The 115,343-nt window shown below is 42.0% G+C and carries 115 protein-coding genes (2 of these 115 only partly in view); 39 read left to right on the forward strand and 76 right to left on the reverse strand.

Going from position 1 to position 115,343, the window contains the following annotated elements:
- The 4 genes from GGQ60_RS02745 to GGQ60_RS02760 all read right to left on the reverse strand — a co-directional run.
- Positions 1–94 carry the beginning of a transposase gene (locus GGQ60_RS02745; RefSeq protein WP_183759854.1) on the reverse strand. It extends 944 nt beyond the left edge of the window, so only the first 94 of its 1,038 coding nucleotides appear in the window; its start codon is at positions 92–94; its stop codon lies off the left edge, out of view.
- Positions 95–673: 579 nt separating this feature from the next.
- On the reverse strand, positions 674–3,913 hold the full coding sequence (locus GGQ60_RS02750; RefSeq protein WP_183759855.1) for an error-prone DNA polymerase: 3,240 nt from the start codon (positions 3,911–3,913) through the stop codon (positions 674–676).
- A gap of 9 nt (positions 3,914–3,922) precedes the next feature.
- The gene (locus GGQ60_RS02755) at positions 3,923–5,431 is read right to left on the reverse strand and encodes a Y-family DNA polymerase (protein ID WP_183759856.1); all 1,509 of its coding nucleotides are present in this window, start codon (positions 5,429–5,431) and stop codon (positions 3,923–3,925) included.
- A gap of 5 nt (positions 5,432–5,436) precedes the next feature.
- Positions 5,437–6,174, reverse strand: a complete 738-nt coding sequence (locus tag GGQ60_RS02760; RefSeq protein ID WP_183759857.1) for an ImuA family protein — start codon at positions 6,172–6,174, stop codon at positions 5,437–5,439.
- A gap of 1,021 nt (positions 6,175–7,195) precedes the next feature.
- On the opposite strand from GGQ60_RS02760, the gene GGQ60_RS02765 reads away from it, so the two are divergent.
- From GGQ60_RS02765 to GGQ60_RS02775, 3 genes are all read left to right on the forward strand, one after another.
- Positions 7,196–7,603, forward strand: coding sequence for a hypothetical protein (locus GGQ60_RS02765; protein WP_183759858.1), 408 nt, complete (start codon positions 7,196–7,198; stop codon positions 7,601–7,603).
- Positions 7,604–7,624: 21 nt separating this feature from the next.
- Complete coding sequence (locus GGQ60_RS02770) at positions 7,625–8,062, forward strand: very short patch repair endonuclease (protein WP_183759859.1); 438 nt, start codon at positions 7,625–7,627, stop codon at positions 8,060–8,062.
- A gap of 70 nt (positions 8,063–8,132) precedes the next feature.
- On the forward strand, positions 8,133–9,380 hold the full coding sequence (locus tag GGQ60_RS02775) for a DNA cytosine methyltransferase (RefSeq protein WP_221235861.1): 1,248 nt from the start codon (positions 8,133–8,135) through the stop codon (positions 9,378–9,380).
- Here GGQ60_RS02775 and GGQ60_RS02780 read toward each other — a convergent pair.
- The 16 genes from GGQ60_RS02780 to GGQ60_RS02850 form a co-directional block, all read right to left on the reverse strand.
- Complete coding sequence (locus GGQ60_RS02780; protein WP_183759860.1) at positions 9,377–11,752, reverse strand: AIPR family protein; 2,376 nt, start codon at positions 11,750–11,752, stop codon at positions 9,377–9,379. The genes GGQ60_RS02775 and GGQ60_RS02780 overlap by 4 nt on opposite strands.
- Positions 11,752–12,723 carry a PD-(D/E)XK motif protein gene (locus tag GGQ60_RS02785; protein WP_183759861.1) on the reverse strand — a complete coding sequence of 324 codons (972 nt, stop codon included), beginning with the start codon at positions 12,721–12,723 and terminating at the stop codon, positions 11,752–11,754. The genes GGQ60_RS02780 and GGQ60_RS02785 overlap by 1 nt, the downstream gene beginning before the upstream one ends.
- 3 nt (positions 12,724–12,726) lie before the next feature.
- Positions 12,727–13,125: a hypothetical protein gene (locus GGQ60_RS02790; RefSeq protein WP_183759862.1), complete on the reverse strand. Its 399-nt coding sequence runs from the start codon at positions 13,123–13,125 to the stop codon at positions 12,727–12,729.
- A 354-nt stretch (positions 13,126–13,479) separates the two neighbouring features.
- Positions 13,480–15,660: a phage tail family protein gene (locus tag GGQ60_RS02795; protein WP_183759863.1), complete on the reverse strand. Its 2,181-nt coding sequence runs from the start codon at positions 15,658–15,660 to the stop codon at positions 13,480–13,482.
- Between the two features lie 28 nt (positions 15,661–15,688).
- Positions 15,689–17,677 (reverse strand): hypothetical protein, encoded by a 1,989-nt coding sequence (locus GGQ60_RS02800; RefSeq protein ID WP_183759864.1) that lies wholly within the window; start codon positions 17,675–17,677, stop codon positions 15,689–15,691.
- Entirely contained in the window at positions 17,678–18,667 is a 990-nt protein-coding gene (locus GGQ60_RS02805) for a hypothetical protein (protein ID WP_183759865.1), read from the reverse strand.
- A complete protein-coding gene (locus GGQ60_RS02810) occupies positions 18,668–22,126 on the reverse strand; it encodes a hypothetical protein (protein ID WP_183759866.1) in 3,459 nt (1,152 codons plus the stop codon).
- Positions 22,119–22,253, reverse strand: a complete 135-nt coding sequence (locus tag GGQ60_RS22940) for a hypothetical protein (protein ID WP_260300566.1) — start codon at positions 22,251–22,253, stop codon at positions 22,119–22,121. The genes GGQ60_RS02810 and GGQ60_RS22940 overlap by 8 nt, the downstream gene beginning before the upstream one ends.
- A 77-nt stretch (positions 22,254–22,330) precedes the next feature.
- A complete protein-coding gene (locus GGQ60_RS02815; RefSeq protein WP_183759867.1) occupies positions 22,331–22,816 on the reverse strand; it encodes a hypothetical protein in 486 nt (161 codons plus the stop codon).
- Entirely contained in the window at positions 22,801–23,301 is a 501-nt protein-coding gene (locus tag GGQ60_RS02820; protein ID WP_183759868.1) for a hypothetical protein, read from the reverse strand. The genes GGQ60_RS02815 and GGQ60_RS02820 overlap by 16 nt, the downstream gene beginning before the upstream one ends.
- A gap of 59 nt (positions 23,302–23,360) precedes the next feature.
- Complete coding sequence (locus GGQ60_RS02825; RefSeq protein WP_183759869.1) at positions 23,361–23,933, reverse strand: hypothetical protein; 573 nt, start codon at positions 23,931–23,933, stop codon at positions 23,361–23,363.
- Complete coding sequence (locus tag GGQ60_RS02830; RefSeq protein ID WP_183759870.1) at positions 23,924–24,439, reverse strand: hypothetical protein; 516 nt, start codon at positions 24,437–24,439, stop codon at positions 23,924–23,926. The genes GGQ60_RS02825 and GGQ60_RS02830 overlap by 10 nt, the downstream gene beginning before the upstream one ends.
- 5 nt (positions 24,440–24,444) lie before the next feature.
- On the reverse strand, positions 24,445–24,963 hold the full coding sequence (locus tag GGQ60_RS02835) for a CHAP domain-containing protein (RefSeq protein WP_183759871.1): 519 nt from the start codon (positions 24,961–24,963) through the stop codon (positions 24,445–24,447).
- Entirely contained in the window at positions 24,960–25,472 is a 513-nt protein-coding gene (locus GGQ60_RS02840) for a phage holin family protein (RefSeq protein WP_183759872.1), read from the reverse strand. Before GGQ60_RS02840 ends, GGQ60_RS02835 begins: the two co-directional genes overlap by 4 nt.
- Positions 25,473–25,538: 66 nt before the next feature.
- Positions 25,539–26,618 carry a hypothetical protein gene (locus GGQ60_RS02845; protein ID WP_183759873.1) on the reverse strand — a complete coding sequence of 360 codons (1,080 nt, stop codon included), beginning with the start codon at positions 26,616–26,618 and terminating at the stop codon, positions 25,539–25,541.
- Between the two features lie 54 nt (positions 26,619–26,672).
- Positions 26,673–27,755, reverse strand: coding sequence for a hypothetical protein (locus tag GGQ60_RS02850; RefSeq protein ID WP_183759874.1), 1,083 nt, complete (start codon positions 27,753–27,755; stop codon positions 26,673–26,675).
- A 164-nt stretch (positions 27,756–27,919) separates the two neighbouring features.
- Here GGQ60_RS02850 and GGQ60_RS02855 point away from each other — a divergent pair, with 164 nt between their 5' ends.
- The 6 genes from GGQ60_RS02855 to GGQ60_RS02880 are packed head-to-tail and all read left to right on the forward strand — an operon-like array spanning position 27,920 to position 33,971.
- Positions 27,920–28,378, forward strand: coding sequence for a DDE transposase family protein (locus GGQ60_RS02855; protein ID WP_183759875.1), 459 nt, complete (start codon positions 27,920–27,922; stop codon positions 28,376–28,378).
- Positions 28,378–29,889: a phage terminase large subunit family protein gene (locus GGQ60_RS02860; protein ID WP_183759876.1), complete on the forward strand. Its 1,512-nt coding sequence runs from the start codon at positions 28,378–28,380 to the stop codon at positions 29,887–29,889. The genes GGQ60_RS02855 and GGQ60_RS02860 overlap by 1 nt, the downstream gene beginning before the upstream one ends.
- Before the next feature lies 1 nt (position 29,890).
- Complete coding sequence (locus GGQ60_RS02865; RefSeq protein ID WP_183759877.1) at positions 29,891–30,319, forward strand: hypothetical protein; 429 nt, start codon at positions 29,891–29,893, stop codon at positions 30,317–30,319.
- A 2-nt stretch (positions 30,320–30,321) separates the two neighbouring features.
- The gene (locus tag GGQ60_RS02870) at positions 30,322–32,961 is read left to right on the forward strand and encodes a phage portal protein family protein (protein ID WP_183759878.1); all 2,640 of its coding nucleotides are present in this window, start codon (positions 30,322–30,324) and stop codon (positions 32,959–32,961) included.
- A 5-nt stretch (positions 32,962–32,966) separates the two neighbouring features.
- Positions 32,967–33,473, forward strand: a complete 507-nt coding sequence (locus GGQ60_RS02875) for a phage virion morphogenesis family protein (protein ID WP_183759879.1) — start codon at positions 32,967–32,969, stop codon at positions 33,471–33,473.
- A gap of 15 nt (positions 33,474–33,488) precedes the next feature.
- Positions 33,489–33,971 carry a hypothetical protein gene (locus GGQ60_RS02880; RefSeq protein ID WP_183759880.1) on the forward strand — a complete coding sequence of 161 codons (483 nt, stop codon included), beginning with the start codon at positions 33,489–33,491 and terminating at the stop codon, positions 33,969–33,971.
- A gap of 33 nt (positions 33,972–34,004) precedes the next feature.
- Here GGQ60_RS02880 and GGQ60_RS02885 read toward each other — a convergent pair whose 3' ends face one another.
- The 25 genes from GGQ60_RS02885 to GGQ60_RS03005 all read right to left on the reverse strand — a co-directional run bounded on the left by GGQ60_RS02885 (position 34,005) and on the right by GGQ60_RS03005 (position 46,596).
- Positions 34,005–34,211, reverse strand: a complete 207-nt coding sequence (locus GGQ60_RS02885) for a hypothetical protein (RefSeq protein WP_183759881.1) — start codon at positions 34,209–34,211, stop codon at positions 34,005–34,007.
- A 77-nt stretch (positions 34,212–34,288) separates the two neighbouring features.
- Positions 34,289–34,627, reverse strand: coding sequence for a hypothetical protein (locus GGQ60_RS02890; protein ID WP_183759882.1), 339 nt, complete (start codon positions 34,625–34,627; stop codon positions 34,289–34,291).
- A 16-nt stretch (positions 34,628–34,643) separates the two neighbouring features.
- Positions 34,644–34,886, reverse strand: coding sequence for a hypothetical protein (locus GGQ60_RS02895; RefSeq protein WP_183759883.1), 243 nt, complete (start codon positions 34,884–34,886; stop codon positions 34,644–34,646).
- 47 nt (positions 34,887–34,933) lie between these two features.
- Positions 34,934–35,248 (reverse strand): hypothetical protein, encoded by a 315-nt coding sequence (locus tag GGQ60_RS02900; protein WP_183759884.1) that lies wholly within the window; start codon positions 35,246–35,248, stop codon positions 34,934–34,936.
- Between the two features lie 79 nt (positions 35,249–35,327).
- Positions 35,328–35,702, reverse strand: coding sequence for a hypothetical protein (locus GGQ60_RS02905; protein WP_183759885.1), 375 nt, complete (start codon positions 35,700–35,702; stop codon positions 35,328–35,330).
- Positions 35,703–35,704: 2 nt separating this feature from the next.
- On the reverse strand, positions 35,705–36,262 hold the full coding sequence (locus GGQ60_RS02910) for a hypothetical protein (protein ID WP_183759886.1): 558 nt from the start codon (positions 36,260–36,262) through the stop codon (positions 35,705–35,707).
- Position 36,263: 1 nt separating this feature from the next.
- Positions 36,264–36,488, reverse strand: coding sequence for a hypothetical protein (locus tag GGQ60_RS02915; protein WP_183759887.1), 225 nt, complete (start codon positions 36,486–36,488; stop codon positions 36,264–36,266).
- A gap of 12 nt (positions 36,489–36,500) precedes the next feature.
- Positions 36,501–36,914: a hypothetical protein gene (locus tag GGQ60_RS02920; RefSeq protein ID WP_183759888.1), complete on the reverse strand. Its 414-nt coding sequence runs from the start codon at positions 36,912–36,914 to the stop codon at positions 36,501–36,503.
- 54 nt (positions 36,915–36,968) lie between these two features.
- The gene (locus GGQ60_RS02925) at positions 36,969–37,406 is read right to left on the reverse strand and encodes an LvrA C-terminal domain-related protein (protein WP_183759889.1); all 438 of its coding nucleotides are present in this window, start codon (positions 37,404–37,406) and stop codon (positions 36,969–36,971) included.
- Positions 37,403–38,056 carry a hypothetical protein gene (locus GGQ60_RS02930; protein ID WP_183759890.1) on the reverse strand — a complete coding sequence of 218 codons (654 nt, stop codon included), beginning with the start codon at positions 38,054–38,056 and terminating at the stop codon, positions 37,403–37,405. Before GGQ60_RS02930 ends, GGQ60_RS02925 begins: the two co-directional genes overlap by 4 nt.
- A gap of 165 nt (positions 38,057–38,221) precedes the next feature.
- A complete protein-coding gene (locus GGQ60_RS02935; RefSeq protein ID WP_183759891.1) occupies positions 38,222–38,425 on the reverse strand; it encodes a hypothetical protein in 204 nt (67 codons plus the stop codon).
- A gap of 149 nt (positions 38,426–38,574) precedes the next feature.
- The gene (locus GGQ60_RS02940; protein WP_183759892.1) at positions 38,575–38,892 is read right to left on the reverse strand and encodes a hypothetical protein; all 318 of its coding nucleotides are present in this window, start codon (positions 38,890–38,892) and stop codon (positions 38,575–38,577) included.
- Entirely contained in the window at positions 38,892–39,101 is a 210-nt protein-coding gene (locus GGQ60_RS02945; RefSeq protein WP_183759893.1) for a hypothetical protein, read from the reverse strand. The genes GGQ60_RS02940 and GGQ60_RS02945 overlap by 1 nt, the downstream gene beginning before the upstream one ends.
- A gap of 2 nt (positions 39,102–39,103) precedes the next feature.
- The gene (locus GGQ60_RS02950) at positions 39,104–39,367 is read right to left on the reverse strand and encodes a hypothetical protein (RefSeq protein ID WP_183759894.1); all 264 of its coding nucleotides are present in this window, start codon (positions 39,365–39,367) and stop codon (positions 39,104–39,106) included.
- A gap of 97 nt (positions 39,368–39,464) precedes the next feature.
- Entirely contained in the window at positions 39,465–40,166 is a 702-nt protein-coding gene (locus GGQ60_RS02955) for a hypothetical protein (protein ID WP_183759895.1), read from the reverse strand.
- Positions 40,166–40,570 carry a hypothetical protein gene (locus tag GGQ60_RS02960; protein ID WP_183759896.1) on the reverse strand — a complete coding sequence of 135 codons (405 nt, stop codon included), beginning with the start codon at positions 40,568–40,570 and terminating at the stop codon, positions 40,166–40,168. Before GGQ60_RS02960 ends, GGQ60_RS02955 begins: the two co-directional genes overlap by 1 nt.
- A gap of 2 nt (positions 40,571–40,572) precedes the next feature.
- Positions 40,573–41,244, reverse strand: coding sequence for a DUF3164 family protein (locus GGQ60_RS02965; protein WP_183759897.1), 672 nt, complete (start codon positions 41,242–41,244; stop codon positions 40,573–40,575).
- Positions 41,245–41,391: 147 nt separating this feature from the next.
- The gene (locus GGQ60_RS02970) at positions 41,392–41,721 is read right to left on the reverse strand and encodes a hypothetical protein (protein ID WP_183759898.1); all 330 of its coding nucleotides are present in this window, start codon (positions 41,719–41,721) and stop codon (positions 41,392–41,394) included.
- The gene (locus tag GGQ60_RS02975) at positions 41,711–42,013 is read right to left on the reverse strand and encodes a hypothetical protein (protein ID WP_183759899.1); all 303 of its coding nucleotides are present in this window, start codon (positions 42,011–42,013) and stop codon (positions 41,711–41,713) included. Before GGQ60_RS02975 ends, GGQ60_RS02970 begins: the two co-directional genes overlap by 11 nt.
- Positions 42,004–42,393, reverse strand: a complete 390-nt coding sequence (locus GGQ60_RS02980; protein ID WP_183759900.1) for a hypothetical protein — start codon at positions 42,391–42,393, stop codon at positions 42,004–42,006. The genes GGQ60_RS02975 and GGQ60_RS02980 overlap by 10 nt, the downstream gene beginning before the upstream one ends.
- A 19-nt stretch (positions 42,394–42,412) precedes the next feature.
- On the reverse strand, positions 42,413–42,784 hold the full coding sequence (locus tag GGQ60_RS02985) for a hypothetical protein (protein WP_183759901.1): 372 nt from the start codon (positions 42,782–42,784) through the stop codon (positions 42,413–42,415).
- 277 nt (positions 42,785–43,061) lie between these two features.
- The gene (locus tag GGQ60_RS02990; protein WP_183759902.1) at positions 43,062–43,541 is read right to left on the reverse strand and encodes a hypothetical protein; all 480 of its coding nucleotides are present in this window, start codon (positions 43,539–43,541) and stop codon (positions 43,062–43,064) included.
- Complete coding sequence (locus GGQ60_RS02995) at positions 43,541–44,383, reverse strand: AAA family ATPase (protein WP_183759903.1); 843 nt, start codon at positions 44,381–44,383, stop codon at positions 43,541–43,543. Before GGQ60_RS02995 ends, GGQ60_RS02990 begins: the two co-directional genes overlap by 1 nt.
- Positions 44,384–44,441: 58 nt before the next feature.
- Complete coding sequence (locus tag GGQ60_RS03000; RefSeq protein ID WP_183759904.1) at positions 44,442–46,391, reverse strand: hypothetical protein; 1,950 nt, start codon at positions 46,389–46,391, stop codon at positions 44,442–44,444.
- Positions 46,392–46,395: 4 nt separating this feature from the next.
- Positions 46,396–46,596, reverse strand: a complete 201-nt coding sequence (locus tag GGQ60_RS03005) for a hypothetical protein (RefSeq protein ID WP_183759905.1) — start codon at positions 46,594–46,596, stop codon at positions 46,396–46,398.
- A 124-nt stretch (positions 46,597–46,720) separates the two neighbouring features.
- On the opposite strand from GGQ60_RS03005, the gene GGQ60_RS03010 reads away from it, so the two are divergent.
- On the forward strand, positions 46,721–47,698 hold the full coding sequence (locus GGQ60_RS03010) for a S24 family peptidase (RefSeq protein WP_183759906.1): 978 nt from the start codon (positions 46,721–46,723) through the stop codon (positions 47,696–47,698).
- A 164-nt stretch (positions 47,699–47,862) separates the two neighbouring features.
- On the opposite strand, the gene GGQ60_RS03015 is transcribed toward GGQ60_RS03010, so the two are convergent.
- From GGQ60_RS03015 to GGQ60_RS03035, 5 genes are all read right to left on the reverse strand, one after another.
- Positions 47,863–50,316, reverse strand: coding sequence for a Z1 domain-containing protein (locus tag GGQ60_RS03015; RefSeq protein ID WP_183759907.1), 2,454 nt, complete (start codon positions 50,314–50,316; stop codon positions 47,863–47,865).
- Positions 50,313–51,770: an ATP-binding protein gene (locus GGQ60_RS03020; RefSeq protein WP_183759908.1), complete on the reverse strand. Its 1,458-nt coding sequence runs from the start codon at positions 51,768–51,770 to the stop codon at positions 50,313–50,315. The genes GGQ60_RS03015 and GGQ60_RS03020 overlap by 4 nt, the downstream gene beginning before the upstream one ends.
- A gap of 26 nt (positions 51,771–51,796) precedes the next feature.
- Positions 51,797–55,462: an ORC-CDC6 family AAA ATPase gene (locus GGQ60_RS03025; protein ID WP_183759909.1), complete on the reverse strand. Its 3,666-nt coding sequence runs from the start codon at positions 55,460–55,462 to the stop codon at positions 51,797–51,799.
- Entirely contained in the window at positions 55,459–56,706 is a 1,248-nt protein-coding gene (locus GGQ60_RS03030; RefSeq protein ID WP_183759910.1) for a putative phage abortive infection protein, read from the reverse strand. The genes GGQ60_RS03025 and GGQ60_RS03030 overlap by 4 nt, the downstream gene beginning before the upstream one ends.
- A 432-nt stretch (positions 56,707–57,138) precedes the next feature.
- Positions 57,139–57,372 (reverse strand): helix-turn-helix domain-containing protein, encoded by a 234-nt coding sequence (locus GGQ60_RS03035; protein WP_183759911.1) that lies wholly within the window; start codon positions 57,370–57,372, stop codon positions 57,139–57,141.
- Between the two features lie 773 nt (positions 57,373–58,145).
- Here GGQ60_RS03035 and GGQ60_RS03040 point away from each other — a divergent pair.
- From GGQ60_RS03040 to GGQ60_RS03055, 4 genes are all read left to right on the forward strand, one after another.
- Positions 58,146–58,427 (forward strand): hypothetical protein, encoded by a 282-nt coding sequence (locus GGQ60_RS03040; RefSeq protein ID WP_183759912.1) that lies wholly within the window; start codon positions 58,146–58,148, stop codon positions 58,425–58,427.
- A gap of 180 nt (positions 58,428–58,607) precedes the next feature.
- Positions 58,608–59,969, forward strand: a complete 1,362-nt coding sequence (locus tag GGQ60_RS03045) for a TlpA family protein disulfide reductase (RefSeq protein ID WP_183759913.1) — start codon at positions 58,608–58,610, stop codon at positions 59,967–59,969.
- A complete protein-coding gene (locus GGQ60_RS03050) occupies positions 59,966–63,163 on the forward strand; it encodes a SusC/RagA family TonB-linked outer membrane protein (protein WP_183759914.1) in 3,198 nt (1,065 codons plus the stop codon). Before GGQ60_RS03045 ends, GGQ60_RS03050 begins: the two co-directional genes overlap by 4 nt.
- A 9-nt stretch (positions 63,164–63,172) precedes the next feature.
- Positions 63,173–64,531 carry a RagB/SusD family nutrient uptake outer membrane protein gene (locus GGQ60_RS03055; RefSeq protein ID WP_183759915.1) on the forward strand — a complete coding sequence of 453 codons (1,359 nt, stop codon included), beginning with the start codon at positions 63,173–63,175 and terminating at the stop codon, positions 64,529–64,531.
- Positions 64,532–64,569: 38 nt separating this feature from the next.
- Here the strand turns inward: GGQ60_RS03055 and GGQ60_RS03060 are convergent, their stop codons facing one another.
- The 3 genes from GGQ60_RS03060 to GGQ60_RS03070 all read right to left on the reverse strand — a co-directional run bounded on the left by GGQ60_RS03060 (position 64,570) and on the right by GGQ60_RS03070 (position 66,154).
- Positions 64,570–64,893 carry a hypothetical protein gene (locus tag GGQ60_RS03060; protein ID WP_183759916.1) on the reverse strand — a complete coding sequence of 108 codons (324 nt, stop codon included), beginning with the start codon at positions 64,891–64,893 and terminating at the stop codon, positions 64,570–64,572.
- Between the two features lie 123 nt (positions 64,894–65,016).
- Positions 65,017–65,454 carry a MauE/DoxX family redox-associated membrane protein gene (locus GGQ60_RS03065; protein ID WP_183759917.1) on the reverse strand — a complete coding sequence of 146 codons (438 nt, stop codon included), beginning with the start codon at positions 65,452–65,454 and terminating at the stop codon, positions 65,017–65,019.
- Between the two features lie 121 nt (positions 65,455–65,575).
- Entirely contained in the window at positions 65,576–66,154 is a 579-nt protein-coding gene (locus tag GGQ60_RS03070) for a Crp/Fnr family transcriptional regulator (RefSeq protein ID WP_183759918.1), read from the reverse strand.
- A 139-nt stretch (positions 66,155–66,293) separates the two neighbouring features.
- Between GGQ60_RS03070 and GGQ60_RS03075 the strand changes: the two genes are divergently transcribed.
- From GGQ60_RS03075 to GGQ60_RS03100, 6 genes are all read left to right on the forward strand, one after another.
- Complete coding sequence (locus GGQ60_RS03075) at positions 66,294–66,452, forward strand: hypothetical protein (protein WP_183759919.1); 159 nt, start codon at positions 66,294–66,296, stop codon at positions 66,450–66,452.
- A 183-nt stretch (positions 66,453–66,635) separates the two neighbouring features.
- Positions 66,636–66,998 carry a helix-turn-helix domain-containing protein gene (locus GGQ60_RS03080; protein ID WP_229685070.1) on the forward strand — a complete coding sequence of 121 codons (363 nt, stop codon included), beginning with the start codon at positions 66,636–66,638 and terminating at the stop codon, positions 66,996–66,998.
- A gap of 390 nt (positions 66,999–67,388) precedes the next feature.
- Complete coding sequence (locus GGQ60_RS03085; RefSeq protein ID WP_183759920.1) at positions 67,389–68,027, forward strand: DUF6266 family protein; 639 nt, start codon at positions 67,389–67,391, stop codon at positions 68,025–68,027.
- Between the two features lie 67 nt (positions 68,028–68,094).
- Entirely contained in the window at positions 68,095–68,469 is a 375-nt protein-coding gene (locus tag GGQ60_RS03090; RefSeq protein ID WP_183759921.1) for a hypothetical protein, read from the forward strand.
- Positions 68,388–68,951 (forward strand): C40 family peptidase, encoded by a 564-nt coding sequence (locus tag GGQ60_RS03095; RefSeq protein ID WP_229685072.1) that lies wholly within the window; start codon positions 68,388–68,390, stop codon positions 68,949–68,951. The genes GGQ60_RS03090 and GGQ60_RS03095 overlap by 82 nt, the downstream gene beginning before the upstream one ends.
- Positions 68,938–69,423, forward strand: a complete 486-nt coding sequence (locus tag GGQ60_RS03100; protein WP_183759922.1) for a hypothetical protein — start codon at positions 68,938–68,940, stop codon at positions 69,421–69,423. Before GGQ60_RS03095 ends, GGQ60_RS03100 begins: the two co-directional genes overlap by 14 nt.
- A gap of 553 nt (positions 69,424–69,976) precedes the next feature.
- On the opposite strand, the gene GGQ60_RS03105 is transcribed toward GGQ60_RS03100, so the two are convergent.
- Positions 69,977–70,327: a nuclear transport factor 2 family protein gene (locus tag GGQ60_RS03105; protein ID WP_183759923.1), complete on the reverse strand. Its 351-nt coding sequence runs from the start codon at positions 70,325–70,327 to the stop codon at positions 69,977–69,979.
- A 645-nt stretch (positions 70,328–70,972) separates the two neighbouring features.
- Here GGQ60_RS03105 and GGQ60_RS03110 point away from each other — a divergent pair.
- From GGQ60_RS03110 to GGQ60_RS03120, 3 genes are read left to right on the forward strand one after another with little or no spacing between them, the layout of a single operon-like run.
- On the forward strand, positions 70,973–71,617 hold the full coding sequence (locus GGQ60_RS03110; protein ID WP_229685073.1) for a Crp/Fnr family transcriptional regulator: 645 nt from the start codon (positions 70,973–70,975) through the stop codon (positions 71,615–71,617).
- 12 nt (positions 71,618–71,629) lie between these two features.
- The gene (locus GGQ60_RS03115; RefSeq protein ID WP_183759925.1) at positions 71,630–71,779 is read left to right on the forward strand and encodes an NTP transferase domain-containing protein; all 150 of its coding nucleotides are present in this window, start codon (positions 71,630–71,632) and stop codon (positions 71,777–71,779) included.
- Between the two features lie 42 nt (positions 71,780–71,821).
- Positions 71,822–72,043 carry a glycosyltransferase family protein gene (locus tag GGQ60_RS03120; RefSeq protein WP_183759926.1) on the forward strand — a complete coding sequence of 74 codons (222 nt, stop codon included), beginning with the start codon at positions 71,822–71,824 and terminating at the stop codon, positions 72,041–72,043.
- Here the strand turns inward: GGQ60_RS03120 and GGQ60_RS03125 are convergent.
- From GGQ60_RS03125 to nirB, 7 genes are all read right to left on the reverse strand, one after another.
- Positions 72,038–73,519 carry a rubredoxin gene (locus GGQ60_RS03125; RefSeq protein ID WP_183759927.1) on the reverse strand — a complete coding sequence of 494 codons (1,482 nt, stop codon included), beginning with the start codon at positions 73,517–73,519 and terminating at the stop codon, positions 72,038–72,040. The genes GGQ60_RS03120 and GGQ60_RS03125 overlap by 6 nt on opposite strands.
- Positions 73,520–73,522: 3 nt before the next feature.
- Positions 73,523–74,026 carry a nitrate reductase associated protein gene (locus GGQ60_RS03130; protein WP_183759928.1) on the reverse strand — a complete coding sequence of 168 codons (504 nt, stop codon included), beginning with the start codon at positions 74,024–74,026 and terminating at the stop codon, positions 73,523–73,525.
- 134 nt (positions 74,027–74,160) lie between these two features.
- On the reverse strand, positions 74,161–77,691 hold the full coding sequence (locus tag GGQ60_RS03135) for a nitrate reductase (RefSeq protein ID WP_221235862.1): 3,531 nt from the start codon (positions 77,689–77,691) through the stop codon (positions 74,161–74,163).
- 36 nt (positions 77,692–77,727) lie between these two features.
- Positions 77,728–79,095, reverse strand: coding sequence for an MFS transporter (locus GGQ60_RS03140; protein WP_183759929.1), 1,368 nt, complete (start codon positions 79,093–79,095; stop codon positions 77,728–77,730).
- Between the two features lie 38 nt (positions 79,096–79,133).
- The gene (locus GGQ60_RS03145) at positions 79,134–79,529 is read right to left on the reverse strand and encodes a hypothetical protein (RefSeq protein WP_229685074.1); all 396 of its coding nucleotides are present in this window, start codon (positions 79,527–79,529) and stop codon (positions 79,134–79,136) included.
- Between the two features lie 57 nt (positions 79,530–79,586).
- On the reverse strand, positions 79,587–79,988 hold the full coding sequence (gene nirD / locus GGQ60_RS03150; protein ID WP_229685075.1) for a nitrite reductase small subunit NirD: 402 nt from the start codon (positions 79,986–79,988) through the stop codon (positions 79,587–79,589).
- Complete coding sequence (nirB, locus tag GGQ60_RS03155) at positions 79,973–82,486, reverse strand: nitrite reductase large subunit NirB (protein ID WP_183759930.1); 2,514 nt, start codon at positions 82,484–82,486, stop codon at positions 79,973–79,975. Before nirB ends, nirD begins: the two co-directional genes overlap by 16 nt.
- Positions 82,487–82,736: 250 nt before the next feature.
- On the opposite strand from nirB, the gene cobA reads away from it, so the two are divergent.
- Positions 82,737–83,501 carry a uroporphyrinogen-III C-methyltransferase gene (gene cobA, locus GGQ60_RS03160; protein WP_183759931.1) on the forward strand — a complete coding sequence of 255 codons (765 nt, stop codon included), beginning with the start codon at positions 82,737–82,739 and terminating at the stop codon, positions 83,499–83,501.
- A 642-nt stretch (positions 83,502–84,143) separates the two neighbouring features.
- On the forward strand, positions 84,144–84,869 hold the full coding sequence (locus tag GGQ60_RS03165) for a putative glycolipid-binding domain-containing protein (RefSeq protein WP_183759932.1): 726 nt from the start codon (positions 84,144–84,146) through the stop codon (positions 84,867–84,869).
- A gap of 334 nt (positions 84,870–85,203) precedes the next feature.
- Here the strand turns inward: GGQ60_RS03165 and GGQ60_RS03170 are convergent, their stop codons facing one another.
- From GGQ60_RS03170 to GGQ60_RS03195, 6 genes are all read right to left on the reverse strand, one after another.
- Positions 85,204–86,232 (reverse strand): Atu2307/SP_0267 family LLM class monooxygenase, encoded by a 1,029-nt coding sequence (locus GGQ60_RS03170; protein ID WP_183759933.1) that lies wholly within the window; start codon positions 86,230–86,232, stop codon positions 85,204–85,206.
- 70 nt (positions 86,233–86,302) lie between these two features.
- Positions 86,303–86,830, reverse strand: a complete 528-nt coding sequence (locus GGQ60_RS03175) for a YceI family protein (RefSeq protein ID WP_183759934.1) — start codon at positions 86,828–86,830, stop codon at positions 86,303–86,305.
- Positions 86,831–87,019: 189 nt separating this feature from the next.
- Positions 87,020–87,388: a VOC family protein gene (locus GGQ60_RS03180; RefSeq protein ID WP_183759935.1), complete on the reverse strand. Its 369-nt coding sequence runs from the start codon at positions 87,386–87,388 to the stop codon at positions 87,020–87,022.
- 86 nt (positions 87,389–87,474) lie between these two features.
- Entirely contained in the window at positions 87,475–88,122 is a 648-nt protein-coding gene (locus GGQ60_RS03185) for a malonic semialdehyde reductase (RefSeq protein WP_183759936.1), read from the reverse strand.
- Positions 88,123–88,409: 287 nt separating this feature from the next.
- Complete coding sequence (locus GGQ60_RS03190; RefSeq protein ID WP_183759937.1) at positions 88,410–88,865, reverse strand: DoxX family protein; 456 nt, start codon at positions 88,863–88,865, stop codon at positions 88,410–88,412.
- A gap of 162 nt (positions 88,866–89,027) precedes the next feature.
- Positions 89,028–89,612: a Crp/Fnr family transcriptional regulator gene (locus GGQ60_RS03195; RefSeq protein ID WP_183759938.1), complete on the reverse strand. Its 585-nt coding sequence runs from the start codon at positions 89,610–89,612 to the stop codon at positions 89,028–89,030.
- Between the two features lie 415 nt (positions 89,613–90,027).
- Here GGQ60_RS03195 and GGQ60_RS03200 point away from each other — a divergent pair, with 415 nt between their 5' ends.
- From GGQ60_RS03200 to GGQ60_RS03210, 3 genes are all read left to right on the forward strand, one after another.
- A complete protein-coding gene (locus GGQ60_RS03200) occupies positions 90,028–91,143 on the forward strand; it encodes a DUF4932 domain-containing protein (RefSeq protein ID WP_183759939.1) in 1,116 nt (371 codons plus the stop codon).
- 287 nt (positions 91,144–91,430) lie between these two features.
- The gene (locus tag GGQ60_RS03205; protein ID WP_183759940.1) at positions 91,431–92,513 is read left to right on the forward strand and encodes a hypothetical protein; all 1,083 of its coding nucleotides are present in this window, start codon (positions 91,431–91,433) and stop codon (positions 92,511–92,513) included.
- 68 nt (positions 92,514–92,581) lie between these two features.
- Complete coding sequence (locus tag GGQ60_RS03210; protein ID WP_183759941.1) at positions 92,582–93,289, forward strand: hypothetical protein; 708 nt, start codon at positions 92,582–92,584, stop codon at positions 93,287–93,289.
- A gap of 140 nt (positions 93,290–93,429) precedes the next feature.
- Here GGQ60_RS03210 and GGQ60_RS03215 read toward each other — a convergent pair whose 3' ends face one another.
- The 6 genes from GGQ60_RS03215 to GGQ60_RS03240 form a co-directional block, all read right to left on the reverse strand.
- Positions 93,430–94,419 (reverse strand): hypothetical protein, encoded by a 990-nt coding sequence (locus GGQ60_RS03215; RefSeq protein WP_183759942.1) that lies wholly within the window; start codon positions 94,417–94,419, stop codon positions 93,430–93,432.
- A gap of 32 nt (positions 94,420–94,451) precedes the next feature.
- Positions 94,452–94,988: a hypothetical protein gene (locus GGQ60_RS03220; RefSeq protein WP_183759943.1), complete on the reverse strand. Its 537-nt coding sequence runs from the start codon at positions 94,986–94,988 to the stop codon at positions 94,452–94,454.
- 389 nt (positions 94,989–95,377) lie between these two features.
- The gene (locus GGQ60_RS03225; RefSeq protein ID WP_183759944.1) at positions 95,378–96,103 is read right to left on the reverse strand and encodes a LytR/AlgR family response regulator transcription factor; all 726 of its coding nucleotides are present in this window, start codon (positions 96,101–96,103) and stop codon (positions 95,378–95,380) included.
- Positions 96,100–97,215 (reverse strand): sensor histidine kinase, encoded by a 1,116-nt coding sequence (locus tag GGQ60_RS03230; protein WP_183759945.1) that lies wholly within the window; start codon positions 97,213–97,215, stop codon positions 96,100–96,102. Before GGQ60_RS03230 ends, GGQ60_RS03225 begins: the two co-directional genes overlap by 4 nt.
- Positions 97,212–98,657, reverse strand: coding sequence for a S41 family peptidase (locus tag GGQ60_RS03235; protein WP_183759946.1), 1,446 nt, complete (start codon positions 98,655–98,657; stop codon positions 97,212–97,214). The genes GGQ60_RS03230 and GGQ60_RS03235 overlap by 4 nt, the downstream gene beginning before the upstream one ends.
- 45 nt (positions 98,658–98,702) lie before the next feature.
- A complete protein-coding gene (locus GGQ60_RS03240) occupies positions 98,703–98,885 on the reverse strand; it encodes a hypothetical protein (protein ID WP_183759947.1) in 183 nt (60 codons plus the stop codon).
- A gap of 543 nt (positions 98,886–99,428) precedes the next feature.
- Here GGQ60_RS03240 and GGQ60_RS03245 point away from each other — a divergent pair.
- From GGQ60_RS03245 to GGQ60_RS03270, 6 genes are all read left to right on the forward strand, one after another.
- A complete protein-coding gene (locus GGQ60_RS03245; RefSeq protein WP_183759948.1) occupies positions 99,429–101,006 on the forward strand; it encodes a thioredoxin domain-containing protein in 1,578 nt (525 codons plus the stop codon).
- A 176-nt stretch (positions 101,007–101,182) separates the two neighbouring features.
- Positions 101,183–101,386, forward strand: a complete 204-nt coding sequence (locus GGQ60_RS03250; protein ID WP_183759949.1) for a hypothetical protein — start codon at positions 101,183–101,185, stop codon at positions 101,384–101,386.
- 40 nt (positions 101,387–101,426) lie between these two features.
- On the forward strand, positions 101,427–102,614 hold the full coding sequence (locus tag GGQ60_RS03255) for a TlpA family protein disulfide reductase (RefSeq protein ID WP_183759950.1): 1,188 nt from the start codon (positions 101,427–101,429) through the stop codon (positions 102,612–102,614).
- 76 nt (positions 102,615–102,690) lie between these two features.
- Positions 102,691–104,874, forward strand: coding sequence for a peptidase domain-containing ABC transporter (locus GGQ60_RS03260; protein WP_183759951.1), 2,184 nt, complete (start codon positions 102,691–102,693; stop codon positions 104,872–104,874).
- Positions 104,875–104,884: 10 nt separating this feature from the next.
- The gene (locus tag GGQ60_RS03265; protein WP_183759952.1) at positions 104,885–106,168 is read left to right on the forward strand and encodes an HlyD family secretion protein; all 1,284 of its coding nucleotides are present in this window, start codon (positions 104,885–104,887) and stop codon (positions 106,166–106,168) included.
- A 674-nt stretch (positions 106,169–106,842) separates the two neighbouring features.
- Complete coding sequence (locus tag GGQ60_RS03270) at positions 106,843–107,514, forward strand: hypothetical protein (protein WP_183759953.1); 672 nt, start codon at positions 106,843–106,845, stop codon at positions 107,512–107,514.
- 134 nt (positions 107,515–107,648) lie between these two features.
- Here the strand turns inward: GGQ60_RS03270 and GGQ60_RS22945 are convergent, their stop codons facing one another.
- Both GGQ60_RS22945 and GGQ60_RS03275 read right to left on the reverse strand, forming a co-directional pair.
- A complete protein-coding gene (locus GGQ60_RS22945; RefSeq protein ID WP_229685077.1) occupies positions 107,649–108,029 on the reverse strand; it encodes a sensor histidine kinase in 381 nt (126 codons plus the stop codon).
- Positions 108,016–108,738, reverse strand: a complete 723-nt coding sequence (locus tag GGQ60_RS03275) for a PAS domain-containing protein (RefSeq protein WP_229685078.1) — start codon at positions 108,736–108,738, stop codon at positions 108,016–108,018. Before GGQ60_RS03275 ends, GGQ60_RS22945 begins: the two co-directional genes overlap by 14 nt.
- A 99-nt stretch (positions 108,739–108,837) precedes the next feature.
- On the opposite strand from GGQ60_RS03275, the gene GGQ60_RS03280 reads away from it, so the two are divergent.
- From GGQ60_RS03280 to GGQ60_RS03300, 5 genes are all read left to right on the forward strand, one after another.
- Positions 108,838–109,899 (forward strand): helix-turn-helix domain-containing protein, encoded by a 1,062-nt coding sequence (locus GGQ60_RS03280; RefSeq protein WP_183759954.1) that lies wholly within the window; start codon positions 108,838–108,840, stop codon positions 109,897–109,899.
- Between the two features lie 72 nt (positions 109,900–109,971).
- Positions 109,972–110,523, forward strand: a complete 552-nt coding sequence (locus tag GGQ60_RS03285; protein ID WP_183759955.1) for an antibiotic biosynthesis monooxygenase — start codon at positions 109,972–109,974, stop codon at positions 110,521–110,523.
- A gap of 349 nt (positions 110,524–110,872) precedes the next feature.
- Positions 110,873–111,595 carry an SDR family oxidoreductase gene (locus tag GGQ60_RS03290; RefSeq protein ID WP_183759956.1) on the forward strand — a complete coding sequence of 241 codons (723 nt, stop codon included), beginning with the start codon at positions 110,873–110,875 and terminating at the stop codon, positions 111,593–111,595.
- 94 nt (positions 111,596–111,689) lie between these two features.
- Complete coding sequence (locus tag GGQ60_RS03295) at positions 111,690–113,117, forward strand: aldehyde dehydrogenase family protein (RefSeq protein ID WP_183759957.1); 1,428 nt, start codon at positions 111,690–111,692, stop codon at positions 113,115–113,117.
- Between the two features lie 157 nt (positions 113,118–113,274).
- Positions 113,275–114,114, forward strand: coding sequence for a helix-turn-helix domain-containing protein (locus tag GGQ60_RS03300; protein WP_183759958.1), 840 nt, complete (start codon positions 113,275–113,277; stop codon positions 114,112–114,114).
- A gap of 347 nt (positions 114,115–114,461) precedes the next feature.
- Here the strand turns inward: GGQ60_RS03300 and GGQ60_RS03305 are convergent, their stop codons facing one another.
- Positions 114,462–115,343, reverse strand: the 3' portion of a protein-coding gene (locus GGQ60_RS03305; RefSeq protein WP_183759959.1) for an NADP-dependent oxidoreductase. It continues 66 nt past the right edge of the window; the window shows 882 of its 948 coding nt (coding positions 67–948); its start codon lies beyond the right edge, outside the window; the stop codon is at positions 114,462–114,464.

Below are 115,343 nucleotides of genomic sequence, written 5' to 3' on the forward strand. Positions count from 1 at the left end.
ATCCCTGAACCATGACGGCGATATCCAGAGTTTCTTTTGATATGTCGATCCCGATGAAATAGACATATCTTTTTGTCTTATTCAATGCATCCATAGGTGACGGTATTATTTTCCATCTTGAACGGTCAGGCGTTTTCTATAATAATATAGGTCTTACCTTAGCGACAGCTTTGACTCACCTGACCGTTCTTTTAATTTGTGCTGACCATTAACTTATCGGGCCTTTTGCTCACGCTTTGGTCTTACCTCGATTAGCATTTAAGTCTTCTCCTGATAATCATGATAGTTCAATTAAATTTTGATGGAACATTATTTCAAATCCAGTTTATTCGATATAGACAGTTTTTCCGGTCGATTTTAAACAAATTTAGTCATCAAAGGTGATTTAATCAATTTAGTTTTCTAATATCACCTGTTCAGGCGCTGGACGGGGCACAGGAAGGTGGTGCTGTGCTTAAGTCCTTTTTCAACGAGCCCAAGCCTGAACCGGATTTTTCTAGTTCAGGGGGTAAACTAATTTTTTAGCCTATCTATGGTAGAGATAAATGTGATTATTTATACACATAACGATACCTTGCTATAGACTGCAAGCGCATTATTTGATCTGAGTTGTTTAGTAATTGGATAAAGCCATTATCCGCTAAATCTATTCCTTAAGTATTCTTTTAAGCTACTACCTAAAATTCCTGCCGCCATGAAAAGCGGCTTTAGTTTCCTGGTTTACCTCTTCCCGAACCTGGGTTCGTTTATTTTGCGCGGGGTAAGGCGCTGTTTTTTCGTCACTGCGCGATGAAGAGAATACCGGCAAATCATCCACCTCGCGCTGTAATAGTTTACCCAGCATCTTGGTAAAATCAAAACACTTGCTTACAATTACATGCACCACCTGGCCTTCGCGTTGCAAACGCCCTTCCACCATTAACAACCTCGCATGCAGGATCTCTTTTCTATAGGTTTCAAAAAGCTTTTCAAATACCACCAGGTTGGTATAATCGGTTTCATCTTCTATTGTAATGAAACACACGCCACCGGCAGTGCCCGGCCGCTGCCTTACCAGCACCAAACCGGCAACTTTTACCAGCTGCCCATCAGTAGCGTTATGGTTAATGGTATGGCAACTGCGGATATGAAGCAGATCCAGTTGGTCCCTTACAAAGCTTACCGGGTGGGCCTTTAACGATAACCCGGTGGTGGCGTAATCCTGCACCACATGTTCTCCTTTTCCCATAAATGGTAATGCTACCTGTGTTTCAAGCGCGGTTTCTGATGGCTGGCCTTTAAACAAGGCTACGGGCACATCCTGCAGGGCTGAAACTTCCCATAACGCTTTTCTGCGGTCAAAGCCCATTGAGCGGAATGCATCGGCATCGGCCAGTTTTTCAAGCGTAGCAAGCGAAATCCCTGCGTCCCGAAGGCTGGTAATGCTGCGGTAACCACCAGCCCTGCACGATACCAAAAGCTCCATTTCCTCTTCACGTATGCCTTTAACCTGCCTAAAACCTAATCTTATGGCAAAATACCGGCCTGCTTTTTCTTCCAAAAGGTTATTCCACGATGAATAATTTACATCCACTTCCCTTACTTCAACACCGTGTTTCCGGGCATCGATTACAATTTGTGCAGGCTGGTAAAATCCCATGGGCATACTGTTTAACAAAGCAGCCGCAAAGGCATCCGGGTAATAATGTTTTAACCAGCACGATACATATACCAGCAGGGCAAAACTTGCGGCATGGCTTTCCGGAAAACCATAGCTGCCAAATCCTTCCAGCTGCTTAAAAATCCTTTGGGCAAACTCCAAAGAATAACCTTTGGCCAGCATGCCATCAATAAGTTTCTTTTCGTACTGGTTTACCAGGCCTTTAAACTTAAAGGTGGCCATGCTTCGCCTTAACCCATCTGCTTCGGCAGGGCTAAAGCCAGCAGCAACGATGGCAATTTTCATGGCCTGTTCCTGAAACAGCGGCACACCGAGTGTACGGCCTAATATGGTTTCGAGTTCGGGCGAAGGGTACACCACGGGCTCTTCGCCGTTTCGCCTGCGCAAGTAGGGGTGTACCATATCGCCCTGTATGGGCCCGGGCCTCACTATAGCCACCTCTATTACCAGGTCGTAAAAACATTTTGGCCGTAAGCGGGGCAACATCGACATCTGGGCACGGCTTTCAATCTGGAATACCCCCAAAGTATCGGCAGCACTAATCATGTTATAAACATCAGGGTCATCCTGCGGTACATTGGCCAAAGTAAGCTCCCGGCCATACTGTGCACGGCAAAAATCAAAAGCTTTACGGATACAGGTTAGCATGCCCAGGGCCAGCACATCTACCTTTAAAAAGCCCAGGTCTTCAATATCATCTTTATTCCATTCAATGTTGGTGCGGTCTTGCATCCGGGCATTTAAAATAGGGCAGAGGTCGGTTAATTTGCCCTGGGTTACCAGAAAACCGCCGGTATGCTGCCCCAGCTGCCGCGGAAATCCCATCATCTGCGCGGTTAATTCCAGGGTCTTTTTCAGGTGCGGGTCTCCCGGGTTCAGCCCCTGCTCCATTAATAGTTTACCCTCAAACCATTCATCTGTATACTGCCATAACGAACCAGAAAGCCTGTTAATGGTATCAACTGATAAGCCCATTGCTTTACCCACATCACGTACAGCGCCCTTTTGGTGCTGTTGGGTAACGGTGGCTACAATTGCCGCGCGGTCGCGTCCATATTTATTATAAATGTACTGCATAATCTCCTCCCTGCGTTCGTGTTCAAAGTCAACATCAATATCGGGCGGCTCGTTACGGGCAGGCGAGATAAAGCGCTCAAACAGCAAATCAAACTTGGTGGGGTTTACCGAGGTAATGCCCAGGCAAAAGCAGATCACCGAATTGGCGGCAGAACCGCGCCCCTGGCATAAAATACCCCGGCTACGCGCTTCCCTTACAATATCTTCCACAAAAAGAAAATAATTGGCGTAATCCATCTTTTTAACAAATTCAAGTTCATAGCGCACCATATTCACCACCTTTTCGGGTATCTCCTTACCATACAATGCCCGGGCACCTTTCCAGGTCAGGTATTCCAGTTCTTCGAGGGGTGGCCTGCCGCTTTGGTTAATTTCTTCAGGATACACATATTTTAGCTCATCCAAAGAAAAGGTGCAGGCTTCTGCAATCACCAGCGTATTTTTGATGGCTTCCGGGTACCGCCTAAAAAGCCGCTTTATTTCCTCTACCGGCTTCATGTACCGTTCGGCATTCTGGTGCAAGCGAAAACCTGCCGTATCAATGGTGCACTTTTCGCGCACGCAGGTTAACACATCCTGCAGTTCCCTGCGTGCGGGCTCATGGTAATGCACATCGCCTGTTGCCACTACCGGTATCCCGTACTTCGAAGAAAGCTGCAATATCCTGAATATCAGTTTATCGTCGTTGCCTAAATAACTCCTGGTTGCACCTAAGTACAGCGCATTGCCCAGAGCCTCGCGGTATTCTGCTATTGCGCTAATCAAACCATCATCAAAAGAAAACTGCCGGTTAAGTACCCCTGGCATTACGGCCGTAAAAATTAATCCCTTTGCGTGTGCGTAAACATCGGCCCGCGTTAAGTGGCACGAACCTTTTTCTGTGCGCATGTTGCCCAAAGTAAGCAAGGCAGATAAGCGCCCGTACGCTTCTTTATCGGTTGGGTAAGCGAGTAAACTTGGCCCGTCCAGTAAATCGAGCCTGCAGGCCGGGATAATCGAAATGTTCTTCTGGCGCGCGGCAGCATGGGCACGTACAATACCTGCCAGCGTATTCCTATCGGTAATGGCAATTTTTTCGTAGCCAAAAGCTGCCGCTTGCTCTACCAGTTCATGCGGGTGCGATGCCCCGCGTAAAAAACTGTAATTAGAAGTTACCTGTAATTCGCTGTATCCCATTATCGTGTTTTATGCAAAAAAACCATGTATAAACCATTTAAACTGCTTTTCGCTGGTATAATGCCCTGAGCGGAACAACCAATACCTGCGGCCCTGGTCGTCCTCTACCTGGTAATAATCGCGGTGTTCTCCCTGTTCCAGCCACCATTCGCGTGCTATGCGCTCGGGGCCATCAGCCTTTACCACCTGGTGCCGAACACCTTTGTATATAAAAAACCTGGGCGGATGATCGGGTATAAGTGCCATTACTTCAATGGCAACCGGTGCAGGCAGCAACTCAGTTGGCCGGGGCATATCTAAACGCCACGCTGCTGCTGGCTTTTCGGTTACCGAAAAGGTAGGCTGCACCGAGCGCTCCGGCCAGTAATGTGAGGCAGGCAGGTAACGGCGAATTACATTAGGGCCAACCTTTACGGCTACCCGGTCTAATAACCTCATTATGCCCTGGTCGTCCAGGCCGGGTTTTACCGCCCACATGGTTTCCTGCGCTGCTGCTACATCGTCTACTTTAGGTACGTCTAAAATAAACAGCTCAATGCCAAGGCCGGGGCGTATGTGATCAATCTTTAACTTAAAAAGTTTTAATAAATGGCTTACACTATGGCTGGCCGCATTTGTACCAATGGCTATCTGTACCAGTTGCCCATCCAGCCGGTAACCTGTTAAAATGCCGTGGCGCAGGCCTTTGCCAGCAGCCTTAAGCCTGGTGCAAAGGTTTTCCAATAGCCTGGTAATGGCCATTTCGATGGCCACAGGTGTTCTGATCGGCTCTAAACAGGGCAACCTTTCCTGGAAATCTACCGGTACCTGCACTGGTACTAAAGTTTCCTGTTCGGTGCCCAGTGCCTGGGCCAGGCGCAATAAAAAACCTTCGCCAAAACGCCTGCGCAAAACAGACCGCGGCATGCCCATAAAACTTTTTACCTGGTAAAACCCAAGCTTGCGCAGCTTAGCCAGTATGGGCGCTTCTAGCCGTAAGGCTTCTGGTACTAAAGGGAGTAATGCGGTTGCCTGTTCACCGCTTGCCACCAGCGGGCTCACTTTGCCAAAGCGGGCTACTGCCCAGGCAGCGCCCGGGGTATCGGCAATGGCCAGCCTTACGGTATAGCCCTTGCTTTTTAACCTCAATACCATTTCTTTTATATAGGCGCGCTCGCCGCCCCAAAGGTGCGGGCAGCCGCTTACCTCTAACAGTAAGCCATCTTTAGCAAATTCATCTATGGCAACTATGGGGGCATAGCGGATACACCATTCGGCAAGTGCCCTTAATAATTTTTCACATCTGCCGGGCTTATCGTTCAGTACTTCCAGACCTGCACAAATGGCTTTTGCATCTGCTGCACGCATGCCTTTTTCAATCCCGGCTGCTGCGGCCAATGCACTTACGGCGGTAATCATCATCCGGCCATGTACAGGGGCTGCAAATACAAAAGGAACAGCGGCCAGCTCAGGCCGGCGGATCAGCTGCCAATCTGCCAATAGCTGGCAGAACCATATCGAAACAAAACGCCTTTGCATATTTTTTATCCAATCTGCCGCTGTTCACCGCTTTTCCAGTCATCCTGCTGCAATGCCTGTTTAATTTCTAAAAAGCCAGTACCCGCCCATTCCATCATCCAGCTCCCGGGTATCCCGTTTCTCACTTTCAGCAAGGCTACCTGCCAGCGCGGAAAACCCAGGCCTGGCATGCCCGCCTCCAAAACACTGGGCAAGGGGCTAATCTGCCATCGGGCAGTAGCAATGGTACTGGCCATTCTGCGTGTATCTTTACGCATAATAAAACCGGTAACCCCGCTTTCTTCTACGGCAAGCTGTAACCTTCTCGATTCGATCAGGCCCAGGGCATCAACCTCTGCCACTACAACTGCTAATCCTTTGCACCGCAAGGCCTCTTCCATAACCCAAAGGGCATCTTTTTCGGTATCAACATCGATAAAAATAATCCGTTCTGTGGCTACATTAAAAGCGCTGAGCGCTGCGGGGAATAAATGCCTTGCGGTGCTAATCCATAGGCTTGCGGCGCCATCGTTCATTAAAGCAGCAAGAAGCCCCGCAATAAAGCCATCGCTGGCGGCGGCATCTTCGGGGCATACGGCAATAAATTCATGTATGGCCCCTTTCGGAAACACACCACCAGGAAAGGCATCTTCAATGGCACCAAGGCCAATTCGGTCAGCCCTACCTTCAGCGGCTGGCTTAAAGCCCTGCCACATTAAAATATCCTGTTGCAGTTTATGCACCAATTCGCTTTTAGTGTTCATGTTTTGCTAAAATGATTAGCTATTATTGTTAGTTTCCGTAATTTTACAACAAACATAATACTAAAAAAGTTAGTAAAAAATAAATATTTAAAACCCTGGTGTTTCAGTAAGTAAAAGTTTCAAGCATGTGTGGTGTAATTATTTAGATAGGGTCTTGATGGAAAAATAAGCATCAGTAAATTTGCAGCGAAAGGAAATGGCTTGGCAGGCTAAATGTCTGGTTTTGGTGCTGTGCAAAAAAAGGGATAACCAAATACATGATTACCCCCATCTAAATTAACGCTCTCGGGCTTTTGCCAGATGCAGGACTCTCACCCCCTGCATTACATTATACGTAAAAATTTATGAAGCAGTTTTCATAAAGTGCAGATAAAATATTTACCTTGCCTACCATTTTAAAAGATGAATCTGCTTCATTAAAGATAAAAGGGTAATGCCAAAACCATATTCACTTACAGCTGTTGAGCATCAAAATAAAACCTCAATATGAAGCTTCATTTACGTTCAACTTTAATGCTTTTAATCAAGCTGCCATTGCGTTCCCGGTATAATAACCTGATTAGAATACGTAAATCATCTTTAATCTTTACAGATTTATTGATTGTTTCCAAAGATCCTTTTATATTAGTTACAAGTTGATATTCGTTTTTATCCGCCAGCAATCTAATTAAATATTATGGATCAATTAAATAATTATGCTGATAGCCGGCTGATTCGTGGGTGCATCTATTGCGGTGGACCTGCTGAGACAAGAGATCACGTCCCATCTAAATGTCTTTTGGAAGCCCCATATCCCACAAACCTTCCCGTTGTTGGATGCTGCAGTACCTGTAACCAAGGCTTTTCAATAGATGAAGAATATTTCGCATGTCTGATCGAAAGTGCCCGCTGCGGTTCCACAGATCCCACAAAAATAATCCGGCCTTCGGTAGCACGAAAAATGGAAAAATCAAGCGCACTACGCAAGAGAATCGAAGATTCTCGAACGATAGCAGATGGCATAAGTGGCTTCGTCCCGGAGATGGAACGTGTACAGAATGTGATGTTTAAACTTGCCCGCGGTCATGCCGCTTTTGAACTCAGCCTGATATGTGGTGACACCCCTGATCATTTCTGGTGCGGCACCCTTTCATCGTTACCTCCGGAAAATCACGATATTTTCAACTCGGTCCACTTTCAGGAAGTATTGGGAGAAGTAGGCTCCCGCAATCAACAACGCTTAATGGTCATTCAAATGCCCATACACTCCCAGAACGGTGAGATGCATAACGTAGGAATGCTCATTAATGATTGGGTAGATGTACAGGATAATAACTACAGGTACATCGCTATTGATGATATGGGTGTAGTTATCATCAGGATCGTGATTGCTGAATTCTTTGCCTGCGAAGTTGTCTGGGGCATATTAGAAGATGAAACACAAAGTTGAGAAAAGATTGTTGATAATTAAATGGCAGATGTACACAGCAAAGAAACCCGCTCATACAACATGAGTCGCATTAAGAGCAAAAATACTAAGCCGGAAATTTTTGTGCGCAAGTTTCTACATACAAATGGTTTCAGATATCGCCTCCACGTTAAAGATTTACCGGGTAAGCCCGATATTGTGTTACCAAAATATAAAACCGTTATATTTGTAAATGGTTGTTTCTGGCATGGCCATGACCAATGCAGGTATTACGTAATTCCGAAAACTAAAACTGAATGGTGGCTAAGTAAGATAAACGGAAATAAGGCTAAAGATATAATCAATGTCAATTCATTAAAAAAAGCAGGTTGGAGAGTTATCGTGGTATGGGAATGCGAATTGAAACCTAAGACAATAAAGGCCACCCTTCAGACAATAGTAGAAACAATGTATGATCTAAGCAAGATTCCAAAACTCTGAACGTTTTTCTTTCAAAAACATGGAACGCTGCGAAAACTTTTTTTAACTTCGACCTTTAATTATATTTAACGTGAACTATATCGATCTCTTCGCTGGTGCCGGAGGCCTTTCAGAAGGCTTTAAAAGAGCAGGTTATTCTCCTGTTGCACATGTCGAGATTGACGTTGCGGCTTCTTACTCGCTTAGGACTAGAGCTGCTTATTATTATCTTAAAGAAAGTGATCGCTTAAATCACTATCATTCTTATTTAAAAGGGGATATAACTCGAAAAGATCTTTACAGTTTAATGCCGCAGGAAATTTTAGACTCAGTCATTAACCTCGGGATTGGCGATGAAAACAATCAGAAAATTTTCAGTCTTATAGATAAAAACCTTCAGGGTAACAATGAAATAGATCTTATCGTTGGCGGGCCACCGTGTCAGGCATATTCCCTGGTAGGCCGTGCAAGGTCTGAGCATGGTATGAAGAAAGATTCCCGTAATTTTCTTTACGTTCAATACGCAAACTACCTGGAGAAATATAAACCTAAGATGTTTGTATTCGAAAACGTGTTAGGTTTAAAGTCTGCAGGTGGCGGAGTTTATTTACAGAACATGGAAAAACTCTTTTACAAAAAAGGGTACAGCATTCATATTTTTTCGGTTAAAGCAGAAAACTTTGGTGTATTACAAAAACGCAGGCGTTTGATTATCATTGGCTGGAGAAAAGATTTTATTCCAAATCTGCCGGATTTGGATAACTATAAAAGTGGCCTGACTGCTAATGTATCAAGCTTATTTGCTGATTTGCCAGCCATACAGGCAGGGGAGGGAAAAGATAAGTTTTTAAATTATACTGCTAATAAAAACGAATATCTTGAAGCTGCTCATATACGAAATGAGATCACCACACTAACACAGCACATAGCCAGGCCACACGCTTTGCAGGATAAAGAAATTTATCGCATCGCTGTTGACAAATGGAATAATGATAAAGAACGTCTCAATTATAATGATTTACCAGATCGCTTAAAAACCCATGAAAACAGATCTTCCTTCTTTGATAGATTTAAGGTAGTGGCCGCAGATCTGGAGGCATCACAAACAGTAGTTGCTCACATTGCAAAGGATGGACATTATTATATCCATCCCGATGAATTACAAAACAGGTCTATATCTGTTAGAGAAGCAGCTCGCTTACAATCCTTCCCAGACGATTTTTATTTTGAAGGTGTAAAAGAAGGAGCAAACCGTACTGCTGCATTCAAGCAGATCGGTAATGCGGTTCCTTGCTTACTTGGCCAACAAATAGCTGTTGAAATAAAAGATCTCCTTTAAATCATAATCTTAAACTTTTCTAGTTTTTTAATTGAATTGAAGGCTTTAATTAGCGCTAATTCTTTTACTTTTTCTTTTTTCTGAAATGAATTGTAAACAGATTTTACATTGCTAAGTTCCAAATGGTCGAATATTTTAGTTTGACTTGCAACATCTATAATTCTTTTCCACTCTTCTTTTGAAAGGAGTAAAAGTTTATCATAAATAAATTTAACTTCAATAGATTCTTCGTCTTTTAATTTGGATAAAGACTTAATGGTTTCCATTAATGAAGGTTTTTCCTTCATATAGCTCAGGACCTTACTTCCAAATGAAATCTCACGTGATGATAAATTTTTATTGTCTTTTATTTTTTTGAGTAAATCAAAAGCTAAATAATAATCAAATCCTTCCGGTTTATTTTGATCTACATATGTTCTGAAACCATCCCAAAATTTAATCCCTGTTTTTCTTATTTCACTTATTGTAAAAAGATCATTTTCGAGATCATTTGTGTCTATTTCTTTTTCAGTTTCTCTAGCGTCTCTTTCTTGTTCGCTTACGAGATAATTCTTTAATGTGTTTTCTAAATTCTCAGGATAATTTGCATTTTTTAAGTTTGTCCAAGAGGCCTCCTTTTTCACATATTCTGAGAATAGTGTATTATTAGATGCCTTTAATAAGTGTTGGTAGACAAAAATCAACAATCTTTTTAATGTACTGTTTAATTCGTCATCAATTTTCTGATCATCATAAATTTTCCACAGATCAATTCTATTCTTAGTCAAATAATGGAAATAGGAAACGGTATAAGCTACGGTAAATGACTTTAAGTTCGTATCGCCAATTGCATCCACATTTTTTCTGCCAAAAAGCTTGTCTACAGATTTAAAAACGATTGCGTTAGCGATTAATTTTCTATAAAAGTTTTCTCCTGGTAGTTTATTCTTTTTGACTAACTCCTCAATCTTTTTCGTGTAATGGATAAAGCTCTTTTGAGAACCAAGAGATACATGATGAGGTTGTAAATCCCAAATGTTGATGTATTTAGCGACATCTGATTTGACAAACTTAAAGCTATTTGGATTTTGTTCTTTAAACTTTTTTTGCTGACTTAAAGTTTGTTTGTTAAGCGTTTCTCTGTATTGACCACTTGCTCGCTCAAAAAACCATAATACCGATTGATTTCTATTTTCAGGATTAACAACATATTTTCTTCTCGATAGATTTTCTATCTGAACAAAATAAGGATTGTTAGAAGATAGGTCTAATTCAGTAACCTTGTTTTGGCTATTTGCAAATCTCGCAATATTAGGAACTTCTTCATTTTTTTTCTCCTTATCCTTAATAACTGTGAGTTTCATTTGAACGAAAATTTTGTTCAAATCAGCATCTTTATACTTTTTTTGAGTATGATAAAGTGACGCCGTTGTTTGTCCACCGTTAACAATCTGAAAATCGTTTAAATGAGTGATAACCAATTGATCGCCGACAACGGCTGTCGTAACATTTTCAGCCGTCGCAGTTATGCCATTGTTATAAGGTAAAAACATATGAGGTTTATCTTGAATAGTATCACGTATTCCTTTATTGAATTTTCCAGCTTGACCTAGAAAAGCTCTAACATTGCTTTCCAATAACTCGTTAGAAAATTCTGCATAAAGTTTTGCTAGAACTATTCCGGGAACAATAGTTAAATAACAGTCATATGTTTCGTCTATCGTCGGAACCTTTAAACAAGGAAGGCCTTCTCCTTTTGTGGTAAATTTTTCAAATTCTATTTCTATAGGTTCGTGAATACTGTTGGCCTCATTAATTTTAAATAACCTGTTGACATCCCAAGTATGTACAAATACACTGATGTCATTTATTTCCAGTTGCTCTTTATCGTGGTTTGAAAATCCATTAATTAGAAAAAAAATATTTATCCTGTCAAAGTCGTTACCTTGTTTTGAAATGATTTTAATGAGTTCTATTAGCTCTGTATGCGAATGATCCAAATAATCTATGTGTCTTTTTAAAGCTCCATTAATAAATTTCTTTATTTGGTTGAGTGATTTGGTATAATCGGCTTGAGTAATACTGTATTCGTAACTATCATTTCTATAATAAGTAATAAATAAATCTAAAGTCTCGAAATAGGTTTTATTGTTCTCATCTTTAAACTGATCTTTTAAACAATAGCCATTTATCTTCCATTCCACCCCGCCTTGACTGTTAGGATGTATGTACGACAATACTCTCGCACCTTCAGATTTGCCTATTTTTTCAAGTACTTCGATACAATATTCTGTAAATTTATCTTCAAAACTGGCGCCTTCACCATCAGAATAAACTAATGATGCTACATCTGATGTTAATTCTTCAATATAGTTAGTAAGAGCTCTTTCCATTAATTTAATGAATTTGTTATTATATGGGGTTCAATTTTAAATTCATCAACTGCGGAAAGTTCAATGGAATAAGATGTATTGTAAATCCCCGACGGCAGTTGTGATTTTATGATCCTTGGAAAATCTTGGTTGATATTGTAGTAGTATATCTGTTTGATAGAATACATCGTATTATAATGCTGTTCGTCACTAGCTAAATAGCCTAAAAGTAATAGTCTTTCATTAAAGAATTTCAGCTTATCTAAATCCAAATGTAATTTATCACTTATTTGAAAAACTAACGAGTTTAAAGAAAAACCATTTTCTTTTACATTTTCAACTAAATAAAGAATAAGATAAAGTTTGTCTACATTTTGAGTATCTAGTTGTCCCTCATTTGTGATTTTTAGGCTAGGATGCTTCGATGAAGTAAGTTTTATTTCAACGCCAATATCGCCAAATCTAAAATCTTTATCATCTTGCTCAGGGCCTGTCCAAGCACTTAATATTTTGTCAGTTGGCAAATTGTTGTCAATCAGATAATTGATAAAGATAAGTTCTCCTAATAAGCCCTTTTGATATTCAAGAGACATTCCACTAAAGCTAATTTTATCAAATAGCTTTTTCCATTTAAAAATTACATTTAAGGTCTTAGTTAGCGCTTCATTTTCGGAAGTTGTTGTTGTAATATCTTCTATGATGTTTTGAATAAACAACGCGAAGATATCTTTCAACTCATTATCTATAAGATGAATATTTAATTCAAGGGAGCTATCAGTTTCAAAAGAAAATATTTCGACACCTTTGAAACGATAATTTTTGAGTTCAGGAATTACCACGTTTTTTGCAACAGACATGATATACAAATACTGTCCTGTTATATTGTTAGTGCAAGCATAGCAATTTAAATGTGCGATATTTTCAAGCCTTGTTTTTATAATGAAATCACCTGTTGGTTTCTGGGCCTCCCAGATTGATTTGATGTTTACCATAAGCTATTCGTTATCATTATTTGGCGAATCGTCGTCGTCTTGTAATTCTTCATCAAAACCGTCGAAAATTGTGGTGGTATATGAAATTTTTACTTCATTTTCAATTTTCGGAAAATGAAGACTGTAACCAATTATCGGAATTCCATTATTTACATTTGGTGTTCCCCTTTCGTCTAATGCATAAATTAAAAGCAAACCTTTTTTTTCAATGGCTCTTTGTTCTTTTATTTCTTTATTACTCTTCAATCCATTAGTTGCTAAATCAACTTGTCTGTCTTTTAGATCATCAATTTGATTTTTTGAGATGAAATAATAGTCACTTGCCCTAGTTATTTTGGGCTGATTACGCACACTGCATCCCAAAGTGATTTTTTCTCCATTAAAATGCAAGTCATAGGTCATAACATTTTCTTTTTCTTGCCTCTCTTAGATCGCGAATTCCATTTATACCATTTTTTTAATTCCATTTATACCATTTTTTTCAATGTTAAAGACCTACTGTTTTTATAAAAAATACCTACAGAAGTCAATACATGCGATACAAGCCACGATCTTTTTTTTGCCCTTGTTTGGTAACTATTCCCGCCCGAAACAATTATTGATACCCGTCGACCGAGGTTATTTAACCCCGAACAGAAACACGGGTCGCATACCCATTAAACCAAAAAAACGGCATTTAAACGCCGTTTTATCAGTTATAAAGACCTGTTTAATTTTGGCACTGCTAAAGCATCAGTATTCGCCCAAAATCGTTATTTAAAGCGGTGTAGCCTCCACTAAAACACCTTTTATCCACTTCATATGCACGAAACTGGTACCACCAACACGGACATCGGCCTCGTAATCGATACCGGCATGGTAATTATCTGCGCCGTCCTGCACCTCAACAGATGCGGCTTTCTCGACATTGATTTTATCCTGAATAACCACTGGCGCCTCAGCCAACCAGGCAACCATCGACCTGAGCCGCTCGTTTAAACCTTCAACGATAAAAACCGTATCGCCGTCCTCATTAACAACCTCAAAAAAACCGTTTGTCCTGGCACCTTTGCGTCCAACGGTGACAAACCCATTTGCGCCGGTTTCCAGACCAAACCTGATACCTGGGCCATATACTTTGCTTACGATAGGCGGCCCAGGTGGATTTGGAAAAATCGAATAACCTTCAAAAGCCGTATCGTCGTCCAGGTCAATAAGCAGGTTGTTTAAACTGTCATAAAAGCGCATACGGTTGTTTACACTGTCTATTTCAATCCGTTGACCAGTCGCAGATGATTGCAAGGTAGCATTGCGAAAAACAGCATCGCCGTTTTGCTTAACCAGAAAGGGAGCGGCTCCTCTATTCTCGAAAGAAGCACCAGCCCAGATGCGTACTGCCTCCAAATTATCGTCGGTACCACTAATCCCCGCTACCTCACCGCTTTCAGGATTGCCGGCAACAAAGGCACCGGTAAGAATTGCGCGTTCACCAACATAAGTTTGTTTAAACTGCTGCAGTATTGCTGCGTTTTTTACTTCATCTGCCACTTGCCTGGCATACAACGCAGTTTTTTGGCCTTTGCTGGTTTCCTTTTTGTTCTGTTTAATATCCTTAATCATCAGATCACGATCGGTATACTGGATAACATCAGAGACCACACCCTCAATTTTTGCCGGGTTGACCAGGGGATACGATACAGATTGCAGCCTTATCCTGGTATCAACTCCTAAGGAAGCGCTGACCACGTGTATCGTATCGCCAGGAATTAGTTTATAAACATATCCCATATCGCGGATAAACTTCTCGTCAATGTTCAACGGAAAAGCAACTGGCGGAAAAGAATTTTTATTCGCATGAGCCTGACCCAGTGCCATAACCTCAGCCTCAGCAGCATCGACATAGCTTTGAGGCATAACCAGGCCGATCAACGTGTATTTATCGCCTACAGCGGCCTTAAAAGTATCGTTGGGCTGTTGGTATCCGGTTTCGTCTTTATTGGTTCCGAACCTGATTGTTTTCGTTGTATGGTTATAACCCGTAATAACGAATTGCTGGCCACTCAGTTCACCCGATTTAAAGACAATTTTGGCACCTCCATCGGTAATGTTTTGCGCATTGATATCGAAATCCAAAGTTGTATCGACAACTTCATTCAATCCATTAACGGCGGTAATGGTACTGGTTCGGCGCGGATAAACATCCTCAAAAATTACACTACCCTCCTTGTACCCATAGAGTGCGGTATTTTTGAGGATCGGATCAGAAAGCGCTATCCGATCCATTCCATCCCGATAACCATCAGGCAGGTTTTGGGTACCACCGTAGCAATACCATACCGTGGCATAATCCTGATCAACTGCCTTTCTGGAGGCGTTGTACAAACCTAAGCTACGACCTGCCTGCATAGTGATATTTTGATCAACGCCCACTTTAGGTAGCAGATAAAATTTATCCTGGTCATCCAGGTAATACTCTAGCTTAAACTTTTCAGCAACCATAGAAAGCGCAGTCCTACAGCTTTGCATTTCAAAATCGAAGGTTTGAGGCTCAGAAATATCGGAGCAGTCGCCGATCGAGTAACCTGGTTCGCGCTCGTTGAGGCAATCCACAATCAACGATAAAAGTTCTAACGGCGTACCGGTGTAGGTAAACTTAGTTCTTTTTAGGTGTTTGATCTGGGTATTATAAAGGTCATATAAACGGCCGTAAAAAGTCAGGTCGTAACGATGCGTAACCGCGTCGATATCATCCTGAGGAACGGCTGTCTTTAGCTTATAAGTTCGGCCATTGTGCTCAATATAATCATCAACACGCAAGTCAAGCGGCGAGGATACAATAAAGTTAGATGTAACCTTATCCATTCCTAAAAATTCGCCTGAATAGATGGTGTTTTCATCAATTTCAAGCCTGTAAATAACCTGTCCTAACCTTTTTATCTCCAGCTGGAAAGTTCCCATTTTATCGAATTTTAATTAATCGGTTTTTTTATTCCAGTTCCTTTAAAACAGATAACACCTGTGGTGCTATACCATCGCCAATGCTCTGATACCCTGCAACAGTTGGATGTATTGCATCCGTGCAATAATCCTTTACATCTTGTTCAAATCTTAGGTTTGGCGCGCTAAAATAAGAGCCATAACCATAATACCTGCTTATGTATGCCGTAGCAAAACCTACCCTAACACGAGGATCGAAAACGCCACTATCGAAATTCTTTAATAAAGCTGCCTTGAACCTTTGACAGTTGAATAAAAAATTTTGCTTGCGCCAAACTGGAGTTTCAGCGTTAGACTTACTGGAACCACTCGGCTCAAGGTGTAATATGATCCGCTGGGTACCGGCATTTAAAAACGCTGTACAAAGGGCTTTTAAATCAGCCATTGCGGCTGGATAATCATAATCATCAGCAACCTGCTCACTTGGATTTGGGCCGACTGTGTTGGTCATTTCCATGAAGTCCAGCAAATCCAGTGTATCTACACCAATTGTCGCCAGATATGCAGGAATATCCAAAACTCCTTCTGAATTGGTGAACGGACTATCAGGACTGTGAACAAACCAATTAATATCCTTACCGCTCCAACCGTCATTATTAACTAATTCAAACCTACTTCCATATAAAACGACTTTTCCAACACCAGCTAAAGTATTAATCTGGTCGCGCACAGTCCAGGCTCTAACACCTCCGGCCGTTAAACTGTTGCCTGCGAAAACCACCTTTTTGTCAGTGTTCAGACCTTCGTTTCCTACAACAGTTATAGCAGACGATTTTGTACCAATTAGTTTTTTGTGTTGGTTGTAAAAAAAGAGTGATAAATATTGACCCGTGCTATCTCCTGCACCAGGCGTAAACGTAAAACAGTCACTATAGCTCACGCCTCTATTATTCCAATCCCCGACGACTTTTATTGCTGGTTTATCTTCCTGTTCTAAACCCAGCATAAAAGAGTTATAGTACAATATAGATGGTAGGCCACGCATCGCATAGATTTTCGCTGGCAATATGGTGTCAAGTTGTTTTATTTGACTGATCTCTTCGTCGAGATTTCCGAAACGGCTTTTTAAATCTGCATTGATAAATGTTAACCTCATGGCTGTTTGCCGAAAAGAAGCCCCATTACCAAAACCCCAGCCGCCATCATTAAAAGAGTTAGCATTGTTATTAACTGTGTACAGGAAATTATCCCGGTACGGTGCTATCGATGAATCCACATTGAAAAACCGCCATGACATCTTTTCGGATACAGCCATTATGTAGAGCCAATCGCCCGTTTTCACCTGATAGGCGCTTTGTAAATTAACAACAGCCATAAGGTCAATCAATCTATTAAATTCACCAGGGGCAAAAAAAACTTCTTCCAATAAGGTCATCAAGTTTAATTCAGCTGTCCTTACCGTTGATCTATAAACCCTGACCTTCACTGATTGGGTGATATCAGTTTGGGAGGCCGAAAACTCTACCCTGTTAAAAATAGTATCTTCTGCCATTTGTAAATATGATCCGACGCCATTTTTGTCATTCTCAGGCCACCAGGTTTCGTTTCCATAGGTTTCAGCTTCCCCTCGTGAATGCTGGTAGGTTATTCCCTCAACCTGAAAATCACCGAGATTTTTCGAAACATCGTTTTGTTTAGCATAATCAACCAAATCGACGTCAAAATTGCTAACGACAAATTCATCGCCCGCTTGGCCAATAATCCCCGCTGCTCCCGTAACCTCCACACCTCCAAAATTTGGATAAACGCCTTTTTCGGCGATATAAAACGCATTTCCTTCGGATATCACCGGCTCATCAGCTGGCTTGACGTTGCCCTTAAATGATGCACCACCAATTACGCTTAACAAGCCTAAAAGTTGATTTACATCGCCATATTTTGTACTTCCATCGGAATTTTTACCGATCATAATTTTATCCAGCACCTCAACAGTTGCCGCCTTTGTCATTCCTTGCCAAAATCTTTGTGGTTGTTCCATTTATGTTATAATTATATTTCCTAATTCTGTTACTATTTCATTGTTATTAGCATCTGTTAAAATGCTCCAGTTGGTATACGCATTGACCTCGGTTAGCTGGACGGTTAAAATTCCGGTAACCTCACCGTTGTGAAGCCTTATGTTATTTACGGTAAAGCCATCCTTGACGAAAAAATCCCGTAAAAAATCATTTTCTTTGGTGATATACCTAAGACCTGGTTTTGAAAAAAGCGCGTTAAAACTCCGTATTGTTTGGTTAAAGGCAGCATAATCCGGGGCTTCAATAAAGAGTTTTAGGTTCATTTGTTTTAGCCCCGACCTGGTAACCCTGTATTTTTCAAAACGGTAGCTGGTTGCTTCCCCTGACATCGGAGCAGGCCGGTTAAAGTTCCCGGCCAACTCCATAACAAAACAGTTCATATCCCTGAACATGACGCCATCGATACCGAAGCCGTCGTAATTGATCACGCCAATTTCAATCGGGGCAAATGCACCGGTATGGATAGGAGCACCATCTGCATTTAAAAGTTGCTGAAATACCGGGTTTGGTTTTGGCAGCGTACCGGTTAAATCCACGATCGGCTCGCGGAATGGTATCCTGAGCTTACAAAAACCATCATTAAAGTATTCTACCGCGATTTCCGACCTGACAAAAACATTCCAGGTACCTAAGTCTGTTTCAAAAGGAACCAGGGCAGTAAAACCGTTAACCAACTGGTAAAAGTCATTACAAACGCTCAGGGCGGCCAATTCGTCGGCCACCTGCAGCATCACCAGGTAATCGATATCCCGGCCGCCGTAAAACAGTTCATCAGGCGATACGTAGGGCTCGATATTGTTAGCAACATTGCCCCAATCGTGGTAAGTTTTGCCAATCCGCGCTGGCATATCCCAGGCGCCGGTAATGGCGATATTACTCCCATCAGCCTGGGCAGGAATGAATTTGAAAACCGATCGTAAGTCTACGCCGGCAAGTTTATCGTTTGCCATTTATATCCCCCTGTCGTATCCGGTTGATCCGGGTTTAGTATTTTTATTGATATCCTTTAATTCTTTGACGGCATTTTTAAGCTCTACCCAACTACCCGCTGTGTTAGCCGCGATTTCCATTTGCAACAGTGTTTGCTGCCTGATCTCGCTGAGGCTGTCGCTGCCGATTTTTAAATAGCGTTTAAGCACATCATAAATGCTCCGATTAAGGCCAACAAGTTCGCTGCCGGTCTGCTCGGTGATTTCGCGCTTAATTGTGCCGGTTATACTGGTATTATCTGCCGTATCAGATAGCTTGATGCCAAAAACTTTTTCCAGCTGCTTCCACTGCTCAGCACCCTGGGCGCCAATTGCTGTATATTGGGCTTTTAACGCTTCGATTTGTTCCTGGGTTGGCGTTCCACCTTTCATCAATTCAGCAAGCTGGGTAAAGAATGGCGCAAGCTGATCTTGCAGAAATTTAACTTTGAAACTGTTTACAACCGCATTACGCATAATGCTCTCAAAGCTTTGGCCGAAGTCGGCAGCCATCATCTTACCGTTTTGGAATAACGCGGTTAATCCGTCCGCCAGGCCGCCGACCGTCGTACCGGTTAAAAGCTCGGCAAGCTGCTGTTGCAACTCTTCAACACTTACGCCAACTGCTTCCAGCTCTTCTTTTAGCGCCCTCAATGCCTCAAAATCAGCTTTCGCCTGGTCTTTGAGTTTGCCCTGGGTGTAAAGCTGCTCCAGCTTCGCGTAATCACTACCGGCCAAACTGGCCATAACATCCCAGGTCTTTGCTTTACGCAACCATGTCCCGTGTTTATAGCCGATCCCCTCGACAAACTGCTCGCCCTGGATTGAGGCGAATATCCGGTTATAAGCGGCTTCGATTTCCGGGGTGTTTTTCTTAAGCAGTTCGAGCTGATCAATAATTGCCTTGTACGAATTCTTATTTCGTTTGGCGTCGGTCAGTTCGCGCTGCCTCAGTAAAGCCTGGTAATCCTGTTCGCCCTTAATCGCCGCAGTCTGAAAATCGTTCATGGCTTTCTGTGCAGCTTCCTTCGCAGCTTTTAAGCCCTTGAAATAACCCACAACAGCATTACCGACGCTAAATGCCGCGCCAACGATGCCCAAACCAGCGCCAACTTTCTCAGCGGTACTTTTATCCGGATCGTTAATATCAGCCAGGTTTTTACGAACTTCAACGTAGGCTTGAACCGCGGTCAGCAGCGTACTGCTGATGTCGCCGATATCGCTGTTGATTTTGCCAAATTCGCCAGACACCTTTCCCAATGCGGCAGCTACCTGCTCGATATCTCGGGCGCTACCGTTTTTTACCGAAGCCTTAAGCCGATTCAGCTTTTGCTCCAGCTCCATCCTTGCCTCATTCGTGATTTTAGCGGCTTTCAGCTCCTTTTCGAACTGGGCGATCGTGTCAAGTGTTTGACGGCGGGTTAACACACCTACACCATCAAACAAGCGCTTATAACTGCCCCATTTTGCCACATTGGTTTTATCGAGATCCGAAACCTCTTCATTGCCTTTGGCAATTGCTTCGTTCGCTTCTTTGGTATTTCCCTGATCCCTGAATTCTTTAGCCTTATCCAAATACTTTACCTGTATGGCAAGACGTTTATCCGCATAAGATTGAAATTCATTGAGTGCTTTGTCCAGCCTGGCGTTTTCAGCCTCTTCTGCTTCTTTCTGCAGGGCGGTGTACATCTGCAGGCGTTCAATCTCGGCACCGGACATCTTGGTCGGGTCTTTTTCCAAAAGCTTTGCCATTTCACCTTCTACCTGCTGCATGTAGCTTTTTTCTACATCGATACGGTCTTTAAACTTTTTCTTTGCTTTATCTGCGCCATAAGTTGCCTTATACTCTTCGAACTCCTTATAAATTTTCTTTTCCTCTTCGGTAGCTTTTTTGAGCCCTTCGGTTTGTTGACGGTAAACCAGATCAGACATTGCCCCGGTTTCGATGCCGTCGATTGACTTAGCATCGATTAACGCGATTTTGATCGGGTGTTTTTTGTTGTATTCGGAAATCCGTCTGTTTTCCTGCTCGATCAGCTTCCTAAAGTCATTGAATTTGTTTTTAAGTTCGGCCTGTTCCTCTTCATTACTGGTCATCTGTTTGGCCGCATATTCTGCATCGAGCGCCGCCATCTTATCCAGCATATCCTTTCTGCCGGCAAGGGTATCCATGTAGGCGTCCTGGTCTTTAACCCCCTGTTTCGCTAGCTTTAGGTCGTTATTTGCATCAAAGGCCAAAAGTTCTTTTTTAGCATCGTTGATCGTTTTGATATACGCCTTTGACCTGGTAACGAAATCAGGCGCTAATTTATCCAGGGCATCGAGGCCAGCCTGTGCCGTGTCGATGATATCCTGGAAATATTGGCGGTTATGCTTCTGGTTACCTTCTGGTTTGACAGATGCCTCGTATTGCTTTTTAGCATAATCGTCTAAATCAGCAATCTGCTTAATAAGGTCTTTATCCTTTTGAAATTCTTTTTCCCGGGCAACCTTCGCACGACGGTAGGCCGCCTCTGTTGCCGTTTCTTCATCGCTTGCCTTGTTCTTGAATTTCTGGTTGTCCACCGCGTATTTCAGCTCATCAACTTTTTTGGTGGCGGCTTCATAATCCTTTTTATTGTCGTAGCGCTGTTTGATCAGATCCTCGCGCTTTGACGAAATAGCTTTTTCGATCGACTGGCGTTTTAAAGCATCTATATAGAGGTTAATGGCTGCAGTTGCTTCGCCGGTTTTCAAGGTTTCCAGTGTAATTCCGCCCAGGCGTTCTTTATCCAGCTTGATAATATTGCGTACTGCTTCCTGCCTTTGATCCAGGTTTAATTTTTCGTTTTTGGCAACAGCGATATAAGCCTCCAGCTGGGCGGTACCAATGGCCAGGGATTGGGCGGCCTTGATCCTTACCTCGGTGAGGTTCTCCTGGGATTTCTTCACCGCCTCCAGGGCATCCCTGGAGCTGAACAAAGATTTTATCCAGTTGCCGATCTCTTTACCGTAAACGGTTAATAAGGTAATGCCGACACTCATAACAGTGCCCCAGCTAAACAGCCCGCTAACCACTTGTTTCCACACCGGGACGGCTTTTTGCCCGGATGCAACCAAAGCCTGATTTTCTGCCCTCAATCTCGCGATCTGGTCAACCAGGATCGGCAAGTTGTTACTGATGGCCATAAATCCAGTTTGCGCGCTATAGGTGAAGGCGGGCAGCTCCCTGCTAATTTGGTTGATTGAGTTCTGCAGGCCGTTAAATTGTGTGCGGGCGTGGGCTGCTGCCGCACCGGTTTGCGAAACGGTATTGACAATGTTCCGGTTTACCTGGTTGCGCACCCGCTCACTGGTCTGGCCAATGCCTTCGATATTATTCTGCACCGCCCTGGTGTTTGACCGCACCTGCTCGTTATTGATTAAAAAATCGCAATTTATTTCAAACCTGTTATTATCCATTGTTTTTCGCTGCAAACCGGGCGGCCATTTCGGCTCCCGTCGTAACTACCGGTTGTTTCTTCTTTTTGACCATCCTGGACTGATCGGCCATCATCATGGTTATATTTGTCCAGCTTCTTTTCCACATAATTTCGTTGTGGCTGAGGTGGAACTCCTTTCTTATTCCACCTATAATTCCCCAAAGGCTATTTAACCCGATGGCTACTAACTCCGTTTGGGATTCTGACCCAGGGTCGGCGCCGATATCCTCGCATTCCTGATACACCTGGTAGTATTCATAAAAGCCCCTGTGCCGCTATACAAGATTAAAAGGTCTGCATAACCCTGGAGCTGCTGAGGCGTCCGGTTCCACATCAACCAGCGGGCTAATATCCCCGAGAACAGCAACGGCCACAGGTAGCCTTTTAAGCAGCCGATAGCTACGATCTTAGCAATCGTAAAAGCATGTTTAACCAGCACGTCGTCGGCTTCCTGCAGTGTTGCCTGATCGAGTATTCGATCGGGGATATTCATTTTAAGGTATAGCCTGGCAATCCTTATTTTATTGCCCAGGCTGGGCTGGTAAAGATTTAAGCGGAAGCCTAGCCACCGCAAAAAAAAGGGGGCTTTTACACCTAACGGCAGCCCCCTTTCTAGCAACGTTTCAACAGCCAGCCCTTCGATGCCGTTGTCGATTAAATCTGACCCCATGTTACATCAGGAATTGCTGGGAAACCAGTGTCTAAGGCACGGAATTTTACATCCAATAAGCCGATGCCGGTATTGGCAAACGTCAACATTTTTTTGCCGGTTACACTGGCTTTGTTTTGAACGTATTGATAGTCGTCAACAGTGGTAACGCGCACCGCTCTGATACGTTCCGATCCAAAGCCTTTTGGTTTGTTCCAGGTTTTTTTATTGTTTACGGTAGTTACTGTACCACCCAAAGCGATTTCGCAGTTATCCGGATCAGAGTCCATAATCTGGAAACCTAAGGTTTCAACTCCTGGGATAGAGATTGTAAGTCTCGGCGACGATTGCCCAGCTGCGTAATGTTCAGTCACCGTCGGATCGGGTTCGTCCAGGGTAACAGTATCGTTATAGGCTTTTACTTCCTCCCAATCAGATACAGTTCCATCGACAGCACTTACAGTGCCGATTTCGATCTTTTTGACCATTAATTGAATTACTGACATAATTAAAAAGTGTTTAAATGATGTTTAAATAGCCTGCACACCAGGTGTGCAGACCGTGATTATTGAGCGCCGCCGGTTGCTTTTGCTTCGGCAATCTTTTGCTTTAGGGTTTCAGCCGTCCAGGCTGGTGATGGGCTTTTACCCAGTACGGCTTTATATTCGGCACGCAGGGCGCTTAGCTCTGCCTTTGATTTTTCAGCCTCGGCTTTCTCCTGGTCTTCGTTTGAATTAGGGTTCTGATCTTTACCAGCCTCGCCCTGTTTACCGTCGCCGCCCTGATCGCCGGCACCTTCGCCTCCATCGGCGTCCGTTACCACTTCGGCCGATTCGAGGGAAACGACCTTGCTGGTTACTTTATCGCCAGGCGCTTCCAATTCTGTTTTAAAACCGCCTTTTTTACCTGATACGGTGTTAACCAGGTCAACCAACCCATTGGAGATAACGGTCAGTTTATCCAGGTCAGTCCTGGTATAAGTGATTACCTTTTTATCGCCCAGTTCACGGGCATGCGATTCGGCGCGGTGTTTTTCAGTGAAAACATTATCGTCTGAGGTCAGATGCAGTTCTCTTTGGTCTTTGTATCTCGAAAAAACGATCTCTAAGACGCTTTTTCGTTCTTTTGTTACTTCCACTTTCGGGGGGTTAAAAATTTTCGGATAAGCTTCGGCAGGAACAGGATCAGCAGGCCGATCGCAACGAGCGCAAGCCCCAACCATACCCAGCCGGTAAAGCTGTTTGTTTTTTTGCTGTCCGATTCGTTAGCCTGGACAGCCACGGCGTTTTTTTGATGGTCGGTCGTTTTCGACGAAGTATTTAACTCCGACCTCGCGACCGGCTTTGCGATAGCAGTAAAATCAAACCTGGTACCTTTTGGGGTTTTGGTCGCCTTCACCTTCATACGGATGCCGGCGCTCTCTACTTCGGTGCTGTCGGCTCCAGTGGTGTCAGGCGTCCAGTTCCCTTTCAAGGTGTCGCCATAAAATTTGTTTACCAGCTTGGCCTCGACCTCTCTGGAGGTTAGCCGCTCAGCTGAGCCAACATACTCCAGGCTTCGGCTGGATTCTCGTTTAACTGCACATGACTGAGCCAGGAAACCAACTGAACCACAAATCAGTATTAATTTTATAGCGCGCTTCATTGGTTTTAATCTTCAATTGGGTAAATAAATCCGACCAGGTTAAGCCCGTCGGCTTTTTTATCTCTTTTAATGGTGCGTAGCTTTTCGGCCACCCTGTCGCCCTCACGGCTTCCTGAGGCATTGGTATTACCTTCGATGTTTTGCTGGGTGTTCGGTGCGATGAGTTCGTTTTCAACAATGCCCACGTGACCGGTTGATCCGTTACCATGCTGGTACACCGCAATAGCGCCTTTTTTTGGCTCGCTGCCGGTTTTAAATGTACCGTCAGCCTTAACGCGGCGATAGGTATCCAGTGCACCCCCGGTAAAGCAGTTTTTAATTGCTTTGGTTACCGCTGGATTGTCAGCGTAAGCCTCCAGGTAAACCGCTTTGGTAAAGAATGCACACCAGGCCGCTTTCAGGTACCAGCCCACCTTTACCATCATATTCTGAAAGGCCGTATTTTTCCATCCGGTATTACCCGGGTTTTCGATTATGCCCAGGTATTGCCTGGCCACCTCGATAATTTTGTTAGCTCTGATCACTGGAGAAGGTTGTTTAGTTTTTCCTGTATCTTGGCGATCCAGTGGCCTTTATCTCGGCCACTGATCACCGCAAGGTTTTCCAGAATGCTCACCAGGTTCTCTAATACGATCTGAGCTACAAAAAACAGGTGCATCCATTCGAATATAAAGGCGGCAGCGCTCTTGCCATGATCGTGAAAATTGGTTGACATTACATAAGGCATGGCGATCAAAGCCAGATAGATTACGACCTTGAATGTGAACCGACTTAACTTCATGGAGCTGAACGTCTCTTTGCGGATGTGAGCCGCAAAAAGTCCGCTACCCAGTTCAACGACGAACACCACGATAAGCATTGCGAACGCAAAAGCATCCAGGCCGAGCAGTTTGTCAACGAAAGGAAAAAAGGTCGCGCTTAATCCTACGGTACAAAATGTCCAGCGGTACTTTGCAGTTAGCGACAGACTGTGAAAGAACTCTAGCCCACTACCGTAATCGAACGTGGCAAGCATTTTGGATAAAAATTTCATGTTTGTGTTGGTAAGGTTTGGCGGGTGGCACGCAGCCTCCCCGCCATGATGTTAAACCTTTAGATTTTAAGCGGCTGCATCCTGGATGTACGCGATTACGCCGGCATTGTCTTCCCTGCGTCGACGGCCACCGGCACGCTGTGCAGAAGAAACCAAATCACCATAGTAAAGCGGGTTATCGGTATCATCAAATACTTTAACTTCACCCAGGGCAAATTCCACACAGTCTTTTTGCCAGAATAGGCTGACAGCATTATCGGTCGCCTGGACTGCAGCACCTAACGCGCGGATGACGTCGGCTGATGAGGCAGCTGCTACTGATGCCCTGGTCATGATCAGGAAGCCGTAAAGCTTTCCTAAAACACCGGTTTCAGTATTCGCAAACTGGTTGAACGCATTGGCCTGGGTATCGCTTAATGATGCAAAAATCTGCGCGTACATATCCTCATCTAATAAAGCGTAACGATCACGATCAGGTACCCCTTGCTTGCTCATTGCAGTACGAATTCTCAAAACATCGCCATGTACTGCGCCTTTACGGTTTCCGGTTTGACCTGCCAAATAAGCTGCAATGGCTGCTCCGCTTGTACGGATGATATTGCCGGCCGGTATAGCGCTCAGCACTTTGATGATCATATCATCAGCCACAACATCATTAAGGCTACCCATTTGATCACCGTAAGCCTCATCTAGTGCATCGTATGACGGCTCGATTTTGTCCAGGTTGTGTACATGGGTAGGATCAACTGAATATTCGTCGAGCGAATAGGTAATGTCAGTATCAGTTCTACGTACGGCAGTTGCAGGGAATTCTGAACGGTTTTTAACTACAGCAGGTTTTGCTCCAGGGTTCGGGATATGCACCACCTTACCGACCAGGACATGCTTGCCGGCGTCACGGAAAAACTTTAAAAAAACGTTGTCTTTCCAGAAACGCTCTACAATGTAATCCTGCCAAACTTCTTTGGCCACACCCGCAGTATATGCACCAGGCGCATAAGTTTTAGAAAACGCCAGGGCGCCGGCGATGCCTAAAACGGCAACAATCTGGAGGGCTGCCGGCGCTTCTTTCAGCGCTGTACTTAATGGCATGATAGCCAGTAAAAACCCGATTAAGGGCAATAAAAATGCTTTAAAACGTCTCATTTTTTCGTTTTGGTTTTGATGAATTAATTAATTGTGTTGATTGGGGTTTTCGACCTACTTAGGTTCGTGGCCGAACCTGGTTTTGTAAATCCTGTTGTAATCCTCTGGGCGGGCTAACCTCAATTTTTCGCCCTGGCCAGACTTAAACAATTCTTGCCAGGTCATTTTCGACAGCTTCACCATTTCTTCGGTTTCGGCATCAGCCTTGCCGCCACCTTCTACGGTCTGCTGTACCGTTGGCACACCGGTTTTACCATCCAGGTGAAGTTTTACGCGGGTATAGTCCGCCTCGGTCTTAACCTGGTCAGCGTAAAAAGCTGTATCGCCCTCCACGATCTTGCGATCCTTAACGGCAGCAGATAACAGCACCTTGGTTTTTTCTTCCAAAGCGGTCAGTTCCACTTTGTCGAGTTTTTCCTGTAAACCTTCTTTTTCCTTTTGCAGGGTTTCGATCTGGGTTTTCTGTTTTTGAGCCAGCTGTACGATTTCGCTGATACCCGTTTCGAATTCGTTTTGGTTAACAGCGTTTGTTTTGCCTAGCAGGATTGCTGCTTTTTCGGCGGTAAGTTCAATTTTTGACATTTCGTTATTGATGAGTGTGTGATTAAGCAGTGGTAAATCGGAGTTTGCACCGTTGTGCGATAACTGTATTCGCTTGCCCTGTTTGTAAAGCGCGACACTTGGCTCCTGATGCGCATCGGGATTGCTTCCGATATCACAGATCGTTACCTCATCCAGGATTGACCTGGTGAGCGTATGGTGACGCTGCAAAGGCTTTAGTTTGTCGACGTCTTCGCTCCATTCCTGTGGATCAAGCCCAGCTGATGCCATCCTGAGCGTCTCGTTTTCATACATGTTGTAGATCGTTTCGGCAAACTTGTAACTGGTGTCGAAAACCGGTTGACCAGTTAAAACCCTACCCAGTTCCGGATGGTCTTCTTTGCGCAGTTCCACCACGTTGCCCAATGGCAGCACGTCGTTTTCCCGCGCAGGGATTGATGGCCTGGTATGCATCCATAGCATCAGCGGATTTTTTTCAAACCGTGTCAGGTCAACACCGTTAACATCTACCCAAAACCCGTAAGAATTGAGGGATTCTGAAAGGATGATGATCCGGTTTGTAGTGCGTTTTTTCATTATGATTTTTTGCGATTGTTGGCACAAACGTAACAGCGTTTTTTCGCCTCAAAAAATCGGTTTCCGCGCACTGTACGCGGTTTTCACGCTCAGCGTACACAGTCCGTACGCCCCACGAAAGCCAGTTTTTTTACGCCTTATTAAGGCCGCATTTTTGGCCTGTTATGGCAAAAAAGAAGCAAAAAACAAGCGCAGAAATCACAGCGATCAAAGAGTGGGCAAAGGGGCTTTACATCAACGAAAAGCTGACCCAGAAAGAAATCGCTGAAAGAACCGAAATGTCCACAAACACCATTTCGAAATGGGTCAATGAGGGCAACTGGGATGCCGGACGCAAAAGCATCCTGATGACCTGGGAGGAACAGCTTCGCAATATGGTCAACGAGTTAGAGAAGCTAAACCAGGATATCTCAAACAATGGCCGCGGATATGCCGATAAGGAGCAGGCATACATCCGGGATACGTTGGTACAGAACATCAATAAACTGAAAACTGATGTCACCGTGGAGGAAATCTGGAACGTGTACCGCAAGGCGATGGAATACTGGCGCCCTATTGACCTGGATATCGCCAAACAGCTTACAGAATTTTTTGATCCGTTTATCAAAGCCAATATCAAGTAATGGCAACGGCAAAGCAAAGGATATCCCTGGAGCTGTTCGAGGAACTGGCCAGGGAAATCAGGCAGGCTACGCCGACCGATCCCAACGAAACACCGGCAGAACAGCGCAGGCGTAAACAGGAACTGGAGAAACCCGGCAATGAAAAAAAATGGATGAAATACTATTGTCCAAATTTTTGCGGTGCCGAGTTTGCCAAATTCCAGGCTAAGGCAATCGCGCGGATCATCAAAAACAAGCGCTGGTTTGAAATCCTGATGTGGTCAAGGGAATTGGCCAAATCAACGATTACCATGATGACTGTTCTTTACCTGGTACTGGTGAAAAAAGAGCTTAGAAACATCTTGATGGTATCCAATAGCGAGGATAACGCGGTACGTCTCTTGGCGCCGTATAAAGCCATCCTGGAGAGTAACCAGCGATTGATCAAGGATTACGGCAAGCAGATGAAACCAGGCTCCTGGACGGACAGCGAATTCATTACCAGGGGCGGGGTATCTTTTCGCGGCATTGGTGCCGGTCAGTCCCCGCGGGGTACCAGGATCGAAAACTTCCGCGTCGACTGTATCCTGATCGATGATATCGACACCGACGAGGAATGCCGCAACCCTAAGCGCGTTATTTCGAAGTTTAAATGGATACAGGAGGCGCTGATCCCGACCGTGTCAGTTTCTGGCAATTACCGGATTTTGATGTGCGGCAACAAGATTGCCAAAATCTGTACGGTAGAGCTGGCCAGTAAACTGGCGCATAGTGTCGACCAGGTGAACATCAGGGACGAAAACGGGAAAAGCAGCTGGCCGGAAAAAAACAGCGAGGAAGATATCGACGCCATCCTGGGCATCCTTAGCTATTCATCAGCCCAAAAGGAGTATTTCAATAACCCGATTACCGAAGGCACAGTATTCAGCGAAATGCATTACGGCGCCATGCGTCCGTTATCGGATTATAAATACCTGGTGTGCTACACCGACCCGTCGTTCAAGGATAGCAAGAAAAACGACTTTAAAGCCACCGTACTGGTCGGCAAGTACAAAGATCAGTTCCATGTATTAAAAGCATTTGTGGAGCAGACCACAACCGCGACGATGGTCGGCTGGCATTACACCATGACCGATTACGTTGGTGGCCGTACGCCGATATATCACTATATGGAGGCCAATTTCCTCCAGGATACGCTGCTGCAAAAATTCCACGACGTCGGCCAGGAACGCGACCAGGTGATCCCGATCAAAGGCGATAAAAGGAAAAAGCCGGATAAGTTCACCAGGATCGAAACCCTGCTCGAACCGCTCAACTCCCAGGGCAAACTGATCCTGAACGAAAAGGAGATTTCCAGCAAACACATGGAGCGGCTTGCCGAAATGTTCATGGCGCTGGAGCCAGGAAGTACCACCCACGACGATGCCCCGGATGCCGTGGAAGGTGCGGTATGGATCATCAACAATAAAACAATCATTAACGGCTCTGTCATGTCTACGGGCGGCAATCGGAGCAATTCAAAACGCGTTTAATATGCCATTTATCACAGAAACCGATATGTATTCGCATATCAAAAAAGCAAAGGTTGATCTTATTAAAAGGGATGATCCCGAATTGATGAACGAAGCGATCAAGTCCGGTATTTCCGAAGCGATGAGCTATATGGGTAAATACGATGTACAGACCATGTTTGCGGCCGAGGGATCGGCGCGCGACCCTCTACTGCTCATCTACACCAAAGGGCTGATAAGCTTCCATTTCGTGACCCCTGAAAATGCCGGGGTAGATTATGAGAAGGTAGAAGACCTGTACACCAAAGCGATTGCATTTTTCAATAAGGTTCAGGCCAATAAATCCACACCCTTTGGCTGGCCGTTACGTCCTGCCGATCCCCTTACCGGTGCAACGCCGGCAAAAACATTCAAATACGGCAGCAACCCAAAACGCAGTAATCAATATTAAGAATGGCAAAGAAAAAATATTCAGGCGTCACTGTCAGCAGGACTGAGCAGGCGCCGATCATCATCCAGCAAACCAATATCCGCCCGGTAAACCGCCAGGTTCTTGACATTAAGAAATGGCGTAATGCAATCCGGTCAGCTGAGGCGCTAGTTCCACGCAGGGCAACGCTGTACGATCTTTACGACGATATCCTGCTCGACGGGCACCTAAACAGCGTACTCGAAAAACTGGTAAAAAAGGTTACCAATGCAAAATGGGAGTTTGGCCGCGCTGGCAAAATCATCAATGCAGCTAATGACCTGATCGATACGCCCGAGTTTGAAAAACTGGTTCGCGGCATCGTACTTTCCGAATGGTGGGGGCTTACCTGGTGTACCGCCAACAAATTTACTGCCGATGGATTCAGCTACTACGAAATTCCGCGCAAGCATTGCCGCCCGGAAACGGGTATTGTAGCCAAAGAGCAAACCGGCGAAAGCGGGATCAATATCCGCGAGGGAATTTTCGCCCGCGAAACGATGGAGTTTGGCGATCCGAACGATATCGGCCGTTTAAAGATCGTTGCCCAGTATGTGATCTATAAACGCGGAGCTTTCGGCGATTGGGCACAGTTTGCCGAGATATTCGGGATGCCCTTCCGAAAAGGCACTTATGATGGTTACGATGATAGCCAGCGGGCATTACTGGAGCAAGCCCTGGAGAAAGCAGGGAGCGCGGCCTATGCCGTCGTTCCGGAAGGTTCGAACATTGAGTTCATCGAAAATAAATCGAACAGCACAGGCGATCTTTACAAGGCGCTGAAAGATGCCTGTAACCAGGAGATCAGCGTGGCGGTACTCGGCCAGACCGAAACCACCACGAGCAGCGAGGGAAGCGGTTATGCGCAATCCAAAACACACGCCGAAACCGAAGACGATGTAATAGCCTCTACCATCACCAGGGTACGCCGGTTATTGAACCGTCATTTTATCCCGGTCATGCAGGCGGGTGGCGTCAATACGCAGGGCGGTTGGTTTTACATCAAAGGCGAAGGGGAAGAAAAGTTAACATTGAAAGAAAGGTTCGAAATGCACCTAAAAATGATTAAAGAGCTTGAATTGCCTTTTGATGCTAAGTTTTTATATGAAACCTATGGTATGCCAATACCGACTGATTTTGACGCCCAGATGGCGGAAAGAAAAGCAAAATCGGAAGCGGTACCACAGGAAAAGCCGGAAAATCCGGACGATCCGGAAAGCGACCCACCGAAGAAAGGAAAGAAAGCAGCAAAAGAGGGGGTAAAACTCTCTGAGTTTCCGAACCTGCGCGCACTGATCAGCCAGGCGACCAGTTTTTTCGCACAAGCCCCGGCAGTTCTGCTGACCGGGGCGGAAAATCCGACGTGCAGCTGTGGCGAAGCCCACATGATCAGGCTGAGTAAAGAGAACACGCCCGAGTTTGACCAGGACGGTATGATCAAACGCACCTGGGGACGAAAGCACATCAGCGCCGCTGACGATCCGCCTTTTGATGCAAGACTGTTCCATTTTACCGCACAGACATTGATTGAAGGCATGAGGGAAGGCTGGAAAACCAAAGAGGTTAAACTGGTCGATATCGGGTTCAGCTACGACGATGACGACCCGGCCATGCTGACCTCGTTTGAAATGAACCTGATGCGCTTTAGTGCCTCTAAAACACTGGCGGAAGCGCAGGCACTAAACGAGCTGTTTAGGCAGTCCAAAAGCTTCGATGACTTCTATCAAAAAGCAACGGCCAAACTGGATGTTTTCAATAAATCCTGGCTGGAGGTAGAATACAATACAGCGGTACTCACCGGCCAGGCAGCCGCCAATTATAACCGGTTAATGCAGTCTGTCGAACTATTCCCGTACTGGGAATACCAAACCGTCGGCGATGATAGGGTTCGGGCAGAACACCGGTTACTCGACGGGCTGATCCTGCCGGCCAACCATCCATTATGGAAAAAGATCTTTCCGCCAAACGGATGGCGCTGCAGGTGTTGGGTTGTTGGCCGAATGGCTCATGAGATTGAAGGCGTAGACCTTAAAGCAATGGAGCAACGGGCTAACACTTTTATCGGCAGCGATGAGTTTAAGCGCGCCAGGGCGATGGGTTGGGGTGTGAACCGCGCGGCCATTGGCGAAATCTTTACAGCGGATCAGTTTTATATCAACAAGTTCGAGGGTAAAGCAACTAAAGACCTGGCAACGCTAAAACCGGTCGATTTCGGGTTAAAGAGTTATAGCCAGGCGAAGAAAGCCACCACGGAGCAGGCGCCGGTATTCGATGGTACCATAGAGGATTTTACAGAAGCATATCCAACCATCCGCGACTACCATAACCGGCAACTGCTCTTTGACCATGCAGCATTTAACCAGGAAGAAACTGGCGAAAAATCCTACCGATCCGATTTACTCGCCAGCATGGTGCAGGCGTTGGCCAAACCTTCTGAGGTATGGATCGGGGGCGAAAGCCTCAACGAGTTTATCATGATCAAGTATTACCAGGATAAAACCATCGTGGTAATATCGAACGTCAGAAACGGGAAAGTGTACCAGGTAACCAACTGGTTTGCCCTGGAGGAGAAAGCCGAAATTATTGACAGGTACCGTGCCGGCCTGCTTGTTTTTAACAAATAAAGATTATGACCAACGCAAAACAATGGTTTAGGGATTTCGAGAAATTTATCGACCTGGATGCGCCGAAGGTAATCGGCGAAACCGCTTTCGAATATTTCCGCGGCAGTTTCAGGCGCAAGGCATTTAATAAAGTGCCCTGGCCACTGGCGAAACGCAAAAAGAAAAAAGGCTCTTTGATGGTTACCTCTGGTTTACTGCAGGGATCGATACAGATTGAATACACCCAGCCCAGGGGCGTAAGGATCAGGGCGGGCGGTAGCCGGGTGCCTTACGCTGCCGTGCATAATAACGGCGGCATCATTACCCGGAATGCCAGGTCTGAAACCTTTATCCGAAACCGAAAAAAACGTGGCTTTGGCAAAGGCAGGTTTGCCAGGGGTACAACTCCAGGCAAAGGGATGAGTTTTAAATCCTACAGTTTCAGAATGCCTAAACGCCAGTTTGTCGGGCCAGCCGAAGAAATGAACGACCTGATCAGGCTAAGACTTAAGGTTCTATTTAATAACCGTTAAATACCATTTAAACAAATGACAGAAGCATTTTTAAAATTATTGGAACTATTGATGCCGTCCGAAGTTCCGACCGATCCTAAACTCAAAGAAATTTACGATCAGTTAAAAAAAATTGAGTGGTTCGACCTGGATAAAGACCAGCTGGAGAACTACGACGTCCGGCCTGCTGTGGCCTTTCCCTGTGCGCTGATTAAAATCGATATACCAGGTGCCACCGATATGGGCAACAAAGTGCAACAATGCATGTATCGTATTCGCATTCGCCTGGGTTTCGATTACACCGGCGATACATCTGCCATTAATAACATCGAGGCGATTATGGCCGGGATGGAATATGCATACATTACCCAGGCAGTGTACCAAACTTTGCAGGGGACTATCCTGGCCGGCATGGGCAAATTATCCCGTCGATCCCAGGTCGATGAAGAGCGGGGCGACGGGTTCAAGGTCATGAACCTGGAATTTACAATGGGTGCGGTTGATCAGAGCGCCGCGTAAACGACAAAAGCCCCATAATTTGGGGCTTTTGCTTTAACTGTACAACTGACTGCGAATATTCTCATACAATTGCTGTAAACGATCCGCTTCGGCTGGCACGTGTTCCGGATGTGGAGCTTCATCTGCTAATTCATCCAATTTCTTGCAGGCAAAAATTAAGCCTTCGATTGCCAGTCTAATTTCGCTTTCTTTTAGTCGAAGCGTTACAATTTTGTCCGTTTTTTCTTTGTTTTTTTTCATTGCTTTTAAATTATTTACAACAAAGCTAAAACAACAATTCGGTGCATTTTTACGGGTTTCCGTATTCCGATTAATTTTTATAAAATGACACATTTTAAATCAGCCCGAACAGTATCGGCTCCAAAAATTAGATCAGGAGGCATGAACATGCAGATATTGATTGGGTTGGTATGAGGGTCGAGCACTAAAGTTTCAGCACCATCATTGCTAAATATCATTAACCGGTCTTTCATTGCAATTAACTCCTTTTCGTTGGTTACAGGGATGCCATGCGCTTGCATTGCTTTTATAATGAAATTCAGCTTCTTTTCCATTAATCCATCATAGAAGCCGCTTATTATCCTGTTCCTTTCGTTGTAAAGTTCTTTAATTTCTGGTAACTGATCAATCAGTTGATTATCAAAAAATTCTTCCATATTCAAATATAGTATTTTATTGATACTCATTGGCTGGCTGAGCCTGCTGCGATTCAATCAGCGCACTGATCAGGCCTAAATCAGTAGCCGTAAATAGCTCATCGCGTTGGTCGGTCATAAACCAGGCATTTCCCCGGTTGCTGATTATTGCGGTCAAAAAATCGTCTATATAAAGGTAATAGGTATCAGTCCAGTAGAACGATATCCGGATTGCACGCTCATGCGCGCCAAACGGGGCATTAAAAATAATATCTTTCATAGTCTATAAACCAGAAATATTACCTAATTGTTCGCAAGTTATTGGTTTTAAGCTGCCCAATTGTAGTGCGGGTATTTTTTCCGCATCTGTGCGGGTGTCGTGCCTTCCTGTTTTAGTTGCTTTACCAGAGCGGCCATTGGGGTAAGCCGCTCGATGATCATCCGCTCGCTGATAAAAAATTCACTTTCCAGGTTTTTCAGCGCATCGTCGTAATCGTCTTTTAGGAAATTTACACGGAAATAATAGCGGTACGCGATGGCCTCGTCTCGCTCCCTTAGCAGGTCTATGCGGGTTTTACGGCCGTTATTCGAGGTATCAGCTGCAAAGATGTCGGTATAGAGCGTTTTCTGGCCGCGAGGCATATTAGATGTTTGGTTTACACACAAAAATACTACAGAAATTAGTACACAGTTGCAACAAAAAAGCCCGCAAATTGCGGGCTTAAAATTTTACTGCTGTTGTGAGTTCAGCCCCACAAACGGGGCAATTACTCAACGATTCAGGATACGTATCCACGCACCTCCGGCAGTTTAAACCTAAATATGTTTCTGAACGTCCATAAATCCTAAAGTTCCGGTTTAACACCTCAGCTTTGTTTGGCATAATTGTTACCTGTTCATGAAAACGGGTGTACCGGATAACACGAACGTAGTTTCTGGGCATTGTGCCGTCATCACGGAGCGCCGGATAATTAACCGCAAAATACCAAACACCTGATTTATTAACCTCGTATACCTCATACAATTCATCAAAATCTAGGTGTTTAAACTGGTCGCCGGCTTTGAGCTCAGATACCAATGATGTAAATAAATCCATTCTTAAAATAATACTGTTTGTCCTGTTGAATTACATTTATACTCAGCTTCCAATCTATCTGTCAAATCCTTAAATAAGGGATCGTAAATCTTGCGGCGCAGATACAGCTGATTGAAGTTTTTGTACTTTATGTGTGAAAGCCTAAAGTAATTTTTTCGCTGCTCCACCTCTTTGTCAGTCGGTTGATATGCTGCCACCATCTTGCCGTGACCTTTATGCTTTACTATCCTGGCCACCGTTCCCAGGTCACCAATTGCCGGAACATAATGTACATAAACACTAAAATTGTTCTGATCTGTTGTTTTCCGTTTCTTATGTTGCTTAAGCCTGGGTGTCCACTTGATCTTGCCATTTTCTAACTTTTCGGCATTGTAACCATCTTTGAGCTTGCGGGGCTTACCAGGTTTTTCACGATAGTAGACCAGAAATATCGGAAACAGCTGGATCAGTGGCTCCGGATATGCTGGCTTTGGCCATTTAAATCGAAGAAAGTCCTGTAAAGGCATCTGTTTACAAAATGCCTCTACATTTGCTGACATTGCAAATCTACCTTTGGCCATCTCAATATTTGTTTAATTCATATATTAAGGCATTAGCCTGCTCTACAGCCCGTTCAGCAAGGAGGCCGCCACCATGATAAGATAACAGCCCTTGCAACGCTAAAGCTGCAAAATATTCCCTTTTGGTTAAACCATCGGTAGTCACCTTGATGTCGCCCAGTTGAGCATTGCCGCTATATTGAAGTGTTGTAGATGGGTTTATAGGATCGTTGGGTTTTGTTTTCATCTTTATTGCTGTTTAAATACCTTTTAAAAACTTCTTATACATCTGCTCCACTTCGCTAACCAGTTTTGGCAGCTCTTCTTCGGTGTGGTCGTCCAGGGGCTTATGAGCGTAGCCGTATTGCATACACCAGGCATTAACCCGGGGCATATCAATCTTGCCGTCCGGCTTCTTGTACCACATAAAATGAAAAAAAGAAAGAATTTTGTTTTTCATTGCATCAGACGGCGTTTTCTGTTTTTTATAGCCGATCGCGTCATTCAACGTTCTAATCATATGGTCAGCTTCCTGGTATGTCAATTCGGTTGTACTGGTGCAACGGCCATCTGAATAATTACTGACCATGAGTTCTTTTGTTTCTTTATCCAGGCCAATCTGCTTTATTATGATGCCTAGCGCCATGCGCTGCTGTGGTGTACTTCTGTTCATACTTCAAATGTATTTGAGTGCTTTTTCTTTTCCATACGGGTTTCCGTATTGCTATTACTTTGTCGCCATCGATCGCCAGTCGGTTTCGAAATAGCGATCTTTCAGGTAGCGCTCTGGGTCAACTGTTTTTCGCGTCATCCTGGAACAGTATTTTTTGTAATGCTTAACCCTAATAATGGCCAGGAGCTTTTCGTCCGGGTCTAGCTTGTTGTATAGGGGTAATGTGCGTTTTCGGTTAACTTTATGGTCGTAAGCTTCCCAAAATGCGTCGAAACTAGTATCGGCCAGCACCTCTTCCATATTGCCTTTAATTCGCGTTATAAACCCTTTAATTTCGTTTTTATGGAATGGCATATACTGCAGCATAAATTTGCGCTGCGCCTCGCTCATTTCGGCCTGTACGTCGTATGCTTCCAACAAACCAAACTCGTCGTCGTAACCGAATGTCACCGTCCCGGTGAACTTTTCGGAAGTCATGATGTATTTTGTCATGATGCTTGAAAAAATTGTGGATGAAACTTTCTGGCCATTTCTTCCCATATCACAAAGCTTTCGCCTCCGCCCATCCGGGTTTTATCTACTAAGGCCATGTATTTTTTTACAATGATGGCATAATGGCCATCGAAGGCTATATCGTCTGTAATCGCTTTCTTTGGTGCGCCTGATGGCAGCGCATGGCCGATAAAAATAAATGCCTTTCTCGGGTACCGTTCTTTTAATGCTTTATAGTCCGCCCATTTCCAACCTGTGTAATCCACGCTATCGATAAATATAAACTGTGCGCTTGATGGTTTATCCAGGTAATCGAATAAATCATCCAGGTAAGTTTTGTCTTCTGGCTTATTGGCTTTTGGATCAATAGCATAAAAAATGCCTTTCACATCAATCATATCATTACGAAACATCGCTTTTTGTAAATCTGGGCCGTGTCCTTGCTCGTAACTTAGCCAGGCGACCTTTCCAAACTCACATAACATTTTCGCCAGACGAACACAATATTCTGTTTTTCCATTTCCGCGATAGCCCATAATGACCATTATAAACGCCAGTGGAAGATCGCCCAGATGCCTAGCCCATTCCAGGGCAATTTTTAGCTTCTTGAACTTCTTTTTGTAATACTGGTCTAAGCCTAGTGCTTTCATTTAGTGTATTTGTTTTATAAATAAAATTCGTTGGTTATAGGTGTCCCTGAAATATTTACGCGCTTTGGCCTTATCTTCCGCCACAATGAATGCCGCCTCGGGCATTGCCATCGGGAAGGCAAAAAAATCGTAATATATCAGGAACACTTTCATATTATCGGGTAATTAGCCGATATTTTGGTTTATCGGCGTTTTATACGATAAACCGACTATTTTTAGCGTATCAGCCTGGCTCATACGTCTTTTTCGGTCAAAAATGCGCCTTAGGCTATCCATGCTCACATCTTGCTTTTTGCAAGGTTTTGGATAGTCTTTTTTACATCCGAAAAGGCAAAGGGCAAGCCCTAAGCATAAAAAAATTGCTTTCATTTTGTTAAAAATTAAAGGGTTAATGGTTTAGCTAACTAATAGGATTATCGTAGCCGCAATGGTCGCACAGCGTGCTCAATCGGAGGTCAATCCAGCCCCCGCACTTTTGGCATATCCGCCAAACTTCATGGTTTCGTACCAGGAATAATTTACGCATTAGAAATATCGCTTTTAAGCTTCTCTATAACGCTAGGTAGACCATGACGGGTATATTTTTCAAGGTGGCCGATAACCTCGCTTATAATGGCGTTTTTGGCTTCCTTCTGAGAACTATATCCGCTGTCTGCAGCGATTATTTGCGGCATCGAATATTGCCTGATATTTTCGAGGATCATATGATATCCGTACACCCATCGGCCATACCTTTGGCAATAGGCTATAATTACCGTTGTTTTACCATCCTGCCATAAAGTTTCGCCTGTTGGGTTATTACAAAACCCTTTTTCGTTAAAATCGTATTGTTTCATTATTCTGCCTCCATTCCGTTTTTTAAAGTTGCCAACTGTTCTATCATTGTACCCAGCCTCGTCGGGCTAAATGTGCCAACTATTTTGAGCTTTATCGCGTCGGGCCGTTGGCTGCCCCGTCTTAGTCTCCTGATCGATTGGCCCAGCTCAAAGGGAACCATTTCCTTTTCGAAGATCAGGACTACCGCCTGAGATTTAATTTTTCCCATTTTTAAAATATTGATGTGTATATGCCTATTTTATTTCTGCCATAATCATAGCAAATACCTCGGGTTGAACAGCTACCAGCTCCTAGAAAGTCACATTTTTTACGGGCAATTAAACCGAGTATTAAACCTCTGAACTTAGCCATTCTAAACCGTTTCGGCTCAATACGCCTGCGATTCTTTGATGGCGGCAAGTTGTTGTAAAATTGAAAGCCATACATCCCCCAATGTTTTGATTCAAACCTCTTCTGTTTTTTAGTCTTTTTCATTTATTCAGTTTTTTAAGTTTTTGTTTCCTACGCCATTCCGGCCAATCGCTCGCTACACCGATAACGATCGCCACCAGGATATGGTGGATGTGTTCGATTATGAATTCCATGCCTCTGGCTCTTCATTGTGTTTATTCAATTCAGCAGCTATACGGTAATACTGATCTGCCAGGTCTTTATCTTGCGATACTCCATCACCGCCTACACCCGAAATTTGCATTACCAGGCCAAAAATTTTATTTGCGGTATTGTCGTTTCCTAACATAAATGCCGCGTACTCCATTTCCAGCGCCTTTCTATCCCATACCTTTACCTCTTCAAAGTGCGCCGGATTTACATTAAATTTCCGTGCAATAAGCTGCGTAAACCTCCTTTCTATCCGGGCATACCGTCGGCCTAAAATTATTTTCAAAGGTTTTGGTATATCCAACGTGTAAGCCTCAGCAGCATCATGAAACAATGCCGCATATTTAAGCCTCTTCGGCGCCAGGGCAACAACTAAGTAAGTATGCCAAAGCACATTCCAGGTTGTGTTGGTATGGCCACCAAAACGGGGCATTAGATACAAAGCACATGGAATGTCTACTGGCACAATCATGTCGGCCGTAGGTCTTCTCAAATTCACCCAGGTACCGCTATAAGTTCTGATAAATCCCTTTTTGTTATCGTGTACGTCGGCCGGCAGTCTAAGCGATTTCGTACCTTTAAGCCATGCGAAGTATTCTAAAATCAAGCGAGCAAAGAAAACAAGTATCGCTGTGATCCCGATCGTAACCAGGATAAAATATAGCTGCTTCATTAGATCGTCTCCTCAATTTTTGGTTTAACATCTTTCATGGTCAGGCGCTTCGCCCGGTACTCCCTTTTAAAAGAGCTTTGGATATTGTTCGCTTTAAGATCGTCCAGTACAGCCTGGTGTACCTGTCTCGATTTCGATTGAAGCGCTTTAATTACATCATTAGCCTTTACATGATCAGGCGCCAATATGCGGCTGATCAGCTGGTTTCCAACCGTGGAGCAGGCAATTTTGATCACGAAATTAGAATGGTTCCTGATGTCATTGCTCTGTTGTATATCCAGGTCGTCAAAGCTTACGTTTTTGGTCATGGTTTTAATTTTGCGGTAATATTTAATCTGCAGCAATAGGCAGATTACGAACGCGGCCACTAATAGGGCGATAATTAGATTAAAATGTGTTGTCATGGTTATAGTGATGAAAAGTTTAAGTTTAATGTTTCCCATTTATTTTCTTTGTTCTTGAACTGGAACTCGTATCCAAAGCCTTTAAGCGATACGCTGTACGATTCCTTTAGCATCCTGATGCCCTCCAGCCAACGTTCATCCTGGAACTTGTTTTCGTGCTTGATAAACTCCATTGCCTGCGAGTATTCCCAATCGCCCTGCTTGTTTTTCTCCAGGTAGCCCATCAGTATTTCAAATACCTTCTGATCGCGTTTTTTAACCTTATCCATCAAAAACTCTTTAAGCAGGTCAACCGCTTTTAACGCGCGTTCGTCCCATTGAGGCGTAGTATCCCGGCGGCGTCTTACCCGCATATCGCCGGCAGTGTTTACGATCGAGAAACCGCCCTGGCTTCTACCGTTCATTTTGCCGTAATTCTTTAATTCATTTGCCTGGATTTCCATCTGCTGATGGGTGAATTCTTTAAAGTCGGCAAGCGTGGCCATTACTTGGCGGGCTTCGATCAAAAGGCTAATAACTGCCTGGTCGCGTTGGTGCTCATAAGCTTTTTTTGCCTGCTCACGTTTCTTCTCAACTATTCCTTTGCCTTCCTTCATAACCTGCTCGATCTGCTCAGGTGTAAGTTGCGAAATGTCGAAGTTGTTGTCCGTGGGTGTTTGTGTTACTGTGTTCATCTTATTTGTCTTTTAAGTTGTTCAATTTGCTTTTTTAATATATCCCTCTGTTCCATGAGGTTGGTAAATAGTTGGTGGTATATCCTCGCTTTGATTCCTGGTTCCTGCGCTTTATCTACCCGCTCCCGGTTACGTTTTTCAAGCTCTTCAAGCCACTTTAAGCGCTCCATAAACTTTCTCTATCTGGTTGGAAACATCATTTAGCTGTATGGCCTCATACTTGTACAGGCGCTCAGGTATATGCACCTGTTGAAGGAAAATAAACAATGCCATTGCTTCCATATCGGTAAGGTTTACACCCCAACCAGATTTTGGTGACCATAGGCTTTCGGCCTTTGCCCTAACCTTTGTAAAAACCTTATCTACCAATAGGTAAATCAATGTTTCGGCGATATCCCTGGGTTTATTTTGCTCCATTAGCACACCCAGCAGCAGCGATATACCTGCAATTTTGTCCTTTGTTGCTTTAATCTTCATTTTCTATCGTTTGAATAATTTTTAAATACTGTTTTTTCGTCGTTTTATGGTAACTGAGTAGATCGGTTGCCATTTCTATCCGGTAATAAACCACCCACCGTGTTTTGCCTATTTCCCTGGCTATTTGGGGCGGTTTTAACCCCTCTTCAAAGAGCACCAGTGTAAACAAAGCCCTGGCGTTCTTATGCTCGTCTTTCCGGTGTTCGCAGCCGTTAAGGTCGGCGGGGTTTACTTTCATCACCTGAGCCACTACCGAGCGGATCAGTGCAACCCGATTTAAGTCTATGTGCATACATTGCCTTTAGTTTTGGTTTCGTCCTTAACAGCCTTTTTATTGATCCCTTCCATCAGCAGGCCGTACGCCTGCTCCATAATGTCAGCGTAAGGATATACGCCGGCAACCGTATGCAGGTAATCGTAGTCAACCAGGAGCGCCGATACCGAGTGTGCGGGCTTGCGCTTTACCAAAAACACCTGGTCGCGCTGGTACCAATGGTTTCGCCACCATTTCCAAAACTGGCCGCTTTTGGTCAGCTGCTCCAGTGCCCAGTCATCAGCGTCTATTATGCTCTTTAGGTATTCAATGCCCTTTTTAGCGATGTAGTCGCTGTACTGCAGCTCCGACCAGTTCAGCAGGCGGCGAACCTGTTGCGAATTCGCCGCGATGATCATTTTTAATACTTTCATAACTTTAGTTTGCTATTTTGAAAACTGCCTTATAGATCGCTATGGTTTGAGATTTGATACTAGGTATGTATAACTCATTGCCCTTATCTGAATAGGTGAAAAGCTTATAAACCGGCAGATTAGTGCCCTGAACTTCACTTGGTGCAATCAAAAACGCTAAAAAGCTTTCGTTTTCGATATTCAGCACCCCTCTGTATTCAATGGGTGTAGTCGTTTCCAAAAGCCGGCAGGACGATGATTGTTTCCCGTTAGCCGTAAGCCTTCCAATTGCTAATACTTTGGTGCCTGGTTCCAAACCGAATTTTGTTTCTTTTTTAAGGAGGTTATCGTGTTCTCCTACCAGATATGGCTGGTCGTAGATTAAGTTGAGTTGCATATCGAGTTAATTAATGTTTAAACCTTGATTTCAGAAACCGGTCAAGTTGCGAAATCCTTATATCAGTCGAGGCCAGCTCGGTCTTAAACAGCCATCTAAAAAAGCGTTTGATTAATGTGTCGGTTGTTTTCATGATTTCTTAGTTTTCGTGTTAACTTTTTTTGATATTTTTTAGCTTGGTTAAACCTGATAGCGCGCTGCTCTTCGTAGTTCATCGGCCTACCATTGATGTAATAGTCGACCTTTTTAAAAATGTCCAGCTGATTTTCGCTCATATCTAGTATTTTAAGTCTGTCCAGTGGATTAATTGACCGGTAAAGTCTGTATTGAAGTATTCGAAGAAAGCGTCTACTGATTCGAATCCGTCGTTGATGGCTAGTGCTTCAATCTCAACAAAATCTATATGGCGACCATCAACGTATAAATAAACCCAGTCCTCAGTCTTCCATTTAATTTCAATCTTCTGCACACTTTTACACTTAACCGTCGGTGCAAACTGGAAACGATCAGCGGTACGGTTATTAATTACCATGTGGATATCCATACCCGCCCGCCATCTATCGCCCGCCCTAATCGTATGCAGCTTCGCGCTGATCACATCGTCCGGCACATCAAAAGGCTTGTTTAGCGTGTAAACATGGGTGTCGAAATAGTAATCATACATCTTTTGCTTTTCTGCAATATCCAACCCCATCCAGATTTTGGCTACAAAGAAGTTCTTAACCCCTTTTATTTCCTGTTTAAATCCTAATGTCATTACGCTGCACCCTCCAATCTCCTGGCTAACACCAGGCGTTTAACACGGCGGATATCGCTTTCGCAATCATTCACAATCATGTTTACGGTTTCCTCGTCGTCAATTCCGTTCGCTCTAACGATCTGTTTTATCGAAGCCAGGCTGTAAGCCGGAAAGTTTACGAAACGACGGCCTAAGCGGCTAAAAATCTCTTTGTAGCCTTTTTTATTGCTGTCTACCCCGCGTTTGATACGTTTCTCCAGGTGGTCGGTAGCAATCAGGATCAAACCGCACTTATCCTGGAGCGCGTTGTAAAGGGTAATGAAGAAAAACAGCACCTGGTCGCTTAGCTTATCGGCTTCATCCAGGATAATCACAGGGCTATCCATCTGGTTAACCTTTTTGATCACCTTGTTAAGCATTTCATTAATGCTGTAGCCTCCGTTATCCTGGTGCATCTGTTCAAGCAGTTCAGCCAGGAAAGTTTTGCGGTTAAAAAACTCATTACAGTTGATTTTGAACACGTTTTCCTGCTCGGTAAAAGCTTTGGTTATTTCGCTTTTGCCAAAGCCGGCAGGCGCGCAGATACCGAATACCATCGAATGCTCCTTACAGTCCGAAAGGATCGATTTTAAGCGGGTAGCCTCTTTGGTTTCTACGAACATCCAACCTTTATTACCTGGCTCCAGCTGCTTCTGTACCGAGCGCCACATCTCTGGGCTGATGTTTTCCCATTTCCCCCCCAGCATGTGGCTGATGGTTGCAGGTGAGATTTTTAGGGCTGTGGCAACCTTGTTGCCGCTTGTTGCTTCTACGCGTTTGCGTAATTGGTCAGAAATTTGTTGTTTTGTTAAGTGATCCATTTTTCTCGTTTATTTTGGATTATCGAATTGGTGTGGTGTCGTGGCCACACCTTTTTTTTTACCACATTGATCTGGTACTCTCTTCGGTGTCCACGTATTCCGAAGCGGCACTAATTCTTTTATTTGCAGCGTGCGCAAGTTCTTTCGGTACCGACGCACCGGCCTGTAAAAGGCTTTCGGCATCAATTCCATTACGCGCCATTCTGTCTAATCTTTCGTTTAGCTTGGTGCTGATCTGCACCATCATTTCTTTTTTGTTTTCTAACAAGCTGTTTAACCTGGTGCGGTCGCCCTCTTCAAAATCGGCCAGTGCCGAAGGCTGTTTGTACACCGCCCCAGCAATAAAGCGCAATCCTTTACCATCGGTAACCAATACCTGGCTAAAATCATACGGATCGTACGTAACAGATATCGTTTTGCCTACATTTTCAAGGTAAAGCGGTTCAGGTACATCGTAGCCGTGCTTTACGCCGTCTATCGTCACGTCAATACCGCGCGTAGTAATTTTATTGGTGTATTTGTGCTGAATTCCGAACAATTCGAACCTTTTTTCGGTATCCAACAGCCTTTCTGAGCTTTTTGGCGATATTTCGAAAGCATCTAACCACTCATTTTGGCGTGTTTTACCACTTTTTGGGTTGATAGATTGGCGCATACGGGTAATAAAGTGTGCAACAACATCAACCGCTTTATCCTTTGATGGGAAGTTCTTTTTAGCCTTTTCAATGGCATCGGTACTTATGCGCTCCTTTGCTGTGATGTTAAAACCCGAGTAGTTAGGGTATAATTTGAGGTTTTGGTGCCAGGTTACACCGAATGCGCGCTCAATGTATTTAGATTGGGCAACTTTTACCGTAGCCGGTGTAAAATGTGCCTGGCTGGAAAAGAAAGTGGCCAGTGCGCCCTCTTTTTTCTGATCAATCGCCCAGTGATCCGTTACAATCTGGTTCCACATGTAATCGTTTCCGGTAAGTTCACGCACATGCGCCATTGCATTGCGGTAGGCTTCTTTTACCAGGTCGATCGTAACCGTTTCGCCAATTGCCCAGCCCAGGATATAATCGTTATAAGCATCCATCACCACGTAAAGCGCAGGGCGGTAGTAATAATTTTTCTTTTTGCCACTTTCGGCGATGAAAAACATATCCAGTATGTTGTCGTCACTGTTTACAAGCAATAACGGCGCTGATGGTCGTTTACGTTGTATCTGTTTGCTCAATGCGGCATAAGTTGCCGCAGCACCTTTTTGTCTTAGCATGATCATGTTTTTGTTTTGCTCCCTGCGGTAACCTACGGTAGCGGGTGAAATGGTTTCGCGGCCTGTCTCCAAAGCCCATTGGTTATAAAATGCCGCAATCACTGTGTTATCGTGCATGTGCGGGTCTTCTATCATCGTGATCAGCCTGTCCTCGGCCTCGTCATCCTTAACCTTTTTGCGGTTATCGTTGCCAAACCGCCAGGTTTCAACTAAACTATCGTAACCCATCTGGTTAAAATCGGCAAGCTTGTTTTTTAAGCTTCTGGCGTTGGTTGGCAGTGCAATGTCTTTCGAGCGGATCAGTGCGGTAACGTTTTCCCAGAATTCGGCTATTGTTATATTTAATGAGCGTTTTAACGCCTTTTTGTCGCTCATAAACCGGTTAATAGTTTTTAACCAGCTGGCCATTTCAGTATATTTTGAGACATACGTCTCAGGCAGCATGCGGGTATCGCTCAGTTTAAACGTGCGGTAATACTTTTCGGCGGCGAAATCCCAATTCAGTTTTACCTGCTCGGCAATTGGTTCCTTAGCCAGGTATTGGTTAGGGTCGCCATACTTTGCCACAACAGCAGCTTTGTATTTGGATGGTAAACTATCAAAGGAAATTAATGCCTCTTTACCATAACAAGCACGACCGACAGTCTGCAGGTTTCCCCTGGATTTATTTTTGTCGTAAGTGTCTTTAGTCATTATTGCCGGAACAAGCTCGCTATAGTCCAGGCATATCTGTTTGTCGTGGATTCTCATACGCCTAAATCTTAACTATTTGCTTGATGTGACTAATTAACTCTGTGGTTCCCGCCTCATATAATTCGTCGAAAACCTTAACTTTTAAACCGGTAACCGTTTCGTCAGATCGCTTATTGGTACGCACTTTTTTTACTGTACTTACCGAGCAACCCACAATGTCAGCTAACTGGTCAGCCGGAAGCTGTGGCCCTGTATTTTTCATTTTGGTATTTCTCGTTTTAATATTTTTATCTTTGCTTTGCATAGTGTTCCTTTGCGTTCACAAATTTAGATATATATCTATTAAATGCAAATATTTTTAGACATTTTTCTCATTTTATATTACCGTGATAGACAGAACAATCGACAGACTTGTTAAATACCTGGAAACCAAAGACATAAGGCCGTCTGTTGCTGAGAAAAATTTGGGGTTAGCTAATGGATATATACGAAATACGGCTAAAGAAGACAGGCCGGGATCGATAGGAAGTGATATTTTATCTAAAATAAATGATCATTTTTTAGACATTAATCTAATTTGGTTAGTCACTGGAAAAGGGGAGATGTTAACGGACAAAAAACATGATACCCCCCCTACAGCTACAGAATTTTACCCTCAAAGCACCGATATTTATACTAGTACCCCCCCCTCTACACAGGGGCAAAATGTCCGTCCAACTGTCCGTCCAACTGTCCGCCCAACTATAAAAAGTGTAAGCCCAACTGTAAGCCCAACTGTAAGCCCAACTCTCAATTTTGGCCTTCCACAGGTGGTAACGGTAGATACAAAAGGGCTAAATACGATCAGCCTGGTTAACATCAAAGCAAGGGCTGGTTATCTCAATGGATATGCCGATCCTGAGTATATCGAAACCCTACCATCGTACAGTTTGCCAGGGCTAAATAACTCCACTTACAGGGCATTTGAGGTAGAGGGCGACAGTATGAAACCGACGCTGCATAATAAGGATATTGTGATAGGGGAATGGGTAGAAAGTTTAGACCGAATTAGGGATGAACGTGTCCACATCGTAGTAACAAAAAACGACGGAATTGTGGTTAAAAGGCTTTTAAACCGCGTTTCTCAATACGGTTACCTTATTGCCAAATCGGATAACCTGGAGAACAGAGACCAGTTTACGCCGCTGGATATCTACCCTGAGGACGTGATCGAAATATGGTTCCCTAAGCTGTATATCAGCTCGCACTTTGCGGCACCAGGCGATACGTATAGGCGCATCTCCGACCTGGAGGTGGGCATGCACGAAATGATGAAATTGAGGGAAGAGTTTCTGCAATTAAAGCAGAGTTTAAACGGTATTTAACGGGTATTAAACACCATCAAAGGAGGCGCCAACCTACAGCGCCAAAAATACAAGCAAAATACAAGCAAATGTAATTGTCGAATTAAATCGCCTTTTGCACGAAATAGGCTAAAATCCTTGTTTCTGTGCAATTGAGCGCGATTTTTCGCACGGGGTGGAATAGTTCATTTTGGTATAAATGGAATACCCCCTATAATCTCTTTCAATGGTGTATTGCCTGTGTAATCAATAAATACCTTGTCGTCTGTATTGGAAATTATGCAAATGCTCCATTCATTAATATTTGAGTTTTTAGACTGATCTTTAATATACTCGCTTAATGTCGCATTCCTGATGCTTGGCTGTTCGGTTTTAAAAGCGTCAATGAAATTACAAATTGGACTGGCATCCTGACCTGGATAAAATAAATATCTTACTTTTCCTTTTGTTACTTGCCTATTCGGCTTTTCAGGAAACCCAATAGCAGAAATTAAGTCTTCTAATGCTTTATAGTTATTTTCAATTGCCTTTTTTGTCTTAAGTAATTGATAGGTTTGAGGGTTGGTTCCAGAAAATGATATCTCAATGTTCTTTGAGAAATTAAGTTTAGCTAAACTTGTAATCGTCATTAGTCCATGATGATTTCTCACTTTTAATCTGAAATCCTTTGGACGTTGATGCGATGCTGTCATTTCGTCAAAATCATTTCGCATCTCTTCGGTTGCCATCGTAATATGATTGAACCATTCAAAAATCTGTTCAGTGGTGTATAACCTACATAAATCTACATATCCAGGGCGATAGCCAAACCAGCGACCCATTTGCATCAACGAATCGTACATTTTTGTAGTTCTCAGGTAATAGCTTATAGACAAGCCTTCTAACGTGATGCCTCTAGACAATCTACTTCCACCCACTGCAATCACAGATAAGCCTTGCTCGTACCGGCCGTAATCAATTTCCTCAATATTGTGATATTCCAAATTTGTTGTAGATCGCGTGCCATGGACAGCACGAACATCAATTTTTGATGCTGCCTTTTTTAACTCCTTCTTAACTTCTTCCCAAGAATGTTGCTTAATTCGAATGTCTTTGTAATCCAGGTTGTTTAAGATATTGTCAGTAGTCGGAACAAAGTCGGTTTCGTATATTATTCTCAGTTCTTTTAAGATGCTTTTGTCTTCACTATTGATTGCATTTGCAAATTCTTTAGCTTTTGCATTTACCAAGTAAGCAACTCTATCAATCCATTTTACTAGCAAAGCCACGTGAACGAGCATTGAATTATGTTTTTTTTCATGCCCTCTCAATCTACGAATTGCACAGGTTAAAATAAATGATTTTATTGCTTTTTCTAGGCTGGGTGGAAGATAATCTGGTAATTCTTCTTTATTAGATTTATTTATGGTCTTGAAGAAAGGCGGATCAAAATCATCGATTTCTCTGAAAATATCCAAAGGTTCTTTTTCTTCCCCGTTAACGTTTTCAAATCCAAATACTTTTGCGGCACCAAAGTAATTTGTTGGTGCTTTAATGTTGATAATAAAATCTCGCGGAAATAAATCTTCTCCGATTTTATATTCCTTGTTTTTTACAACTGTTTTTAATTCATCATTATGCTCTTGTGAGATAAACAAATTTGCATAAGGTGTAGCAGTATAGCCTATGAAAGTGTTTTGGTTGAACAAGTTTAGCAGTGTTCTGATTAATCGATTGATGGTCTTTATATCTTCGATACTTTTTGAAGCATTTACTGACGCAGCATCAGCTTCGTCATCAATAATTAAAACGGGAACGTTGAAAAGTTTTGGCGAGCCATTCACAATTTTTGCATTCACATCTTTTGCAAACCAATCTATCAGGTTTTCAAGAATGCTTTTATTTTTCTTGATTACAAATACTACTGGGTTTTTACCAATAGGAATATTTAATCTGTTTGCTATAGATTGACTAAAATCTCCTTCGTCATTATTTTTGTAATACGATGAAGTTAACGAGTAGATGTCGGTATTTACTTTGTATTTACCAACCCCGATAATTTTATTTTCTCCTTTGTTATTGATAAATGCAGAACTATTTCTACCAATATACCCTGAATCTATCCTTTCTTGTGTCTGTCTCCTTAAAGAACTAATTGTTCCGGCAATTACAATTATAACTTTATATCCAGCATCCGTAGCTTTATTAATTAATCCCACGTAGTTAGACGTTTTTCCAGATTGCACGTGGCCCACTACCATTCCACGTCTATCCCAGGAATTACTGTCTCTAGGATTTATACACTTGTCTAATATTTTGTCGGTAAAATCATCTAAATCGTTAACCGGAAAAGACGGGTCGTTTTCTGCCATATAAAGCTTGTACCTATTCCATAGTTCAAAATTGATATTTGCTTTTTCATCATTTAACCAAGGAGTTACGTCTTTGTCATAAAGTTCGGTAATTGCTCCTTTACCAATGCTGAAATCAGCACGAAGAATTTCAAATAATTCTTGCTTATCTAAAGTTTGCCCATCAACAATGTTGATAGCCGATGCTTTTTCAATAACATTTAATAAAATGTCATCGGTAATCTCTCCTTGGTGTAATGCCAATAGTGTATGCGAAATTGCTCTCGCAGATTGTAATAAAGTGCTCATTTTAGATAGTCGTCAATTAGTGGAAATAGATTAAAAGGTGTAGAGTTCATCAATTGTTGCTTAGCTAAAGATTCTGGAATTCCTTGTGCCAGATAAATTTTATAAAGTTCTACAGCTAAACTGATAAGCTCGTCGCTAGGTATGTCGTTATGCTTTTCTAACTCGTGAAAAGCAGGATCTTCATTTTGGTTGCTTAATATCAAATCGATAGGAACGTTATCTTCAAGTAATTTTAAGGCTTTGGTTAAAAGTTTGTTTTTTTCATTAAGTAAGGAGTTGATAATTGGATGTTTTTTATTGATTTTATACTTCTTTATTCCATTTCGAGTTACTTCATCTTTCCAAAGAGGCTCATAGCTATGTTCTGTATATGCTGTTAACGTTTTTTGTCCGCGCCAATTATAAATTTTTGCAGATTTCATAACTGCAATTTTTGCAATTCTAGAAAGCTCTCTTCTGATTTCAATAGGAGGAGTGGCGGTTGATTTTTTGATGTCCAAGTTCCAATTAAAATCGTTGGCATTAGAAAAGTTTACTGCAATACGTGACAGCTTGGAATAATCTCTTTTCTTCTCTAAGCCCAACCAATCGCCTGCTACCAACAATCTGTCTCCTCTGTAAATATAAAATCCCTGTTGTTGAAACCAGCCTAAAGCACCTCCAGATTTTTCATAATCTTCCTTTCCTATTTCTGACATGTGTGGTAAAATGAAATAGGTAATTTCTACATTACCAAAAGTCTCTGGTAAGCCCATTTCTGGCTTCGCAGCCAGATTTAATAGAAAGGGGTTAATGGGTTCTAATTCTTCATTTTGAAAATAAATTTTAATCTTTTTTGCTTCAATAAATTTATGGAAAACGAGTGCTAAGTGCGTTCTTACTATTTGCATTTCTTGGTAAAATGCATTTTTAACTGCTTCATTATTTATATCGGCATTGCCAACTATTCTATCTAATTTTTCCCATAGAACTAAAGTGCCAGATTTTTGGTTCTCAATAATATCTAAAAAAGAGCTTTCCGAAACAAAATCTAAAAGAAACCATTCATTTTCGTCATTGATAAAATCGATATCCCAACAACGTTTGATAAGGTTATAGTTTTCTTTTTTAGTAATACATGTAAGCCGCTTACATTGTGAAAATGAAGCGGTTTTTAAACCCATCCCAAATCTTCCTAAGTCTTTCTCGTGCCTTTCTTCTTCAGGGTCTTTACTTCCAGGCGTCATAGCTATCACCAATTCTTCCTGATTCATTCCGCTGCCATTATCCAGGACAGAAATGAAAGAGTTCTGTCCCTTCCATTGGTATTCAATACGAATTTCATCAGCACTTGCAGAAATGCTGTTGTCTATAATGTCAGCTATCGCTGTAGACAGGTTATAGCCAAAACTTCTGTAGGAATTTATGGTAGATTTTGGTTTTGGTTTTGCAGTTTCGGCGATATAGTTTTTCATGGTGATTGATTAGATGTTCGTAGCCTTCATTTATTATTTTTTATTTTGTAAATAATAGTTTTTTCTGCTCCTTTAGTAAAACGTTTAGTATCCCATCTTGAAGGATGTATATACCAACATTGGTTAATTTTTAGCGACTGTGATACTAGTGCAGCCGATAATGCTTGAATTTTATTGCCACTTAAAGCGATCTCAAAGCTGAAATTCTGATTTATAAAATAAGTCTGATATTGTAATGCTATGAATTTGATAGTTTCATCTACCGAATCTTCATCTATTTCATGTAATTCACAATTATTAAACCTCGTTAAAGCAATGTCTGCTGCTATTCTTGCGAGTCTATTTCTAGATGAGTTGCCTTTTGGGATTATAATGATAATTCTGTCAAATTCTCTTTCATCTAACAAAGAATATAGCCGCTCGTGTTTAGCTGATGCGAACGCAACTAAAACTCTACGTATCGAATAATTCGTTTCGACAGGAAGCAGAGGTATGATTTTATAAGGGCCACCTTCACCCTTTAGTACTTCAGATATAGATTTTAATATCGCTGTTTTATCTTCAGATTCTTTGCTTTTGTCTAAGATATTGGTAATATCTTCATTTAGTGGATAATATTTTTTTGCTTTGGTAAGTGCTATACTTATTTCACCATTTTTGTTTAAGCTGTTGGCTACAAGCTTAAATATAAGGGATTGCGGTATTCCTGTGATATCTAATAAGGTACTTGCCTTTACAATTGATTTTTTTAGATCGAATGCCGTATAATTAACCTCAGAATATTTTAAGTCAACTTTGGTGGCTAATTTTTTTATACTTTCCTTTTGTCCGATCTCGTCAAATTCTATGAAGATTGCTGGGATTGCCTTTAATGACAGTAGATTTTTTGCGGATGCTAATGTAGCCTCCTCAAATCCGTAAGAACTGATGTAAGTCGATATTTTTTTTATGGCAGAAAGTGAAATTTCTTGAGGGTATATTAACGGAAGCTTGTCCATTAAAAAAGCGAGATTATCTTCATGGTTTTTCTTATTAGTTTCTGGGAACTTAATGTTATCAAATAAATTTGTTTGATATCCTTTATCTCCTACAAAATTTGTTTCTTCGGAATCTAACGCATCTACTTCAGTATAAATAGTATCTTTAGCCAAATTTCTAATTAATATCTCTTTTCCATTTTTTGGATTACTCAACCATTTTTCTAAAGCTTCTCCAGAGAGCTCAAAACGATCGCTCTGAGAGAGGCCAATGTGTTTGTTGAGGCCATATATCTTACGAAATGTTAATTTATATTGTTGTTGAGGATTTAGACCTTGCCTATTAGTCCTCGAGGCTTCAGGCCCACCGGAAAAATTGAAAATTCCTGCGTCAATTAACTCCCTAACCTGTTTGTTTTGCTCATGAATATTCCCACTTGAAATGTTGATAAAAATAGAAGAATATTGCCTCAATCTCAATTTATTAGCAGTTTTACTTCGTTTATATGATTGTACCAAAAGATGATGTGCAGCTTCCGCAAAGGATTCCGCAAAATCAAACAACTTAGTACTCCTTCTATTTATATCAAATATTCTTGAATTACATAATTCAAGATATGATTCATTTTGTGCTTTAGGGCTTATAGGTAAAGGGGTATTTTTTTTCCAGTTTTTTAATATTTTTTCGTATAGTGTTATTATATCACCAATATCGCCTACACATACACCAGCTATAGCCGTTATACCATGGTAAATTGTTTTTTTTGAAGATGATTTACTTTCTGTGGCTATCGAAATAGCGATATTTTGAAGAGTTTGGTTGCCTAATAAATCGCTTGGGGAGATGTTCTTGGGATGCCCTGAGTGATAAAGTGAACGTTTAAATAATATCTTTTCAACAAATGCTATGCCTTCGTTTTTGTTTGAGTGAATTTTATCGTTAACCTGTTCTCCTAAATCAAATATTTGATAATCCCTTCCTACTCTTGCTTGTTCAATATTGCCTGGCGAATTTATTACCATTTCCAGTGTTTGTGCTTCAGTTGTGAATTTAAAAGCACAAACTTCGCTTTGAAAAAGTAGTGAAGAAACCAATGAAATAATATTTTGATCATTTAAAAATCTAGTAGAAACATCATCCAATAGAAAGAGTATATATGTACTAGACCAATTATGGGAGCAATCTCTTATCGCTTTTGCTAGTTCATTAAAGACTATAGCAGGATTAGAAGATATTTTTAGATTTTGCCCTCCTTTACTAAGAATATTTAAAATACTTACTAGAGACTTTTCAATCTCATATTCAGATGTTGTTTGATTAAATGGTTGGCAATTGCTGATATTAGCTTCCACTACTTCGGCTATAATTTTGAAGGCATCAGACTTTATAGCATTAGAATTGAGTTCTCTCAAGTGTCTGATCGCATTCAAGGCTTCGAGGGAATAGGCTACAAAAAGCCTCTCGAATGGAGAATTTAAAGACTGCTCGTGTGAACCTAAGCTATCTAGCAGCCTAGTACATGATACGTAGATTCCTAAATAATTGTCCTTACGTAGTCGGTTTAAAATATTGGATTGCTCCTTTTTTTCCGTTTCATTTTGTGGTGTTGCTCTCGCATGAAATTGCAATGCCCTTATTAACATAGTCTTACCGCATCCCCTCATACCTGTTATAACTTGGGGACCTCTACTCGTAATTTCAGAAATCCACTTATCTTCATCATCGACTAATAGGTAAGGAACAAACCAAGGAGAAAGGGTTTGAGCGTTATAAGAATCTTTGAAACTCCTTAGCTCAAATGGATCTTTCCAAGGAGATGTAACCTGAGTGAAAACCTGCCTGATATGTAAAATTACTTCATCAAAAGAAAAGACACGTTGACTAGATACAGATGGAAATATTATTTTGGCTCGTTCCTCCAATAATAAAGCTAGGCGAAAATCTCTTTCTTCTGAAGTATTCGGAGAATCTAGAATTTTTTTACTTAAAATTTCTAAAATTTTTGCAACCCAATGCAGATCTCCTAATCTGTTTTTTTCTGGGTCGCTTTGAGATTTACTCCCAGAAGATCCAAAGTCAATTACATATACTTTTATAGCTCCGTTGATTTCGCCAATCCTGTAATTATTTTTCTTTAAGTCACTTACAATTAAATTGCCAAAGTGTAAATCATTATGAAAAAGATTTCTTTTATGTAATTCATCAAGAATTCGAAGACAGTCTATAGCAATTTGTGCTATTGTCTGTACGGGAATTAAAACAGTCGAATGTATATAAGATTTTAATGTTTGTCCCTCTATATAATCTAATATAGCAACATAACAATCGATATTTTCTCCATTTTTGAATTCAATTATTTCGTCGAAAGCATCATCTACATTTGCAATATGATCAGCTTCAATTGCCGCTTCAACGTGTGTTCTACACTCATTATAAAAGTCTTTCTCAAAAAGCTGGTAGATTTTTTTCGGAACGATTTTTAGAACAACTTTTTTTGTTCTGATCTTAGTATCTCTTTCGGCCAGGTAAGTCGCGCCATAAAACCCTCTTCCCAATGGTTGGACAATTTTATACTCATTTATTATTTCAGGCATAAAATCTTCTAATAAAGGAAAACCATATGGTAAATTACACTCAGGACATTTGTCATCAAGTGATTTTTCCGCATAGTCATCTTTTTTAGGGTGTAAGAAGCATGAAAACTTGTCTTTCATGGATAGATTGATTGAGTTTGTATATTATTAACCAAGGGTCTCTTAGATATATTTTTTACAAGATTGTAATTGGATATTAAATGATCATTTTTATCTATACTTTCATTATTATTACTTGCCAACTCCCAAACTCGGCCGAGCTGAGATATGCTATTATAAAAAAATAAAATTTGTTCATAGTCTGAAAGTTGTCCTCTTATTATCCGTGTATAATTCTTTTTTTCATCCGGTGAAAGTTCAGTATTGTAATGTACAAAACAAACAAGTTGATATAGATGACGATAATAGTGCCCTAGCCTAAATCGATGGCCACCGTAATACTTAATATAGTTGTCAGGATAATAAGCAGATTGATTATTATATCCATAAGCTAAGTCGTTATTTGGCGTTTCATCATTTTCACAGTCTTCCCTTTCTTGTGCTATAGCTTCATAATTATTGAAGAATTCATTGTCTTTAATTAGAGCTTTCCATGTTTTATGATATTTCGAAGATCCAGAGGGTTTCATTCTATAAAAGTCAATAATAGCATTCACGAATGAATTTTTATACTTTGCATTTAATATTTCAATTATTTCCTCCTTTCCATTTTTTCCTACACCAAAAAATAAGACTAAGTAACACACATCCATTTTGGCCAACAGTATATAGTCATTTATATTTCGATCAATAATAGTTTTGTTTTCCTTTAACTTATTTAAATATTCGTTTTCGTATATATCAGAAATAGATAATTTGTAATGATTTATGTATTCGTCGAATTCTGTAAAAGCAAATTCCAATTGTTTATGGGCAACAACGAAAAAGTGTCTTGATTTAGCTATTTTACTCTTATTTTCAATATACTCGAATTCTATTTCGCTAACATTGTCTCTGTGAATTCTCAGTAATTCGAAAAATCTGCTCTCATTTTGGCTCTTCGCAAATTCATTTGCTTGATTATTAGAACTTTCTCGTTGAGCTGTCAGCGTTTTATATAAAAGTACAATACTGATAGCGGCAACCAATGTGCCAACTACGCCACCTATAAAATCACCGACTTGTCCCGTCGCACTCATATCTAAATCTCCAATTCCATCAAAAATTTCATACCTTTTAGCTATTATTTCAAGGAAACTTATGGACAGCATAACGCAGAATGCGCAGAGTAGAAATATTAAAATAGTCTCTTCGTCGATTTTTCTTATCCATAAATATAATGCTACCGAGATAGTAATAATTAAACAAAAAATTATGCTGTTCATTTTTGAGGAGTGTTAGTTTTCGATGTAACTCATATGCTGTATTTCACTATCTAGGTAGCGCTTTCTAATAGCAGTTGGTAATAATTATAATAGTTGAATTGAGAATAAGCAACAATAATGGTTTCATTTCTTCATTGCAATTTGATATCTATGTTTTGAAGAGTTCTATTCGCTATGCATTCAGATTAAAATTCTGTTATTTTTATAAATAATTTTACTACCATGGAAAACTTAAGAAAAGGTCTTTCAGACATGCTGTCTCTCATTGTGCCAAAAGAAAACGGCAAATACTATACTTGGGGCGAAATTGCTATTGGGGGAATAATGTTATCCTTTCTGGTTTTTACTATTTCATTACTTCCCCGTTAGGTTTTCTCAAAGGAAATGTAAATCGCTGTTCAATAAACCCCATATTTCTTAGCCGTTACAGTATTATTTACTTTTCTTAAATTCTTCTACTTTACTATTACTCCAATCGCTTGGATGCAATAATTCTCTGATATCGACTCGCAAGAATTCGGCGATCCTATTTAAAGTTCCAAGTGGTGGCTGTTGTTTATTATTAACCCATCTCGATACTGTCGACTTTTTAACTTCTAGGAATTTAACTAAGTCTTTGTTACCTGCTTTTTTTTCTTTTAAAACCTCGCCAATTCGATTGATCATAAAATTATTTAAATAAAAAGTTGCTTTTATTAATCAACTTTTATATATTTGTTATCAGTTATTTATAGCGACAAATTGAGTTGGGGATAACCTGGCTTTAACGATGTCACTCATGAACGAAAACCGTCAAACTTTCTGCATGAGCCGACCGTGAGTTCGCCGTATCTATTGGATTTTGTTATCTTCGTGATACCTTATATTCAATAGGGCGGACTTCATGTTAGTCTTTTGCAGAACTCAAGCTTCGGCTTGAGCGGTTCTTGACGGTACCACGTTCAAAAGCATTGGAGTCCGCCTTATTGATTTCTCACCAATCTGGTTTCCTTTTGCTTTTGGGGTACATCGTTTTACATAAAACTACCGTTTATGAAAACGAACAAATTAACCGCCATCAATTGTGATCACTTCGGGGAAGTGGTAAAAGATTATTCCCTACAACTCTTGTTAAAGAACGTTATTTGTTCTCCATCGTAGTGCAGGCCAGCATTACCAGGTATAAAATAGCCCGAAAGAGCAGAGGCTAGGTGTGATGAGAGCGCACAAAGTCCCCGGTGGGTTAATTTAGCTTGGTACCAGCCCTTAATTGCTTTTTAGGCAAGGGTGCTACAATGGTGTTTCGCAATCACAAGGTAAGCATCTTTTTCCTCATTCGCAATACGGTTTCCCGTAGCTGCCTCTTTGAGGCGGGGGGCTGGTTTTTGCCTTTTTTTTTAACGCAATGGCAGGCATTTCGCCGCTAAGCCATTTTTCAGCTAAAATTTTAATCCTGTACCATGAAACCTCACCATCGTTACCTGCCGCTTTTTTTTCTTTGCTGGGCTTTTCTGTATAGCCCCATTGCGGTACTGAGCGTTTGGCCGGTGGGCAGTAACGCGCCAAAGCCAGCGGTAAGGCAGGCATCACAGCATACAGCCGGGGAGAAGCCAGTGCCTGATGATTTTACCTGTTTCTGTACGGTTTACGGCAGGGCGGCCTGGGGTTTAAATTGTAATGTGAATTTTATGGCACCTTTTTATTTAACCGATAAGGCGGAGGCGGGTTATGAAATTAAGTAACTATTACCCTTTTAACAGGCTGTATGCCTTAAAGCCGAAAAACCCGGTATAGTGGTTGGGCGGTGCAGGGGCTGTTGAAAGGGTTTTTATTGAGGCAGTACCAATTTGGTTCCCTGCATTTTGTTCCTTTTTTCCGATCGAACGATCGGGATTTTCTTAATCAACTTAACCAAAATTTCTATGAACCAAACCACGATGGCGATCGTAAAGGGGAGGCTACGCCCCGGTTTTTACGATCGGCTTTTAAACATATTGCTATTTTTTTTGCTGTTTACGGCCCTAACCGCAAATAGGGTTGCCGCACAGGGAACGAGGCCAGCCAGCGGGATTACCGTTGGCCAGGCCGTTCCTGCCGGGGTGTGGGCGTACCCTAACCACGCTTTTTTAACCGATAGCCTTGCCAGCCCAATAAGGCTCAATGCTTACCGGGGCAAACTGATCTTGCTCGATTTTTGGGCCACTTACTGTGTGCCCTGTATTGCCAGTTTCCCGAAAATGAAAAGCCTGCAGCAGCAATACCAGCACGATCTGCAGATCATCCTGGTAAATAACGAACCTCTTGCCAGGGCAAGCGCATTTCTGCAGAAAAGAAAGAATGAGCATGGCGAGGCCTTTACCGCTATTGTGGCCGATACACTGCTGAACCGCACTTTCCCGCACCGCACCATACCGCATTATGTATGGATCGGGAGAGATGGTAGGGTACTGGCCATTACCGGCGAAGAAGAACTGGAAGAAGCGAAATTGTTGCAGGCACTGCAGGGAGAGGGTAGCGCCTTCACCAACAAAAAGAATATCGACCCGGCTTTGCCTTTATTCAGTTCGGCCGATTTCCCAACTGAAGGTTTGCAAAAGTACAGCCTGTTAACCCAGGGGCGGGTATCTGGCCTGGCCAGCGGCACACAGTTCCGTAAAGCTAAATCGGGTGCGTTGGTAGGGCGTGCCTTTACCAATACCGGTTTTTTTAGCCTGTACAGCACCATAGCCAGGCAGCTGCAACGGGCTTTGGGGTGGCGCTTTTCAGATCAACAGATCAGGTATGCGGGCGCTAGCGAGGCAGGCTTTTTACAGGATACATACAATTACGAATTTGTGGTACCCGAACGCTTTTCGGCCCAGTTATACTCCATGATGCTCCATGACCTGAATACCTACTCGCCCTATGTGGCCACTTTTAAAACCGAAAAAACCAACTGCCTTATACTGGAGCGTTACAGTACCGCAGGTACGCCTTTAAATCACGATGGTGATGAAAGTTTGGTAAAAGGTGCAGGCCAGCAGGGGGCATTAAACTTAAAAAATGTTCCGGTTGATGCACTGGCCGATCGGCTCGAAAACCTGACGTGGAACAGCCTACCGGTAATGAACCACACCGACATCAGCGAACGGATATCGGTCAGGATCAGCAGAACGGGCAACCTGCAGGAGGTAAATGCCGGGCTTGGGCCTTATGGCCTGCGCCTGCGGCCGGCGAAGAAAAAAATAATGATAATGTTGATCAGCGACCAGGCAACTAAACCAACTTTATACAAACCGCGATGAGAAATATATACTTTACAATCTTATTGATAAGCTGCTGCCCGCTATTGGCTTTGGGGCAACTCAGCTTTAGCGGTACAACATTAAGCGCTGCTGATAGTACTGCCGTTTTATCAAATATCGAGCTTATAGGGGCCGATGGTAAGGCACATAAAACCCAAACGGATGCCAAGGGCAGGTTTTCGCTTATGTTGCCTGCCGGTACTTACCGTTTTATGGCTAGTGCGGTGGGCTTTAAAACCTATTCCATTGCAATTACTATCCCTTTAGCAAAAACATTTGTGGCCAGCTTACTCCCGGCCGATAACCAGTTGAACGAGGTAACGGTAAGCACCGGTTACCAGGTGCTGGATCGCACCCGGGCCACCGGGTCGTTTGATCGGCTGGATAAAGCCAGGCTCGATCAGCAGGTGGGCAAAAACATCCTCGACAGGTTGGAGGCCATTGGCAACGGGCTCACTTTCGATAGAAGTACCTCGGCAACAGGTAAGTTTTCGATACGTGGCACGAGCACCATCCGCGGGCCGCGCGATCCGCTCATCGTGGTGGATGATTTCCCCTATGCAGGCGATATGGCCAATATCAACCCCGAAGAGGTAGAAAGCATTACCGTTTTAAAAGATGCTGCGGCCGCATCGATATGGGGCACCCGTGCGGGGAATGGCGTGGTAGTAATTACCACCAAAAAAGGCAAAAAGAATACGCCATTTTCCGCCAGCTTTTCGGCTAGTATAGGCGCAGTGCAAAAGCCCAATCTGCGGTATGAGCAACGCATTTCATCAGCCGATGCATTGGAGGTAGAACAGTTTTTATACGGCAAGGGCTATTATACCAGCCTGATCAATTCTACACAGAAACCTGCCTTAACGCCTTTTGTAGAGCTGCTGATTTTGAATGCTGCGGGCCAACTATCAGATGCCGATCTGTTACAGGCCAAGGCAGGCTTTGCCGCGCACGACGTTTACGACGATTTTAACCGTTATGTGTATCAAACTGGGCTTAACCAGCAATACGCCCTCGCGCTATCGGGCGGGAGCGAAAAGCATGCCTGGCTCATTTCGTCAGGTTATAACCATAATACAGATAACCTGGATGGGCAGAATGCCAGGCAGAACCTGAGGCTGAGCAACAGTTTAACGTTGCTGCGCAACCTGAATTTGAATACGGTGTTCAGTTATACGGGCGGCAAAGTTACGGCGGGCCGGCCGGGCATTGGCGGCATAACGAGCACATCGTCTCTCTATCCTTACGCGGCTTTTGCCGATGCTGCTGGTAACCCTTTGCCCATTACCAAAAATTACCGGGCAGCCTACCTGGCTTCGCCAGCGGTAGCGCAGCTGTTAGATTGGTCGTATTATCCGCTGTTGGATGATCAATACACCGATAATGTAACCAGGCTTACCGACCTCGTGGCCGGTTTCGACCTGGCTTATCAACTGCCACTGGGTTTTAAAGCATCGCTTAAATACAATATAGAAGAGCAGCGTACCAACCGGGAAATTTTACAGGCTTTAGGCAGCTATTATACCCGTAACCTGATTAACAGTTTTGCCCAGGTGGGTATAGGCGGGGCGGTAAGCTACCCTATACCGGTAGGTGCCATTTTAGACAGAAACGAGGCGCGGTTGCGATTTGAACAGTACCGCGGCCAGCTCGATTTTAACCGGGCATGGGCGGCGCACCGGCTCGATGCTTTGCTTGGGCTGGAGTGGAGGAAAGCCCGGTCTACCGGGGCATCGGGCAGGATGTACGGTTTGGATACCGATAAACTCACCACCGGGCAGGTAGATTATACGCGTACGTTCCCCAATTCGGTTACCGGGAGCGCCGCCTATATACCCGATGGTAATGGTTTAAGCCAGTCGGCCAATAACTATTTCTCGCAATTCGTTAATGTGGCCTATACTTTAAACAATACCTATACGCTATCGGCCAGTGCCCGGGCCGATGCGTCTAATCTCTTCGGCATAGCCACCAACAATAAATGGAAACCTTTATGGAGCGTAGGCCTGGGCTGGGATATTTCCAAAATGCCTTTTTTTAACGTAGGTTTTGTAGACCAGCTGAAACTGCGATCAACCCTGGGTTTTAGCGGCAATGCCGATCCGTCTATGAGTGGGGTAAATACCATCCGTTACCAGGTAAATTCGCCTTATACATTATCGCCATATGCCATTTTCGATAAATATGCCAACCCCGGGCTGCGCTGGGAAACGGTAAGGATGCTGAACGTGGGGCTCGATTTTAGTTTGTTTAAAGCCAGGCTATCGGGCAGTGTAGAGTATTATCAAAAACATGCTTCAGATCTGTTTGGCGTTTACCCCATCGATTATACCACCGGGGTAGGCACTACGGTATTACGCAACGTTGCCGAAATTGAAGGGAACGGTTTAGACCTGCAACTGAATGCCACGAACCTGCAGGGCAGCTTTACCTGGGGCACCACGCTTAACCTTTCGGTGTATAAAGATAAAGTGGTTAAATATTACCTGCCATCGGTACAGGGAAGCAATTTTTTACAGGCTGATGCGGTGGTATCGGGCGTGGAAGGATTGCCGGTATATTCCATTTTTTCGTACCGCTGGGCAGGGCTCGATGGGACAACGGGCGAACCCATGGGTTTTTTAAACGGCCAGCCGAGCAAGGCCTATAGCAGTATCATCAGCAGCACTAAACTGCCTGACCTGGTATTTCATGGTTCGGCGCTGCCACGCTATTTCGGCAACATGGTAAACGATTTCGGGTATAAAGGTTTTATGCTGTCGGTAGCACTCAGTTTTAAGTTGGGTTATTATTTCAGGCGCAAGGGGATTGATTACAGCAGCCTGTTTGCCAGCGGTAGGGGCCATGCCGATTATAGTAACCGCTGGAAAGCCCCGGGTGATGAGCAATTTACCCAGGTGCCTTCAATGCCCTATCCGGTTTCGGGCAGCAGGGAGTCTTTTTACCGCTTTGCTGAGGTACTGATTGATAAGGGCGACCATATCCGCATACAATACATTAACCTGGATTACGCTTTTCAAAAATCCCTGACAAAAAAGATCAGTTTAAAAACACTCCACCTGTTTGCCAACCTGGCTAATGTAGGGATCATTTACAGGGCAAATAAACATCACCTCGACCCTGAATATGTAACCAGCGGCTTTAACTTACCGCCGGGCCAAACCTTGGCTTTCGGCTTAAGGGCAGGCCTTTAAAAAAAAATTATGATGATAAAAAAGAGAAAACATTTTAACTATTGGCTATTGCTGGCTGCTTTTGCTGTTGGGATAGCGGGCTGCCAGCAGCTTTTGGATGAAAAACCCGATCAGCGGCTGGTGGTGCCCTCAACCCTGGGCGATTTTCAGGCCCTGATGGATAATTTCGGGGTGCTCAGCGCGAACGACCTGATCTCGGCAGAAATCTCGGCCGATGATTATTACCTTACCGATGCCGATCTTGCTGCCTTGCCAGGTGAGTATGAGCGCAGGATGTACAGCTGGCAAAAAGATAATTTGTTTGAACCGGGAAGTAACGATTGGGCTTACCTGTACAAAGCAGTATATGCCTGTAATGCGGTATTGGAGGGTTTGGAAGCATCAACCCTAACCAGGGATGCCGCCTTTAACAATGTAAAAGGGCAGGCGCTGGTATACCGGGCCAAATGCTTTTTGCAGGGGATGGGCCTTTGGGCTAAGGCTTACCAGGTTTCTTCGCCTGCTGATCTGGGGATCCCGCTACGCCCACAAGCCGATTTTAATACCCCATCAACCAGGGCCACTGTGCACGAGGGGTACCACAAGGTACTAAGCGATTTAAAAGCAGCGGTACCGCTTTTGCCCGAAAAGGCATTAAGTGCCACGAGGCCATCAAAGGCCAGTGCCTATGGGCTTTTGGCACGTACCCTCTTGTACATGGGCAATTATGAGGCGGCCGAAAGTTATGCCGATTCCTGCCTGCGGATTAATGCGGCACTTTTGGATTACAATAAACTCAATGCAGCCGACCGCTATCCGGTGGCGCTTTTTAACCCTGAAGTGATTTTTGCCACCTTTGTGCCGCCTGCAACCATTGTAAGCAGCACCAGGGCAAAAATTGTTCCCGGGCTTTTATCAGGCTACCAGGCTGATGATTTAAGGAAGCCGGTTTTTTATTTACAGAACGGCGGCGCTTATTATTTTAAAGGCACCTATTTCCAGCCCGCGCTTTTTTTCGGATTGGCCACTGATGAAATGTACCTCACCCTGGCCGAGTGCCAGGTGCGAAACGGAAAAGTAGAGGCAGGCATGCAGACGCTGAACAGGCTTTTGTTAGCCAGGTTTAAAACCGGAACATTTGTACCTTTGGCGGCCGCCAACAAAGCCACGGCGCTGAACATGGTGTTAAACGAAAGGAGGAAGGAATTGGTAATGAGGGGGCTGAGGTGGATAGATGTTAAGCGGCTGAATGCTGATGGCCAGGGTATAGTGCTTACCCGTACCATAGCCGGAACCGTTTATACTTTGGAACCAAACGATAAGCGTTACGCGCTGCCGCTGCCCGAAGATATTATTGCCCTGACCGGCATGCCACAGAATGAACGGTAAAACAAAGGCCCGGTTAATTTCACCAGGCCCTTGTTTATTTACAATGCGCGTTTGGCCGGGGCAGCATCCCTAACATCGGCTGCACTGCTGCCGTAGGTATCGAGGATGTAATCGGTCAGCTTGTCTTGCGTATCAACCGTTTCGGGTGTAATCAGGTAACAAGGCGCGGCACTGCCCGAGTTACAGCTGGTAGGCGGGCTCATGGTGGTAGAATATTCATGGCCGTTTGTAGCGTCAGATAGCTGGTCGCCAACGAAATTCCACTGGATGTCTGTTTTGGCTGATTTAAATGCACTTGTGGTAATGGTTAGGCCGAACCCCAATACGAGGGCTACAAGGCCAATGTTTAGTTTTTTTAACATGTTTTTTTAAAATGGTTCCCTTATCATTTTTGGGAAGGTGAATGAAGTTGATCTTTTGCTGTGGCCGTTCGATCGGTTGATTTTTTTTCTGTATTTGGATATGACCGGTATCCGTTTAGGCTTTTACTCTTTGTCACGCACCTCCCGCTTTAGGTGAATAGATAGGGTAGTTATCGTGATTGCAGTAAATACGAGGTTAATAATGAGATGCGTTTTCCAGCCGAGCCATTTTAGTACACCCCCACAGCTACAGGGTACTCTGTTAAAATAGCCTGCAAGGATGAGCGCAATGTAAAGGGTAAAAGTGCCGATCAATACCAGCGATACAATGAGGCCGTATAACCTGGTTTTGCTAAAGGCAAGCAGGGTTGCAGCAATAAGTTCTGCAGAGGGGACGGCAATTAGCAGCCATGCAGCAAATTTTTCAGAGAAAACTTGTTTGGCCAGTTCGGTTTTAAATTCGTTAAGATCGCCCAGTTTACTTGCGGCGGTGCTGCCCCATAAAACAATGAGCAGGAGGTAACCTGTACAATAGGCGCTTTTGGTTAAATTTACTTGCATAAACTTTATTTTTTTAGGGAGATATATTAAATCTGCTATAAAGTTCGGTGCAGGCTGTTCTAACCGAAGGCCATATAAGTTACCAAACAAGCGGTGGCAAATGGAATAGGGGTAATGTAAACTACTTTTTTACGGCTTCTGCCCTTAAACGGCTTAACACTTTTGGATGGATGCCCAAATAATTGGCAATTATTTTGAGTTCGCAGAGGTTAAACAGTGCTGGTTTCGATTTCATGAGCGCATTAAAACGGCCGCTGGCATTGAGATGTGCCAGCGATTGGGCATGCATAATCAGTTCTGTTACCTGTTGTTGATAAAGTTTGCTGATAAGTTCCTGAAACTCAGGAAACAATTTATACAGGTTGGTGGTGTGTTTTTCGGAGTAGCCAATCAGGGTAGTTTCTTCCAGAAATTCGATGTAAATTTCTTTTTGCGTGTCTTGGCCCAGCGTGTGCATTGGTGGGATAAACTGGCCTTTTTGCCAGAACAGGATGGTGGCTTCTTCTTCGTTTTTAACGGCATATAACCTCAGCGTACCTGTACCCACAAAGAGTAAAGTAGAAAAGTATCGGTCAGAAACATTGATAACCTGTTTCTTTTTAAACACGTGCTCTTCCTGGATGTAGCCCAGGTAACATCTTAACGCGTAGGAGGTGCTGAGGTAAACCCCGATTTTTTTAAAATAGCTTTCGTTTTCCATGATATTCTTTTTTCGGGTAAAGAAAAAAGCTTTTAGGTTCTTGTCAAGTTGCTGGCCCGGCAACCCCGCGCAACCCGGTACCCACTTGACAAATGCTGGCGAAATTGTTTTATTTGTAAACAGATAAATATTTTACACGATGAAAAAATTAACAGCAGTTACTTTTTCATCCCTATTAATTGAACCATTTACCGAAGTGCATAAACCTGCGGGTGCTGCACTGAAAACCCGCCCTAAAAGGCTACACAGTATCCCTTTCAACCCCCGGTTAATATGCCGGAGCAGGGGTTATCCCTAACCTTAAAGGCAAGCCGCCCCAAGGCGGTGGCCCGAACCATTAACGCTTTAGCATACTTAAATTTTATCGCGACTTTTAAGCCGGACCTGCCATTATTTTGCGCCACGACAGGTAGTGAAATACCTATCATTTTAACCTGTTTTGGTTACTTCAGTATAACCGGCTTAATAGTTTGAATTTCAGGTGGAAACATTCTTTCAGTCGCGTATTTCGGTGCGCCGTTTTACCCTTCTGCAGGAGGTTACCACGATTAAAACATCTTACCATATGAATAACCTCGAAGCACTCGTACAAATTATGTACAATATTTACCTTGTACTCAACAAAGAACAACTGGCCTTTACCTTTATCGACCTCTTTGGCGATCCTAAATCGCAGCTTACCCGGCAGCAGGTAAAAGACTACCTTAAAATAAGCGAAAGCACCTACAAACGTAAGGTAAAAGATGGTACGTTAAAACCGATTAAACTGCCTGGCGGCGATCGTTTTTACCTTAAAGACCTGCTGGGTGCCTACCTGGAAAGCCAGCGTAAGGGCCGTATTTAATTACCTATCCTTTACCTTTTCTTTACCCCTTGCTGGTACCAAGCTTACCCCAGGTTTACCCCTGGCTTACCCAATGGTTACCCCGGCTTTACCTTTTGTTTACCTAAAAGGTAAAGCCAGGCTTGGTTTAGGGCCGGCATACACACTATTTAGGGTTAGGCTGCCTGCAGGCAGGTTGCCAAAACCACCCTCTATCGTGTACAGCCCAATGTACTATCCATGGCTCATTTCAGTTCAAGATGAGCCGTAATGGGCTCAATTTGGCTCATTTGAGCTCAAAATAAGGTGGCATTACGGCTAAGCCATTAGGTTTGCGATATGGATTTAACAATACCGGTATCATAGAAATCCTTTTAGAATTAACATTTTTTCACTTAAAAAACAAAAATTATGGGACGATATTCAAAAGGCGTAAATGGCGCATTCTCCGGCAAGGTAGGCAGTGTTATTGGCAGTACCTGGCGCAGTGTAGATTACCTGAGGGGTCTGCCTAAAAAGAGCAGTAAACCCAGTACTGAACCGCAATTGGCACAACGCAGCAAGTTTTCCCTTGCCGCGCTCTACCTGAGCCCAATTAAGGACATTTTAAACATTGGCTTTAAAGATAAACAGCTGAACAAGCTCACAGGCTACAATGCGGCGGTAAAGATTTTCTTAAACCAGGCGGTAGTAGGTAACTACCCTGATTTTGAGATCGATTTTTCGCAGGTTGTATTAAGTAAGGGTTCGCTCTCGATTTTTCACGGCCTTAGCGCTGCCCTGCAGGGTGCAGATCTGCTATTGAACTGGCAGGGTATTTTAAACCGTTACAATGCCTTTACCGATGATGTGCTTACCGTTGTGCTCTTTAACGCCACCAAAAACATGTACCTGGTGTATGAAGAAGCGCAGCGCGCCGCATTAACCTATACAGCGGTAATTGGTGCCGGCTTTAGCGGCGATATTTTCCATGCATGGGCCTTTGCGGTAAACCGCGACGCCACTGCCGTAGCAAACAGCCAATACCTGGGCACCTACACCATGCCTTAATTAATGATGATTAACCCGCCCAAGCCCCGCAATAATGCGGGCTTGGGCAATTTTAACCAGAAAGAAAATGAAAACGATAAAAATGGCTTTAACGGCACTGGTGCCAAAAAAGCAGTTGCTCGAGAAATTGATGCTGGCCACGATCCTGATCTTGGGCTGGCTTACACTCCCCAACATCTTAACAACCATCGAACCCACGGCTGCCCTGCTCGATGCAGGCATTTGGCAATTGATTTTGCTGAGCCTGTTGTGTTATGTAGCGCTGCTGCAAATGACCTGGTGGCTCTTGTACCGCTTTTGGCTGGCCCTTGGCCTGCTTAACTTAACAGATATGGTTTTACAGTTTAAACAACTCAGCTCATGGCAACAATTAGGTTTTTTCTGGGCATCGTTTGCTTTGCTCTTTTTGGCGGGTATAGCCTGCCTGGCCGCAATAGTATAAAACCGGCGGCTAACCGGGCAACGGCCGATGGCGAAAAGCTTTTGCAGATAGCCAAAAAAGAACTGGGCGTACGCGAAGCATCTGGCCGTAACGACGGGCCGCGGGTAGCTGCCTACCTGCGCTATGTAAATATTGGAGAGGGCAGCCCCTGGTGTGCGGCTTTTGTAAGCTGGGTTTTTGGACAGGCCGGCTACAGCGCACCGCGCACGGCCTGGAGCCCGGCCTTATTTCCGGTAAATAAACGTACCCAAGAGGTTAGCCGCGCAGTAGTATTTGGTATTTATTTTAACCAGTTGAAGCGCATAGCACACTGTGGTTTTGCAGAACGGCGGGATGGCGATTGGCTGATTACCATAGAGGGCAATACCAATATGGCGGGCAGCAGGGAAGGAGATGGCGTGTACCGAAAGCGGCGGGCTTTAAAAGCGGTTAAATACTTTGCCGATTGGAGCAATAGGAAAGGAGGAGATGATGAAATCTGAATTGAAGCTCTTGATCGTATTGAGTACAATGCTTTTGGCATGCGGCTCGTTAAAAAGCAAAAAGACATTGCTACTGCAAGATCTCCAATCGAACAGCTATAACCAGGAACACCACAATGAGCAAAGCCGGGCAGAGGAAAACACCATTCTACTCGATACCAGTAACAGCGAATATGAGGTGCGAATTACCCCATTGGGGAAATTTCTCTACAGTGCCGAAAATGGTTTCGAAGGCATGGCCGAAAAAGTGGTGTTAAGCGGAAAAGCCGGTAAAAAACGGGTTGTGCAGCAGCAACGGCAATCGGGCCATCAGTTCCAGCGCCAAACCACCAGAACGGAAAGCACAGTGTTAAAAACAAAAGCACAGCAGGTGGATAAAAGTAGGAAGTCGCGTTTTGGCCTGTTAGCCATAGGGCTGGTAGTGGTGTTTGGTTTAGTTTACTGGCTCATTAAAAAATGGCCTTTTGGTTGAATGTGTAAATGTTTCCCCAAAGTTGGTCTTGGGGAACATTTTCCCCGATCTCACTTATTCGTTCTTAACTGCCCTATCATTTTGGCTGAAGGGAGCTCCCGGTATAATTAGTTTGGCAATTTCTTTACACTATATCGCAACGGTTAAAGTTTTTTTCCCAGACTAGACAAGGGGCTTTCATCACCTTGGTTACAGAAATGGGAATAGCAATAACAGCCAAATGCAACCAAGCTTTGGCTGATGAGGTAATTAAACTGATTATTTCATCTAATGCAATATTTAAATAATGGAAAACAATCATATTCGATGCAATGGCGAATTTATCATAAGCATGGGTATTTATTCAACGAACCTATTGATTTTTAGTTTTAAATGATTTTGAATGTAGATTTTTATGCTTAGCAATTGTTTACATTCATCGAAGTTTGCCCTGTTTTACTTTATTTAACAGTTGATAATGATCCTTATCTAAAGGATTTGCGATCATGTTATCCTTTGATTGTCAGAGACCGTGCTATTTCGGAAAAGGGTTTTGAAGGAAAAGTAACGCTAATTAAGGTGTTTTAATAACAAAGGCTTTTAGCGCTGCCATTTTACCATTATCAAAACGCCATACATCGCAATAAGAATAATCGATTATCTCCCCGCTTTTATCTTTCATGCTGATTTTGCCGATAGCAGTCAGAAAATCGCCTTCGGCAATTAGCTTTTCGACGTTAAATACTGGCGGTTCGATATACGCTTCTTTCATGTATGCACGGAGGGCTTCCTTTCCCTGTAGTGTCTTGTCGCCTATAAATTCGTATTTTATATTTTCCGTACAAAATAGTAGAAAGCCTTCATAGTCGCCTTTAGTAACGCATCTATTTGCGTTTAATAGTATTTGCTTGTTGTCTGCATTCATCTTAATTCGTTTATTGATGTATTGCTTAATTTAAACAAACCTGATTCCGTTTATGATTTTAAAAAAAATTAAGTCCGCATTGCATCTATAAAATAACTTGATCAGTGAACAAAAATCTTCTTTTCGATCTCATACTGGCGATGAATTGAATGCATGGATTGCAGAAGTTAACCATTCGGTTATTGAAGATTTGAAAAGTTTCTCCATAGGATTGTTGCCTGATCTTCACTCTATTGAAAATGTCATCAATATATATTGGAGCAGTGGTCTGGTCGAGAATGATGTTAACCAACTGAAGACCATTAAATGTCAAAATGTATGGAAGGGTAAGCTTCGATTTACTCAGAAAAACTGGTATTGGCACCGGATTGATCACCAAAAGAGGGTAAGACCACCTTCACTGAACATACACCATAGCGCAAAAGTATAATTTGATGGCATATCTTTAAACTTCGATAAGGATGCTCATAAAAATGCTAAGTGTTCTCTTTCAGTGAATTTTATTATTGTAAAATTTCAACAATAATGAAGAATCGCCGAATTTGCTTACGATGCCAAATAATTGTGTAATGATTTGCTATTTTTACCCAACATCCCTAATAAAATATGAAGAAAAATAATAACTGCGATCTTAAAACCTGCTTTATGTGCCAACTCACATTAAAAGAATGGCATCCTGTAATTGAGCGGCATAAACGGAACTTTATCGTTAAAAAGGGGGAGGTAATTATCAAGGAGGGCGATCCGGTGAGCGGTGTTTATTTTGTTACTTCCGGCAACGTTAAAGTCCATAAACAATGGGGCGATAAAGAATTGATTTTACGCTTTGCGAATGATGGTGCCATAATCGGACATAGGGGAATCAGCAGCAGCATTTCTACTTATCCAATATCTGCGACGGCTTTAGAAACCACTAAACTTTGTTTTGTAGCTATCGACTTTTTTAAAAGTACCATAAAAGTTAACCAGGAATTTGCTTACGGTTTACTGATGTTTTATGCTGATGAACTGCACGCTTCAGAAAAGAAAATGCGGAATTTAGCTTTAATGTCGGTTAAAGGAAGGCTTGCCGTAGCTATTTTGGGGTTGAGAAATCAATTTGGCTTAGATGCAGAAGGCTTTTTAAATCTGGCATTAAGCCGCCAAGATCTCGCTGCATTTACTGGTGCCACTTACGAAACCGTTTTTAGGACGATGAATGAACTGCTCGCTGAAAAATTAATAGTAGTGAAAGGAAAGCAAATTGGTATTTTAAACGAGGCTGGATTAGTAGATGTGAGTAAGAAATAAATTAAAGTTTGTATGTTGGGAATCGTTTTATGTGGTGGGCAGAGTTTACGGATGGGTACCGATAAAGGTTTGCTCATCCATCAAGATAAACTTTGGGCGCAGGTGGCGGCTGATAAATTAAGTGTGCTTGATCTCCTGGTAAATTTTTCGGTTAATCCATAGCAGCAATCAACATCTACCGACTATTTCGGCAATGAGCAGTCGATGATAGATAATCAATCGGTTGATATTAAAGGTCCTCTATTGGGCGTACTTTCTGCTCATTCATCAAATCCAGAAGAAGATTTGTTTTTATTGGGCTGCGATATGTTATTGATAGAAATCAAATTTCTTGAAAAACTAATCCGTTCGTTTAGGGCTGACGATACTTTCGATGCTTATATTTTCAAAACTAAATTCAGGGTGAAGATCCCCATTGATTTATAAAAGCTGTAATACTGATTGATCAATCTTGGTGAAATTCCTCTTTTCTCCTTCACAAAGCACACAACAATAACCTTCCGGTAAATCTTTAAATGCCGTACCTGGGCTAATGTTGTTTTCAATTTCGCCAAGGTACTCGTTGTACACCGTTAAACAGCTGTTACACTGGTATAAAAACTCGCCATCTTTTTTTATTGTTTCTTCAGTTTGAAAGCTTTGTTTTTGGTTACCTCTTTTAATGCCATTTAAACGGTACTTGTAAAACTTAAATATCGAACGCCTTACTTGTTCTGGTAGTAAAAAACTGGGATTGCTTCTGCTAAAAATTTCACCAGTACGTTCGTTGGGATTAAAATCTTTAGCACAAAGGATATCGTAAACGGGGAGTAATTTTAATCCTAATACATTAATCAAGTGGCGTTTTTGGATGAGGATACTACAGAAGACCTCACTTTTTTTGCGCGTTTTAATGCCAAAGCAGATTCCAAACGTCCCGGTATCATCAATGCTTAAATGTTTAACAAGGAAATTTTTTAATATTAGACCTTCGTTACAGTTATCTTCTACCTGAAAGTTAAGCTCATTGGCGGCATGCCGCATATTGATCTCAAATTCTTCGAGCAAACTGTTCCAAAGGTTTTTATCTTTTTCATCGATTCCTTTTATTATGATGGTTTTCCAGGATGTACAGCACAACTGACCAAGTTTGGTATCTAAACAAAGCTGACAGAGTTTCTTTAAAAATGCAATGCTGAACAGCTCATCACGCCTGTAAATACCCAACCAATATTTGTTGTTGTACCGATTTAAACCTTCGTAATAAGGTAAGTTAAATGATGATAGGGATACCGTGTTTTCAGCAGGTTTAAGAATAAAGTTTTCCTGATCTAAAAGTGCAAAGAGCGCTTCACCGTTGGCTTGTGGATTATCTATAAACTGTGACTGATTGTTTTTGATAATACCCTCCAACGCTTTGGTAACCTTTGCGATATGATTGGTGTAACAAAGCTGGTTCCATTCATAGGTTACATTGGTTTTTGGAAAGCGAATAATTAAATGCCAATAATGTTCGGATCGTGAAGAGGCGATCCAGTTGATATTACCCGTTAACATTGGGGTAAAACTTTGGCCGCTATCGCAGATGTTGACTTTAACAGAAGGCTTAAAGTCGATATCATCTAAAACATCTTTATATACACCTTCAGTAAGCCAGGTTTTACGGATAAAAATATCTTCAGCAGGATAAGAACTGATAATATTCGGGAAATTACTGGTGCCAACTTCATAAGCGATCCTGAGTTTATCCATTTCACCTGTAAATATGGTAATATTGTAGGTTGTCGTATCAATCAATAACTGTTGGCGCAATCCAAAACGCACATATTGGATCCGCGCTTTTGTTGCCGCAACCAGGATGTTATACAGGTTTCCGGGTGATATGATTCCTCCTGGAAAGTTAATGATGATGGTTTGATACATAGTTTAACTATTTAGAAGTCCGAATTCTATTATGGCTTTTTGGAAATTCTTGTTTTCATGCCCTGGTCGGCATAATTTTAAAAGTGCAAATCTCTGGATATTAGTTAGTTTTCGCCATTGCATAATTGATAGTTTAAACTGGAATTCTTCGGATTTTTCTTGTAGTATTAATGGTATTTGATGCAGGTTTCCCCAATCGGGTAACGGATCAATAGCTAGTGTGGTAGCTTGGTTTCCAGTATATTTCGTAATCAAGCCAATCAGAAATTGACGATACTTGTCTGTTTGTTCTTGAGCTGAGACAGGAAGTAGAGCCAACCGGATTTTTTCTGATGGATGGAATTTGCTCCATTCTACCAATTTTAGTTTTATTCCTGCGGCATCCATTTTAAAACGGACGATCATCGGGATACACCGCACATTTTCTTCAATAAAATCTTCTTCGAACTTAAAATATTCAATTCCTTTTAGGTTTTTAAATTCTGAAGGACCAATTTTTACTTTCATCTTTTTTATGTTTTAATAGTTTAGGTCACGCTAAACTCTTTTCGGCATTTTTTTATTGGATAGATCCTGACCCCGAACATTCGGCACAGGATGACGATCGTTTTTGTGATTTGTTATACCTTTGCCAAAGCAGGTTAAGCTTCCATTTTTAAAACGTTTACAAACGAATCCAAAATTGCTTTTACTTCTGGCCTGCAACTGCCACAACCCATTCCGGCACCAGTTAACTGGCAGAGCTGCAAATGATCTTTACAGCCGTCTTTAATTTTATTGATCAGGTTACCTTCGCCAACATTATTACAGCTGCATACGGTTTTGCCAATAATAGGTTCGGTTGTTTTGCCACTCCTTAACAATTGAAGCCGCTTTTCACTCAACTCCATTTTATTTTCGATCAGGTTCCGGAACTCTAAAAACTCACTTTTATCGCCAATTAATATGGCTCCAACCAGTTTATCATTGTGTACGATACATTTTTTGTAGTAACGTTTCGCTTTGTCTATGAAAACAATTTCTTCATATGTAGGATCGTTGTTCGGTATTTCGGCCAAGCCTAATGAACAGAGTTCTAAACTGTGCATTTTAAGGATATTCATGAGCAGGCTGCCCTGGTAAAATTTGGCAATATCTCCACATAGAAACCTGGCTACTATTTCGGCCTGTTGTTCTGCTGCTGATGTAATACCGTACATATGGCCTTTAAATTCAGCAATTTCACCAATGGCATAAATGTCTCTTTCGCTTGTTCTCAGGTATTCATCAACTATAACACCTCTTTTACACTCTATGCCTGCTTCTTTAATCAGTTCTATATTCGGAACGGTGCCTATTGCGATCACCAAAGATTCGCAATCGATCAATAGGCCACTTTTTAAACGGATACCCGAAATGCTTTTTTCTCCGATAATCCGGCCTACTTCATCATTGTAAAAAATCTCAATGCCTTTGCTGAGCAGTTCTTCATGGAGTAACTGACTGCCTAATGCATCCAACTGACGCCCCATCAATCTCGATATACGCTGGATAATGGTTACTTTTGATCCTGTTTCGACCAAAGATGCAGCCAATTCGATCCCCAATAAACCGCCCCCAATAATTACTACTTTTCCGTTTGTGGTATCCACGTGTTTTTTAAAACTGTCGGCATCATTACGGCTTCGCATGGTAAATATGCCGTTTAGTTTCGGGATATCTTTAAGCATAAAAGCCCTGCTTCCGGTGGCCAGGAGCAGGATGTCGTAATGGTGGGTTTGTCCGTTACTATCGATAACGGTTTTACTCTCTTTGTTGATCTTTTCGATACCTAAGCCACGGTGCAGTTTAATTCTATAATCGGTTTCCTCACTATCGCTCATTTTAATGAGGTTATGCCAGGGTAAAGTGCCAATAATATAATCGGGAAGAAGTACCCTGTTGTAAAAAGGGTAATTCTCTTTACTAAAGATCTCAATATCATCTTCTGTGTTTAAGGCTCTGTAACTTTTAACAAAACCACATGCACCAGCCCCCGCACCAATAACAATGATCTTTTGCCGGGCTTTTTGATGTAATTTTACTTCTACGGCGCTAAATTTAAAATCGGGTTCCTTGCTTTGTGGGTCAACCAGGTTATTGGTGAGGTTGTTCGCCCGGTTTAGATCACTTTTTAAGATTTTGCCCCAGTGCATGGGTATAAAAACCACTCCGGGTTTAATATCTTCCGAAAATTTTGCTTTTACACGAACATTTCCACGTAAACTTGAAATTTCGACAATATCATTATTCTTAACGCTCCGAGCTTCAGCATCAACTGGGTTGATTTCTAAAAAAGATTCGCTAATGTGTTGGTTCAGTTTATTTACCTTGCCTGTTTTGCTTCGGGTATGCCATTGATCCCTGATTCTTCCCGTGGTTAAAATCAGCGGATGTTCTGGTGTTAAAGCTTCCGATTGGTTCTGATCATCAAATGATAAAATATTCGCTTTTTTATCTGGCGTGTAAAATTGATGATCGGTAAATAATCTAGCTGTTCCAAGTGCTTTTTCCGTTTTTGGGTATGGCCATTGAACAGCTCTTTTTTCTCTTAGAATCGTATAATTTAATCCACTGATATCAATGTTGGTTCCTTCTGTTAGGGCCGCATGCTCGTTATATATTTCGCCTGTATTTTTAAAATCGAAGCCGCGATAACCCATTTTTTTTGCAAACCGGCAGATAATTTCTGAATCTGGTAAGGCTTCTCCGGGTGCTTCCGTTACTTTGCTGAGGTAAGAAATATAACGTCCTGCATTGGTCATGGTGCCTTCTTTCTCTATCCAGGCGGCTGCAGGCAATACCACATCAGCATATTTTAGGGTTTCTGCGGTATTGCTAATATCCTGAACAACCACAAATTTTGCTTTTTTTAATCCTTCTTCGGCTATACGAACATCAGGAAGGCTGATTAAAGGATTGGTGCATAAAATCCATATCGCTTTGAGTTTTCCGGTATTCAGTTCATCAAACATTTCTGTTGCGGTTAAGCCTGGTTTAGATTGAATGGTACCCAATGGGATCTGCCAAAATTTTTCGACCTCATTCCGGTGACTTTCACTAGCTAAAACACGGTGCGCAGGCAATAAATTACTTAAGCCGCCAACTTCTCGTCCGCCCATGGCATTTGGCTGTCCGGTAAGTGAAAAAGGTCCACTTCCAGGTTTACCGATATGGCCGGTAATGAGGTTTAGGTTGATTAACGAAAGGTTTTTATTGGTACCTACTACACTTTGGTTAAGTCCCATAGTCCACATGCTGATAAAACCTTTTGCATTCCCAATGTAAGATGCCGCTAAACGAATATCATGTTCTGTTACGCCGCAAGTTGCTGCCGCTTCTGCTAAAGAGGTTGAGAAAACAGTAGAATGGTATTTTTCATAACCATTGGTGCTGTTGATGATAAAATCAGTGTCGATTTTTCCATTTTCAATTAAACATCTGCCAATGGCGTGGTGGAGGGTAATATCTGTACCTGGATTGAGCTGCAGATGAACATTGGCGAGCGAGCAGGTTTGCGTTTTTCGCGGGTCGCTTACAATAATCTTTAGGTCAGGATTTTTTTGTTTTGCGGCTTCAACCCGGCGCCACAGGATAGGATGGCACCATGCCGGGTTTGCGCCTGCAACAAAAATACAATCGGCAATTTCAATATCATCGTAACTAATAGGCACGGTATCTTCACCCAAGCTCATTTTATAACCAACAACCGCACTGCTCATACATAAGCGGCTGTTGGTATCGATATTATTGCTGCCGATAAATCCTTTAATTAATTTATTTACTACGTAATATTCTTCTGTTAAACACTGTCCACTGGCATAAAAAGCCACGCTATCAGGGCCATGTTTTTTAATAAGCGCTTTGAAAACAGCTGCTGTTCTTTCTAATGCGGTATCCCAACTTACTCTTTGGAGGGGCATATTTTTGTTATAGCGCATTTCGGGGTAAAGCAGCCTGTCGCTTTTGTCATTCGCTGTGTAATGAAGATTCATACCTTTACTGCACAACATTCCTTTGTTTACAGGGTGGTTTTTGTCTCCTTCAACCGTTACCCGCTCATGGATATCTTTGTGTACCACAATGCCACAGCCTACACCGCAATAGCAGCAGGTAGTTGTTTTGTTTTGCGATATGTTTTTTTGTTCTTTCAAATGATCGGTCCGTAAGGTATATTTTATTGACGTTGTTTATTTGCTGGGGGTAAGCACCAGGTCTTCTATTTCGGCTGCTTTTTGTGCCATAATGGTTCTGAAAATGAATACTGCAATACCAATTCCTAGAATGATAAAACCGAGAAAAGTAAATGCACCGGTGTAATCGATCAGGTCTTTTTGAACATTATGTCCGTTTTCGATTATATTTTTAGTCGCGTGACCGGCTTTAGCTTTAAACATAAAGGCAATAAGCATAGCGCCAATATTGCCACCTGCACCTACAATGCCTGCTACACTGCCAACTGCAAGCGGATTGATGAAAGGAACTAGGCTGTAGGTTGCTCCATTTGCCATTTTTAAACTTAAACCGAAAACAAACATCATAAAAATGGCCATCCCGATATTGCCCGATTTTGCGAACCAGATTAAACCGATTCCCTCTATCAATAGGAGTAAGGCAAGCAAAAGTGTTTTGCCATCAAATCCCCGGGTTTTGCCGATTTTATCAGCAACAATACCACCTAATGGTCTGGCAAAAACATTGATCCAGCCAAAAATGCCTGCAACCATTCCCGCTATGGCTATTGTTGCGCCGAATGAATCAGTAAAAAATATCGGTGCAAAGTTATCTACGGTAATTTCTACACCAAAACAGGCCGCGTAAGCAATGGTTAAAATCCAGGTACGGTAATCTTTCGCTGCAATTAAGAAGGTGTTTTTAGTGCTTTTTATGTTTTCGTCTTTTAAATCCTTAAAATCTCCCTGTGGGGTATCTAAAGTATAACGGTGATATAAAAAAGCACAGATCAAAAGCATTACACCAGGAAAAATCATCGCATAACGCCAGCTGTCTTCGGTGCTGCAAAAGCCAAGGGCTGTAAAACCTGATGCAATTAAAGGCATAAACAAATTGGCTGCACCGCCGCCAGCGTTTCCAAAACCTCCCGCTGTTGCATTTGCTGTTCCTTTAATTTCCGGTGCAAACATAACAGAGGTATGAAATTGAGTGATTACGAATGAGGCGCCGATTACGCCAATGGCCAGACGGAAAAGTAAAAATGAAGCATAAGAATGGCTGGTTCCGATTAAGAGGACCGGAATGGCGCAAAGCACTAAAAGCCAGGTGTAGATGAGTTTAGGGCCAAATTTATCAATGAGCCGTCCAATGAGTAAACGGGCAACTATAGTGGCTGATACAGATGCAATCTGGATATTGCCGACCTGATCTTTAGTGAGGTGAAGCTGCTCTCTTGCAATTTTCATTAAGGGGGCCATGCCGAACCAGGCAAAAAAGCAAAAGAAGAAAGTTAGCCAGGTGATGTGAAAGGTTTTCATTTGAACACCTTTAAGCGAAAATATATTTAATTTATCTAGCGGTTTGGTAATGGAGTTTAGTGTCATAACGGTCTGTTTAAGCGTAAATAAATAAATGGTTTCTTTTAAAATTTATAGCCTAAACCTACGCCGACATTCCACTCGCCATTTTTGACTGCGGTTTTAGGGTTGTAGTATAGCGGTACCTGTAAGGCTATATGGCGAAATACCGTTGTTAAGCCAAAACCAAGGTTGGGGGTAAGGGCTGCATTTTTTGGCGCTCCTGTGGCCACTTTATCTTCTTTGATTCTTAAACTGGGTAACAATCCCAATAAAACGGCATAAGGTTTTTTGCTGAATTTGATACTGGGTCCTGTACAGTTTATAAACGCACCATGATCAACATATCCGGCCACGATAGTACCATCGAATAAAACTGCTTTAGTTTGCGATTTAGCAGAAAAAAAGAACAAGGTAAGTGCAAGGCAGCCTGTTGTGGCTACAGAATTAGAAATTTTCATGTCGGTTTGGTTTGGGTTAAATTTTTATCCGGAAAAGTTTAAATCTTTTGGAGCAGGTTAAGATTTTGGCGTTGTACCAATGTAAACAGTTCCGTTTTCTATCTTTACGGGATAGGTTTTTATGGCGCATTCGTCGCCGCTTAGACATTCACCAGTACTCAATGAGAATGTTTTTTTGTGGAAAGGGCAGGCTACCTTAGGTTCATCGGTAGCGGAGCCAATCATTCCACGGCTTAGTGCCATCTGCTTTTTATGCGGGCATTCATTTTGAGTGGCATACCATTCATTTCTTCTGGTGAAATAGAAAAGTGCAATCTGATCTTCACCATGTTTTACGCATACGCCACCATTCTCAATAGCATCCTCGACTCGGCAGGCTGCTAGCCAATTTGATTGTTCATTCATAATTTTTAGGTTTTTATAAGGTTTGGAAAGGTTATTGATTAAACTGTTTTCCATTCGGCCGTTCTTTTTTGTCCACGCATTTCAACAAATTCAATAGTAGGATCTTTGTCTTCAGGTGCATTTACAAAATGAGAAAAGCGTTTTCTGATTGCAGGGTTTTCAACTGCCTCTTTCCACTCGCATTTATAGGAGGCGATTAACTTCTCAATTTCATTTTCCCATTGGGTTGCCATCCCTAGACTGTCGTTGATGATTACATTTCGCAGGTAATCTATTCCGCCTTCCATTTTGTTGAGCCAGGTTGCTGTTCTGGTAAGTGGATCGGCAGTACGGATGTAAAACATCAAAAATCTATCGATGTATTTGATGCAGGTTTCGGTATCTAAGTCTGTTGCCAGTAAAAGTGCGTGTTGCGGTTTACTTCCACCATTTCCGCACACATATAAATTCCAGCCTTTTTCTGTGGCAATAATGCCAAAATCTTTACTTTGTGCCTCGGCACATTCCCTAATACAGCCACTTACCGCCGATTTGAACTTATGCGGTGCGCGTATGCCCCTGTATCTTTCTTCAATTCTGATGGCAAAACTCACGCTGTCATGCAGACCAAACCTGCACCAGGTACTACCTACGCAACTTTTAACCGTTCTTAAGCCTTTTCCATAAGCATGTCCACTTTCAAAACCTGCAGCAATCAATTCTTCCCAGATAATAGGAAGGTCGTTAAGGTGTGCACCGAACATGTCTATACGCTGACCCCCGGTAATTTTAGTGTACAGATTGTATTTTTTAGCTACTTCGCCAATCACAATCAATTTGTCGGGTGTAATTTCGCCGCCCGGAACCCTCGGTACTACAGAATATGAGCCACCTTTTTGAATGTTGGCCAGAAAACGGTCGTTACTATCTTGGGCTACATCATTTCCTTTTTTAAGGATCATTTCGTTCCAAAGGCTGGCCAGGAGTGATGACACTAATGGTTTACATACCTCACAACCATCATTTTTGCCTAACGCATCTAATACCGCATCATAGCTTTTTAATTCGTGGATATGGATGAGGTCATAAAGTTCCTGCCTGCTATAGTTAAAATGCTCGCAAATTACATTTTTGATATATTTGCCCTGTGATTTTAAGGTATAGGTCATTAAATCTTTAACCATTGGCAAGCAACCACCACAACCTGTGCCCGCTTTGGTGCATTTTTTCACCTCATCGATGTTTTCGCAGGAGCCATTGGCGACTGCCGAACAGATATCGCCCTTGCTAACGCCTTCGCAGCTACAGATCAGTGCACTGTCTGGTAAACTTGTAATTCCAGTTCCGCTTGCTGGTTCGCTTCCACCACTTGCGGCCAGTATCAGTTCTTCAGGGTTTTCTGACAATACAATGCGGTTATTAGAGGTTTGCAACAGCAGGTTATATGCTGTTGCATCTCCAATTAATATACCTCCTAAAAGGTATTGCCCGTCATTACTAACATTTATTCTTTTATAAACCCCTTTGTGTTTGTTTTCGAAGATGATGGTACGGCAATCTGGTTCGGTAATAAAATTATCGCCAAAACTGGCCACATCAATGCCAATTAGTTTGAGTTTGGTGCTCATATCAAATCCTGTGAATGCCTTATCACCTTCGCAAAGGTTTGCGGCTAATACTTCGGCCATTTCGTAACCCGGTGCAATTAAACCATAAATCATTCCATCGTACAAAGCGCACTCGCCGATGGCAAAAACAGCTGGATCATTGGTCTGCATTTTTTGATCAACAACAATACCACCGCGTGGACCAACCTCGATACCACAGGCCTTTGCCAGTTCATCACGTGGTTTTATACCAGCAGAAATGACCAGCATATCAGCATCTAAAACGGTATCATCGCTAAACTTTAATGCGGTAATACAGCCATCGCCTTCAATGCTTGTGGTGTTTTTATTTAAGTGGATCTGCAAACCTAAGTCTGTGAGCTTCGATTTAAGCATATCACTGCCTGCAGCGTCAATTTGCCTTGGCATTAAGCGTGGCGCAAATTCAATAATACTGGTTTTTTCGATACCCAGATCAATTAATGCCTTAGCCGCTTCGAGCCCTAATAAACCACCTCCAATAACTGAAGCTGTTCGAGCCTTTTTTGCATAACTGCTGATCAGGTCAAGGTCTTCTATTGTACGGTAAACAAAAACACCTTCTTTCTCAGTTCCAGGGATATTGGGCACAAAAGCACCAGAGCCTGTAGCAAAGACAAGAATATCGTAGCTATAATCTAAACCATTAGCTGTATAAACTTTTTGCTGTTCGCGATCTATTTCTGTAACCGGGTTATTGAGAAATAGGGTAATGTTTTGTTCCTGATACCAGTTTTCTGTAGAAAGAGAGAGGTCTTCGGCTGTTTTACCGTTAAAATATTCACTTAAATGCACACGATCGTAAGCTCTTCGGGGTTCTTCTCCAAAAACAATAACATTAAAAGAAGAAGTTTTTGATCTAAGCTTTTCGCAGAATTTATATCCCACCATTCCATTTCCTATAACGATTATTTGCGGTTCTTTCATAAATCTTAAAGGTGTTTAGTGACTTTAGTTTCTTTTGGTTATTTTTTATCCTTAATTGTTTGTTTGAGTGTATTTGTTATCAAATAATCGTTTTAAAAATTAATAATTTCCCATTTATATGATTTTTGATATTCAAATATATGTTTTAATTGTTTTAAAAGTTTATTTTTTATTGTTTTTATCATAAAATATTTAATTTTTTAATAAATTTTTATCACTTTTATGCTTAAATAGTTAAATCATTAAAATTATGAATCAAAATACTGCTGATTTTGGGCTTTTTATAATGGGTGGAGGTCCTGGAGATCCGGAATTGATCACTGTTAAGGCTCTTAATGTGTTAAAAAGAGCTGATGTTATTCTTTATGATAACTTAAGTAACGAAAAATTGTTAGAAATTGCTCCTAAAACATGTAAAATGATCTATGTTGGTAAGCAACCCTATGGAAAATACACGCCACAAGAGAAAATAAATGAATTAATTGTCGAAAATGCCCAAAATTTTCACGTTGTTGTACGTTTAAAGGGAGGGGACCCTTTTATTTTTGGTAGAGGATTCGAAGAATTAATTTATGCGGAGGCTAGGGGCATTAAATGCCATTACATTCCGGGTATCAGCAGTATGCAGGGTGCAGGTTTTATAGATGTGCCTTTAACGCACCGTGGTATTAGTGAAAGTGTATGGATACTTACTGGGACCAAGAAGGATGGAAGTTTAACTAACGACCTAAAATGCGCCATGAAAAGTTCGGCTACAGTTGTAATATATATGGGCATGAAAAAAGTTGGCGAAATCTCTAAAGCTTATTGTGACGCAGGTTTAGGTGTGATGCCGGCAGCCATTATTCAGCATGCTACACTTCCTACCCAAAAACAAGTGGTATGTTCAGTGCAAAATTTACAGCAATCTGCTGAAGAAGCGGGCTTAACCTATCCGGCCATTATCATTATTGGTAATGTGGTACAAGCAAAGGCTTACGCAAAATTAAATCAGGGGGAGTTATTGTCGGCGTAGGTAGTTCTGCTTATTTCACTAAAACTCTACAGTCCGTTTCGCTCCAAACTGTACGCGAATCTGGCTGCCGGATTTTTTGCTAAGTCGTTACCTCCTCCTGAACGCTTAGCCTTCTGCTGCAGATTTTCTTCGTCACTGGGGCGCTCCGTTTTGATGGGCCCAGTATCCAAATACTATACTTTTCTCAAGATCAATTACCGGTCAGCTTGATGACAGCGACCACTGTGGATATGGTGTGGGCATAGATTTTCACAAAAAAAATTCAAGATGGTAATCCAACAGGCACAGGAAATGATAATTTTTACGGCTTTTGCAGAAGAACATATCATCCACTTATAAATTCGGCGCTGGCGCAAATAGCTCAGTTTCGTCCGGAATTTAAAGGAGTAAAATACAAATCTCCAATGACGTATGCCACAGCAAATATCGATAGGCAGAAATGAAGCTATATAAGTACAATTTTAAAAAACAATATGCAGGATATGGCTATTTATGTAAAGAATAAAGGCCATTTGGCGACAAACAGTTAAAGATGTTATAAAAAATTAAGGAGATTAGAGATTTATTATCTTTAATATTCAATTAATTTTAATAAAAACAGTATGGAAGCTTACAATTTGAGACTGCTATTAAGCCCTTCTTATGGCTGGCCTCAGAAAACACGCATTAAGTAACGCCATCGGTAGGATAAACGGGCTCGGCGATGTTTTTAAGCCTGTTCCTGGCAAAGTATTGATATTAAAAAGGCGATCGGGGAATATTCTGAAAAATGGAATTTGGTATAAGGATATAGGTAAACTGTGGATTATGAAAATTATTTTATGGCGTGGCCTGCTCTATAAATCTTTGGAACATTGTAAAATCCAAAAACAAGATGATGGATTTGGTGTGGAATCGGTGATTATTGGCCATTACCAGCACCAGGTTTATAAAATTCGCTATTTGATAAGCGTGAATGAGGATTGGAGCGCCCGCGGATTTGAGATCAGGTCGGAGATCGAAGGGGCGGAAGCACCAATAGCCGGAAGCAAGACCGGAGAAGACTGGTTGGTAAATGGTACCGTTAGGCCCGATTTACGCGGGCTACCTTATATCGATATATCGCTTACTCCCTTTACCAATTCGCTTCCGGTCAATAATTTGCGTTTGGAAGTTGGCCAGTCGCAAGACATAAAGGTCTTGTACGTGGATGTATTAAATAACGAGATCAAAGCGGTAAGCCAGCGTTATCTGAAAAAAGGGAAAGATCTCTATCTTTATGAAAACCTGGCAAAAAACTTCTCGGCCACAATTAAGGTTGATGAGCATGGTTTTGTAAAGGATTATCCTGAACTTTTCCAGGAAGTTGCGAGATTTGAGGCCAAATAAGGCACTTTAAATATTCAAGGATTCAAAGCCAACAGCGCCATGGCGGCTGTGCTGGTAGTAAACTCGAACAACAGTTTCTTAACACATCAGAATTAGTAGTGTTTCGTGGGTAACTTTTATATTTAGGCATACGCTAACAGTTTCTTAAAAGTGAATGAAATCAATACAAATATGGTTGATCATTTGGCTGGAATGTTGATTCAAATAAACCCTAAATAACCGGCTCATCGATGTTTTTATGAAATACTTTAGCCCTTTGCTGTAATTTAGAAAAACATCAGGAATGATGTGACGCTTATGAGCCACACCAACCGTCGAAAACGACTCAAGAGAATCAATCTACTACTGATTTGCTTACCATGGGAATAACCTTAGATCCGATCAATTCTATGGCATTCATGAGTTGGCTATGTGAAAGACCGGCATTGTCCATCTGAAAGGTAAATCTTTGGATACCTCCCAACGACTTGCTGTGGTTGATTATTTTTTCGGCCACTGTTTCCGGGCCTCCAACTACCAATACCCCTCTGGGGCTAACATTGAATTCGAACTGTGCCCTTGTAATCGGTGCCCAACCCCGTTCTCTGCCAATCCTGTTCCATTGATCAACGTGTCCGGGATAATATTCGGTGATAGCGCTCTGATCATCTGCCGCAACATAGCCTGGTGAATGCAGCCCAACCTTTAAAGCATCTGCACTGAATCCCGCTTCGGCTCCTGCCTGTCTGTATATATCGATCAAAGGTCTAAACCGTTCCGTAAATCCCCCGATGACAGCAACCATTAGTGGCAATCCCAATCGGCCGGCCCTTTCGAAAGAAGCTGGCGTACCTCCAACGCCTAGCCACACCGGCAACTTTTCTTGCAGCGGCCTTGGGTAAATAGGCAGATTGTCTATACTTGCCCGAAATTTGCCATGCCAGGTTACAAATTCATTTTTGCGGATCTCAAGCAGCAAATTCAGTTTTTCGCTGAACAGTTCATCGTAGTTACTGAGATTTAATCCAAAAAGCGGATACGCCTCAACCGAGGAGCCTCTTCCAACAACCATTTCGGCTCTTCCCTGCGAGATAATATCTAAAGTGGCGAAACTCTGAAAAAGCCGCACAGGATCAGCTGCCCCCAAAACTGCAACTGCACTGGTGAGCCTTATTTGTTTCGTGCGAGCGGCGGCAGCGGCTAAAATAACAGCAGGGGCAGAATCCAGAAATCCGTTTTTATGATGCTCACCAATACCAAAAACGGATAAACCTGCCTGGTCGGCAAGCGCAATACGCTCAAGCAATTCTTTCATTGCAAGACCTGGAGTAATTCCTGTTGTGCCATACATGGCAGATGCAAAACTATCAATTCCTATTTCCATAATCATATTGGCTGTTGTATTAAAGCGGCCAACTCATTGTTAACCGCTGAACATTATTTTTAAGATTTCCTTAGTCCTCTTGTACCTGCTTTACAAACTGCAGGTCTCCGGCCAATTTTACTTCTTCCCCAATCATTAGTCCTCCGGTTTCCAGCGCCGAATTCCATGTCAGACCAAAATCTTTTCTGTTAACTTTTCCTTCGAAAGAAAAGCCGGCCCTGGAAAACCCGTAGGGATCCACTTCGATTCCGTTGAAATTCAGATCGATCGTTACAGACTTGGTAATTCCATTGATGGTAAGGTTGCCGGTAAGGCCATCGTTGACGTTTACTGCCGAAGACTCGAAAGTGATGGTCGGATTTTGTTCGACATTAAAGAAATCTGCAGACTTCAGGTGGTTATCACGATCGGTATTATTTGTTGAAACCGAATCGGTTTTGATCGTTACGCTCGTTTTGGCATTGGTAAACGTATCATCTTCGGTATCGACTTCAATATTAAAATCTGTAAAATTTCCGCTTACGTTAGAAATCATCATGTGCTTTACTTTAAAAGTAATGTCACTGTGTGTTGGGTCGAGGGTCCATTTTGTTGTCATTGTTGTCATTTTTTGAAGTTATTTATATTTAATTTTTTATGCAGCTCTTATCAGGCTTTGGAAGAAGCAGCTTGTGCTTTGATTGGACTCCCTTACATACTCCTGTTAAATTTTCTATGTCAAAGTTCAGTTGTTGCTGAAAGATGCAGAATGATGTTTGTCAAAAAATACGATTGATAAATGTCAATCCTAATCGATCTGATACAGTCCGAAAAGCTTTCCATCAATTAGCAGATAACTGTAAGCATAGCTTTCACAAGTTCTGATGATGCCATCAACAGGTTGCACCCCGGCTTTTAACAGCATATCTACCGAGTTTTCAAGGTCGTCCACCTGGAAACCAATTACCATATCGCCATCCTTAAAAATCCTTTGGGGCTGGATTAAACCTATTCCATAGATCTCCAATACGGTATTGTCTTTAAGCTTATAAACCGAAAGGCCAGGATCATCAAGTATTTTTTTTGCTCCCAATATGTTTGCAAGCGCTTCCCATTGTTGCGCAGTGCCTGGTTTTCCGTTTACAGAAATTCGGAGCGGAATTTTATTTTTTCTCATGATGGGGCATATTGATTGCTGAACTGTTGGCGGAACAAGGAGCCCGGCCACCGGTCTTGCTATTTCATAAAGTAAACCTGGAGCCTTTATGCAAACTGGCAGGCCTCTTCAAAAGATAATCTTGGGTCGCGGGGATGCAACCTGGAATCATCTCCATAGCCGATTGTGCAAATGAAGTTCGCCTTCCAGGAAGTATCTTTGAAAAATGTCTCGTTGAGAATCGCATTATGAAATCCAGACATTGGGCATACATCCAACCCAAGACCACGGGCGGCAATCATTAGATATGCTCCTGTAAGGGAGCTGCTCCTGTACGCTATAGATGCTGCAAAATCGGCATTGTTCTCAAACATAGCTTTAACATCCATCCGCGGAAACAGTTTTGGAGCCTGCTTCCAGAAAAGCCCGTCTTGCGCTATGATGGCCGTTACCGGTGCCGACTTGACCTGCCCCAGGTTACTTCCCATGCCCTCTAATGCAGGATAAAGTTTTTGCTTACCCTCTTCGCTCCGAACGAATACAATACGTGCCGGTTGCAGGTTACCACTGGTGGGACCATATTTTACAATATCGTAAAGTGCCCTGAGGTCTTCATCAGCAATTGGTTTATCCGTCCAATGGTGGTGTGACCTTGCTTTGGTAAAAAGTTGTTCAAAAACGTCGGGAGAAAGGACTTTTCTTCCTAAAGTTCCGGCATCATTGTAATTCGTGTCGGGATTTAATTGTGCTGTCATGGTAGAAAATGTTTAATTATCTTATCAGTAATTTTTGTTTCTGTTGATTGCCGGAAATTCCAGTGCTTCAATCTGATAGCACAAATCTCACCTAATCAAATAACAGCATGAATGACCTTTATCAAAAAATGCTCTTGACATTTATCAAGGGTGACCCGAGTATAAGCCACGCCTTCTCTTGGATTATTTTAGTTAATTTTATGAACAGCTTCATTACAAAAAAAAGGACTCAATCGAGTCCTTTTTTTTAATCTTTTTACGTTGATTGGAACTGTATAAAAAAATATCTACTTTATTTTTTTATACAGTTCGTTGTCAAGGGCAATTTTTCCCGAACCATATATCGCCAGCACCAGCAAAATGCCGATTACGAGAAAGTGGTATTCATAACCTTCGCCTTGCAGGGTTCCGCTCCAATTCATAAAGAATCCCACTTGGATATGCGCTTTAAAGATCATGCCTAGAAACAAAATGATAGCAGCTACAGAAGTGATTCGTGTGAAAAGTCCGAATAAAATAAACAAGCTTCCAAAAAACTGTATGGCGATAACCAAAAAGGAAATCATTGCCGGTAGTGCGAAGGCACCGAACATGGCCATGGAGTTGCTGTAACCCGGGCCGCCAAACCAGCCCAGCAGAAGCTGCGACCCATGCGGCCAGATGACAACTGCAAAAGTTACCCTTAGAATTAGCGGTGCAAAAGAAGATTCAGAGCTTAAAAGCGTTTTGATGAAATTTTTCATGATTTTAAATTTAAATTAACATCACAAAATTGGTTTAAGCTCCGTACCTGCTAAATGATGTTTATCAAAAAATATGCTTGATTTTTGTCAACGCGCGGCTCATTTGGCAAAAACAATTGCTCCTTATATCAATAACCGCTTTTAACAGCTGTAATCACCTAATTAATTGTTATGGGCATTCTTCTTAATACGGCTTAATGTTTCAGGGGAGATGCCGAGGTAAGAAGCCACCATATTTTGCGGAAATCTAAGAATGAACGAAGGATAGGATTTCATCAGTTCTTCATAGCGTTCCTCTGCACTCAGGCTTATTGCCGCGTGTATTCGCTTCTGGCTGGCTATAAAGCTCTGCTTATCCATCGATTTTAATGTTGCAGCAACCGCGGGGATTGTTGCATTAAGCTCCTGAAATTGATCCCAGGTAATCAGCAACAGATCGGAATCTTCCAGCAGCTCAATATGAAACTGGGTAGGGGTGCCCTGCGTATAACTTTCAGGATCGCCAAGCCACCATCCCTCAACGCCAAAACGCACAATATGTTCCTGTCCCTTGTCATTAACCGAGAACATGCGGGCAGCACCTCTAACCACAAAACCTGCATACTTGCAGACATCGCCTTCCTGCAAAAGGTATTGCCGTTTACGAAATTTCTTCGCTTTGAATTTTTCTGCTATTAAGATCTTTTCATTGGAATCCAACGTCATTCCGGATTTGTCTTCAATATATTTAAATAGGGTTTCGTGCATAGTTGGTCAAATAAATCTTGCCTTAAAGATAAACAATCTTTTAATTACGCTGCCGGCTTTGATCTATCTGTGCATCATGATGGTTGGATGGTAACTTGAATACTATGAAACAGGCCAACATTACTGGAACTGACAGGGAAGTACCACCGTTTGCAGTTACCGGCTAAGGAGACGACCTATCTTACTGGCACAAGGGATAACACTGCATCGGGCATTTAGCTGATGGTTAAGCGCTGCCCGTTAGCACAGCAGCGATGTAACTTTAAAAATAGATTGGATTTTAATCGGCCGGAATTTGTTAACATTGCGCGCGCCTGGCTTGCAAGGTACGGGAACGTGTGGAGGGGCTTAGTGAAAATTGCCTGCCTGGGGGCACCCACTTTAACAACTGGACATTCATAAAAAAAAATCTAAAATGAACAGAAAGCTATTTCAGGTTTTACTGCTGCTCTTGCCTTTTTGCGTACAGGCGCAAAATAAGGTTAATTTTTCAAATGCCTTTAAAAAACAAAACCAGGGGAAATATAAAATTGAGATCCACCAGGTAAAGGAGCTCGTGCACATTATGATTGCCATTACCGCCTCGGGCATGGAAAACGACGACATGATCCAGCAGCAGGGCCAATATTATAAAGAGGTGCTTAACCATTTTAAGCCTTTCAGCAATGAAAAAATCATAAAGACTTTCGATTCGCTGATGAACGTTTCGCCCTACTATTATATTTTTCTCACCGGAAATGCCATTTCCTACGATTTTAATGGCGGCAGGTTGCAAAAGAGTAAGATTTATGATTTTCCTGCAACCGGAGTGGCCAATATGAAGATTACTGAAAACCCGATCACCCGGTATAAGGCAGAAATTGAGGCTTTTGCGCAGCGATCCAAATTCAGGGAGTTTTACAAAAAGCATCAGCCCTTTTATGATTCGATCATTGCAGAGTATAACAAAAATGCCAACCTTGGCAAACAGTGGAAATGGCTGGAGAAAAACTTTGATACTAAAATCGGCACGTACCTGATTTTATGTTCTCCGCTGGTTAACGGGCTGAATTATACCACCGAATTTGATGATAACAATTTCAGGCTCATCCAGATGGTGCTGCCTACGTTGGATAAGTACCCGAACTTAAATGAGCTGCAAAACGAAATATTGAATACCAGGGTAATGTTTACCGAAATCGACCATAATTATGTTAATCCCCCTTCAAATGCGAATGCCGCGGCGATCAACAAACTTTTTGCTGACCGCAGTATTTGGATAGATGAGAAAGCGAATGGGGCTTTCGCTTATCCCAATGGCCTTAAGGTATTCAATGAGTATATGACTTTTGGGGTTTTCCTTTTGTACTGCAAAGAATACTACAACGCTGCAGCCTATGAGCGTACTTACCAGGAAACCATACAGCTGATGAAGGAAAGGGGCTTCCCGAAAATGAAAGAATTTACAGATCAGCTACTGGCTACGGGGAGCCAGATGCAAGGCAAAAAGATAGACAGCTGGTATCCTGACTTTTTGAAACGGTTTGAGTAGGTGCTATAGCTGTAGCAGGGAAGGCCAAAAGGGCGGTGTGGATTATGAATAACCATCGCCCGGAACCTGCGTTCGTTTATATTGCGCGGGGAAGGAGCTGTATTGCGGCTACCTCAGGTTTCTGTCAAATTCAGTTGCCCGGGTAGGTGGGGAGCTACTTGGTTTAAATTTTGGTACGGTTGTATATTAGAAATCCGGATATATCACATGGTTGTGATATTTGTATTTTTGATTAACTTTGCTTTTCCCAACGGCTTTTATGGCTACCGGTAATAATTTTGCGAAAGATGAAGATTCTTTATATCGTTGCCCTCATCGTGGCCGTGGTGTTTTTATATTACCTGATTTCAAAAAAAAGCGCTGCAGCTGAAGATCAATTACCTGAAAAATTTGCGCCATACCAATTGTTGGATAGCTCAACCATCATCAGGAGTGGCATTGTGCAAATGAGCCTGTTGTTGGAAAGCAAAAAAAATATCGAACTTTTTTTAACCTCACAAAACAACATTATTGTATCTGGTTTCACAGCTGAAAAGGAAAAATCCTTTATCAAGATCGCGCCTGACGGAAAGGTAAGTGACACCTTAACGTTGATGTCGCGCCCGGAGGATATGCTATTTTTAAAAGGCTTTATTGTAAACACGCAGGCGAAGCAATATTACAGGTGGAGTTTCAATGGAGCCAAAACACCAATAAGCATCAGTGCTCAAAATTCGGATTTTGACTGGGATGATGAAAAGCAAGACAAACAACTGGCCTATATCGTCAAACATGCAGCAGGGGTTTGGGTAGATTATAAGTTTGACAGTCCGGTTCCGGAAAAAATAGCGGGAGAGGGGCCTCAAACCACACAAGGTGTTTCAGGTTATGCGATTGTTACCTATATGATCGGTGAGGAATGCTTTCAGTTTTACACAACGCTGAACATAAGTAAATATTTTTCCTCTGCTTATTTGCAGGAAATGTTGTGGAACAACCTTTTCAAACGGATCAGTCATCATCGCTTAGATGGCGAAATCATCAGCACACCGAACCTGAACTACCGTTATTTCCATAAATTAAAACCGGAAAAGGTTCGCTTTTCGGGTGGGGGTGGCAATGCGCCAGGCTTTACGAAAAGGCTGTACCCGGGCTATCTTTTTACCGATGTGGTTTTTAGAAATGATACCATTAAGCTTAAAGAGTTGATGTACCTTGATGAGGACTGGCATGCTTCAGCTATAGCGGTTGATGGTCAGAACATTGGGGCGCTCTACCGGAACAAGGTACAGCCCATAGCGCATATGGATGGTTATCTGTATTATACCAATAACCATTTACAATATGCCCTGTTTACCAATAATGAGCAAAAACTGTATTTGATTAAATAATTTTTGAAGCATACCATTTTACCATGTTGCATTTTGCAGCAAGTTGATCAACTTATAGCACTTTACCCATGAAAAAAGTCTTTATCATCTGTCTGTTTCTGATCAGTTGCCAGGAAGCTCCCCAGAAAATTAAAGCAGGAAAGTATACCCGGCAAAAAGCAAAGGTATTGGAAAACTATACTGATATTGCTGAAAGCGAAATCAGCAGGAAAAAGTTTGACATGGGGGTATTGACCTTTCATAATCCCATCATCCTTGATTCATCGGTATTTGCTCCTGTTAACGGAAAAACAACCTTGCCGGTTAAGGCCGGGGATAAGGTATTTGTTGATAACCGTGGCGTGCCTCATGACGAAGATATGGTTAGCTACCGGTATCGCGGCCGTTTCGGTAGCCTGAACAGCTATGTGGTTGAAGTGCATTTGTATGAAGATGATTTTTTTCTGCTCATTAACGCGGTTACTGGCAGGCAAGATACGCTTAACGGCTTCCCTTTTTTGTCTCCGGATAAACGAAAGATATTTTGCAGCCGGTATAATCCTTACGAAACTTACGAGAAGGTGCCACCGCCAACATGCGACGTCGAAATACACTTGTTAAAGGGTACCACCATAAGCCAAATCATTCGTAAACCGTTAAAGAACGATATTATGCAGGCGTATTGGAAAAATAGCAACACCATTTACACTAAGGTGGCTTCGGGGCAGGGCGGCTCAGATTCTAGCTACCGGGAATTACGGCTAACGGAAAAGCGACCTGACGGGGGCAAGCAATAGCAGAAAGTAAAATGCCCTCCCCGGCACGGCTCTTACCAATTCATACGCAAGAGAAATTGATGACTGAAGGGATAAGTTGTACCGTTTAGCCGAAATCATCCATTGTAAAATTTTGGGCAATCGCTTTACAAACTTCAGGGCTAATGATCATTATTTGGCCTGCTGTTGATGCCTGGATTGCCGTCATATAATTTTCCAGTTAACAGCAAGCAGTTTTGATATTGCGCTACCTGGTAAGATTGGTTAAAGAAGACATGAAAGTAAGCAGCTGTATTTTTCAACTTATTTAAACCGGCGCTATTATAAACAGGTAGTGGTGCGGGTAAAACTTCCTCTGTACGGACTGTTTTTCCATCCTTATATTTTATGGTTTTCGATTTTGTGGGATAACGGGTTTGAAAGGCAATGGTTTGGCCATTATTGTAGGTTCCGCTGAGGGTTTGCGGTTTGCCATTTTTATCCAGGTAAGTTGCGCTGAACTCCAGGTCGTTTAAAAATTCAATGGTATTGGGCGTTTTTTCCTTGCTTAATCTGATATATAAATCTGTTTCATCACCGTATTTTGCAGACTTTTGATACTCAATTGTAAAAAACCACTTGGTATGTTGAAAAGGGTAGAGCCCGCTTACTGGAAAATTATATTGGCTTGAGCTGTTAATTCTCGTCCCGTTTTTAAATTTAAAGTTGAACACAATCGCATTCATTTTTTTACCACCTACCGTTTGGCCAGTTTTTAGCAAAAAATGGATGTTATATTGATCAGCAACGGATTGGTAGTGGTTTTCATTTACTTTTTGGAGCTGTAAATCCTGGTTTTGCAGGCTCAATCTGAATTGATCAAGGCTGTGGTTCAAAAAATAGCTCACCTGAATTAATGATTCATTCCCGGTATAAATGGCATGGAGCACCAGTTTTTCGTGAGATAGGGGATGAACGTAAAGGGTATCGTTAATGCGGTTAAATCCTTTTTTTTTGAGGTATACCTCATTCAGGATTACGGGCTTATTGCCCTGTCCGGTTTCATCTGTAACTAGATGTATAAAATTACTGGGAAAAAACTCCTGGCCATGCACATAGCCGCATAATAGCATGAAAAGAAGTGGGAAGACGATTTGTTTTTTGGATATCATTATGGTAAAAATTATACAATTTTTTTAAGAACTTATTTAATCCGCGCGTCAATTTCAGTGATGATCATCTTTTCCCATTCCTCGATTTGGGGGAGCGAATAATCGGTGCCCAGATCCTGGTAAATGCTATCCAGCACTTTTTGAGCATGTTTTAGTCCTAATAAATCGCACAAAGCTAAAATTTCCGGATCATTCTTTTCCTCTTCGTACCAGGTTAAAATTTGCTTCACAAAGATGCCGTCCCAGGTGAGTACCTGGTTGGTTTTTAAGGTGCTCAGGTTTTCAGGGGAATACCGGATAAATCCTTGCAGCACCTTATCATAAGCCAGTACCTGCGAGAAATCGTGGATGGTCTCGAACAATGGAATATACCGATCTGTAAGGAACACCTCCTGTTCTTTCCTGGTGGCATGGAGGATGTGGTAAGGCGGAGAGAAGTGGTTATAGAAACCATACATGTTTAGGCTGTCAGTTTCATCAAACAGTGCGATAACAAATGGCGATAAATTTAAACTGACCAGCACTGATCTGATTTCTGCTTTGGTAATGCTATTCTGATCTTTTTCCACTAAGATTTGTTTTTTTATGATTTATTTGCCAGAAATTTATTTTAAAACACCCACCATGTATTTTGCGGCGGTGGGTCAGGAGAAATATAATCCCGATTGATGCATGAAAGCAGCGAACATGATGATGGCATTCAGTGGTTAACTTAATTATCCGGACGAAAGGTTGCCAAAATAATAATACCCTTCATTGGTTATGTTGCAAGCTAATGGGTTATAAAACTGATCCTGTTCCCGGTGAATAAATATAGTAATTATATCACGAATTAGTGATATAATTTGTTGTGGATTGATGCTTGGCGAATGACAAGAATGATGATAACCGGACGGCAGCTTCCAATTTTTTGCGGTTGCTAACCGAACGGAATTTGATAGGGCATGAGGTAGCTAAATTATAAAATCTGCTTTTTTTTGATTGTTTCCAAAAAATGCTGTCTATAGGTTTCCCCAATTAAAATTTCCGATGAAACGTCTTGGAGCATAACTCGGTTTCCATCAAGGGCAGTAATCTTATTTAATGCGATGATGAAAGACTTCTGAACCCTGATAAAATGCTCTTCAGGCAGTTTTCCCTCAATGTCTTTCATGGTACTCAAGGCGAGCGTTCTGTTACCATTATGGTGAAACGCAATGTAGTTTTTCATACCTTCAATATAATCGATATCGCTGAGTTTTATTTTGATTATTTTCCCCTTTGTCTGCGCTTTGACCATGAAATAATCATTATCGATCGAATTTTTAATCCGATCGGCATTTTGCAGGTTGATTATTTTTTGTGCCTTTGTAACCGCCTGCAAAAAACGGGTAAGGGGTATGGGTTTAATAAGGTAATCAATAACACCCAGATCAAAGCCATCCAGAGCAAATTCGCGGTATGCCGTGGTGAGGATAAAATGATAATTTTCATGGCGGATAGTTTGAATGAAGTCTATTCCAGATATTTCTGGCATATGGATATCCAGAAATATCAGGTCTACCTGCTGTCCGTTCAGGAAAGTAATCGCTTCGGTGGGCCTTGTAAAACTAGCGATGAGGTTGAGCTGCCGAATAGATCTGATATAATGCCTTAAAACATCTATAGCATGGGCTTCATCATCAACAATAATACAGTTTATCATGGCAAAGGATATTGTGGTTTGGTATTTACTGACTGAAATAAAACGGGTTGGTTATCGGCATTGTATATTGTTTCCTTGTTGTAATAAATCTGATATAATATCATTTCAAGTGCGTAATCAGTTTCGGTTTCCTGGATATAGAGCACAAAGTCGTCCCCGTAATGATGGCTTAGCCGTTTTCTAATGTTCTCCATACCTATACCGCTCGATAGTTCTTTGGGGCCTTTTTTCTTTTTGTTATAGGTATTCAGCTGTATATATCCTTTATCTTCATTAATGTCAAGTATGATTCTAGCAGGATTCGATTCATCAGTACAATTGCCGTGTTTCAATACATTCTCGACTATGGTAATCAGGATCAGCGGTATTATATGTGCATTCGTAGTACGGCCACGTACCTCAAAATTGACCTTTAGTTCATGATTAAAACGGAGCTGGTTAATGTTGATTACATTTTTGATATGCGCAATTTCTTCATCGATCAATGTGGTTTGATCCTCCCTATCCTGTTTTAAAGAATAGTTCATGATTTCACTAAGCGTCATAATCCCATCGGCTAGTTCTGAAGACAAAGGCAGCGACTTAGCAAAGAAAAAATTAAGCGTATTATTTAGAAAATGAGGATTGATCTGGGCTCGAAGAAAAGCATATTCCGCATGGTGCTTTTCTTTTTCAATAAGGCGAAGCCGCTTTTGCTGTTTAATGTTTTCAGTAGCGTAATAATATCCAAAGGCAAAGAATGAATATTTAATAAATAGCCACAGAACAGCAATGGCAAATTTCCAAACGTGAAATGCCGGAGTAGGCCCACCGTTTGCTTTTATTAATGGCCGGATATGATAGGCATTCACATACCAATGCAGATACGAAAATAAATAAACCAATACCAGCGCAGTGATTAGAGAATAAATCTTTAAGGGATTCACATACCTGGTATACACAAAGATGCAAAGATAGAATGTGCACATATTAGGAAATTGTGTAAAGAAAAAATCTCCTATGCTAAAAACATACTCCTTAGGATTGCCAGCAAATTCAATCAACGTACTGACCAGCATGTAGGCAAGCCAAAAAATAGCATGAAACAATATGATCCTGTACTTTTTCTTCATTGCCCTTTCTTTATGCTGTAAGCCTTAACGAATTCAATCCAGTCGGATATCCCCACCGGAATTTCAACATCTGGCTTAATACCGATATTATCTAATGGGTAGCCTGGAAGCCGCATAGATTTACAGGCCGGATAACCCAAACTGTAAAAACCACAGGGCAGTTTTGTCCTTACCACTTCCAAATAATCAATGGCACCAGAAGAATTAGTACCGTAAAGTTTTACTTTGGAGCTTTGTTTAGCCTGTAGGATAAAAAGTTCTGCAGCACTGGCAGTATTTCTGTTCATTATCACGGACACTGATTTTGGGTAATTCATTATTTTTGAAAATTTGATCGTATCTATCGGATAAAGAGGATAAAGCTCATTAAGATGGGATTTTAATGTGTTCAAGTTTTTTTCAAAGACCTTCCTCATACTATCGGAAACATTCGATGGAATATTACTGTAATAGTCCCTGATGTTTTCTTCGGTGGCTAATACAATTCCTCCTTCTGTTAAGATCGGACCCGTATAGACATAAGGGATGATCTTATCATACATAAGTACCGAGCCTCCATAATTGTTTCTAAGATCTATTATTAAATGATCAAGCTTTGCTGTTTCTTTTACTTTATTTTTCAAGATGCTGTCCACCTCAGCTACGTAATCCAGCGATGCATATGAAGGCATCTGCAATAAGCCTGTTTGGTCATCCAGAAATCTAAACTTAGGTCCGGACTCTTGATCAGAATTCTGGGCTAAAGGTTTGGGCTGGATTGTTGCATTTTTATACCACTTTGAAGTCACAACACCGTCGCCAAGTGCTATGGTATCATTTATTTTCTGAAATGAAAGGGCAGCAAGCGAATGATCAACTGCCCTGAAATATTTTAAAAAATATCCTTTGCCCGTTTTGACAATCCTTAATTTGACCTGCTGTGGCATCCATCGGGCACCGTCCGCTTTTATTACAAAGCCGATAAACTCGCCTTTACTTTTTTTATCTTTGACTATGCCTATCTGGTAGGAAGCAGTGTGATCCTTCCAAACGCCTTCGATATTATCTAGGCTTCTTTTGCTATTATCTAGATAAGCCATGAACAGTGAGTCTGTCCAGTCCGTTCTTTCTTCATGGGCATAGTAATCTCTTATCTGCTCTTTGCTATAATGGCTGTCGTTGTAAGCAATGCTTAAATGCTTGTCCTTGAAGAAAGAAAGCCATTTCCTAATGACTGGCAGGCATTGATAGGTGGCAGCTTTACCAGCTTCATTTAATAGACTATCCGTAAATATTTCAAATTTCTTTTTATTTGAAGCATCCGTTTTGTCGTTATAACCAATGTAATTTTTTTTTACTCTTTCTATAACGAATTTCAAATTGTCGCTACAGTTACATTGCTGGGCTTTTGAGTAAAAAAAGACAAAAAGAGTTGGAAAAAAAATAGTTAAATATCTACGCATCTTTTGTATAGGTACTGGCTTTACTGTTTTAGGGTTTATGGGATATTATAAGCTTACAGTTCCCACTGTTGTTTTATCTTCTACACACCCAGGCTGTGTAGACTGTCCCACAGTATCAGTTGGATTATTGCCGCCGATAACTGTACGCATCTGATCTTTGGTAAGATTCATAAAGGCCTTTCTTTTAAAAATGAATGCGGTTTTCTTTTCTAATTTAGTGTTTTTCATGATTTTATAAATATAATTATTAAAACATTAAAAGTATTATTTATTAGTATTGCCTCCAAGCTTTATAAACCAAATGGTCGGTTTTCAGGACGAAATGACTGTTTGAGCAGGACATTATAAAATTGTAATTGTACCATGATCAATAAAGAAATAGATCACCTTCTTCATTTTGACGGTAGAAATCCTCATGGTTTGACGTAAGTATTATAAGTCAAATGAGTCACTTAGGATTTTTTGCAAAATCATCGACCAATAAGTGAAGCCTCATAGCGTAGATTTTTTATTTAAACAGGCTTGTGTGCCCTGCTTTTTTTCTTTGTTGGTCAATCATTTGCAGGCAGGTCGTCCATCTTGAAAGGAGTTTGGTGTAATTGTGGTTTTGTCCTCTTTGTTTAAAGATAAAAAGATAGAAACTTAGTAAAAACAAATAAAGGAGTTTAGATACCATGTTCTAGAGCACTTTTTTGAAACTTAGTTTTAATTTATATAATCAAGGTGCAAGATTGATTTATTCAGCCAGCATATAAGCCATCAACACTTAGCATGAATCTATTTAAAACGCAAAAACAAAATCTGGAAAGTATTGCTAATGATCTTTTAAAACATTTAAGGGTTAAGGTGACTCCCATAACAGTAGGAAGTTGTATACTGAACCATCCTGAATACCCAAGTATTTTGTCACTGAGTGACTGTTTAGATAACTGGAACGTTAAAAACGATGCTTATAGAATTGACAAAACAGCATTTGAGAAGGAGGATCTGCTATTTCCTTTTGCAGCACATTTTACTGAGAAAGGTGGAAGGTTTATACTCGTTCATAATATTGAAGAAGGAAGTGTTCATTATACAGATGAAAAAGAGCGAAAGGGTATAATGACGGAGCAGGAATTCTTGGATCGCTGGGACGGAATAGCTTTCCATGCCGAAGGCAAAACGACCAGTGGGGAAAAGGATTACAGGCTAAACTACCTAAAAGCTATTTTACACAAACTGTTACTTCCTTCTACAATGATCCTTTGTATGGTAATCTTAGGGTTTTCAATCGCCGCCCATCCCTTTTCACTCTTTTACACTCTTTTGTGTTCGTTAAAATTTATAGGAACTGGTATAAGTATCCTATTGCTTGCTCAAAGTATCAATTCGCAAAATCCTTTCATAAGGAACTTATGTGGCCTGGCTGGAAAAAGTGATTGTAACAGTATACTGAAATCAGATGCAGCAAAAATCACTGATTGGTTAAGCTGGAGTGAAATTGGCTTTTTTTACTATACTGGTTCTTTGTTACTACTGCTTATTCAACCCTCATCAGTTAGCCTGATCGCATGGCTAAATGTAACGGCATTGCCCTACACCATATACTCGATAACCTATCAGTACAGGCATAAAAACTGGTGCATCCTATGTTGCGCAGTGCAGGTTATATTATGGTCCGAGTTTTTAGCTAATGCCGGGCACTCAACTTTTTCTTTTCCTGTTGTGACAGATAGGCCATACTGGATATTAATTTGCTTCCTTGCACCTGTTATCATTTGGGCACTGCTAAAACCCGCCTTTTATCAGGCTCAACAACTAGCCCCGCTACAACGGCAACTCAAAAAGTTTAAGTACAACACAGATCTTTTTCTTCAGGCTTTAACCAATCAGCCACGGTATGCGGTTGGTGCCGATCTTATGCCAGTAGTATTGGGCAATCCAGATGCTTCCACAGTGATTACGATGGTCAGCAATCCTAACTGCAACCCATGCGCCAGGGCACATTCGTTTCTGGAGACCTGGATTGCGGGTAGGGACGATATTCAGGTTAAAGTAGTATTCGCAACTGCTGATCATGATAATGATATCCGAACCAAAGTGGCAAGGCATCTGGCAGCGCTGACACTGTCCAATGAAAAAAAAATTGCTGAAAGGGCCCTGACCCACTGGTACGAACAAAAAGGCAATTTCGAAGCCTGGGCCGAAGCTTTCCCTTTAGATAAAGCTATACCAACGAATGATTCAAGTGAACGACAGAAACAATGGTGTAAAATGGCAGAAATTACTTTTACCCCAACGATTCTTATTAATGGATATAAGATGCCAGACCCATACCAGTTGGAAGACCTCCGTTATTTACTGAATTGATTTTGTAAACAGCATCGTGTTGAGGATTTGCTGTAAGGATTTTTTTGCAAAAAAGGGGCAGCTGTGGTTGCAAACAAAACTGCCCCAACAACGAGTATCGGCGTTTCCCGGTACCGCTTAGGTTGGTCTTGCGTGAAAGGACAACAAAACCAATAGAAACAAAATTAAATTAAAACATGAAAAAAGTAAACTTACTCAGCAGAGCTGAGATGAAAAACGTAATGGGTGGTTTGGAAGATGTATGTAAAGGGAAAACCGGAGGAGACCTTACCGACTGTAGATACAATGTTTGTATGTCGGGTTATAACCCAGCCGAACACACCACACAAGAAAATGAAAATAAGATCGATTCTTGTTGTGCCTCAAGCGGAAATTGTTAAATTTATGGGGCGGTGAGAACCGCCCCTTAATCAGTGAACTATGAAAATACTAATTGCAATATTGTTGTTTCAATCTTTTGCCCTTTCAAATGTTTTTGCTGAAAACTTCCATATAGGCGGAAAGGTTTTGGGAAAAGAAAAGTTTAATTATGTGTACCTTTTTGACAGTAAAGATAATTTGATTGGTGAGGCAAAGATTTCTGATAATCACTTTTTCCTTACCGGGCCAATTGAATACAAACAAAAGTTTGGCCAACTGCCCAGCGCTACAATATTGCTGAGTCAGATCGTACTTACGGTTAGTGAAATAAATGCACAACGACTGCTCTCCAATAGAAAACATAATAATTGTACCATTATTTTAGAAGATAGCATAGACCTGGCCTATGATACGGATAGGAAACTGTTCTCAGTAAAAGGAGGAAGACAGAATGAGATTCAAAACCTCTATATAAATGGATATTCCATTTTTCGTAATCGCCGTGACAGTATTTACTTATCGATAGACAAATCGGATCTTTCAGAAAAGGAAAAAGAAGCAATAAAAATAACTGAAGCAAAGAAATTGTTCACTAAAACGATGTTTGGCTTTATCAATATTATCAAATTGCATCGCGACTCGGAAGTGGCCCTATTAAATTTCTCACCCGTCATATACGATCAAGGCATTGCCGGACAACAGGTGTTAGAGGCCTTTAATCTTTTCACACAGAGAATAAGGGAATCAGAGTATGGAATTCATGTTTATCCGGAGATAACTAAAAAGATAAAAGCTGAAGAAATAATGGCCGCTCCGGCCTACACCGTGGGTATGAAAATGCCCGAGTTCTCCCTTATTAACGAAAACAACGAAGTAGTAAAAAGTGAATCACAATTTTCAAAATATACATTGATTGATTTTTGGGCAACATGGTGTATCCCTTGCCGAAATGAAACACCTAATATTATCCATGCCCTTACCAGTTATCAGAAAAAGGGATTTCAAGTAATTACCGTTTCGATTGATGATACAAAGGATAAACGCAAATGGATTGAAGCGATAAAAAATGATAAGATGAGCGGATTTACGAATCTTTTTAACGGCAATGATAACAGTGGTATAGCCAAAGAACTAAAAATTGTTAGTATACCAGCCAACTATCTGGTAGATAGCAAGGGTAAAATTATAGCAACAAATCTTCGCGGTGAACAACTGATAAAGAAACTGCAGGAGTTGTTTGCAGAGTGAAGCAATTCTCCACATTTTAATGTCGTACACTTCTCCCATTTATCAATAGACTGACCACGCCTTAGCTTTTTTATAATTGAAACACTTAAAATATTATAAACAGCCCGATCAAATGGACTGTGGGCCTACCTGTTTGCGCATGATTGCGAAATACTACGGTAAAAATATCAGCTTACAGAAATTAAGGGATATTTCCGGTATTAATCGTGAAGGTGTATCGCTGCTGGGCATTAGTGAAGCCGCAGAAAAGATAGGTTTCAGGACCAGTGCCGCTCGGCTTCACCTGATTCAACTCACAGAAACGGAACTGCCCGCAATACTGCATTGGAACCAAAACCACTTTGTGGTATTATATAAGATAAAAAATAACAAGTATTACATTGCTGATCCGGCTAAGGCACTGATTACATACACTGAAGCTGAATTTACAAAACACTGGCTTTATGACAAAAATGAGAATTCGGAAGGGATATCACTCCTACTGGAGCCAACACCTGACTTTTACCAACAGCAGGACGATGCCAGTACCGGCATGAACCTGTCTTATCTTTTAAAATACCTTTACCGCTATAAATCGCTTGTAGCGCAGCTTTTTATTGGCCTTGGGGTTGGCAGCCTGCTTCAGCTTATACTACCTTTTTTAACTCAGTCAGTAGTTGATGTAGGCATCAATACTCGAAATCTCAATTTTATTTATATCATTCTGATCGCCCAAACCATGCTTTTTGTCGGAAGGACGAGTGTTGAATTTATCCGCTCATGGATATTGTTGCACATCAGTACACGCATTAATATTTCGATCCTGACTGATTTCCTTTCTAAGCTGATGAAGCTACCTATCAGTTATTTCGATACCAAAATGACCGGCGATATCATGCAGCGTATGACCGACCAGAAAAGGATTGAATCCTTTTTAACAGGGTCAACACTTAGCGTTATCTTTTCGGTTTTCAACCTGATTGTTTTCAGCGCTGTCCTGATCTATTATAACACAGGCATTTTCCTGATCTTCATTAGTAGCAGCGTATTATACAGTTTATGGGTAATAGTATTTCTTAAAAGGCGCCGTAACCTTGACTTCAAACGCTTCGACCTTTCGGCTAAAAATCAAAGTGCCGTTGTACAGCTGATCGGTGGTATGCAGGAAATAAAACTCAACAATTGTGAGCAACAGAAGAGATGGGAATGGGAGCGCCTGCAAGCAGGCCTTTTTCGCTTTAACATCAAAAGTCTGAAGCTAGGGCAATATCAGCAAGCTGGAGCATTTTTTATTAATGAAGGAAAAAATATTCTTATAACCTTCCTTGTTGCCAAATCTGTGATCGAGGGGAACCTTACCCTTGGAGCTATGATGGCTGTACAGTATATCATAGGACAGCTTAACAGCCCGATTGAACAGATGCTAAGTTTTATCCAGCAGCTGCAGGATGCAAAAATATCATTAGAAAGGCTCAACGAGATTCGTGAAATGGATGATGAAGAACCCATAGGAAAAATTTTTATAAAGCAGCTTCCTGCTGACAAAAGCCTCTCTTTAAAAAATATCAGTTTCACCTATCCGGGTGCAGGGAATGATCCTGTTCTATCTGATGTTAACCTGGAAATTCCGGCTGGAAAAACAACCGCGATTGTGGGTATGAGCGGCAGTGGCAAGACGACGATACTAAAGCTATTGCTCCGGTTTTACGAGCCCCAGAAAGGCGAAATCAAGGTCGGCAACGGATATCTGAGCCAGATCAGCTTCCGCTTTTGGCGCGGGTTATGCGGTGTTGTGATGCAGGACGGATTTATATTCTCTGACACGATTGCCAAAAATATCGCTGTCGGAGATGAATATCCCGATATGGCAAAACTTCATCATGCAGTTGAAATGGCCAACATTAAAGGGTTCATAGATAGTCTGCCACTTGGACTGAATACTAAAATAGGCTTGGAAGGAAACGGTATAAGCCAGGGACAGCGACAAAGGCTGCTTATCGCCCGAGCAATCTATAAAGATCCGGAGTATATTTTTTTTGACGAGGCGACGAACGCACTTGATACCATCAATGAAAAAGTAATAATGGAGAATTTGGAAAGTTTCTTTAAAGGACGGACTGTTGTCGTCGTTGCGCACCGTTTAAGTACAGTAAAAAATGCTGACAATATCGTAGTGCTTGATAAAGGTAAGATTATAGAACAGGGAACACATACAGAGTTGACCAGGAGCAAAGGGGAGTATTATCAGTTGGTTAAAAACCAATTGGAGCTAGGAAACTAATTTTTTTATTATGCCGGAGAACACATCAGAAGTAGCCGTTAATAGCGAGGAAGTAGACGAAATTATTACTGCCGTACCATCATGGATTGTGCGGTGGGGAATAACTTTGATATTTGGAATTTTGGGAAGTATCGTCTTACTCTCTTCGTTTATCGACTATCCGGACCTGGTTAAAACAAGCTTAAAGGTTAACTGCCTCAACGCCCCAAAGACTGTACTTGCTAAACAGACAGGAAAGCTGAACAATTTGCTTGTTTCGGAAGGGCAAACGGTTACATCTGGGCAAGCTTTAGCCTATATGGAAAGCACCGCGAACGCTAACGATATATTGAGGTTGAATCGGGAGTTGAAGAAAGTGCAGCTACGGATTTCAAAGCACCAATTTGAAACAATTGTGCTACCGGAAGGGTTAAATATTGGTGAAATGCAAGGCGTTTACCAAAACTTTTATCAACAATACCTGCAGTATCAAGCTACGACCAAAAAAGGTTACTATCTTAATCGGATGTCTTTTTTAGATAAAGACCTGGGGAATATTAAGAAGTTAAACAACCAGATAGTACAGCAGCAAAAAATACAACAACTGGAATATGCAAACCAGGAAGAGGAATATAAAGCCTATCAGAAACTATATAAAAACAAGGTGATATCAAGAAGTGAGTTTGCACTACAGGAAAACAAATATTTAGCATCAAAATATCCATTGCAGCAGAGTGAAACAGCCTTACTCAATAATTCCGGGATCTATAGTGCCAAAGAGAAAGAACTTTTGGATTTACGTCATACCATATCGGAAGAACAAGCAAAATTTGTTCAGGCGCTAAACCAATGTATCACGGAAAGTGATACCTGGATAATGCAGCATATTTTAATTGCCCCCGTTGCTGGTAAGGTAAACTTCGCAGGGATCGTCCAGGAAAATCAAAATCTACAGTCTGGTCAGGAGGTTTTTGTGATCAATCCCGGTAACACGGATTTTTTTGGAGAAGTGCAGATTCCTCAATACAACATGGGGAAAATAAAGCTGGGCGCTAAAACTTTGATTAAATTGCGGAGTTATCCCTTTGAACAGTATGGGATGATCAGGGGAAAACTTTCCTATATTTCAGATGTTGCCTATAAAGACAGTGTATTTGTGGCCAAAGTAAGCTTCGAACATTTTGAGAATAAAGACCCCGGACGGAAAATAATCCTAAAGAATGGGATGCAGGCAGAAGCAGAAATTATTACCGAGGAAAGCTCGCTGCTCCAACGCTTTTTCAGAAATATAACTAAAATGATGAATAGTCATTAATCAAATATTGCTCCTCAAGTCGATAATACGACGTTTGGCATTCTTAATCATCGCTTCATTTTTTATAAAAGTAGGTATGCAAAACATATAGATGCCAAATGGTTATGAGAGAAAAGGGCTTCCAGAAAATGAAAGAACTTACAGATAAGCTATTGGCTACGGTAGCCAAATGCATGGCAAAAGATAGCTAGCTAGTATCCTGACTTTTTGAAGCGAGGCGCTTTAGCTGTAGCAGGCAAGGGTAAAAGAGCGGTGTGGCTTATTAATAGCATGGAAGGTCTAAAAATTGACTATCCAGTTTCAGTTTATTGCTGTGGATTTTGGTGCCAATATTTTTCATTTGCAATGTATAACCTTAGACAGCTGCCTCATTATACGGAAATCAATGATTTCCTGACTTCAATACCTGACCGGGTAGAACACGGATAACCCTGTTTTTTCGGTTTCCTGCTAAATGAAGTAAAATTAGCCGGTGAATTACAGTGTGTAAACAGCATAAGAAACCACGAATTACAACAACAGTAAAGCCTTTGGAACCCCAAGGCTTTGATTTGTTTTACAGGCAAAGAAAAAATTACCGGAATTTATTTTTGCTGAACATTCCTTAAATCAGGGTTTGATATTAACGTTATTTCTTTAATTTTAAAGGAATTAAAAGATCAAAATCATTTCATATGACCAAAAAGCTTTTATTTATTGTATTGCTGAGTGTAATATTTGGTATGCAGGCCGTAGCACAGTATAGAAAGATATTACCTTCTGATGTACTGCCGTTTCAGGTAACGGCCAAACAAACTGTTTATCAGGGTAAAGATGCCCTGGCTTTGGAAATGGCTGGTGAGGCCGTTGGCGACAATACACTGGCGATTCTTAAGGGCATTGATTTTCATAATGGCATTATTGAAGCTACCATTAGCGGGCAGCCGGGGGCAAAGGCCGGGCCAACCGCCCGTGGTTTTGTAGGTATTGCATTCAGGGCGGCTTTAGATGCTGCTAAAATGGAAGTTTTTTATTTACGGCCTACCAATGGCCGTGCAAATGACCAGGTTCGCAGAAACCACTCCAGCCAATATATTTCCATTCCGGGATTCCCCTGGGAAAAACTAAGAAAGGAAACGCCCGAAAAGTACGAAGCATACGTAGATATAGTGCCTGCAGAATGGATTAAAATAAAAATCGTTGTACAGAATGAAACTGCCAGCCTGTATGTGAATGGATCTTCGCAGCCTACTTTGATCGTGAACGACCTGAAGCAGGGTAAAGATATGCGCGGAAGTATTGGATTATGGATAGGACCAGGTACTTTAGGCCACTTTACTGATGTTAAAGTGACCAAATTAGATTGATACAGTTAGCCTAGCCCTCATATTCTTACTTCCGGTATACAGTTTATCGGTTCGCCCCTTTTTAAGGGGGAAGGTATAAAGCCGGATTTGGTATACATACGTTTGGCATTGCTCTGGGCGGTAGGTGCCGGTCTTTAGGCCGGAAATTCTCTGAGCTTAAGGAATATCCGGAAAACTGAGCCTTTCCCTTCTTCGCTTTCCATTTCTATCTTCCCCCCGGCAGAGGTGACAATGGTATTCACCAGGTAAAGCCCGACACCGGCGCCCTCTACATCGGTTTTAATGCGTTTAAATTTTTCGAAGATGTGCTGCCGGGCGATAGCACTCATCCCTATACCGTTATCTGCCACGCTGATGACCATGAAATTACCGCTTTCGCGGGTCGAAATCCTGATCTCGGGGCGTCTTTCTTGTGGTGTATATTTGATGGCATTGTTTAAGAGGTTATAGAAAATGCTGCGGAGTTTTCTGCGCACGAAAGTGATTTCCGATAGGCCTAAATCAAGCGAGATCACAGCCCCTGAGTTGAGAATTTGCGGGGCAAGGCTTAATCTTACATCTTCTAAGATACTCTGGAGATCGAGCAATTCTTCTGCTGCATGATACCGCTGGTTTTGCCACCTGGAATCTAACATCCCATCCAAATACATTTTGTAAATTCAGCAGGCTCTTCTCAAGGTTGGAGGCTATTTTGGGCAATTCATCAATGGTAGCTTCGCCAAGCTTGGGGATGAGTTGAACGGATAGCTTCATCGCCAGGATTGGATTTTTAACATCATGGGCGATGGTATCCAGCAGTAACTCGTATTCAGCGAGCATTTTCTCCTGCTCCTTGAGGTCTAAGATGCGGGGGGTAATATCTACAAAGGTGATGATAACCCGGTCGATCTTATTGATTTTACGCACCAGATAGGGGATGATGTTCATCTGGTACCAGCGCATATCAGTAGTCTGGATCTCTTTTTCCAGTAGTTTTCCTGTTTGCATTACCGTCCGGATGTTGTCCAGTATGGTTGGGAAACGAAAATTTTCTTTAATTTCTTCAAGCGGTTTGCCAATGAAATTTTCCTTAAGGTTAAATTGTTTCATGGCCGGTGGTGTGTATTTACGTAAGATTAAGTCTGCATCCACAAACAATTGCGGAATGATGGTATTGGCAAAATAATTTTCCAGGTCTTCATTAGCCTGGACCAGGTCTTTAACCTGTTGGTGGTCGCTTTTCATAAGAAAGGATGATTTTAGGTTTAATCAAGATAGTAAACCTGATGGATTTATCATGATTTACACAAAGTTTTGACAAACAAAAGTGCGTAACGGTTTAGCATGGCCCTTATAAATGTGCATCGTTCGTGCGCCTTAGCAGCTTCGTTACAATTTCTGTCATCAAACTTCTCTTTTCCTTTCATTAAAAAAGCTCAAATCATTAAATTTGGTAAACAAAATGTAAGTGATCATCACGTGGAAACACCAGCCAATATTGAATCTGATTCTCTTTTTCAGCTTTATAAAACACTGAAACTGCCTGTAGACCTGTTCGATCTTAAAGCGGGTTTTACGGTTTTCAATTTGAACGAGATTGCCTTTGAGCTTCCCTACCAATCTGCATCATACCGTCCTAATTTTTTCTCATTCTTATTTGTAAAGAACGGAAGCGGGAAATATACCATTGATGAGAAAACCTTCGAAGTTGAACCCCATTCCATTTATTTTACCAACCCCAGTAATTACCGCACCTTCAGCTGGAACAACATTGAAGATGTTTTACTCATTACTTTCGACGAAACCTTTCTGAAAAAGTACATCGGAGAAGAGGTTTATGCTGATTTTCCATTTCTGCTAACTGAAACGGTAAGGCCCAAAGTGGTGGCAGATCCTTTTTTTGAAGAAGTGGGAGCGATTAATGTTCAGTTGTTAAACGAATACAGGAAAAATACGCCTTCTAAATATAAAATTATAGGTCATCTGCTGGCGGTACTTCTTTTTAAGATTAAAGAACACATCTGGATCGATTATAATCCGATTTATGAAGGAAACCGCAGTTCGCGGATTGTGATTTCTTTTAAAAGGATTTTAGAACAGCATTATCGTGATCTGAGTTCGGGCAAGGCGGATCTGGCTTTCCGCGTACAGGATTATGCTAATGCGCTTAACCTGCATCCCAACTACCTGAGCAGTGTGATTAAAAGCAAAACCGGGAAAAATATTACCACCTGGATTGCGGAGAAAACCCTTACCGAAGCGAAATCTTTATTACAAAATACAGCTATACCGATCAAGGAAATTAGTTACCGGCTGGGATTCGCAGAAACCGCGCATTTTAGCAATTTTTTTAAAAAGTATGAAGAAACCTCGCCGGGCTCGTACAAAAAATCTCATCAGTCTTAAAAAATTTAGTTGAGAAATGATAAGTTCCGGATGGCATATCCGCAATATTTTTAAACATTATAAAGATCTCTTATGGAAACCCAGGGCGCATCGGTCGTTATCACCCACCATATTATTAAAGGAAAACAAGCGGAATATGAAAAATGGCTGGACGAAATTATGCCCATTGCCAAAAATGCTGAAGGTTTTATCGATTGGCAGGTGGTTCGTCCTATCCCGGATCTCACTTTTGTTTATACCGTTATTATTCGTTTTGATACCATCGGGCATCTCAGAAGCTGGATGGAATCTGATGCCAGAAGAAAGCTGATCGAAAAAGCAGAGACCTTATTTACAAAGAAAGATAATTACGAAATCAAGTCAGGCCTCGACTTTCTTTTTTATGGCGAAAACAAAGAGGTAAAAACGCCTGTTCGCTGGAAACAATACCTGGCCACATGGTCTGTAATTTTTCCTTTATCGCTTGTGATGCAAACAGTTTTGTTACCATTTTTACGAAAACTGAACATCCCTGCCAACCGGTATTTTGATACTTTAGTGAGTACAGGCTGCCTGGTTTTTCTGGTAATCTTTATCGTGATGCCAAATTATACCAAACTGATTAAAAAATGGCTCTTTAAGTAGTTGTAGCCTCACCTGGTCCCCTCCTGGAATTTCTGACTGCCCTGGCCTGCCTTTCACGAAAAAAAACTGGCTGTGCATGCTGCTACCCGAAATATGGATGCACGGGAGAGGTTCATCGGTAAATGCGCTGAGATTTCAGGTCTAACACTTCCCCAATAAGATATACTTTCCTTAAGACCGCCATGCTTTAAAATTTGCAACACTTCCTTTAATATTCGCAACAATGCAGGGCATTGGCAATTATACCTTTGACCTAAGAAATTAAATCTGACAGCACAAAAAACCGAACGGCCATTTAATCCTGAATTAAGGGAGGCCGGTAGGTTTTGTCAAACAAAAAATAAATAAAATGAAAACATTAGAAAACAAAAGGGTAATTGTTCTTGGCGGTAGTTCAGGACTTGGATTGGCAACAGCCCGGGCAGCAGCGGCGGATGGTGCTGAAGTGATCATTGTATCAAGCAATCAGCAGCGTATTGACCAAGCACTGGCAAGCCTGCCGGAAAACAGTAAAGGCTTTGCCGTGAGCCTGGACAGCGAAGAAAATATAAAATCATTTTTCAGCCGTATAGGCAACTTCGATCACCTGGTTTATACTGCCGGCGAAAACATATCCATGAGCAGGGTTGATGATACGGAAATAGAAAAAGGAAAGGATTTTTTCACCATTCGGTTTTGGGGTGCGTTTGCAGCGATTAAATATGGTAAGCCATATATCAATGAAGGCGGAAGTATTAACTTAATGAGTGGCAATTTTGGGCAACGCCCTGCTGCCGGGTATAGTTTGGGTGCTACGATTTGTGGTGCTATGGACGCTTTTACCAAAGCAATGGCAGTAGAGCTGGCTCCGATACGGGTAAACAATATTGCCGCCGGAATTATTGATACCAACCTTTGGGGCAATATGAACGATAGCGACCGCGAAGCTTTTTTTAAACATCTGGAAAACACCCTGTTGTTAAAAAGAGTGGGTAAACCAGAAGACGTTGCGCAGGCATTTGTTTATTTAATGACACAAACCTATACCACGGGACAGTCATTGATTATCGATGGAGGCGCTGTACTGGTTTAATTGATGAGCTTTTCAGCCAAGTATATTTGAGCTTTTGGAGCAAGTAAGCAAATCTGATCTGTGCTAATTTTGTAGTGACTTAAAGGTTATAAAAATGCAAATCATAGATCAACAATACATTAATGGCAGGTTGGTAAAGTCTGCCGGTAGGCATAAGGTAGAAATCATAAATCCTGCCAATGGAGAAATAATCGGGGAATCCGTTTTGGGAAATGAGCAGGATGTACTGATGGCGATAGCAGCTGCAAAAGAAGCATTTCCTGCATTTGCCGCCTCTACCGTAGCGGAACGCCAGGAGTATTTACAACAATTGCATGATGCCATTATCGAAAGGATCGATGAACTGAAAAAAGCAACCATTTTGGAATACGGGGCAACGGTACAAAGGGCAGAATGGTCTAACCGTTATGCAGCAGAAATTTTTCTGCAATTCAAAGATTTGCTGTCAGACTATAATTTTGAACGTTCCATTGGCCAATCACAATTGGTTATGACCCCGCTGGGGGTTACGGCCATTATGACTGCATGGAATTCCAATTCGGGTTCTATCTGTGTAAAGCTGGCGGCAGCCATTGCAGCGGGCTGTACTACGGTTATTAAACCGAGCGAGTTCAGTTGCCTGCAATCGAAAATTTTAACCGAGGCATTTGATGCAGCAGCTCTACCGGCAGGTGTTATCAATGTAGTTAATGGTTATGGGGATGTAATGGGATCGGTTTTGTCTACACATCAGGATATCGCAAAAATCTGCTTTACCGGTTCCAGTGTGGTAGGCAAAATCATTGCGAAAAATGCGGTAGATACCATGAAACGCCTGACGTTGGAACTCAGTGGAAAATCGCCGAACATTATTCTGGACGATGCCGACCTGGACAAAGCTGTTACATTGGCTATTAATGCCTGCTTTCAAAACAGCGGACAAGCCTGCGTAGCCGGTTCGCGTTTATTGGTTCCGGAACACTTACTTGAGCGGGTAAAGCCATTGCTGAAAGAAAAAGTAGCCGGGTTAAAAGTTGGATTACCTACTGATCCGGAGACTTATATAGGCCCGATGGCCAGCCAGAAACAGTATGACCGCATTCAGCATTATATTCAATCGGGAATCGCAAGCGGAGCAGAAGTATTGGTAGGTGGTACGGGTAAGCCGGAAGGATTGGAAAACGGCTTTTTTGTTAAACCTACCGTTTTTATCAACTCAACCGCTGATATGCCCATCGTAAAAGAAGAAATTTTTGGACCTGTACTTTCCGTATTGACTTACGAAACCGAAGAAGCGGCTATAGCAATGGCCAACGATACCGTATATGGTTTGCAGGCTTACATCAGTTCATCCGATATTGAAAGAGCCCGTAAAATGGCTAAACAAATCAATGCAGGCCGGGTATTGATTAATACACTGTGGCACGATGCGGATACGCCTTTTGGAGGATTTAAACAATCGGGGATAGGCAGGGAAGGGGGCATTTTCGGCTTAGAAGCACAACTGGAACCGAAGGTGATCGTAAAAGAGGTGATACCATGATGAACGGATAGTTTTACGTCACGTTTTTTATCTGTGCATAACATTAATGGATTAAATTTTTATCGGTTTCCTGACTGAATCAAAAGAAAATAAAATCTTTTCGGGTAAAGCTTTTATTAGAGGAGTAAATTGATGCATCGGTATAAATAGAAAAATTATGGCGAAATTTGTAGCTGTGAGGTTGACGAAAAATAATATACAAAATCCAATCGCTTTTTCCTGTTATGAGCAAAACAGCAGGGAAGGTGAAAACTATGTAGAACACCACACCTTACAATTTCAGGTTACAGGCACACTCACTTTGTTTGATGGAAAGGAGAGTTACCTTTCGCAAAAAGGAGGCTTCCAGTTGGTAAGGAGAAATCAATTGATGAAATTTTTCAAAAGGCCAGAGAAAAATGAACCTTTCCAATCCCTATCTATTTATCTCTCTCTGGATTTTTTAAGGTCGTTTGCACGCGAACAGGCTATAAAAGTGGAGTCGCAAGCGGTTTATCCACCGGTGGTTAATCTTTATAAAAACGATTTGTTGGATAGCTATCTACAATCCGTTCAGGTATATGCACATTCAAACGAAATACAGGATTCAGCAATAGTAAATGCCAAGTTAAAAGAAGGATTATTACTTATTTTAAAGCGTAACCCGGAGGTGGCACAAATTTTATTTAACTTTTCTGAGCCGTATAAAATAGATCTGCAAAGCTTTATGGAGGAGAACTTTATGTTTAATGTTCAGATAGACCGTTTTGCTTATTTGACCGGAAGAAGTTTGGCTGCTTTTAAGCGCGATTTTAAACAGGAGTTTGGTGTTCCTCCGGGGCGTTGGCTTACCAAGCGAAGGTTGGAAGAAGCTCATAAAATACTTTCGGGTACCCATAAAACGGCGTCTGAAATTTATATCGATCTCGGCTTTGAAGATCTATCCCATTTTTCGCACGCCTTTAAGAGGCAATATGGTATCCCACCGTCAGGTATGAAAGATAAAGGTTTCGGTTAAGCCCCGAGATTTTCGATGTTTACCACTGGGTACCTCTTTTCTGTAATCTTTAATTTGGATAATCAATCCCTTAATCTGTTTAACACAAGGATTCTATTGAATTTAAAGTATGCAGGAGCTAAAATTTACTTGGCTGTTTCATTTCCGGTTATTGTTGTCCTGCCAAAAAAAATAAATATTAAGCAGGTTAGCTACATCCCTCGTGATCATAAAAGTGCTCCCCAAAGCCAGCTTGGGGAGCACTTTTTCCCGGTCATATTCACTCGCCTTTAATTATGCTGTTGTGAATCCCACATCCGGCTGAGTTACTACATTCTTGTTTTTTTAACAGGGCCATTGGTAGTGTTTTAAATATCGACAACTACTTTGCCTACCACCCGGTTGGTTTCGACTTCTATATGTGCTTTCGCTATTTCTTCAAAGGGGAAGGTTTTGTGAAGATGGGGCTTTAAAGCTCCTTTTTCCAATAGCCGGGCAATGGCTGTGATGGTTTCGTTTTTGGAAGCCACCATCATAAACTCGATGTTTACCTGTTTCACATTAGCCTTTTCTTTTGCTTCCTGTTGAATTTCGGGGCTGGGAAGGGTTACGATGATTCCTCCCGAACGGACTGCATCAACAGAATGAAGCAAAGTTTCGCCCTGAATGGTATCTAAAACAATATCGGCATCCTGAACTTTTTCGGCAAAATTTGCCTTTGTGTAATCGATATGTTCATCGGCCCCTAACGACAAGACAAAATCCCTGTTTTTGGCAGAAGAGGTGCCGATTACATAAGCCCCGAAATATTTGGCAACCTGCACAGCAAAGTGCCCTACACCGCCTGAAGCACCGTGAATTAATACTTTATTTCCATTTTTGATTTTGGCAACGTCCACCAGGGCCTGGTAGGCGGTAGAAGCTGCCATTGTAGAAGCTGCCGCCTGTTGGTGCGTGGTGTTTTGGGGTTTCAAAGCCAGGTGTTTTGCCGGCGAAGCCACATATTCTGCATAGGCTTTGCCATTTCCGAAAAAATTGACCATTCCAAATACTTCATCCCCGATTTTAAAGCCGGTTACCTCCTTACCTGTTTCCACTACTGCTCCCGAAATATCCCAACCTAAAATTACCGGTCGTTCTTCCCCGAAAATCCAGCCTAAAACACCATCGTAAGCCCTCGCTTTAACATCTACGGGATTAATGCTTATGGATGCCACTTTTACCAACACACCATCCGCTGGTAAGGTTGG

It is taken from the genome of Pedobacter zeae, assembly GCF_014196715.1.
Lineage (GTDB): Bacteria > Bacteroidota > Bacteroidia > Sphingobacteriales > Sphingobacteriaceae > Pedobacter > Pedobacter zeae.

Excerpts from the sequence above, each read along its gene's own strand:
- GGQ60_RS03185 (WP_183759936.1), bottom strand. The coding sequence starts at position 88,122 with ATGACAGCACAATTAAATCCCGACACGAATTACAATGATGCCGGAACT.
- GGQ60_RS02890 (WP_183759882.1), bottom strand. The coding sequence starts at position 34,627 with ATGGAAGAATTTTTTGATAATCAACTGATTGATCAGTTACCAGAAATT.
- GGQ60_RS02845 (WP_183759873.1), bottom strand. The coding sequence starts at position 26,618 with ATGAGACGTTTTAAAGCATTTTTATTGCCCTTAATCGGGTTTTTACTG.
- GGQ60_RS02950 (WP_183759894.1), bottom strand. The coding sequence starts at position 39,367 with ATGAAAAAGACTAAAAAACAGAAGAGGTTTGAATCAAAACATTGGGGG.
- GGQ60_RS02905 (WP_183759885.1), bottom strand. The coding sequence starts at position 35,702 with ATGGATTTATTTACATCATTGGTATCTGAGCTCAAAGCCGGCGACCAG.
- GGQ60_RS03235 (WP_183759946.1), bottom strand. The coding sequence starts at position 98,657 with ATGCGTAGATATTTAACTATTTTTTTTCCAACTCTTTTTGTCTTTTTT.
- GGQ60_RS02910 (WP_183759886.1), bottom strand. The coding sequence starts at position 36,262 with ATGGCCAAAGGTAGATTTGCAATGTCAGCAAATGTAGAGGCATTTTGT.
- GGQ60_RS03210 (WP_183759941.1), top strand. The coding sequence starts at position 92,582 with ATGAAAAAAGTCTTTATCATCTGTCTGTTTCTGATCAGTTGCCAGGAA.
- GGQ60_RS03130 (WP_183759928.1), bottom strand. The coding sequence starts at position 74,026 with ATGAAAGTAAAAATTGGTCCTTCAGAATTTAAAAACCTAAAAGGAATT.
- GGQ60_RS03110 (WP_229685073.1), top strand. The coding sequence starts at position 70,973 with ATGTGCCAACTCACATTAAAAGAATGGCATCCTGTAATTGAGCGGCAT.
- GGQ60_RS03300 (WP_183759958.1), top strand. The coding sequence starts at position 113,275 with ATGGCGAAATTTGTAGCTGTGAGGTTGACGAAAAATAATATACAAAAT.
- GGQ60_RS02965 (WP_183759897.1), bottom strand. The coding sequence starts at position 41,244 with ATGAACACAGTAACACAAACACCCACGGACAACAACTTCGACATTTCG.
- GGQ60_RS03055 (WP_183759915.1), top strand. The coding sequence starts at position 63,173 with ATGATGATAAAAAAGAGAAAACATTTTAACTATTGGCTATTGCTGGCT.
- GGQ60_RS02875 (WP_183759879.1), top strand. The coding sequence starts at position 32,967 with ATGACCAACGCAAAACAATGGTTTAGGGATTTCGAGAAATTTATCGAC.
- GGQ60_RS03205 (WP_183759940.1), top strand. The coding sequence starts at position 91,431 with ATGAAGATTCTTTATATCGTTGCCCTCATCGTGGCCGTGGTGTTTTTA.
- GGQ60_RS03295 (WP_183759957.1), top strand. The coding sequence starts at position 111,690 with ATGCAAATCATAGATCAACAATACATTAATGGCAGGTTGGTAAAGTCT.
- GGQ60_RS03245 (WP_183759948.1), top strand. The coding sequence starts at position 99,429 with ATGAATCTATTTAAAACGCAAAAACAAAATCTGGAAAGTATTGCTAAT.
- GGQ60_RS02865 (WP_183759877.1), top strand. The coding sequence starts at position 29,891 with ATGCCATTTATCACAGAAACCGATATGTATTCGCATATCAAAAAAGCA.
- GGQ60_RS03285 (WP_183759955.1), top strand. The coding sequence starts at position 109,972 with ATGGAAACCCAGGGCGCATCGGTCGTTATCACCCACCATATTATTAAA.
- GGQ60_RS03025 (WP_183759909.1), bottom strand. The coding sequence starts at position 55,462 with ATGAAAGACAAGTTTTCATGCTTCTTACACCCTAAAAAAGATGACTAT.
- GGQ60_RS02790 (WP_183759862.1), bottom strand. The coding sequence starts at position 13,125 with ATGACCTATGACTTGCATTTTAATGGAGAAAAAATCACTTTGGGATGC.
- GGQ60_RS03290 (WP_183759956.1), top strand. The coding sequence starts at position 110,873 with ATGAAAACATTAGAAAACAAAAGGGTAATTGTTCTTGGCGGTAGTTCA.
- GGQ60_RS03230 (WP_183759945.1), bottom strand. The coding sequence starts at position 97,215 with ATGAAGAAAAAGTACAGGATCATATTGTTTCATGCTATTTTTTGGCTT.
- GGQ60_RS02930 (WP_183759890.1), bottom strand. The coding sequence starts at position 38,056 with ATGAAAGCACTAGGCTTAGACCAGTATTACAAAAAGAAGTTCAAGAAG.
- GGQ60_RS02880 (WP_183759880.1), top strand. The coding sequence starts at position 33,489 with ATGACAGAAGCATTTTTAAAATTATTGGAACTATTGATGCCGTCCGAA.
- GGQ60_RS03225 (WP_183759944.1), bottom strand. The coding sequence starts at position 96,103 with ATGATAAACTGTATTATTGTTGATGATGAAGCCCATGCTATAGATGTT.
- GGQ60_RS02960 (WP_183759896.1), bottom strand. The coding sequence starts at position 40,570 with ATGACAACACATTTTAATCTAATTATCGCCCTATTAGTGGCCGCGTTC.
- GGQ60_RS02970 (WP_183759898.1), bottom strand. The coding sequence starts at position 41,721 with ATGAAGATTAAAGCAACAAAGGACAAAATTGCAGGTATATCGCTGCTG.
- GGQ60_RS03100 (WP_183759922.1), top strand. The coding sequence starts at position 68,938 with ATGATGAAATCTGAATTGAAGCTCTTGATCGTATTGAGTACAATGCTT.
- GGQ60_RS03240 (WP_183759947.1), bottom strand. The coding sequence starts at position 98,885 with ATGAAAAACACTAAATTAGAAAAGAAAACCGCATTCATTTTTAAAAGA.
- GGQ60_RS03005 (WP_183759905.1), bottom strand. The coding sequence starts at position 46,596 with ATGAAAAATACAGGGCCACAGCTTCCGGCTGACCAGTTAGCTGACATT.
- GGQ60_RS02810 (WP_183759866.1), bottom strand. The coding sequence starts at position 22,126 with ATGGATAATAACAGGTTTGAAATAAATTGCGATTTTTTAATCAATAAC.
- GGQ60_RS02920 (WP_183759888.1), bottom strand. The coding sequence starts at position 36,914 with ATGAACAGAAGTACACCACAGCAGCGCATGGCGCTAGGCATCATAATA.
- GGQ60_RS02955 (WP_183759895.1), bottom strand. The coding sequence starts at position 40,166 with ATGAAGCAGCTATATTTTATCCTGGTTACGATCGGGATCACAGCGATA.
- GGQ60_RS03070 (WP_183759918.1), bottom strand. The coding sequence starts at position 66,154 with ATGGAAAACGAAAGCTATTTTAAAAAAATCGGGGTTTACCTCAGCACC.
- GGQ60_RS22940 (WP_260300566.1), bottom strand. The coding sequence starts at position 22,253 with ATGTGGAAAAGAAGCTGGACAAATATAACCATGATGATGGCCGATCAG.
- GGQ60_RS02805 (WP_183759865.1), bottom strand. The coding sequence starts at position 18,667 with ATGGCAAACGATAAACTTGCCGGCGTAGACTTACGATCGGTTTTCAAA.
- GGQ60_RS03195 (WP_183759938.1), bottom strand. The coding sequence starts at position 89,612 with ATGCACGAAACCCTATTTAAATATATTGAAGACAAATCCGGAATGACG.
- GGQ60_RS02795 (WP_183759863.1), bottom strand. The coding sequence starts at position 15,660 with ATGGGAACTTTCCAGCTGGAGATAAAAAGGTTAGGACAGGTTATTTAC.
- GGQ60_RS02855 (WP_183759875.1), top strand. The coding sequence starts at position 27,920 with ATGGCAAAAAAGAAGCAAAAAACAAGCGCAGAAATCACAGCGATCAAA.
- GGQ60_RS03170 (WP_183759933.1), bottom strand. The coding sequence starts at position 86,232 with ATGGAAATAGGAATTGATAGTTTTGCATCTGCCATGTATGGCACAACA.
- cobA (WP_183759931.1), top strand. The coding sequence starts at position 82,737 with ATGAATCAAAATACTGCTGATTTTGGGCTTTTTATAATGGGTGGAGGT.
- GGQ60_RS02900 (WP_183759884.1), bottom strand. The coding sequence starts at position 35,248 with ATGCCTCGCGGCCAGAAAACGCTCTATACCGACATCTTTGCAGCTGAT.
- GGQ60_RS02840 (WP_183759872.1), bottom strand. The coding sequence starts at position 25,472 with ATGAAATTTTTATCCAAAATGCTTGCCACGTTCGATTACGGTAGTGGG.
- GGQ60_RS03145 (WP_229685074.1), bottom strand. The coding sequence starts at position 79,529 with ATGAAAATTTCTAATTCTGTAGCCACAACAGGCTGCCTTGCACTTACC.
- GGQ60_RS03175 (WP_183759934.1), bottom strand. The coding sequence starts at position 86,830 with ATGACAACAAAATGGACCCTCGACCCAACACACAGTGACATTACTTTT.
- GGQ60_RS02800 (WP_183759864.1), bottom strand. The coding sequence starts at position 17,677 with ATGGAACAACCACAAAGATTTTGGCAAGGAATGACAAAGGCGGCAACT.
- GGQ60_RS03050 (WP_183759914.1), top strand. The coding sequence starts at position 59,966 with ATGAGAAATATATACTTTACAATCTTATTGATAAGCTGCTGCCCGCTA.
- GGQ60_RS02925 (WP_183759889.1), bottom strand. The coding sequence starts at position 37,406 with ATGACAAAATACATCATGACTTCCGAAAAGTTCACCGGGACGGTGACA.
- GGQ60_RS02830 (WP_183759870.1), bottom strand. The coding sequence starts at position 24,439 with ATGAAGCGCGCTATAAAATTAATACTGATTTGTGGTTCAGTTGGTTTC.
- GGQ60_RS02850 (WP_183759874.1), bottom strand. The coding sequence starts at position 27,755 with ATGAAAAAACGCACTACAAACCGGATCATCATCCTTTCAGAATCCCTC.
- GGQ60_RS02940 (WP_183759892.1), bottom strand. The coding sequence starts at position 38,892 with ATGAAACAATACGATTTTAACGAAAAAGGGTTTTGTAATAACCCAACA.
- GGQ60_RS02785 (WP_183759861.1), bottom strand. The coding sequence starts at position 12,723 with ATGGTAAACATCAAATCAATCTGGGAGGCCCAGAAACCAACAGGTGAT.
- GGQ60_RS03120 (WP_183759926.1), top strand. The coding sequence starts at position 71,822 with ATGATAGATAATCAATCGGTTGATATTAAAGGTCCTCTATTGGGCGTA.
- GGQ60_RS03250 (WP_183759949.1), top strand. The coding sequence starts at position 101,183 with ATGAAAAAAGTAAACTTACTCAGCAGAGCTGAGATGAAAAACGTAATG.
- nirB (WP_183759930.1), bottom strand. The coding sequence starts at position 82,486 with ATGAAAGAACCGCAAATAATCGTTATAGGAAATGGAATGGTGGGATAT.
- GGQ60_RS02980 (WP_183759900.1), bottom strand. The coding sequence starts at position 42,393 with ATGATCATCGCGGCGAATTCGCAACAGGTTCGCCGCCTGCTGAACTGG.
- GGQ60_RS03280 (WP_183759954.1), top strand. The coding sequence starts at position 108,838 with ATGGCCCTTATAAATGTGCATCGTTCGTGCGCCTTAGCAGCTTCGTTA.
- GGQ60_RS03035 (WP_183759911.1), bottom strand. The coding sequence starts at position 57,372 with ATGATCAATCGAATTGGCGAGGTTTTAAAAGAAAAAAAAGCAGGTAAC.
- GGQ60_RS02770 (WP_183759859.1), top strand. The coding sequence starts at position 7,625 with ATGGCAGATGTACACAGCAAAGAAACCCGCTCATACAACATGAGTCGC.
- GGQ60_RS03075 (WP_183759919.1), top strand. The coding sequence starts at position 66,294 with ATGAAAAAATTAACAGCAGTTACTTTTTCATCCCTATTAATTGAACCA.
- GGQ60_RS03090 (WP_183759921.1), top strand. The coding sequence starts at position 68,095 with ATGAAAACGATAAAAATGGCTTTAACGGCACTGGTGCCAAAAAAGCAG.
- GGQ60_RS02985 (WP_183759901.1), bottom strand. The coding sequence starts at position 42,784 with ATGCAACTCAACTTAATCTACGACCAGCCATATCTGGTAGGAGAACAC.
- GGQ60_RS03140 (WP_183759929.1), bottom strand. The coding sequence starts at position 79,095 with ATGACACTAAACTCCATTACCAAACCGCTAGATAAATTAAATATATTT.
- GGQ60_RS02975 (WP_183759899.1), bottom strand. The coding sequence starts at position 42,013 with ATGCACATAGACTTAAATCGGGTTGCACTGATCCGCTCGGTAGTGGCT.
- GGQ60_RS02760 (WP_183759857.1), bottom strand. The coding sequence starts at position 6,174 with ATGAACACTAAAAGCGAATTGGTGCATAAACTGCAACAGGATATTTTA.
- GGQ60_RS03000 (WP_183759904.1), bottom strand. The coding sequence starts at position 46,391 with ATGAGAATCCACGACAAACAGATATGCCTGGACTATAGCGAGCTTGTT.
- GGQ60_RS03045 (WP_183759913.1), top strand. The coding sequence starts at position 58,608 with ATGAACCAAACCACGATGGCGATCGTAAAGGGGAGGCTACGCCCCGGT.
- GGQ60_RS02755 (WP_183759856.1), bottom strand. The coding sequence starts at position 5,431 with ATGCAAAGGCGTTTTGTTTCGATATGGTTCTGCCAGCTATTGGCAGAT.
- GGQ60_RS02895 (WP_183759883.1), bottom strand. The coding sequence starts at position 34,886 with ATGAAAGATATTATTTTTAATGCCCCGTTTGGCGCGCATGAGCGTGCA.
- GGQ60_RS02990 (WP_183759902.1), bottom strand. The coding sequence starts at position 43,541 with ATGACATTAGGATTTAAACAGGAAATAAAAGGGGTTAAGAACTTCTTT.
- GGQ60_RS02870 (WP_183759878.1), top strand. The coding sequence starts at position 30,322 with ATGGCAAAGAAAAAATATTCAGGCGTCACTGTCAGCAGGACTGAGCAG.
- GGQ60_RS03265 (WP_183759952.1), top strand. The coding sequence starts at position 104,885 with ATGCCGGAGAACACATCAGAAGTAGCCGTTAATAGCGAGGAAGTAGAC.
- GGQ60_RS03105 (WP_183759923.1), bottom strand. The coding sequence starts at position 70,327 with ATGAATGCAGACAACAAGCAAATACTATTAAACGCAAATAGATGCGTT.
- GGQ60_RS02860 (WP_183759876.1), top strand. The coding sequence starts at position 28,378 with ATGGCAACGGCAAAGCAAAGGATATCCCTGGAGCTGTTCGAGGAACTG.
- GGQ60_RS03180 (WP_183759935.1), bottom strand. The coding sequence starts at position 87,388 with ATGAGAAAAAATAAAATTCCGCTCCGAATTTCTGTAAACGGAAAACCA.
- GGQ60_RS03065 (WP_183759917.1), bottom strand. The coding sequence starts at position 65,454 with ATGCAAGTAAATTTAACCAAAAGCGCCTATTGTACAGGTTACCTCCTG.
- GGQ60_RS02935 (WP_183759891.1), bottom strand. The coding sequence starts at position 38,425 with ATGAAAGCAATTTTTTTATGCTTAGGGCTTGCCCTTTGCCTTTTCGGA.
- GGQ60_RS03060 (WP_183759916.1), bottom strand. The coding sequence starts at position 64,893 with ATGTTAAAAAAACTAAACATTGGCCTTGTAGCCCTCGTATTGGGGTTC.
- GGQ60_RS02750 (WP_183759855.1), bottom strand. The coding sequence starts at position 3,913 with ATGGGATACAGCGAATTACAGGTAACTTCTAATTACAGTTTTTTACGC.
- GGQ60_RS03165 (WP_183759932.1), top strand. The coding sequence starts at position 84,144 with ATGGCTGGCCTCAGAAAACACGCATTAAGTAACGCCATCGGTAGGATA.
- GGQ60_RS02820 (WP_183759868.1), bottom strand. The coding sequence starts at position 23,301 with ATGTCAGTAATTCAATTAATGGTCAAAAAGATCGAAATCGGCACTGTA.
- GGQ60_RS02815 (WP_183759867.1), bottom strand. The coding sequence starts at position 22,816 with ATGGGGTCAGATTTAATCGACAACGGCATCGAAGGGCTGGCTGTTGAA.
- GGQ60_RS03020 (WP_183759908.1), bottom strand. The coding sequence starts at position 51,770 with ATGAAAAACTATATCGCCGAAACTGCAAAACCAAAACCAAAATCTACC.
- GGQ60_RS02945 (WP_183759893.1), bottom strand. The coding sequence starts at position 39,101 with ATGGGAAAAATTAAATCTCAGGCGGTAGTCCTGATCTTCGAAAAGGAA.
- GGQ60_RS03275 (WP_229685078.1), bottom strand. The coding sequence starts at position 108,738 with ATGAAAAGCGACCACCAACAGGTTAAAGACCTGGTCCAGGCTAATGAA.
- GGQ60_RS03200 (WP_183759939.1), top strand. The coding sequence starts at position 90,028 with ATGAACAGAAAGCTATTTCAGGTTTTACTGCTGCTCTTGCCTTTTTGC.
- GGQ60_RS02780 (WP_183759860.1), bottom strand. The coding sequence starts at position 11,752 with ATGGAAAGAGCTCTTACTAACTATATTGAAGAATTAACATCAGATGTA.
- GGQ60_RS02995 (WP_183759903.1), bottom strand. The coding sequence starts at position 44,383 with ATGGATCACTTAACAAAACAACAAATTTCTGACCAATTACGCAAACGC.
- GGQ60_RS03255 (WP_183759950.1), top strand. The coding sequence starts at position 101,427 with ATGAAAATACTAATTGCAATATTGTTGTTTCAATCTTTTGCCCTTTCA.
- GGQ60_RS03040 (WP_183759912.1), top strand. The coding sequence starts at position 58,146 with ATGAAACCTCACCATCGTTACCTGCCGCTTTTTTTTCTTTGCTGGGCT.
- GGQ60_RS03125 (WP_183759927.1), bottom strand. The coding sequence starts at position 73,519 with ATGTATCAAACCATCATCATTAACTTTCCAGGAGGAATCATATCACCC.
- GGQ60_RS03085 (WP_183759920.1), top strand. The coding sequence starts at position 67,389 with ATGGGACGATATTCAAAAGGCGTAAATGGCGCATTCTCCGGCAAGGTA.
- GGQ60_RS03115 (WP_183759925.1), top strand. The coding sequence starts at position 71,630 with ATGTTGGGAATCGTTTTATGTGGTGGGCAGAGTTTACGGATGGGTACC.
- GGQ60_RS02915 (WP_183759887.1), bottom strand. The coding sequence starts at position 36,488 with ATGAAAACAAAACCCAACGATCCTATAAACCCATCTACAACACTTCAA.
- GGQ60_RS03270 (WP_183759953.1), top strand. The coding sequence starts at position 106,843 with ATGACCAAAAAGCTTTTATTTATTGTATTGCTGAGTGTAATATTTGGT.
- GGQ60_RS02885 (WP_183759881.1), bottom strand. The coding sequence starts at position 34,211 with ATGAAAAAAAACAAAGAAAAAACGGACAAAATTGTAACGCTTCGACTA.
- GGQ60_RS03190 (WP_183759937.1), bottom strand. The coding sequence starts at position 88,865 with ATGAAAAATTTCATCAAAACGCTTTTAAGCTCTGAATCTTCTTTTGCA.
- GGQ60_RS03030 (WP_183759910.1), bottom strand. The coding sequence starts at position 56,706 with ATGAACAGCATAATTTTTTGTTTAATTATTACTATCTCGGTAGCATTA.
- nirD (WP_229685075.1), bottom strand. The coding sequence starts at position 79,988 with ATGGAAAACAGTTTAATCAATAACCTTTCCAAACCTTATAAAAACCTA.
- GGQ60_RS03215 (WP_183759942.1), bottom strand. The coding sequence starts at position 94,419 with ATGATATCCAAAAAACAAATCGTCTTCCCACTTCTTTTCATGCTATTA.
- GGQ60_RS02765 (WP_183759858.1), top strand. The coding sequence starts at position 7,196 with ATGGAACGTGTACAGAATGTGATGTTTAAACTTGCCCGCGGTCATGCC.
- GGQ60_RS03095 (WP_229685072.1), top strand. The coding sequence starts at position 68,388 with ATGGCAACAATTAGGTTTTTTCTGGGCATCGTTTGCTTTGCTCTTTTT.
- GGQ60_RS03015 (WP_183759907.1), bottom strand. The coding sequence starts at position 50,316 with ATGAGCACTTTATTACAATCTGCGAGAGCAATTTCGCATACACTATTG.